This is a genomic window from Pseudomonas sp. Root329 (genome assembly GCF_001424925.1).
GTDB lineage: Bacteria > Pseudomonadota > Gammaproteobacteria > Pseudomonadales > Pseudomonadaceae > Aquipseudomonas > Aquipseudomonas arabinosi.
On the sequence record NZ_LMCV01000050.1, the window covers coordinates 170,265 to 285,607 of the forward strand.

Annotated in this window: 91 protein-coding genes, 2 tRNA genes and 1 riboswitch (2 of these 94 cut by a window edge); of the genes, 27 read left to right on the plus strand and 66 right to left on the minus strand. The window is 59.3% G+C overall.

What is annotated here, in order from left to right:
* A protein-coding gene (locus ASC74_RS29405) for a YgiQ family radical SAM protein (protein WP_056746330.1) crosses the window boundary here: on the minus strand, positions 1–1,949 show its 5' portion. Its footprint begins 355 nt before the window's first position; the window shows 1,949 of its 2,304 coding nt (coding positions 1–1,949); its start codon is at positions 1,947–1,949; the stop codon falls past the left edge of the window.
* A 225-nt stretch (positions 1,950–2,174) separates the two neighbouring features.
* On the opposite strand from ASC74_RS29405, the gene ASC74_RS29410 reads away from it, so the two are divergent.
* Positions 2,175–6,149: a dermonecrotic toxin domain-containing protein gene (locus ASC74_RS29410; protein WP_056746332.1), complete on the plus strand. Its 3,975-nt coding sequence runs from the start codon at positions 2,175–2,177 to the stop codon at positions 6,147–6,149.
* A 31-nt stretch (positions 6,150–6,180) separates the two neighbouring features.
* Here the strand turns inward: ASC74_RS29410 and dnaB are convergent, their stop codons facing one another.
* The 7 genes from dnaB to rnr all read right to left on the minus strand — a co-directional run bounded on the left by dnaB (position 6,181) and on the right by rnr (position 13,488).
* On the minus strand, positions 6,181–7,575 hold the full coding sequence (dnaB, locus tag ASC74_RS29415; RefSeq protein WP_046044831.1) for a replicative DNA helicase: 1,395 nt from the start codon (positions 7,573–7,575) through the stop codon (positions 6,181–6,183).
* Positions 7,576–7,697: 122 nt separating this feature from the next.
* Positions 7,698–8,144 carry a 50S ribosomal protein L9 gene (rplI, locus tag ASC74_RS29420; RefSeq protein WP_003197251.1) on the minus strand — a complete coding sequence of 149 codons (447 nt, stop codon included), beginning with the start codon at positions 8,142–8,144 and terminating at the stop codon, positions 7,698–7,700.
* A gap of 19 nt (positions 8,145–8,163) precedes the next feature.
* Positions 8,164–9,057: a hypothetical protein gene (locus tag ASC74_RS29425; protein WP_056746335.1), complete on the minus strand. Its 894-nt coding sequence runs from the start codon at positions 9,055–9,057 to the stop codon at positions 8,164–8,166.
* 36 nt (positions 9,058–9,093) lie between these two features.
* Positions 9,094–9,324: a 30S ribosomal protein S18 gene (gene rpsR, locus ASC74_RS29430; RefSeq protein ID WP_002551829.1), complete on the minus strand. Its 231-nt coding sequence runs from the start codon at positions 9,322–9,324 to the stop codon at positions 9,094–9,096.
* A 28-nt stretch (positions 9,325–9,352) separates the two neighbouring features.
* Positions 9,353–9,775 carry a 30S ribosomal protein S6 gene (gene rpsF, locus ASC74_RS29435; protein WP_003217491.1) on the minus strand — a complete coding sequence of 141 codons (423 nt, stop codon included), beginning with the start codon at positions 9,773–9,775 and terminating at the stop codon, positions 9,353–9,355.
* A gap of 318 nt (positions 9,776–10,093) precedes the next feature.
* Positions 10,094–10,861 carry a 23S rRNA (guanosine(2251)-2'-O)-methyltransferase RlmB gene (rlmB, locus tag ASC74_RS29445; RefSeq protein WP_056746338.1) on the minus strand — a complete coding sequence of 256 codons (768 nt, stop codon included), beginning with the start codon at positions 10,859–10,861 and terminating at the stop codon, positions 10,094–10,096.
* Positions 10,858–13,488 carry a ribonuclease R gene (rnr, locus tag ASC74_RS29450; RefSeq protein WP_056746341.1) on the minus strand — a complete coding sequence of 877 codons (2,631 nt, stop codon included), beginning with the start codon at positions 13,486–13,488 and terminating at the stop codon, positions 10,858–10,860. Before rnr ends, rlmB begins: the two co-directional genes overlap by 4 nt.
* Before the next feature lie 226 nt (positions 13,489–13,714).
* Here rnr and ASC74_RS29455 point away from each other — a divergent pair.
* From ASC74_RS29455 to ASC74_RS29470, 4 genes are all read left to right on the plus strand, one after another.
* A tRNA-Leu gene (locus ASC74_RS29455) sits at positions 13,715–13,801 on the plus strand.
* Between the two features lie 166 nt (positions 13,802–13,967).
* Positions 13,968–14,054: transfer RNA gene (locus tag ASC74_RS29460), tRNA-Leu, on the plus strand.
* A gap of 191 nt (positions 14,055–14,245) precedes the next feature.
* Entirely contained in the window at positions 14,246–15,256 is a 1,011-nt protein-coding gene (locus ASC74_RS29465; RefSeq protein ID WP_056746343.1) for an iron ABC transporter substrate-binding protein, read from the plus strand.
* Positions 15,256–16,821: an ABC transporter permease gene (locus tag ASC74_RS29470; protein ID WP_056746345.1), complete on the plus strand. Its 1,566-nt coding sequence runs from the start codon at positions 15,256–15,258 to the stop codon at positions 16,819–16,821. The genes ASC74_RS29465 and ASC74_RS29470 overlap by 1 nt, the downstream gene beginning before the upstream one ends.
* Before the next feature lie 96 nt (positions 16,822–16,917).
* Here ASC74_RS29470 and ASC74_RS29475 read toward each other — a convergent pair whose 3' ends face one another.
* The 12 genes from ASC74_RS29475 to ASC74_RS29530 form a co-directional block, all read right to left on the minus strand.
* Positions 16,918–18,852, minus strand: a complete 1,935-nt coding sequence (locus ASC74_RS29475) for a methyl-accepting chemotaxis protein (RefSeq protein ID WP_056746347.1) — start codon at positions 18,850–18,852, stop codon at positions 16,918–16,920.
* A 150-nt stretch (positions 18,853–19,002) separates the two neighbouring features.
* Entirely contained in the window at positions 19,003–20,292 is a 1,290-nt protein-coding gene (locus tag ASC74_RS29480) for an adenylosuccinate synthase (protein ID WP_056746348.1), read from the minus strand.
* Positions 20,293–20,346: 54 nt separating this feature from the next.
* Positions 20,347–21,534, minus strand: a complete 1,188-nt coding sequence (locus ASC74_RS29485) for an ATP phosphoribosyltransferase regulatory subunit (RefSeq protein ID WP_056746350.1) — start codon at positions 21,532–21,534, stop codon at positions 20,347–20,349.
* A gap of 316 nt (positions 21,535–21,850) precedes the next feature.
* A complete protein-coding gene (hflC, locus tag ASC74_RS29490; RefSeq protein WP_056746351.1) occupies positions 21,851–22,720 on the minus strand; it encodes a protease modulator HflC in 870 nt (289 codons plus the stop codon).
* Positions 22,720–23,889, minus strand: coding sequence for an FtsH protease activity modulator HflK (gene hflK / locus ASC74_RS29495; RefSeq protein WP_056746354.1), 1,170 nt, complete (start codon positions 23,887–23,889; stop codon positions 22,720–22,722). Before hflK ends, hflC begins: the two co-directional genes overlap by 1 nt.
* Positions 23,890–23,985: 96 nt before the next feature.
* Positions 23,986–25,287 carry a ribosome rescue GTPase HflX gene (gene hflX / locus ASC74_RS29500; RefSeq protein WP_010464197.1) on the minus strand — a complete coding sequence of 434 codons (1,302 nt, stop codon included), beginning with the start codon at positions 25,285–25,287 and terminating at the stop codon, positions 23,986–23,988.
* A 12-nt stretch (positions 25,288–25,299) separates the two neighbouring features.
* On the minus strand, positions 25,300–25,560 hold the full coding sequence (gene hfq, locus ASC74_RS29505; protein ID WP_007902656.1) for an RNA chaperone Hfq: 261 nt from the start codon (positions 25,558–25,560) through the stop codon (positions 25,300–25,302).
* A 94-nt stretch (positions 25,561–25,654) separates the two neighbouring features.
* On the minus strand, positions 25,655–26,626 hold the full coding sequence (gene miaA, locus ASC74_RS29510; protein ID WP_056746357.1) for a tRNA (adenosine(37)-N6)-dimethylallyltransferase MiaA: 972 nt from the start codon (positions 26,624–26,626) through the stop codon (positions 25,655–25,657).
* Positions 26,626–28,536 (minus strand): DNA mismatch repair endonuclease MutL, encoded by a 1,911-nt coding sequence (gene mutL, locus ASC74_RS29515; RefSeq protein ID WP_056746359.1) that lies wholly within the window; start codon positions 28,534–28,536, stop codon positions 26,626–26,628. The genes miaA and mutL overlap by 1 nt, the downstream gene beginning before the upstream one ends.
* Positions 28,533–29,960: an N-acetylmuramoyl-L-alanine amidase gene (locus ASC74_RS29520; RefSeq protein ID WP_056746361.1), complete on the minus strand. Its 1,428-nt coding sequence runs from the start codon at positions 29,958–29,960 to the stop codon at positions 28,533–28,535. Before ASC74_RS29520 ends, mutL begins: the two co-directional genes overlap by 4 nt.
* Positions 29,961–30,431, minus strand: coding sequence for a tRNA (adenosine(37)-N6)-threonylcarbamoyltransferase complex ATPase subunit type 1 TsaE (tsaE, locus tag ASC74_RS29525; protein WP_046045717.1), 471 nt, complete (start codon positions 30,429–30,431; stop codon positions 29,961–29,963). It abuts the gene before it with no gap.
* Positions 30,419–31,918, minus strand: a complete 1,500-nt coding sequence (locus ASC74_RS29530; RefSeq protein WP_056746363.1) for a bifunctional ADP-dependent NAD(P)H-hydrate dehydratase/NAD(P)H-hydrate epimerase — start codon at positions 31,916–31,918, stop codon at positions 30,419–30,421. Before ASC74_RS29530 ends, tsaE begins: the two co-directional genes overlap by 13 nt.
* Before the next feature lie 63 nt (positions 31,919–31,981).
* Between ASC74_RS29530 and queG the strand changes: the two genes are divergently transcribed.
* The gene (queG, locus tag ASC74_RS29535) at positions 31,982–33,046 is read left to right on the plus strand and encodes a tRNA epoxyqueuosine(34) reductase QueG (protein ID WP_056746365.1); all 1,065 of its coding nucleotides are present in this window, start codon (positions 31,982–31,984) and stop codon (positions 33,044–33,046) included.
* An 88-nt stretch (positions 33,047–33,134) separates the two neighbouring features.
* On the opposite strand, the gene ASC74_RS29540 is transcribed toward queG, so the two are convergent.
* Together ASC74_RS29540 and orn are read right to left on the minus strand one after the other, a co-directional pair.
* Positions 33,135–33,746: a trimeric intracellular cation channel family protein gene (locus ASC74_RS29540; protein ID WP_008153267.1), complete on the minus strand. Its 612-nt coding sequence runs from the start codon at positions 33,744–33,746 to the stop codon at positions 33,135–33,137.
* Between the two features lie 193 nt (positions 33,747–33,939).
* On the minus strand, positions 33,940–34,482 hold the full coding sequence (gene orn, locus ASC74_RS29545; protein ID WP_056746367.1) for an oligoribonuclease: 543 nt from the start codon (positions 34,480–34,482) through the stop codon (positions 33,940–33,942).
* Positions 34,483–34,589: 107 nt separating this feature from the next.
* Here orn and rsgA point away from each other — a divergent pair, with 107 nt between their 5' ends.
* The 4 genes from rsgA to ASC74_RS29565 all read left to right on the plus strand — a co-directional run bounded on the left by rsgA (position 34,590) and on the right by ASC74_RS29565 (position 37,689).
* Positions 34,590–35,621: a small ribosomal subunit biogenesis GTPase RsgA gene (rsgA, locus tag ASC74_RS29550; protein ID WP_008153263.1), complete on the plus strand. Its 1,032-nt coding sequence runs from the start codon at positions 34,590–34,592 to the stop codon at positions 35,619–35,621.
* A gap of 212 nt (positions 35,622–35,833) precedes the next feature.
* On the plus strand, positions 35,834–36,241 hold the full coding sequence (locus ASC74_RS29555) for a TIR domain-containing protein (protein ID WP_056746369.1): 408 nt from the start codon (positions 35,834–35,836) through the stop codon (positions 36,239–36,241).
* 3 nt (positions 36,242–36,244) lie between these two features.
* Complete coding sequence (locus ASC74_RS29560; protein ID WP_056746371.1) at positions 36,245–37,204, plus strand: caspase family protein; 960 nt, start codon at positions 36,245–36,247, stop codon at positions 37,202–37,204.
* The gene (locus ASC74_RS29565; protein ID WP_056746374.1) at positions 37,204–37,689 is read left to right on the plus strand and encodes a toll/interleukin-1 receptor domain-containing protein; all 486 of its coding nucleotides are present in this window, start codon (positions 37,204–37,206) and stop codon (positions 37,687–37,689) included. The genes ASC74_RS29560 and ASC74_RS29565 overlap by 1 nt, the downstream gene beginning before the upstream one ends.
* A 109-nt stretch (positions 37,690–37,798) precedes the next feature.
* Here ASC74_RS29565 and ASC74_RS29570 read toward each other — a convergent pair whose 3' ends face one another.
* The 4 genes from ASC74_RS29570 to motA all read right to left on the minus strand — a co-directional run bounded on the left by ASC74_RS29570 (position 37,799) and on the right by motA (position 40,729).
* On the minus strand, positions 37,799–38,131 hold the full coding sequence (locus tag ASC74_RS29570) for a type II toxin-antitoxin system HicB family antitoxin (RefSeq protein WP_056746376.1): 333 nt from the start codon (positions 38,129–38,131) through the stop codon (positions 37,799–37,801).
* A complete protein-coding gene (locus tag ASC74_RS31490) occupies positions 38,128–38,382 on the minus strand; it encodes a type II toxin-antitoxin system HicA family toxin (RefSeq protein WP_082555910.1) in 255 nt (84 codons plus the stop codon). The genes ASC74_RS29570 and ASC74_RS31490 overlap by 4 nt, the downstream gene beginning before the upstream one ends.
* Positions 38,383–38,839: 457 nt before the next feature.
* Entirely contained in the window at positions 38,840–39,874 is a 1,035-nt protein-coding gene (gene motB, locus ASC74_RS29575; protein WP_056746377.1) for a flagellar motor protein MotB, read from the minus strand.
* A 3-nt stretch (positions 39,875–39,877) separates the two neighbouring features.
* Positions 39,878–40,729 carry a flagellar motor stator protein MotA gene (motA, locus tag ASC74_RS29580; protein WP_008153327.1) on the minus strand — a complete coding sequence of 284 codons (852 nt, stop codon included), beginning with the start codon at positions 40,727–40,729 and terminating at the stop codon, positions 39,878–39,880.
* Positions 40,730–40,895: 166 nt separating this feature from the next.
* Between motA and ASC74_RS29585 the strand changes: the two genes are divergently transcribed.
* From ASC74_RS29585 to asd, 3 genes are read left to right on the plus strand one after another with little or no spacing between them, the layout of a single operon-like run.
* On the plus strand, positions 40,896–42,434 hold the full coding sequence (locus tag ASC74_RS29585; protein WP_056746379.1) for an HDOD domain-containing protein: 1,539 nt from the start codon (positions 40,896–40,898) through the stop codon (positions 42,432–42,434).
* A gap of 42 nt (positions 42,435–42,476) precedes the next feature.
* On the plus strand, positions 42,477–43,292 hold the full coding sequence (locus ASC74_RS29590) for a rhodanese-like domain-containing protein (protein WP_056746381.1): 816 nt from the start codon (positions 42,477–42,479) through the stop codon (positions 43,290–43,292).
* An 18-nt stretch (positions 43,293–43,310) separates the two neighbouring features.
* The gene (gene asd / locus ASC74_RS29595) at positions 43,311–44,171 is read left to right on the plus strand and encodes an archaetidylserine decarboxylase (RefSeq protein WP_046056842.1); all 861 of its coding nucleotides are present in this window, start codon (positions 43,311–43,313) and stop codon (positions 44,169–44,171) included.
* 57 nt (positions 44,172–44,228) lie between these two features.
* On the opposite strand, the gene ASC74_RS29600 is transcribed toward asd, so the two are convergent.
* The gene (locus tag ASC74_RS29600; RefSeq protein ID WP_042932429.1) at positions 44,229–44,630 is read right to left on the minus strand and encodes a lectin OAA family protein; all 402 of its coding nucleotides are present in this window, start codon (positions 44,628–44,630) and stop codon (positions 44,229–44,231) included.
* A 199-nt stretch (positions 44,631–44,829) separates the two neighbouring features.
* On the opposite strand from ASC74_RS29600, the gene ASC74_RS29605 reads away from it, so the two are divergent.
* The gene (locus tag ASC74_RS29605) at positions 44,830–46,608 is read left to right on the plus strand and encodes a hypothetical protein (protein ID WP_056746383.1); all 1,779 of its coding nucleotides are present in this window, start codon (positions 44,830–44,832) and stop codon (positions 46,606–46,608) included.
* A 129-nt stretch (positions 46,609–46,737) separates the two neighbouring features.
* Here the strand turns inward: ASC74_RS29605 and serB are convergent, their stop codons facing one another.
* Entirely contained in the window at positions 46,738–47,952 is a 1,215-nt protein-coding gene (gene serB, locus ASC74_RS29610) for a phosphoserine phosphatase SerB (protein ID WP_056746384.1), read from the minus strand.
* Between the two features lie 135 nt (positions 47,953–48,087).
* On the opposite strand from serB, the gene ASC74_RS29615 reads away from it, so the two are divergent.
* On the plus strand, positions 48,088–49,620 hold the full coding sequence (locus tag ASC74_RS29615; RefSeq protein WP_056746392.1) for an AhpA/YtjB family protein: 1,533 nt from the start codon (positions 48,088–48,090) through the stop codon (positions 49,618–49,620).
* A gap of 268 nt (positions 49,621–49,888) precedes the next feature.
* Here the strand turns inward: ASC74_RS29615 and ASC74_RS29620 are convergent, their stop codons facing one another.
* The 9 genes from ASC74_RS29620 to ASC74_RS29660 form a co-directional block, all read right to left on the minus strand.
* On the minus strand, positions 49,889–50,602 hold the full coding sequence (locus tag ASC74_RS29620) for a PqiC family protein (RefSeq protein WP_056746394.1): 714 nt from the start codon (positions 50,600–50,602) through the stop codon (positions 49,889–49,891).
* 176 nt (positions 50,603–50,778) lie between these two features.
* Entirely contained in the window at positions 50,779–53,046 is a 2,268-nt protein-coding gene (parC, locus tag ASC74_RS29625) for a DNA topoisomerase IV subunit A (RefSeq protein ID WP_056746404.1), read from the minus strand.
* 7 nt (positions 53,047–53,053) lie between these two features.
* A complete protein-coding gene (locus ASC74_RS29630) occupies positions 53,054–53,578 on the minus strand; it encodes a retropepsin-like aspartic protease family protein (protein WP_056746406.1) in 525 nt (174 codons plus the stop codon).
* Positions 53,575–54,564: an esterase-like activity of phytase family protein gene (locus tag ASC74_RS29635; RefSeq protein WP_056746408.1), complete on the minus strand. Its 990-nt coding sequence runs from the start codon at positions 54,562–54,564 to the stop codon at positions 53,575–53,577. The genes ASC74_RS29630 and ASC74_RS29635 overlap by 4 nt, the downstream gene beginning before the upstream one ends.
* Positions 54,564–56,468, minus strand: a complete 1,905-nt coding sequence (gene parE / locus ASC74_RS29640; protein ID WP_046045699.1) for a DNA topoisomerase IV subunit B — start codon at positions 56,466–56,468, stop codon at positions 54,564–54,566. Before parE ends, ASC74_RS29635 begins: the two co-directional genes overlap by 1 nt.
* A gap of 42 nt (positions 56,469–56,510) precedes the next feature.
* On the minus strand, positions 56,511–57,119 hold the full coding sequence (locus ASC74_RS29645) for a YqiA/YcfP family alpha/beta fold hydrolase (protein ID WP_008153348.1): 609 nt from the start codon (positions 57,117–57,119) through the stop codon (positions 56,511–56,513).
* Between the two features lie 216 nt (positions 57,120–57,335).
* Positions 57,336–58,151: a 3',5'-cyclic-AMP phosphodiesterase gene (gene cpdA / locus ASC74_RS29650; RefSeq protein WP_056746411.1), complete on the minus strand. Its 816-nt coding sequence runs from the start codon at positions 58,149–58,151 to the stop codon at positions 57,336–57,338.
* A 98-nt stretch (positions 58,152–58,249) separates the two neighbouring features.
* Positions 58,250–58,702 carry a DUF1249 domain-containing protein gene (locus ASC74_RS29655; RefSeq protein WP_008153350.1) on the minus strand — a complete coding sequence of 151 codons (453 nt, stop codon included), beginning with the start codon at positions 58,700–58,702 and terminating at the stop codon, positions 58,250–58,252.
* Positions 58,693–59,310 carry an NUDIX domain-containing protein gene (locus ASC74_RS29660; protein WP_056746414.1) on the minus strand — a complete coding sequence of 206 codons (618 nt, stop codon included), beginning with the start codon at positions 59,308–59,310 and terminating at the stop codon, positions 58,693–58,695. The genes ASC74_RS29655 and ASC74_RS29660 overlap by 10 nt, the downstream gene beginning before the upstream one ends.
* Before the next feature lie 228 nt (positions 59,311–59,538).
* Here ASC74_RS29660 and ASC74_RS29665 point away from each other — a divergent pair, with 228 nt between their 5' ends.
* Positions 59,539–60,285, plus strand: coding sequence for an RsiV family protein (locus tag ASC74_RS29665; protein ID WP_056746415.1), 747 nt, complete (start codon positions 59,539–59,541; stop codon positions 60,283–60,285).
* Here the strand turns inward: ASC74_RS29665 and cytX are convergent.
* Both cytX and thiC read right to left on the minus strand, forming a co-directional pair.
* Positions 60,254–61,546 carry a putative hydroxymethylpyrimidine transporter CytX gene (gene cytX, locus ASC74_RS29670; RefSeq protein WP_056746417.1) on the minus strand — a complete coding sequence of 431 codons (1,293 nt, stop codon included), beginning with the start codon at positions 61,544–61,546 and terminating at the stop codon, positions 60,254–60,256. The genes ASC74_RS29665 and cytX overlap by 32 nt on opposite strands.
* 175 nt (positions 61,547–61,721) lie before the next feature.
* A complete protein-coding gene (thiC, locus tag ASC74_RS29675; protein WP_054053301.1) occupies positions 61,722–63,611 on the minus strand; it encodes a phosphomethylpyrimidine synthase ThiC in 1,890 nt (629 codons plus the stop codon).
* 165 nt (positions 63,612–63,776) lie between these two features.
* Positions 63,777–63,882, minus strand: a riboswitch (TPP riboswitch).
* Between the two features lie 192 nt (positions 63,883–64,074).
* Between thiC and ASC74_RS29680 the strand changes: the two genes are divergently transcribed.
* On the plus strand, positions 64,075–65,514 hold the full coding sequence (locus tag ASC74_RS29680; protein WP_056746418.1) for a TolC family outer membrane protein: 1,440 nt from the start codon (positions 64,075–64,077) through the stop codon (positions 65,512–65,514).
* Positions 65,515–65,631: 117 nt separating this feature from the next.
* On the opposite strand, the gene waaA is transcribed toward ASC74_RS29680, so the two are convergent.
* On the minus strand, positions 65,632–66,909 hold the full coding sequence (waaA, locus tag ASC74_RS29685; protein WP_056746420.1) for a lipid IV(A) 3-deoxy-D-manno-octulosonic acid transferase: 1,278 nt from the start codon (positions 66,907–66,909) through the stop codon (positions 65,632–65,634).
* Between the two features lie 11 nt (positions 66,910–66,920).
* Complete coding sequence (locus ASC74_RS29690) at positions 66,921–67,823, minus strand: LysR family transcriptional regulator (RefSeq protein ID WP_056746428.1); 903 nt, start codon at positions 67,821–67,823, stop codon at positions 66,921–66,923.
* A gap of 103 nt (positions 67,824–67,926) precedes the next feature.
* On the opposite strand from ASC74_RS29690, the gene ASC74_RS29695 reads away from it, so the two are divergent.
* From ASC74_RS29695 to ASC74_RS29710, 4 genes are all read left to right on the plus strand, one after another.
* A complete protein-coding gene (locus tag ASC74_RS29695) occupies positions 67,927–68,259 on the plus strand; it encodes a DMT family transporter (protein ID WP_008027887.1) in 333 nt (110 codons plus the stop codon).
* A 201-nt stretch (positions 68,260–68,460) separates the two neighbouring features.
* Complete coding sequence (locus ASC74_RS29700; protein ID WP_056746430.1) at positions 68,461–69,636, plus strand: NAD(P)/FAD-dependent oxidoreductase; 1,176 nt, start codon at positions 68,461–68,463, stop codon at positions 69,634–69,636.
* Positions 69,633–70,445, plus strand: a complete 813-nt coding sequence (locus ASC74_RS29705; RefSeq protein WP_046056445.1) for an aldo/keto reductase — start codon at positions 69,633–69,635, stop codon at positions 70,443–70,445. The genes ASC74_RS29700 and ASC74_RS29705 overlap by 4 nt, the downstream gene beginning before the upstream one ends.
* Positions 70,446–70,477: 32 nt before the next feature.
* Entirely contained in the window at positions 70,478–71,446 is a 969-nt protein-coding gene (locus ASC74_RS29710; RefSeq protein ID WP_008146227.1) for a hypothetical protein, read from the plus strand.
* A 100-nt stretch (positions 71,447–71,546) separates the two neighbouring features.
* Here ASC74_RS29710 and hldE read toward each other — a convergent pair whose 3' ends face one another.
* Both hldE and msbA read right to left on the minus strand, forming a co-directional pair.
* On the minus strand, positions 71,547–72,971 hold the full coding sequence (gene hldE, locus ASC74_RS29715) for a bifunctional D-glycero-beta-D-manno-heptose-7-phosphate kinase/D-glycero-beta-D-manno-heptose 1-phosphate adenylyltransferase HldE (protein WP_033055483.1): 1,425 nt from the start codon (positions 72,969–72,971) through the stop codon (positions 71,547–71,549).
* Between the two features lie 247 nt (positions 72,972–73,218).
* Positions 73,219–75,018: a lipid A export permease/ATP-binding protein MsbA gene (msbA, locus tag ASC74_RS29720; protein ID WP_056746432.1), complete on the minus strand. Its 1,800-nt coding sequence runs from the start codon at positions 75,016–75,018 to the stop codon at positions 73,219–73,221.
* A gap of 115 nt (positions 75,019–75,133) precedes the next feature.
* On the opposite strand from msbA, the gene ASC74_RS29725 reads away from it, so the two are divergent.
* Entirely contained in the window at positions 75,134–75,775 is a 642-nt protein-coding gene (locus ASC74_RS29725; protein WP_056746434.1) for a hypothetical protein, read from the plus strand.
* 42 nt (positions 75,776–75,817) lie between these two features.
* Here ASC74_RS29725 and ASC74_RS29730 read toward each other — a convergent pair whose 3' ends face one another.
* The 16 genes from ASC74_RS29730 to glnE form a co-directional block, all read right to left on the minus strand.
* The gene (locus ASC74_RS29730; RefSeq protein ID WP_082555911.1) at positions 75,818–76,966 is read right to left on the minus strand and encodes an O-antigen ligase family protein; all 1,149 of its coding nucleotides are present in this window, start codon (positions 76,964–76,966) and stop codon (positions 75,818–75,820) included.
* Positions 76,967–76,970: 4 nt separating this feature from the next.
* Positions 76,971–77,738, minus strand: coding sequence for a glycosyltransferase family A protein (locus ASC74_RS29735; RefSeq protein WP_056746438.1), 768 nt, complete (start codon positions 77,736–77,738; stop codon positions 76,971–76,973).
* 39 nt (positions 77,739–77,777) lie between these two features.
* Positions 77,778–78,734, minus strand: a complete 957-nt coding sequence (locus tag ASC74_RS29740; protein ID WP_056746440.1) for a glycosyltransferase family protein — start codon at positions 78,732–78,734, stop codon at positions 77,778–77,780.
* Entirely contained in the window at positions 78,731–80,161 is a 1,431-nt protein-coding gene (locus ASC74_RS29745) for a PIG-L deacetylase family protein (RefSeq protein ID WP_056746442.1), read from the minus strand. The genes ASC74_RS29740 and ASC74_RS29745 overlap by 4 nt, the downstream gene beginning before the upstream one ends.
* Before the next feature lie 8 nt (positions 80,162–80,169).
* Positions 80,170–81,066, minus strand: coding sequence for an antimicrobial resistance protein Mig-14 (locus ASC74_RS29750; protein WP_056746444.1), 897 nt, complete (start codon positions 81,064–81,066; stop codon positions 80,170–80,172).
* Complete coding sequence (locus tag ASC74_RS29755) at positions 81,066–82,196, minus strand: glycosyltransferase (protein ID WP_056746446.1); 1,131 nt, start codon at positions 82,194–82,196, stop codon at positions 81,066–81,068. Before ASC74_RS29755 ends, ASC74_RS29750 begins: the two co-directional genes overlap by 1 nt.
* Positions 82,180–83,937: a carbamoyltransferase family protein gene (locus tag ASC74_RS29760; RefSeq protein ID WP_056746448.1), complete on the minus strand. Its 1,758-nt coding sequence runs from the start codon at positions 83,935–83,937 to the stop codon at positions 82,180–82,182. The genes ASC74_RS29755 and ASC74_RS29760 overlap by 17 nt, the downstream gene beginning before the upstream one ends.
* A gap of 173 nt (positions 83,938–84,110) precedes the next feature.
* Complete coding sequence (locus ASC74_RS29765) at positions 84,111–84,446, minus strand: YceK/YidQ family lipoprotein (RefSeq protein WP_056746449.1); 336 nt, start codon at positions 84,444–84,446, stop codon at positions 84,111–84,113.
* A gap of 243 nt (positions 84,447–84,689) precedes the next feature.
* Positions 84,690–86,141: a lipopolysaccharide kinase InaA family protein gene (locus ASC74_RS29770; RefSeq protein ID WP_056746451.1), complete on the minus strand. Its 1,452-nt coding sequence runs from the start codon at positions 86,139–86,141 to the stop codon at positions 84,690–84,692.
* Complete coding sequence (locus ASC74_RS29775) at positions 86,141–86,893, minus strand: lipopolysaccharide kinase InaA family protein (RefSeq protein ID WP_056746453.1); 753 nt, start codon at positions 86,891–86,893, stop codon at positions 86,141–86,143. Before ASC74_RS29775 ends, ASC74_RS29770 begins: the two co-directional genes overlap by 1 nt.
* On the minus strand, positions 86,890–87,624 hold the full coding sequence (locus tag ASC74_RS29780; protein WP_056746455.1) for a lipopolysaccharide kinase InaA family protein: 735 nt from the start codon (positions 87,622–87,624) through the stop codon (positions 86,890–86,892). The genes ASC74_RS29775 and ASC74_RS29780 overlap by 4 nt, the downstream gene beginning before the upstream one ends.
* Complete coding sequence (gene rfaP / locus ASC74_RS29785) at positions 87,624–88,430, minus strand: lipopolysaccharide core heptose(I) kinase RfaP (RefSeq protein WP_056746457.1); 807 nt, start codon at positions 88,428–88,430, stop codon at positions 87,624–87,626. The genes ASC74_RS29780 and rfaP overlap by 1 nt, the downstream gene beginning before the upstream one ends.
* Positions 88,430–89,551 carry a glycosyltransferase family 4 protein gene (locus tag ASC74_RS29790; RefSeq protein WP_056746459.1) on the minus strand — a complete coding sequence of 374 codons (1,122 nt, stop codon included), beginning with the start codon at positions 89,549–89,551 and terminating at the stop codon, positions 88,430–88,432. Before ASC74_RS29790 ends, rfaP begins: the two co-directional genes overlap by 1 nt.
* Positions 89,551–90,612 carry a lipopolysaccharide heptosyltransferase RfaC gene (gene rfaC / locus ASC74_RS29795; protein WP_056746461.1) on the minus strand — a complete coding sequence of 354 codons (1,062 nt, stop codon included), beginning with the start codon at positions 90,610–90,612 and terminating at the stop codon, positions 89,551–89,553. The genes ASC74_RS29790 and rfaC overlap by 1 nt, the downstream gene beginning before the upstream one ends.
* Before the next feature lies 1 nt (position 90,613).
* Positions 90,614–91,648: a lipopolysaccharide heptosyltransferase II gene (waaF, locus tag ASC74_RS29800; protein WP_056746462.1), complete on the minus strand. Its 1,035-nt coding sequence runs from the start codon at positions 91,646–91,648 to the stop codon at positions 90,614–90,616.
* Positions 91,649–91,907: 259 nt separating this feature from the next.
* Positions 91,908–94,847 carry a bifunctional [glutamate--ammonia ligase]-adenylyl-L-tyrosine phosphorylase/[glutamate--ammonia-ligase] adenylyltransferase gene (gene glnE, locus ASC74_RS29805; protein WP_056746464.1) on the minus strand — a complete coding sequence of 980 codons (2,940 nt, stop codon included), beginning with the start codon at positions 94,845–94,847 and terminating at the stop codon, positions 91,908–91,910.
* A 383-nt stretch (positions 94,848–95,230) separates the two neighbouring features.
* Between glnE and aceE the strand changes: the two genes are divergently transcribed.
* From aceE to msrA, 5 genes are all read left to right on the plus strand, one after another.
* Positions 95,231–97,876, plus strand: a complete 2,646-nt coding sequence (gene aceE, locus ASC74_RS29810; protein ID WP_046045669.1) for a pyruvate dehydrogenase (acetyl-transferring), homodimeric type — start codon at positions 95,231–95,233, stop codon at positions 97,874–97,876.
* 11 nt (positions 97,877–97,887) lie between these two features.
* Complete coding sequence (aceF, locus tag ASC74_RS29815) at positions 97,888–99,855, plus strand: dihydrolipoyllysine-residue acetyltransferase (RefSeq protein WP_056746466.1); 1,968 nt, start codon at positions 97,888–97,890, stop codon at positions 99,853–99,855.
* 273 nt (positions 99,856–100,128) lie between these two features.
* A complete protein-coding gene (locus ASC74_RS29820; protein WP_056746467.1) occupies positions 100,129–101,523 on the plus strand; it encodes an alkaline phosphatase D family protein in 1,395 nt (464 codons plus the stop codon).
* A gap of 194 nt (positions 101,524–101,717) precedes the next feature.
* On the plus strand, positions 101,718–104,411 hold the full coding sequence (locus ASC74_RS29825) for a putative bifunctional diguanylate cyclase/phosphodiesterase (protein ID WP_056746469.1): 2,694 nt from the start codon (positions 101,718–101,720) through the stop codon (positions 104,409–104,411).
* Between the two features lie 196 nt (positions 104,412–104,607).
* The gene (gene msrA, locus ASC74_RS29830) at positions 104,608–105,255 is read left to right on the plus strand and encodes a peptide-methionine (S)-S-oxide reductase MsrA (RefSeq protein WP_046045665.1); all 648 of its coding nucleotides are present in this window, start codon (positions 104,608–104,610) and stop codon (positions 105,253–105,255) included.
* A gap of 125 nt (positions 105,256–105,380) precedes the next feature.
* Here the strand turns inward: msrA and ASC74_RS29835 are convergent, their stop codons facing one another.
* From ASC74_RS29835 to ASC74_RS29870, 7 genes are all read right to left on the minus strand, one after another.
* The gene (locus tag ASC74_RS29835; protein ID WP_056746472.1) at positions 105,381–106,217 is read right to left on the minus strand and encodes a 23S rRNA (adenine(2030)-N(6))-methyltransferase RlmJ; all 837 of its coding nucleotides are present in this window, start codon (positions 106,215–106,217) and stop codon (positions 105,381–105,383) included.
* A 253-nt stretch (positions 106,218–106,470) separates the two neighbouring features.
* On the minus strand, positions 106,471–106,794 hold the full coding sequence (locus tag ASC74_RS29840) for a hypothetical protein (protein ID WP_056746474.1): 324 nt from the start codon (positions 106,792–106,794) through the stop codon (positions 106,471–106,473).
* 367 nt (positions 106,795–107,161) lie between these two features.
* Positions 107,162–107,797 (minus strand): hypothetical protein, encoded by a 636-nt coding sequence (locus ASC74_RS29850; RefSeq protein ID WP_056746502.1) that lies wholly within the window; start codon positions 107,795–107,797, stop codon positions 107,162–107,164.
* Positions 107,798–108,193: 396 nt separating this feature from the next.
* Complete coding sequence (locus tag ASC74_RS29855) at positions 108,194–108,547, minus strand: hypothetical protein (protein ID WP_056746478.1); 354 nt, start codon at positions 108,545–108,547, stop codon at positions 108,194–108,196.
* Positions 108,544–113,283 (minus strand): RHS repeat-associated core domain-containing protein, encoded by a 4,740-nt coding sequence (locus tag ASC74_RS29860; RefSeq protein WP_056746480.1) that lies wholly within the window; start codon positions 113,281–113,283, stop codon positions 108,544–108,546. The genes ASC74_RS29855 and ASC74_RS29860 overlap by 4 nt, the downstream gene beginning before the upstream one ends.
* A complete protein-coding gene (locus ASC74_RS29865) occupies positions 113,283–114,020 on the minus strand; it encodes a DUF4123 domain-containing protein (RefSeq protein ID WP_056746482.1) in 738 nt (245 codons plus the stop codon). Before ASC74_RS29865 ends, ASC74_RS29860 begins: the two co-directional genes overlap by 1 nt.
* Positions 114,010–115,343: the 3' portion of a type VI secretion system Vgr family protein gene (locus ASC74_RS29870; protein WP_056746484.1), read on the minus strand. Its footprint extends 685 nt past the window's final position; the window shows 1,334 of its 2,019 coding nt (coding positions 686–2,019); its start codon lies beyond the right edge, outside the window; it ends in the stop codon at positions 114,010–114,012. Before ASC74_RS29870 ends, ASC74_RS29865 begins: the two co-directional genes overlap by 11 nt.

Here is a 115,343-nt window from a genome sequence, read left to right on the forward strand (position 1 = left end):
CCTTTCGGGTCGTGATAACGCAAGAACGCCTTGTGCAGACGACGCTGCTCTTCGCTCTTGACGATGGTCACGGCGTCGCTCTTGTAAGTCACCTTACGCAGCGGGTTCTTGCCCGAGTGGTACATCGCGGTGGCGGTGGCCATCGGCGACGGATAGAACGCTTGCACCTGGTCGGCACGGAAGCCGTTGCCCTTGAGCCACAAGGCCAGGTTCATCATGTCTTCGTCAGTTGTGCCCGGGTGAGCGGCGATGAAGTACGGAATCAGGTACTGCTCTTTCCCGGCTTCCTTGGAGTACTTCTCGAACATGCGCTTGAACTTGTCATAGCTGCCGATGCCCGGTTTCATCATCTGATTGAGCGGACCTTCCTCGGTGTGTTCCGGGGCGATCTTCAGGTAACCACCAACGTGGTGGGTCACCAGCTCTTTGACGTATTCCGGCGACTCGACCGCGAGGTCGTAGCGCAGGCCGGAAGCGATCAGGATCTTCTTCACACCCGGCAAGGCACGCGCGCTGCGATACAGCTGGATCAGCGACGAGTGATCGGTGTTCAGGTTCGGGCAAATGCCCGGGAACACGCACGAAGGCTTGCGGCACGCGGATTCGATTTCCGGGGTCTTGCAGGCGATACGGTACATGTTCGCGGTCGGGCCGCCGAGGTCGGAAATGACGCCGGTGAAGCCTGGAACCTTGTCGCGGATCTCTTCGATTTCGCGAATGATCGACTCTTCGGAACGGTTCTGGATGATCCGGCCTTCGTGCTCGGTGATCGAGCAGAAGGTGCAGCCGCCGAAGCAGCCACGCATGATGTTCACCGAGAAACGGATCATGTCGTAGGCAGGAATTTTTTCCTTGCCGTACGCCGGGTGCGGAATGCGCGCATAGGGCATGCCGAACACGTAGTCCATTTCTTCGGTGGTCATCGGAATTGGAGGCGGGTTGAACCAGACATCGACTTCGCCGTGCTTCTGCACCAGCGCGCGGGCGTTGCCCGGGTTGGTTTCCAGGTGAAGTACGCGGTTGGCGTGAGCATAAAGAACCGCGTCACCGCGGACTTTCTCAACCGAAGGCAGACGAATCACGGTCTTGTCGCGTGTCATCTTCGGGCTCGCCAGGATCTGCACGACCTTGGCTTCGCTCGGATCTTCAACCGGACCCTTGTCCTGCTCGATGGCGCAGGCCTGGGTGTCCTGGGTGTTCACGTACGGGTTGATGATCTTGTCGATCTTGCCCGGACGGTCGATGCGCGTGGAATCGACTTCGTACCAGTCTTTCGGCGTGTCGCGACGAATGAACGCGGTGCCGCGCACATCGGTGATGTCTTCGATCTTGTGACCGTAGGACAGACGCTGGGCGACTTCGACGATCGCACGCTCGGCGTTGCCGTAGAGCAGGATGTCGGCGCAGGCGTCGATCAGGATCGAGTTGCGAACCCGGTCCTGCCAGTAATCGTAGTGGGCGATGCGGCGCAGGGACGCTTCAATGCCACCGAGAACAATCGGCACGTTCTTGTAGGCTTCCTTGCAGCGCTGGCTGTAAACCAGGCTCGCGCGGTCCGGACGTTTGCCCGCCATGCCGCCGGGAGTGTAGGCGTCATCGGAGCGGATTTTTTTGTCGGCGGTGTAGCGGTTGATCATCGAGTCCATGTTGCCGGCCGCGACGCCGAAGAACAGGTTCGGCTCGCCGAGCTTCATGAAGTCGTCTTTGGACTGCCAGTCCGGCTGGGCAATGATCCCGACGCGGAAGCCTTGCGACTCCAGCAGCCGGCCGATGATTGCCATGCCGAACGACGGATGGTCAACGTACGCATCACCGGTGACGATGATGATGTCGCATGAATCCCAGCCAAGCTGATCCATCTCCTCCCTGCTCATCGGCAGGAATGGCGCTGGACCGAAGCATTCGGCCCAGTACTTGGGATAGTCAAATAACGGCTTGGCTGTTTGCATGACGATGACCGGTGTTGAGATGAAAAATCGCGGGGGCGGAATATAGCACAAAAAATAACCAATTCCGACAATAGCGCTCGGCTTTTACCATCTGGTCTGCCCCTGATCGATACATCACATTTCGCTGAGCACATGTCACTACATAGGTATTCCTCAAGAAAAAATCCCGCGGGTAGTCTGGCGCTTCAACTACCAGGCTGGCTTATCCAGAGCCACGGAGCTCTCTTGAACGATTCGACTTTACTCAATACAGTCCCCACACCTACCCCGCCGCCCCTATCTGCTCATGCAAGCTTCATCCAGAGCAAGCTGCCTGGCTGGCTAGTCGAGGGATCACCTGAACAGCGCAAAACGTTTCGCGCCTGCCTGCTCAAAAGCAATGCAGCCCGGCAGGCGTTAGCCCCCGTCTTCGAAGATCTGAAAAACCCCTTGAACTTTGCCAGAACCTTGTTGAGCGAAAAGCTCACAGGACACCTGGGATCGCTGGACGCTGAAAAATCCACACTGCTACGCGAGTGGAAGAACTCCCACCTCTTGGGGCTGATCAAAACACACCATAAAACCACCGAACAAACGCTTGTAGACGCCGCCCTGCAGAACTTCGAACCTTCCGAAGCCGTGAACGGTGGTTTTGAAGCGGGATCGGCCATTTATGTGTCCGGGTCTGGCGAAAAGAAAAAAAGCGCTGTCAGCCCAGAGCACTTCGCCAGGATTTGTCGCGAGCTGGACATCGGCATGCAGTACCAGAGACACATCAGCGAAATACTGGAACCTTCTGCGACTGCGGGAACAACCGCCACTCGCTCGGCAAACCAGATAAAAGCCCTGATCAGGAACGACGACCAAAATACCTTTGAGGCGGCGATCCACATCGCCCTGATGAAGAAATCCATCAGCACAGATCTTTGCAAGCTATTACTCGAATTGAGTCCCGTCGGCAGTCATAAGGACTTGATCTGTTCACACCTGACCCTCGACGGCACAGCCCTGCCAGGCATCCTGATGTTTCGGGACAAATGGCCTCAGATTAAACACGTCCTTTACATTCCCGATGATCCCGATGACGCGATCAAACGATACAACTCATATGGCGATCTTCAAACAGCCCTGGCAATCAAACTGGAGGCTCCCTCCTACCGGAAGTTCTTCAATCGCTTCATTCCGTTTGAGCGCCAGGGAACGCCGCTGACCACAGGCACTTTGTGGTCAGGCGCAAACCGCCTTGGTAATCCGTCTTTTGCCAAACCCTTGGTGCGTGTGGATATTGCCGGTGACTTCTATGAAACGGCCTTCAGGCAACGCATTGCCCACCTGAAAGCTGACGCTCGTGTGCTGTCGGTCCCCACGGCAGATGCCAACACCGCCGGCAGCCTGAAAAAACGTCAGGAGCTCGAGGCAGCAGGAGAGTCGCTGTTATTTTTCGCCGCGTCCTTCATACCGATCATCGGTGAAGTGATGTTGGCGGTAACAGCCTTGCAGTTACTCAACTCGGTCTATCACGGCGTTGCCGCCTGGAGTCGAGGCGATACTGATGAAGCCCTGAATGATCTGCTGGATGTCGCAGACGCCGCTACCCTGGGCATCCTCACGGCCGGCGCAATCAAAACCACCGGGCTCGCCACCAACTTGGTAAGAATCAGGTTGCGCAACAATAGCGAACGACTCTGGCACCCCGATCTGACACCCTATCGTCAGGCACTTCAGCTACCTGAGAATATCCACCCCAACGCTCAAGGGTTGTATAACCACAACGCAAAAACCTATGTAGCACTGGAAGACCATTTCTATGAAGTAAAGGTCGACATCGCCACCCAGCAGTGGGAGCTGCAACACCCTTCTGACCCAAACGGGCATACCCCACAGATGTTGCACAACGGTGCCGTCGGATGGCGTCATCTGCACGAGAACCCAACACCTTGGGATGAGTTGAAACTGATCAGGCGCCTTGGCACAGTCGCACGCAATATCCGCCAAGAAGCCGTCGAGCCCATTCTGCTGGTCAGCGGATTAGACAGATTGGCTCTCATTGAACTTCATCTAAGCGCACAACGTCCGCCGGCCCTGCTGACCGATGTATTGAAGCGCTTTGATTTGAGGCAGGAAATAAAAGATTTCAAGATAGAACGCAGCAAAGGAAATAAAACCGGCCCTTATTCACCGTACATCTTGCTGCACCTGCTCACCACACTGAGCGGCTGGCCAACCACTCGACGCCTGACCGTCGTCGATGGGGCTGAAACGCTCTTTTCTTTTGGTGACTCCGCCAATACAACACAGCCCGAACTTAGATTGACCTACGCCCAACTCAGAAATGGAGAGCTAATAGACACCGTAGTCGAGAAGCTGAGAACGGATGAGTTCAATGAACTGTTCAACGGGCTGGCGCCGTCCACTGCCACTAACGCAGAGCGCCTGGCGCAGCGTCTCGAGACCCATCTTGCGGCAACAAAAGACCTGCTGTTCCCACAGATTTATGCGCTGACCGAACAACCGGAAACCGTAATACAGGAACACATTCGCACGAAGAACCCAACGCTTCCAAAAAGCTATCTGCAGCAGTTGACGCTCAGCATCAGTCCACAGGAAGAACAGCAAATCGTGCGGAAAAAACAGTTGCTGCCACTCATGGAAAAGGAAGCAGCCGAGTACTCCAGAGAAATTGAAACAGTACGTATTTATGAGGGTCTTTATCTTGATTCCGCTCGCCCTCCTGACACAGACCAACTCATCCTCACGAGCCTTGAGCAATTGCCCAGCTGGGCCGACTCAGTGCGTATCGAAATGCGCGATGGAACCCTCAACGGCACATTGCTGAGCAGCGTCGGCAGTGTCACAGCCGTTCATCGCAGAGTTCTGGTTCGAGAGGGCGTGCTGTACAGGGCTTACGATGCTGCGGGAAATCCGCTTGATGGACCGGCCGACCTCTACAACTCGATCAAAGCGGTCCTACCCGAAACTGAACGCCTGGCCTCGAGCAGAGATGACGACCGATGGTCTGACCGTGTGAAGAGCGCGCTCAACAACGTCATAGAACGTCTGCACAAACAACCTCTGGCTATTCGGGAAGGTACTGCGTCACGGGCTACCGAGCCCGTAAACCCGGGCTTCCCCCTTGACACCCATTTTGCCCGACAAGAAACACCGACGAACCTGTCGCTACGCGCAGACGGAGTCTATGAACAGCCCCCCCTACAAGGTGGCATGTACAAATACTACGTGCTGGAAAACCGCCTGTACTATCAGGTGCAGTACGCCAAACCGGGTTGGCAAGCCATTGATGCGCGCAGCCCCTATCGAGCGTACAAGCCCTACGTACGACAAAAGGCTGGGGGCGGCTGGGAGATCGATTCCGATATGGGATTACCGGGCGGGACACCGGGCGTTGGCTCGTCAAGACACCTTGATATCCCGGAGGAGACAAGCGGCAGCTATTACAGCACCACCGAATACATCATGCCTGTGCCATTCACTGCCGCCGAACGTGACCGCATGTCCAGCATCAGATCCTTTCAACAGGCCCCCAACACTCTCGGTGGCTATGATCGCGCCAACAACGGCCGTTACCCTCTCAGGGATCTGCAAGGGCAGCCGTTGCGTATCAAAAAAATTCAGCAACAGGCCAAATCTGCTTATGGCGGCACCCGCTATGGGGCCGCAGCAGTCAAACCTTACATTCAATGGGAAAGCTTCGAAGGCGTTGCCAACCTGTACGAAGAAAAATTGGCGCTACGCAAATTCACCACAGCCGACTGCAAGGCGCCCGAAGAAAGAACTTTGATCGGGCAAGACATGGTGAGCAGCAAAAAGCCGCTGGCTAAAGGGGAGATTCTTGGGGTCTATGGCGGAGGATTGATACCCGGTTATGTCGGTGTTGCCAGAAAGGACCCGTTCCTTATCGACGTACTGCCTGGAAAGCTGTTCACCCACACCAGGCGCCATAACGTTCTGTTGTCGGGAGACAACGTACTGTCCCGAATGAATACCATCTTTGAGTACAAGCAGGGCAAACCGGCACGACAGGCAGCAGCGGGTTACAACGTCGAAGCCGTGCCGTTTGACGTGGAGGTTCAAGCCCAAGGCGGGCGCAAGGAAAACTACCGGCTGTATGCGTTCTTTGCCATCGACGACATTCCCGTCGACAACGAACTGCGCTGGAACTATGGCTACACCGAGCCAGCGATCAGAGCCCTGCTCCCCTGAAACAAGGTCATCAACCGTCGGCACGCCAGTGTTATTCGTCGTCGAAGTTATAGCTGCCCGGCGCCAGGTTTTCGAAACGGGTGTACTTGCCGATGAACGCCAGTCGTGACGTACCGATCGGGCCGTTCCGCTGCTTGCCGATGATGATCTCGGCGATGCCTTTGTGTTCGGTTTCCGGGTGATACACCTCGTCCCGGTACACGAACATGATCACGTCGGCATCCTGCTCGATCGCTCCGGATTCCCGGAGGTCGGAGTTGATCGGGCGCTTGTTCGGTCGTTGCTCCAGGGAGCGGTTGAGCTGGGACAACGCCACTACCGGGCAGTTGAATTCCTTGGCCAGGGCTTTCAAGGAACGGGAGATCTCGGAAATCTCGTTGGTCCGGTTGTCACCGCTGGAACCTGGAATCTGCATCAATTGCAGGTAGTCGATCATGATCAGGGCGACGTCGCCATGCTCACGCACCAGGCGTCGGGTCCGCGCACGCATCTCCGAGGGGCTGATACCGGCCGTATCGTCGATGAACAGCTTGCGATCGTTGAGCAAGTTGACCGCCGATGTCAGGCGCGGCCAATCGTCGTCTTCCAGGCGACCGGCACGGACCTTGGTCTGATCGATCCGGCCGAGAGACGACAACATACGCATGATCAGCGATTCGCCTGGCATCTCCAGCGAGTAAACCAATACGCATTTGTCGCTGCGCAGCACGGCGTTTTCCACCAGGTTCATCGCAAAGGTGGTTTTACCCATGGATGGACGGCCGGCGACGATGATCAGGTCAGACGGTTGCAGGCCGCTGGTCATACCGTCGAGATCGGTGTAACCGGTGGACAGGCCGGTAATGGCGTTGTCGGTGTTGAACAAGGTGTCGATGCGGTCGATGGCCTTGGTCAGCAGGTCGTTCACGCTCACCGGGCCGCCGGTTTTTGGCCGGGCCTCAGCGATCTGGAAGATCTGCCGTTCAGCTTCGTCGAGGATCTCTTCCGCGGAGCGACCTTCCGGGTTGAAGGCGCTGTCGGCGATCTCGGTGGCGATGCCGATCAGCTGCCGCAAGGTCGCTCGTGCACGAACGATCTGTGCATAGGCCTTGATGTTGGCGACGGACGGCGTGTTTTTTGCCAGTTCGCCCAGGTATCCGAGGCCGCCGACTTGCGAAGTCTGACCTTCCTTGTCCAATTGCTCGGCAAGGGTCACGACGTCGATCGGCGAGTTCTGGTCGGCGAGCTTGGCGATCGCACGGAAGATCAGGCGGTGGTCATGTCGATAGAAATCGCCGTCCGACACCTGATCAAGCACGCGCTCCCAGGCGTTGTTGTCCAGCATCAAACCACCGAGCACGGCCTGTTCGGCCTCGATGGAATGCGGCGGCACCTTCAGGGCAGCGGTTTGCAGATCGTATTGCTCGGGTGCGGAGATATCGTTCATGGCCACTTGAATTGAGTGTGTGAAAATCAGGAACTGCAGAAAGACAAAGGGCACGACCTGTAAACAGGATCGTGCCCGATGTTACCGGCAAGCACCCGAGGGTGCCAGCCGACAAGTGCTGCTTAAGCTGCTACCACGACAACGCGTACGGTGGCTTCAACTTCGGCGTGCAGGTGCACGGCTACGTCGAATTCGCCTACGTTGCGGATAGTGCCGTTCGGCAGACGAACTTCGCTTTTTGCAACTTCAACGCCAGAGGCGGTCAGTGCATCAGCGATGTCGTGAGTACCGATCGAACCGAACAGCTTGCCTTCGTCGCCAGCGGTGGCAGTGATAGTCACTTCCAGCTCAGCCAGTTGGGCAGCGCGGCTTTCAGCCGAAGTTTTACGATCTGCTGCGGCTTTTTCCAGCTCAGCGCGACGCTCTTCGAACGCAGCCAGGTTGGCAGCGGTCGCAGCGGTAGCTTTGCCGTAAGGCAGCAGGTAGTTACGACCGTAACCAGCCTTAACGTTCACTTTGTCACCCAGGTTGCCCAGGTTGGTGACTTTTTCCAGAAGGATCAGTTGCATGTGAAAATCCTCTTAACTTTTAACCTTCACCGTTCGCGCTATCGACGTCTTTCGGCGTCGAACGACCGCGAAAATCAATCAGGCTGTCGACGATGGCCAAGACCACCAGCAACGGATAGATCAGCTGCATGAACAGCAACAGCGTGACGTACAACCCCACCAGCCAGAACCTGGCCAGTCGCTTTTGCGCCACCAGCCCGTGAATCAGGGCCAGCCCGGCGAATACCAGCGGTACACTGCACAACGGCGTCAACATGGCCATCTGCGGACCGATGTTCGGTCCCAGAAGCATGAACGCCAGCAGTAACATCGCCAGCCCCAGCGGGAATCGGATGGCGCGAAACTCGCGACCAAAACCACCCGGGTTGTACAACAACGCCTGCCAGTAGCGCCCGACAAGCAGGCTCAGCACACTGACGATTTGCAACAAGGCCGCAATCAGGCCGGTCAGGACCGGTGCGATCAGGGACGCAAAATGCGCTTGCTCGTCTACCGACAACTTCTGGTAGACATCACCGAGTAGCGACGGCATGACTTTTATCAAAGCCTGCGCCAGCATCTCGATTTGGGGACCAAAAGCCGTCCCCAGCACCACTGAAAACACCACTCCCATCGCTATGCTGACCAGCAGCACGCGGTTCCAGGATTCGCTTGCGCGTAAAACCAACGCAAGGCTCCAAGACCCCAGCAGCACCAGAAGTGCCCGTGGGTCATCGGAGTAAAGCCACCAGATCAACGCCGGCAGCAGTCCCAGAGCAAGAACGCCCAGGGCGTCCTTCAATCCGCGCCGCAGGAGCACAAGGCAACCAGCGGCAGCACCCAACCAATACAACAACGGCAATGTTGCGCATCCAGCCACTACGAGAGTGGCCTGCATACGGCCGCGCATGATGAACTCAGCTATGGCACGCATGCTTTCAATCCTTTGCTACGTGTCGACTGCCCGGTCTCAGCGGCCGTGGCTGTCGGTGTAGGCCAGCAGGGCCAGGAAGCGGGCGCGCTTGATAGCGGTGGCCAGCTGACGCTGATAACGTGCTTTGGTACCGGTGATGCGGCTTGGAACGATTTTGCCGGTCTCGGATACATAAGCTTTCAGAGTGTTGAGATCTTTGTAATCGATCTCTTTCACGTCTTCAGCGGTGAAGCGGCAGAATTTACGACGACGGAAGAAACGTGCCATGTAATAGGCTCCTCAAAAGGTCCGTGGATTACTCGTCAGCGTTATCGCTGTTGTCGCTGTCATCACTATCAGCGCTTTCAGCGCCTTCGTGCTCAGGACGGTCGCGACGCTCACGGCGCTCACTGCGGTTTTCTTCAGCCTTGAGCATCTCGGATTGGCCGGTAACGGCTTCTTCGCGACGGATGACCAGGTTACGGATCACTGCATCGTTGTAGCGGAAGTTGTCTTCCAGCTCGGCCAGGGCCTTGCCAGTGCACTCAACGTTCAGCATCACGTAGTGAGCCTTGTGAACATTGTTGATTGCATAGGCCAGTTGACGACGGCCCCAATCTTCCAGACGGTGGATTTTGCCGCCGTCTTCTTCGATCAGCTTGGTGTAACGCTCTACCATGCCGCCGACTTGCTCGCTTTGATCCGGGTGGACCAAAAAGATGATTTCGTAATGACGCATGAATGCTCCTTACGGGTTGTAGCCTGCCGCTCAAAAGCGGTCAGACAAGGAGTGAATGACACTTATGGACTTGCTTGCGATAGACACATGCGTGCCTGCCGTCACAGCAAGGGGCGCAATTGTAGAGAAGGGACAGAAGAGGTGCAAGGCAATTGGTGATTATTTGAACAGTTCGTTCACACCACCGATCTTTGCCCTGACACAGAACCAATGTGGGAGCGGGCTTGCTCGCGAATGCGGTACATCAGTCAACATTGATGTCGACTGACACTCCCTCTTCGCGAGCAAGCCCGCTCCCACATTTGGATCGCGTGCGACTTAAGGCTTTTTGGTAGTCGCCGCAGCCTTGACACTGCGCTGACGCTGAGCCTCGAACAGGCAAACGCCAGTCGCCACAGACACGTTGAGGCTGCTGACGCTACCGGCCATCGGCAGGTGCACCAGGTAGTCGCAAAGATCGCGAGTCAGGCGGCGCATGCCGCTGCCTTCGGCGCCCATGATCAGGATGGTCGGCCCGGTCATGTCCTGGTCATAAATATTGACCTCAGCCTCACCTGCCGTACCCACGACCCACAGCCCGCGCTGCTTGAGCTTCTCCAGGGTGCGCGCCAGGTTGGTCACGGCGACCAACGGAATCACTTCCGCCGCGCCGCAAGCCACTTTACGTACCGTCGGGGTCAACGTCGCTGACTTGTCCTTCGGAACGATCACAGCGAGCGCACCGGCCGCATCAGCCGAACGCAGGCAAGCGCCGAGGTTGTGCGGATCAGTCACGCCGTCGAGCACCAGCAACAGCGGCGCGCCTTCGGTGCGATCGAGCAGTTCGTCGAGCATCGCCTCGCCCCAGACCTGGCTCGGACTCACGTCCGCCACCACGCCCTGGTGCACGCCATCAACCCAGGCATCCAGCTCACGGCGTTCGGCGTTGCCGACGGCCACGCGATTTTCGTTCGCCAACTCGATCAGCGTCTGAACACGCGGATCACTGCGGCCTTCGGCCAGCCAGATCTGCTTGACACGTTTCGGGTGGTGACGCAGCAACGCTTCTACAGCGTGCACGCCGTAGATCTTTTCCAACTGACTCATGACTTGGCCTTCGGTTTACGCGCCCCGCCGCTTTTGGCGGCTGGAGCAGAACCCGCTTTTGGCGGGCCTTTACGGTGTTTGCTCGGTTTGGCTGGCTTGCCGCCGGGAGCCTTGTCAGGCGCCGACCGTCCGGTCTTTCCCCCAGACGCCGCTTTACCGCCGCTTTTCGCTTCAGACAGCAACGCCTGCTTCATCTCACGGCTTTTGCGCAGTTCGGCATTTTTCGCCGCCGCATCGCTCGGGCGATAGGCCTCGACAGCCTTTTCCTTGGCAGGACGACGACCGGTTTTCGCCGGGGCCGGCTCTGCAGCCGTTTTGGAAGCGGGTGCAGCGGTTTCAGTCCCGCGCTTCTTGCGACCGATCGGCGCACTGATGGTTTTTTCAGCCATCTCGAAGTCGATCTTGCGTTCGTCGAGGTCGACGCGCATGACGCGCACTTCAACGGTATCGCCAAGGCGGAAGCTGCGACCGGTACGCTCACCGGCCAGGCGGTGGTGCACAGGATCGAAGTGGTAGTAATCACCCGGCAGCGCGGTGACGTGCACCAAGCCTTCGACGTAAATATCGGTCAGCTCGACGAACAGGCCAAAACCGGTCACGGCAGTGATCACACCCGGGAACGACTCGCCCACACGGTCTTTCATGAACTCGCACTTGAGCCAGTTCACTACGTCGCGGGTCGCTTCGTCGGCACGGCGCTCGCTCATCGAGCACTGCTCGCCGAGCTGTTCCAGAATCGCTTCGTCGTACGGATAGATGCGCGCTTTCGGAATGGTCATCGCGCCAGCACGGCGAACGTGCGGGGTGTCCATTTTCGAATGGATGACGCTGCGAATCGCACGGTGCGTGAGCAAGTCCGGGTAGCGGCGGATCGGCGAGGTGAAGTGGGTATAGGCTTCGTAATTCAGGCCGAAGTGGCCCTGGTTATCGGCGCTATACACCGCCTGACTCAACGAACGCAGCATGACGGTCTGGATCAGATGGAAATCCGGACGGTCCTTGATGCTCGCCAGCAATGCCTGGTAATCCTTCGGCGACGGGCCGTCCTTGCCTTTGTGCAGGGACAGGCCGAGCTCGCCAAGGAAGGCGCGCAGTTTTTCCAGACGCTCCGGCGGCGGGCCATCGTGGACGCGATACAGCGCAGGGATTTCGTGTTTTTTCAGGAATTCGGCGGTGGCCACGTTGGCCGCCAGCATGCATTCCTCGATCAGCTTGTGGGCATCGTTACGAACGGTCGGACGGATTTCGGCAATCTTGCGCTCGGTCCCGAAGATGATCCGGGTTTCCTGCGTTTCGAAATCGATCGCGCCACGCACGTGACGAGCGGCCAGCAGCACTTTGTACAGTGCATAAAGCTGCTTGAGGTGCGGCAGAACGTCGTTGTACTCACCACGAAGCTGACGCGCCTCGGTGAGTTTCGGCGTTTCCAGCATCGAGCTGACTTTGTTGTAGGTCAGGCGAGCGTGGGAGTGAATCACCGCTTCGTAGAAGCAATAGTCGGTCATCTCGCCGGATTTGGAGATGGTCATCTCGCAAACCATGGCCAGACGATCGACGTGCGGGTTCAGCGAGCACAGGCCGTTGGACAGCTGCTCAGGCAGCATTGGCACGACGCGCTCGGGGAAATACACCGAGTTGCCGCGAACCTGGGACTCGTTGTCCAGCGCCGAACCGATTTTCACGTAGCTGGAAACGTCGGCAATCGCCACGTACAACTTCCAGCCGCCGGAGAACAGGCGCAGCTTGCCCGGCTTGGCTTCGCAGTAGACCGCATCATCGAAGTCGCGCGCATCTTCGCCGTCGATGGTCACGAACGGCAGATGGCGCAGGTCGATGCGCTTCTCTTTGTCTTTCTCTTCGACTTCCGGCTTGAGCTTGGCGGCTTCTTTCAGCACAGCCTCAGGCCAGACGTGGGGAATATCGTACGTGCGCAGGGCGACATCGATTTCCATGCCCGGCGCCATGTAGTTGCCCACGACTTCGACCACGTCGCCTTGCGGCTGAAAGCGTGGCGTCGGCCAGTGAGTGATCTTCACTTCAACGAACTGACCGATCTGGGCGTTGGCGTTACGGCCCGGCGTGACCAGCACTTCTTGCTGGATCTTCGGATTGTCCGCAACGACGAAACCAATGCCGCCCTCTTCGAAGTAACGGCCAACGATGGTCTCGTGGGCACGAGACACCACTTCGACGATCATGCCTTCGCGGCGACCGCGACGGTCGAGACCGGAAACACGGGCCAGGGCACGGTCGCCATCGAACACCAGACGCATTTGCGCCGGGCTCATGAACAGGTCGTCACTGCCGTCGTCCGGGACCAGGAAGCCGAAGCCGTCACGATGACCGCTGATGCGGCCCAGGATCAGGTCGAGCTTATCCACCGGCGCATAGGTGCCGCGACGGGTATAGATGAGTTGAGCGTCGCGCTCCATGGCGCGCAGGCGGCGGCGCAGGGCTTCGATCTGGTCTTCTGTGGTCAGACCAAACTCTTCGACCAGTTGCTCGCGGTTAGCAGGCGAACCCCGATCAGCAAGGTGCTGAAGGATCAGTTCGCGGCTAGGAATAGGGTTTTCATATTTTTCCGCTTCACGAGCGGCCTCGGGATCGAGGGACTGCCAATCGGCCATTAGAGAGTTTTCACCTTGTCTATATGCGGGTTAGTTTGGCATAGGCGTAATGAAACGGGAAATTTCAGGCTATGACAGCCCATCTAAAGCCCTTTATCGACAGCGCGAAGCTGAATTAAATGCCATTGGTAAAATATTCCAGGTTTTTTCGACTTCAGGGGTTTACAGTTAAAAAGACGCTCCGTATAGTGCGCGCCATCGACGACGCAGACGCATTGCCGATAATGCCCAGATGGTGAAATTGGTAGACACGCCAGCTTCAGGTGCTGGTGACCGCAAGGTCGTGGAAGTTCGAGTCTTCTTCTGGGCACCAATTTCGAGCTTGAGATTAGTTCAATTTCAAGGCTCACACAAAAACCCGCGAAAGCGGGTTTTTTGCATTCTAAGCCTCTGATTTATTAAAACTAAATCAGGGGTTTACAGATCAAAAAGCTCTCCGTATAGTGCGCCACATCAACAGCGGCAACGCTGAAGATTATGCCCAGATGGTGAAATTGGTAGACACGCCAGCTTCAGGTGCTGGTGACCGCAAGGTCGTGGAAGTTCGAGTCTTCTTCTGGGCACCAATTCAAATTCAAGGTCACGATCTTGAATTTCACAGAAACCCGCGAAAGCGGGTTTTTGCGTTTCCGGGGTTTGAAAAGTTACAGCGAACCGCTTTAGCAACTCCCCGTCAGCCCCGCAAGGCGCACTTGAGAAACAATATCGTTTATCATTGTTTCAAGTTTTTGCAATGCGACAGTGAGGAACCTTGCGAATGATGTTTCGAAATACCCTGCGCCGCGGCCTGACCATCACCCTGCTCGGCCTGGCACTCGCCACTCCCCTCACCCAAGCCGCCGAACCGGTTTCCCTGACACTCTATAACGGTCAACACAAAGAAGTCGGCGACGCTATCGCCAAAGCCTTCGAAGCCAAGACCGGGATTCACGTCAATGTGCGCAAAGGCAGCAGCAACCAGCTCGCCAGCCAGGTCGTCGAAGAAGGCGATCGCTCCCCTGCCGATGTGATCTACACCGAAGAATCACCACCACTGAACAAACTCGGCGAACAAGGCCTGCTGGCACAGACCGATGCCGCGACCCTTGCCGTTCTGCCGAAAGACTACGTCGCCGGCAATGGCACCTGGATCGGCATCACCGCACGAGTCCGCGTCGTCGCCTACAACCCCAAGCTGATTGACGAAAAAGACCTGCCCAAGTCGGTCATGGGGTTCTCCGATCCGAAATGGCAAGGCAAGGTCGGCTTCGTGCCTACCAGCGGCGCCTTCCAGGAACAGGCCGTGGCGATCATCAAAGTGCACGGCATGGACGCGGCCGAAGAATGGCTGACCGGTTTGCGTGCTTTCGGCAAGACCTACAGCAACAACATGGTTGCACTGAAGGCGGTGGAAAACGGCGAAGTCGCTACCGTGCTGGTGAACAACTATTACTGGTTTGCCTTGCAGCGTGAAAAAGGTCAGCTCGATTCGAAACTGCATTATTTCACTGGCGGCGACGTCGGCGGGCTGATCACTGTTTCCAGCGCGGCCGTGCTGAAATCCAGCAAACATCCAAAAGAAGCCCAGCAATTTCTCGCCTACATGGCCAGCGAAGAAGGTCAGCGCGTGATCACCCAGACCACCGCCGAATACCCGCTGCACAAAGGCATGGAATCGGATCGCGGGCTCAAGCCGTTCAGCGAACTTGAGGCACCGAAGGTCACGCCAGCCGATCTTGGCAATGCCGAAGAAGCCCTGGACCTGGAACGTGACGTTGGCTTGAACTGATGAGCGCATCGTTATCCGCCCCCGTCGCGCGCGGGGGTTACGTGCCACGGCGCAAGCGGCCATCGGTCTGGCTGTTACTACCGGTTTTGCTGCTGGTGGTGCTCAGCCTGTTGCCGCTGGCGTATGTCGGACTCAAGACCTGGCAGGCCGGCTGGGCCGAGGCGCTGCATTTGTTGTGGCGCCCTTATGTGTTTGGCCTGCTGCGCAACACCCTGGCGCTGATGGTCGGTGTGACGCTTGCCTGTGGCGTGATCGGCCTGTCGCTGGCTTGGCTGCTTGAGCGCAGCAACTTGCCGGGGCGGCGCTTGTGGGGCGTGATTCTGTGCCTACCGTTCGCGGTACCGGCATTTGTCAGCAGCTTTACCTGGGTATCGCTGAGCGCTCATTTCGAAGGCTTGGGCGGGGCGATCCTGGTGATGACCCTGTCCAAGTACCCGCTGATCTTTCTGCCGGTCGCGGCGACCCTGCGCAATCTCGACCCCTCCCTCGAAGAGTCCGCCCGCACGCTGGGGCAGAATCGCTGGGGCGTGTTTTTCAGAATCACTCTGCCGCTGCTCTGGCCGTCACTGCTCGCCGGCTCACTGCTGATCGCCCTGCACATGCTGGTGGAATTCGGTGCGCTGTCGATCATTGGACTGCAAACCTTTACCACCGCGATCTATCAACAGTTCGAACTGGAATTCAGTAACGCGAATGCGGCGATGCTTTCTGCCGTGTTGCTAGCGCTGTGTCTGATGCTGCTGTGGCTGGAGCTGCGCGTACGCGGCAAGGGCCGACACGTGCGTACCGGTCAGGGCGCGGCTCGGCATGCGGAACAGGTTCGGCTGGGGCCCTGGGCTGCTGCCGGACAACTTTATTGCCTGGCGCTGGCGATCATCGGCAGCGGTATACCGTTGGGGATGCTGGCGTACTGGCTGGCCGTGGGCTCGTCGGCTGCGTTCCCGGTAGCCGCGATCAGCGAAGCGCTGTTGTCGTCTTTGGCGCTGTCGCTGGGCGGCGCAGCGCTGTGCCTGGTGCTGGCAGTGCCGGTGGGGTTGCTGGTGGTGCGCTACAAAGGCCAATTGGCAATCTGGGCCGAGCGCTTGCCGTATCTGCTGCATGCGCTGCCAGGACTGGTGATCGCGCTGACGCTGGTGTATTTCGCCCTGCACTATGTGCCGGCGCTGTATCAGACTTCGGCATTGTTGCTGATCGCTTATGCGCTGTTGTTTCTGCCGCTGGCGCAGGCACCGATTCGCACGGCACTGAACAAGGCTGCGCCGCAACTGGAAGAGGCTGCACGCACGCTGGGAGCGTCGTCCTTCAGTGCGTTTTGTCGGGTGACGTTGCCGATTATCTTCCCGGCGCTAGGCGCGGCGTTTGCGCTGGTGTTTCTGGATGCGATGAAGGAGCTGACGGCGACTTTGCTGCTGAGTCCGACCGGGCTCAATACGCTGGCGACGGAAGTCTGGGCGCATACCGCGAATGTGGAGTTTGCGGCGGCGGCGCCTTATGCGGCGTTGTTGATATTGGTGTCGGGGTTGCCGGTCTATTTGCTTACGACTCGGATGTATCTGAGCCGCTGACATTGCCTTCGCGAGCAGGCTCGCTCCCACATTGGAATGCATTCTCCTGTGGGAGCGAGCCTGCTCGCGAAGAGGCCAGTTCGGACAAAGAAAATCCTAAGCCCGGAACTGCCCCAGGCTCGCCTTCAACTGTGCCGCCAATCCATCCAGCACCTTGCCGCTGGCCGTGGTTTCCACCACCGCTTGAGCCGCTTTCTCAGCCTGCGCATGAATGGTCTCAACCCGACCACGCACCGCTTGCGCGCCTTGCGCCTGATGCGCCGCTGCCTGCGTTGCCAGACCTATTGCCGCATGCACTTGCTCGACCGACGCCTGCACCGATTGCTGCAACCGCGCACTGTCACGCAGCACCAGCAAACCTTCACTGGCCTGACGCCCGGCCTGACCGATCGCGGCCACCGCCTCACGCGCTCCTTGCTGCAAGGCAACGATGTGCGCCTGAATGTCGCCGGTGGAGCTCTGAGTCTTGCTCGCCAGCGCCCGCACTTCATCGGCTACCACAGCAAACCCGCGACCGGTCTCGCCCGCACGCGCGGCTTCGATGGCCGCGTTCAGCGCCAGCAAGTTGGTCTGCTCGGCAATCCCGTGAATCACCGTCAGCACCACTTCAATCTGCTCACTCTGCTGCGCCAGCCGCTCGATGACTTTTGCCCCGGTGTCGACCTGCCCGGCCAACGCCTCGATCAGGCTGCCGACTTTCGCCGAGGTCCGCGTGTTTTCATCCGTGGCCGAACGAATGTCCACCACTTGCTGCAAGGCTGCCTGCATGGCATGACTTTCAGACTGGGCTTCGTCAGCCATTTGCGACAACGCACGCAGGCTCTCGGCCACTTCATCGCGCTGCATGCCCGCCGCTTTATCGGCCCCGGCATTGCGCAAGGTCATCGCGCCGATTTCCACACCGGTACGCTGAGCTACATCGCCCGCTTCGCGTACGATCGGCTGCAACTTATCCACAAAGCGATTGACCGCCGAGGCCATGTCGCCAATTTCGTCCTGACTGTTGATCTGCACGCGCTTGGTCAGGTCACCCTCGCCCGCCGCCAGGTCGTCCATGGCAGCGATGAGCAATTTCAAGCGGTTGACCACCCGACGACCCAGCACCACCGCGAGCAACAGCAGCACACCGCAACCCACAAGCGCCAGGCCCATGCCGATGCGCCAGCGCAAAGTGCCCGCCGCTTCCTGAACAGTGCTGGTGGTGTTGGCTTGCATTTCAGAGGCCGTGGATTGCGCCGACTGCAAGCGCGCGCCCATCGCGGCTGCGCTATCGGCTGCGGCGCCCTTGAGGCTGTCGCCCACCAATTGATCACTGCTGGCGATCAGCGCCGAGAAGCGTTTGTCCAGGGCCGCCAGATCGGTTTCCACCGAGGCGGTCGAGACGCCCATCAAGACCTTGCCGATTTCCACGCCGTTAGGATTGATCGAGGCTTCCAGGTAATAGACCGACGGATCGTTCTTCGCCGCATCCAGCACCTTGTCCAGCGCCCGTTCGCCTTGGCCTTTTTCCAGAAGGGCTTTGTTGATCGGGTTTTCCCGGTTGAGGTAGCGCGTCAGATGCTGCCCCGTCGCGTCGTCGTAGACCACGAATAGCACGTTGGGATTACGCTGAGCCCGGCGGGCGAATTCGGACAGGGTTGGAACGTCGCTGTCCCACATGGCGCGGGGTGCGACCGAAGCCAAAAGCTGCGCCATATCATTGGCGGAGTCCTTCAGATCCTTCTCCAGCGTCGCACGCAGTTGTGCCTGCTCGTCTTTCAATCGCGAGGACAAGCCCGCCGTAAGGCGCTGACGCGTGCTGGTAGAGAGGCTGTCGAGGCTCGACGTGACTTCACGCCCTGCCTGCTCAAGTTCCCCGGAGAGTTTTTGACTGTCGGCACCCAGGCGTACACCCAGATCGGCTTCCAGCGCGGTCACTGTGCTCCGAGTCAGGGCGACAGCCACCAGCACCTGCACCAACAGTGCGATACCAAGGGTAACGAACACGGGCCGTAATAGACGGCTTTGTAACAGTGAGAGAACGGCCGACACTTGATATCCCTCTGCGTTGACGCCATTAAATTGATGGCACCCCAGAAAAGATGCACTTAATGAAGATCACAGCAAAGGTCATGCCGTCCAACAGGCATAAACGACAAAGGGCCCCATTAGGGGCCCTTTGTGTTTTACATCAACGACTTATTAAGCGAACGGGTGACGCAGAACGATGGTTTCGTTGCGGTCCGGGCCCGTCGAAATAATGTCGATCGGCGCACCGATCAGCGTTTCGACGCGTTTGATGTAGGCACGTGCGTTGGCCGGCAGCTCTTCCAGGGTTTTGGCACCCACGGTCGACTCGGTCCAGCCCGGCACTTCTTCGTACACAGGCTGCAGGCCCACGTAGCTGTCAGCGTCAGTCGGGGCAACATCGTTACCTTCGGCATCTTTGTAGCCGACGCAGATGTTGATGGTTTCCAGACCGTCGAGTACGTCCAGCTTGGTCAGGCAGATGCCCGAGATGCTGTTCACATCGATAGCGCGACGCAGGATAACGGCGTCGAACCAGCCACAACGACGGGCACGGCCAGTCGTTGCGCCGAACTCGTGACCTTGTTTGGCCAGGTGTGCACCGACTTCGTCGAACAGTTCAGTCGGGAATGGACCCGAACCTACACGCGTGGTGTAAGCCTTGGTGATGCCCAGAATGTAGTCCAGGAACATCGGGCCAACACCCGAACCGGTAGCAACGCCGCCAGCGGTGGTGTTAGAGCTGGTCACGTACGGGTAGGTACCGTGGTCGATGTCCAGCAGGGAGCCCTGGGCGCCTTCGAACATGATGTCTTTGCCGGCGCGACGCAGGTCGTGCAGCTCGGCCGTCACGTCCAGCATCAGCGGCTTGAGCAGCTCAGCGTATTCCTTGCACTCAGTCAGGGTCTTTTCGAACTCGATAGCCGGCTCTTTGTAGTAACCCACCAGCATGAAGTTGTGGTAATCCACCAGTTCACGCAGCTTGTCTTCAAAGCGCGGCATATTGAGCAGGTCGCCAACACGCAGGCCACGACGCGCAACCTTGTCTTCGTAGGCCGGGCCGATGCCGCGACCGGTCGTACCGATCTTCAGCTCGCCACGGGCCTTTTCACGGGCCTGGTCCAGCGCAACGTGGAAGGACAGGATCAGCGGGCAGGACGGGCTGATACGCAGGCGCTCACGCACCGGTACGCCTTTCTCTTCCAGCTTGACGATCTCGCGCAGCAAGGCGTCCGGTGCAACCACCACGCCGTTGCCGATCAGGCACTGCACGCCTTCGCGCAGCACGCCCGACGGGATCAGGTGCAAGACGGTTTTTTCGCCGTCGATCACCAGGGTGTGGCCTGCGTTGTGGCCACCTTGGTAGCGCACTACGGCGGCAGCATGTTCGGTCAGCAGATCAACGATCTTGCCTTTGCCCTCATCACCCCATTGGGTGCCCAGGACTACGACATTCTTACCCATAACACTTGTCCTCATTCGCGCAAACTTGGTGCCGGCCGCGGCCGACAGGAAAACTCAAGAAGCCAGTGGCGATACTTGCCAAAGCCCGTTCTGCTGAATCAATTGCCGGTCGCAGTCCGCTTCACGGGCGGCGGCCAAAGGTTGCCCAGGCAACGCCTGAACGACACGCTGACCCTCACTGCGCAACTGGCAAACCTGCTGCCAGAGTGCCGCATCCGTACTGTCAGGCATCCAGATACCGCCAGACGGTAACTCGATCTCAGCACGCCCCAGGGTCACCAGGGTTTTCAAATCGGTAGAAAAGCCGGTTGCCGGACGGGCACGACCGAAGTCGGCACCGATGTCGTCGTAACGACCGCCCTGAGCAATGGACTGGCCAACACCCGGTACGAACACCGCAAACACCACACCGGTGTGGTAGTGGTAGCCGCGCAACTCGCCCAGGTCGAAATACAACGGCAACTCAGGGAAACGCGTGGACAGACGCTCGGCAATCGCCAGCAAGTCGTCCAGAGCAGCCAATACCGGCGCTGGGGCATTCGCCAGACGCTCGCGGGCAGCGCTCAATACTTCACGGCCGCCACACAGATCGACCAGCGCCCGCAACATATCCGACAGATCGACAGGCAAGCCTTCGGTCAAGGTAATGACCTCGTCGATGGCTTTACGTTGCAATGCATCGAACAACTGTTGTTCAACTTCACCGGACAAACCGGCGGCGCGAGCCAGGCCGCGGTAGATACCCACATGACCGAGGTCCATGTGCACATCCGGCACATCGGCCAGTTGCAGCATAGCCAACATCAGGCTGATGACTTCCACGTCGCTGCTCGGGCTGGCATCGCCGTACAACTCGGCGCCCAGCTGGATCGGGCTGCGCGACGACGACAAGGCGCGCGGCTGAGCGTGCAGCACGCTACCGGCATAGCACAGACGGCTCGGGCCTTCGCGACGCAAGGTGTGCGCATCGATGCGCGCCACTTGCGGCGTGATGTCAGCACGGAAACCCATCTGCCGGCCCGATTGCGGGTCGATGACCTTGAAGGTACGCAGATCGAGGTCCTGGCCCGCGCCGGTCAGCAGGGATTCCAGGTACTCGATATGGGGAGTCACGACAAACTCGTAACCCCAGCTCTGGAACAGATCCAACACCTGACGACGCGCGACTTCAATGCGCGCCGCTTCTGGTGGCAGTACTTCTTCGATGCCATCTGGCAGCAGCCAGCGGTCTACCGTTGCCATTACGCCATTCCCCTATGATCCGGGCGGCAAGCCTTTGGGCGAGCCTTGAGTGAAGCAGAAAATGATCGGCTCATGCGCAAACCACGCGCATGAACAACGCGGCGAAAAGCCTGAAATCGGCTTCACCAACCACTTTCCTCGAAAAACCTGTCGAGTCATTCAACTCGGACGCCTGCCTAAAAAACAGCAATCAAACGTGCAGACGCAAAAAAGCCGGGAATTTCCCGGCTGCCGCATCATACACACGTTTTCCCAAAGGATCACCCCGCCCGAGGTGTTAGCCGTCAGGCGGGGGATGATTCAGGTCAACGTCGTATCAAGGCTTGGCTTTTTCCAGGTAACGGAAGAAGTCGCTGCTTGGGTCCAGGACCATGACGTCGGATTTGTTCGCGAAGCTTTCACGGTAGGCACGCAGGCTACGGTAGAAACCGTAGAACTCCTGATCCTGGCCGTAGGCCTTGGAGTAGATCGCAGCGGCCTGGGCGTCACCATCACCGCGAACCTCTTCGGATTCACGATAGGCTTCAGCCAGCAACACGCGGCGTTGACGATCAGCGTCGGCACGAATGCCTTCTGACAGTTCGTTACCCTTGGCGCGGTGCTCGCGAGCTTCACGCTCACGCTCGGAACTCATGCGCTCGAACACGCTGCGGTTCACTTCTTTCGGCAGATCGATGGCCTTGACCCGAACATCGACAACTTCGATGCCCAGCTCTTTTTCCGCCATCTTGTTTAGCGAAGCGGTGATATCGGTCATCAGCGCATCGCGCTCACCGGAAACCACTTCGTGCAGCGTGCGCTTACCAAACTGGTCACGCAGGCCCGATTCCAGACGACGGGAAAGTCGCTCGTCAGCAATCTGCTTGAGGCCGGAAGTCGCGGTGTAGAAGCGCTCGGCATCTTTCACGCGCCACTTGGCGTAAGCATCAACCATGACGGCTTTCTTTTCCAGCGTCAGGAAGCGTTGTGTCGGTGCATCCAGCGTCATCAGGCGTGCGTCGAATTTGCGCACCTGGTTAACGTAAGGCACTTTCACATGCAGGCCCGGCTGAACATCTGCCTGGACCACACGACCGAACTGCAGCAGCACCGCACGCTCGGTCTGAGCCACGATGTAGAAGCAGTTCCAGGCAGCGATCGCCACGACGACGCCGACAATAAGGGCGATCAGCGATTTATTGCTCATCAGCGACTCTCCCTGGTACGTGCTTGCTGTTGCTGCAGATCGGCTGCACGCACATTCGCTTCATTGCTGGAGGCTGCCGCGCCGGTCACCGGAGTGCTGGTGTTGCGACCGCTTTCGACCATCTTGTCCAGCGGCAAGTACAGCAGATTGCTCTGGCCATTCTTGTTGCCGGTCACGAGAACCTTGCTGGTATTGCTGAAGACTTCCTGCATGGTGTCCAGATACAGACGCTGACGGGTCACTTCAGGTGCCTTGCGATACTCGCTCACCAGCTTGGTGAAGCGATCAGCCTCACCCTTGGCGCGCGAGACGGTTTCGTCACGGTAACCGTTGGCATCTTCGATGATGCGCTGGGCCTGACCACGGGCTTCCGGCACGACACCGTTGGCGTAGGTTTCAGCCTGGTTACGCGAACGCTGCTCGTCTTCACGGGCGCGGATCACGTCATCGAAGGCTTCCTGCACTTCACGCGGTGCGGCTGCGCTCTGTACGTTGACCTGAGTGACGGTGATACCGGTGCGATAGGTATCCATGAAGCGTTGCAGACGCTCCTTGATTTCGCTGGCCATCAATTCACGACCTTCGGTCAGCACCTGGTCCATCGCGGTGGAACCCACCACATGGCGCAAGGCACTTTCGGTCGCGTGCTGCAGGCTGATTTCCGGCTGATCAACGCTCAGCACGAAATCCTGCAGGTTGCTGATCTTGTACTGCACGGTCAGCGGCACTTCGACGATGTTCTCGTCTTCAGTCAGCATTTGACCTTGCTTGGTATAGGCACGCTCGCGCGTGACGTTTTCCAGGTACTTGCGATCGATCGGCGGGAAATAGATGTTCAGGCCCGGGCCAACGGTTTCGTAGTACTTGCCGAAGCGCAGCACCACGGCTTGCTCCTGCTCGTCGACTACATAGACCGCGCTGTACAGCCACACGGCCGCCAACACGACCAGGCCGATGCCGAGCAGACCGCCGAAGCCGCTACTCCTGCCCGAACCGCCACCGTCATCACCGCGTTTCTTACCACCACCGAACAACCCGTTCAGGCTTTCCTGCAGCTTTCGGAAGGCCTCGTCGAGATCCGGTGGTCCCTTGCGGTCGCCGTTATTGCGGCGTTTGCCACCCCAAGGATCCTGATTATTCGAGTTGCCACCCGGCTCATTCCAAGCCATAGCGCTCTCCATCTGATAAAGCAAAGACGCACCCACGGCGCGCCGACCAATGCTACAGAATGCCTGTCACCGCGGCACAACCGCTTTACCAGGCTTTTATTGCAAAGTGTGTTGCTCGATGAATTCCATCGGTTGCAGTCCTTCGCGGCTCACCAGTCGATTCAGCTCGACCCGCGGCAAGCGAACGGCCAGCAGGCTGATGCCTTCTTCGTCGTGTTCTTCTTTCTGCACCGCACCGAGTTCGAAAAACTGCGCACGCAGTCGAGCAAAACGTTGCGGCAAGCGCAAGGTGCCAACAAACAAATCACCGCCCAGCAACTCGGCAATGGCTTGCTCAAGCAATTCCAGACCACTGCCATCACGCGCCGACAGCCAGACCCGTTGGGGCTTGCCGTTTTCGTCGCGCTGGATTTGTGGCTCAACGCCTTCAAGCAAATCGAGTTTGTTATAGACCTCGAGGATCGGCAAGTCTTGGGCCCCGATCTCGCCCAGCACCACCATCACCTGCTCGATCTGCAACATGCGATCCGGTTCGGCCGCATCGATCACGTGCAACAGCAGGTCCGAGTTGCTCGACTCTTCGAGCGTAGACCGAAACGCCTCGACCAGTTTGTGGGGCAAGTGGCGTATGAAACCCACCGTGTCGGCCAGGACAATCGGCCCCAGATCGTCGAGTTCCAGACGGCGCAAGGTCGGGTCCAGCGTGGCAAACAACTGGTCAGCCGCGTACACGTCGGATTTCGTCACGTTATTGAAGAGCGTGGATTTGCCGGCGTTGGTATACCCCACCAAGGACACGGTAGGAATATCCGCACGTGAACGACCGCGTCGCGACTGTTCGCGCTGACTGCGCACTTTTTCCAGTCGGCCCTTGATCTGCCGCAGGCGAACCCGCAGCAAACGGCGGTCGGTTTCCAGCTGGGTTTCACCCGGGCCACGCATACCGATACCGCCACCCTGACGCTCAAGGTGAGTCCAGCCACGAACCAGCCGGGTGCTCATGTGGTCAAGCTGGGCCAGTTCTACCTGGAGCTTGCCCTCATGGGTACGGGCGCGTTGGGCGAAAATATCGAGAATCAGACCGGTACGGTCGATCACGCGACACTCGAAAACACGTTCGAGGTTACGTTCCTGACTGGGCGTGAGGATGTGATTGAAGATGACCAGATCTGCCTTTTCGGCATGGACCAGATCGCGCAGCTCCTCGACCTTGCCGCTGCCAATCAGGAATTTGGCGGTTGGCCGATGACGCGGCACGTTAAAAAACGCAACGGTCTCGGCGCCGGCCGAATTAGCCAATTCCTGAAACTCCTGCGGATCTTCGCGCGCCTCAGGGTCCTGTCCATCCAAGTGAACGAGGATTACTCGCTCACCACCACCGTGGCGCTCAAAGAACAAAGGAGACTCCTATCAGGCGTTACCTGGCTCAGCGTCACCTGCTTCGGATTCGGTTGCGCTAGGCAGACGAATTGGACGAACCGGCACCACTGTAGAGATAGCGTGTTTGTAAACCATCTGGCTGACGGTGTTTTTCAGCAGGATAACGAACTGGTCGAAAGACTCGATCGTGCCTTGCAGCTTGATCCCGTTGACCAGGTAGATGGAAACCCCCACTTTCTCTTTACGTAAAGTATTCAAGTAAGGGTCTTGTAGCGAATGCCCTTTTGACATGTGCCGCACTCCTTTAAGGATTCAATATAAAAAATAGGTAAACAAATGGCTTGTGGCCGTCACACCCCCAAGGATAGACGGCAAATGCAAGGACTCAGCTCAATATGGAGATGGTCCCAAGGTATTTCAAGGCGCGCGGCAGATTGTCGCAATCGAGGCTGTCCAACCAGTGTAAATCAGCCCAACTGCGCAGCCAGGTGAACTGGCGCTTTGCCAATTGGCGCGTGGCAATGATTCCACGCTCCTGCATCTCGGCTTGCGTCAGCTTGCCATCCAGGTAGTCCCAGACTTGTCGGTAGCCTACTGCACGTATAGACGGCAACCCGGCATGCAGGTCACTTCGCTTACGCAGGGCTACGACCTCGTCAATGAATCCCTGTTCCAACATATTCGTGAATCTTTGTTTAATTCGCTCGTGCAATACCTGGCGATTTGCCGGAGCAATGGCCAAGTTCGCGACAGTATAGGGCAATTGTTGCAGTCCCGAGGCGGCTGCTTCAGTACTTTGCGCAGATTGTCGCAACCTTAGTGCAGTCATGCTCTGACCACTGACGCGATAAACTTCCAGCGCTCGACTGAGTCGCTGCGGATCGTTCGGATGTATACGCGCCGCAGATTCCGGATCGATGACGGCCAATTGTTCGTGCAAGGCTTGCCAGCCAAGGCGTGCAGCTTCTTCTTCGATCTGTGCGCGAACGTCCGGATCGGCCGCCGGCATGTCTGCCAGACCTTCAACCAAAGCCTTGTAATAGAGCATTGTGCCGCCCACCAGCAGCGGAATTTTGCCCCGCGCGGTGATCTCGGCCATGGCTTCGAGGGCATCACGACGGAAATCGGCGGCCGAATAGCTCTCTGCCGGGTCGAGAATGTCGATCAATCGGTGTGGAAATTCAGCCAAAAGCTCTTTGGAGGGCTTGGCGGTGCCGATGTCCATGCCACGGTAGACGAGCGCCGAATCGACGCTGATCAACTCGCAAGGCAAGACTTTGGTGAGTTCGATGGCCAGGTCGGTCTTGCCGGCGGCGGTCGGCCCCATCAGGAAAATCGCAGGAGGGAGCTGGTTCATCAACGACCGCGCAAGAACAGTTTGTCCAGATCGTCCAGGCCCAATTGGGTCCAGGTCGGTCGGCCATGGTTGCATTGACCGCTGCGTTCGGTATTTTCCATGTCGCGCAGCAGACCGTTCATTTCCGGCAGGGCCAGACGCCGATTCGCACGAATCGCGCCATGGCAGGCCATGGTGCCGAGCAATTCGTTCAAGTGCGCCTGAATCCGGTCACTGGTGCCGTACTCCATCAGATCCGCCAGAACGTCACTGACCAATCGATTGGCTTCAGCTTGCTTGAGCAAGGCCGGAATCTGCCGGATGGCCAGGGATTCCGGGCCCAGACGCTGCAATTCAAAGCCCAGGCGCTGGAACCACGCGACGTGCTCTTCAGCGCAATCGGCTTCGCGCTGACTAACCGCAAGGGACTCCGGCACCAGCAGCGGCTGACCGCTCAGGCCTTCGCTGGCCATGGCGATTTTCAGGCGTTCGTACATGATCCGCTCGTGAGCGGCGTGCATGTCCACCAGCACCAGCCCTTGGGCGTTTTCCGAAAGAATGTAGATGCCTTTGAGCTGCGCCAGTGCATAACCCAGCGGCGGAATATCATCCTGTCCGGCCGGCAGCGCGACCGCGTTGGCTTCTGGCAACGGCGCAAAAAACTCGCGGTAGGCGGCCTGAGCTTCAGCCACAGGCACACCCGATTGAGGGCGCGGCGAGTACTGATATTGATAACCGGCACCAGCGCCCGAGCCGGCCGGCGTGTTGAACGACGGCTGAGCCTGAGGCTGTTCCAGCAAGGCATTGGCCGCCAGACGCATTTCGCCCTGTGGACCGAACTCGCCAGCGTCAATGCCGGTCGGTCGAACGATGGCCGTCGCGACAGGCGCGGCCAGATGGTCTTCCGGCCGCACATCGCCCAAGGCGCGGTGCAGGGTGCCGTAGAGGAAATCGTGAACCATCCGCCCGTCACGGAAGCGCACTTCGTGTTTGGTCGGGTGCACGTTGACGTCCACGCCTGCCGGATCGACTTCGAAAAACAGCACGAATGTCGGGTGCCGACCGTTGAACAGCACGTCGCGATAGGCCTGGCGCACCGCGTGGGCCACCAGTTTGTCGCGTACGGCACGGCCGTTCACAAAGAAATACTGCAAGTCTGCCTGGCTGCGGTTGAACGTCGGCAAACCGACCCAACCCCACAAATGCAGGCCATTGCGCTCGATCTCGATCGGCAGCGCCTGCTCGAGAAAACCCGAACCGCAAATCGCCGCCACACGCCGGGCACGGGCCGCGTCGTCATGGGCTTCGTGCAGGCTGAGGATGGTCTTGCCGTTGTGGCGCAGATGGAACGCCACGTCGAAACGTGCCAGTGCCAGACGCTTGATCACTTCTTGCAGGTGATCGAATTCGGTTTTTTCGGTTTTGAGGAATTTGCGTCGCGCCGGGGTGTTGAAGAACAGGTCGCGCACTTCCACCGATGTGCCCACCGGATGGGCCGCCGGCTGCACGCGAGGCGCCATGTCCCGGCCTTCGGTCTCCACCTGCCAGGCCTGATCGGCATCTTTAGTGCGAGAGGTGAGGGTCAGACGCGCCACCGAGCTGATCGAGGCAAGTGCTTCACCACGAAACCCGAGGCTCATGACCTGCTCGAGGTCCTCCAGATTGCGGATTTTGCTGGTGGCGTGTCGCGCCAGAGCCAGCGGCAGGTCATCGGCCGAAATGCCGCTGCCATCGTCGCGCACCCGCAGCAGCTTGACGCCGCCCTGCTCCACATCGACATCGATACGCCTGGCGCCGGAGTCGAGGCTGTTTTCCAGCAGCTCCTTGATCACCGAGGCCGGGCGTTCAACCACCTCACCGGCGGCAATCTGGTTCGCCAGTCGCGGGCTGAGCAGCTCGATGCGAGCCGTGTTGGTCAGCACCTGGTTCATTCTTTGGCCGCCAGTTCAGTGCCGGGGATGGTCAAGTGCTGACCGATCTTGAGCTCATCACTCGACAGGTTGTTGGCGCTGCGCAGCGTGGCCGGGGACACCTGATATCGCACGGCAATCATCGCCAGCGTCTCGCCGGGGCTCACTCGATGGTCACGCGGGCCTTGGGCGATCCCGCCGGAGTCGCGCAGCCAGGCGATGTAAGTGCCCGGTGGCGGGTTCTGTTGGAAGAACTGGCGCACGCCGCTGCTGATCGAACGCGCCAGCGCTTGCTGGTGGTTCGCTGCGGCAAGCTTGGACGCTTCGTTGGCGTTGGAGATGAACCCGGTTTCCACCAGGATCGATGGAATGTCCGGCGACTTCAGCACCATGAACCCGGCCTGCTCCACGCGCTGTTTGTGCAGCGGCGTGACGCGGCCGATGTTGCTCAGCACCTTCTGACCGACGTTCAGGCTGGAGGTCAGGGAAGCCGTCATCGACAGGTCGAGCAGCACGCCCGCCAGCATGCGGTCCTTGTCGTCGAGGCTGACGTTGCCGGCACCACCGATCAAGTCGGAACGGTTTTCGCTGTCGGCCAGCCAACGGGCCGTTTCCGAGGTCGCACCGCGATCAGACAGGGCGAACACCGAGGCACCGAAGGCTGCGGCCGAAGGCGCGGCGTCGGCGTGGATCGAAACGAACAGGTCGGCGCCCTTCTTGCGGGCGATTTCAGTACGGCCGCGCAATGGGATGAAGTAGTCGCCGGTGCGGGTCAGTTCGGCGCGGAAGCCTTTCATGCCGTTGACCTGACGCTGCAGTTCGCGGGCGATGGCCAGTACCACGTCTTTTTCACGCTGACCGCGAGAGCCCGAGGCACCCGGGTCTTCGCCGCCGTGGCCAGCATCGATGACCACAATGATGTCGCGCTTGCCGGCCGGGGCTGGCGGCAGCTTCACCGCAGGCTCCACCGGCGTGACCGGCACCGGGGCGACCGTCGCGACGTTGGTCGGCGCCGGAATTGGCGCGGCGTCGGCGGCGTTGTCGAACAAGTCGACCACCAGGCGATTGCCGTACTGGGCGTTTGGCGCCAGGGTAAAACTTTTCGGCGTCACGGCTTTTTTCAGGTCGATGACCACCCGCAGGTCGGTCGGCGTACGTTGAGCCGAGCGCATGGCGGTGATCGGAGTGTTCGAGCTGTTGACGTTTAGCGGCGCCCCCAGAGTTGCGCCATTGATGTCGATGACCAGCCGATCCGGGGCGGTCAGGGTAAAGACACTGTGCTGGACAGGACCACTCAGGTCGAACACCAGTCGTGTGTTGTCCGGAGCCCGCCACAGGCGAACGCTGTTGACCTTCGTCTCGGCCACAGCGTCGACGGTCACCGCCAAAAACAACAATCCTACGGCAGCTACCATCGCGCGAAAGCGCATACCTAACCCCATCATTTAATTGGTTTCCAATGCCAAAGCGGCACACCACGACTCGCCACGCGAGCCCTGGGACAAAATTTTCAGCGAACGCCCGCCATCTTGCGGGCTAATGGTAATGGTCAGGTCGGGCTTTGGCAAAAAGCCTGCACCCTTTTCGGGCCACTCGATCAGGCACAACGCATCGTCTTCGAAGTAATCGCGGATGCCGAGGTACTCCAGCTCTTCAGGATCGACCAGGCGATAGAGGTCGAAATGAAAGGCCCGGATGTCGCCAATCTCGTAGGGCTCAACCAGGGTGAAGGTCGGACTTTTTACCGCGCCCACATGCCCCAAGCCACGGATAATGCCCCGGGACAGCGTGGTTTTCCCCGCACCCAGGTCTCCCTCGAGAAAAATCAGACCGTGCCCTTCGGTGGTTTGTGCGATGCGTGCGCCAAACGCGGTCATCGCCTCTTCATCAGCCAGGTACAGGGTTACTTCAGACACGGTGCTTGCTCCTCCAACAACTGACGAATGGCTGGAATCAGATCACTGGCCGCCAGCCCACGGCCCGATTTACCCTCTTGCGCGCCAGCATTGGCGTGCAGCCAGACGGCCAGACAGGCGGCGTCGAACGCCTCCATGCCTTGCGCCAGCAACGCGCCGACCAGACCGGCCAGCACATCACCCAAACCGGCGGTGGCCATGGCCGGATGGCCCTGATGACACAACGCCAGGCGCCCATCGGGGCTGGCGATCAGGCTGCCTGCGCCTTTCAGCACCACGACAGCTGTATATTTTTTGCTCAATGCGTGAGCCGCCGCAGGACGATCGGCCTGCACTTCGGCAGTGCTCATCCCCAACAAGCGCGCCGCTTCGCCCGGATGCGGAGTGATCACACAATCCTTGGGCAAGCTCACGTGCGCTGTGGCCAGCAGATTCAATGCGTCGGCGTCCCAGACTTGCGGCAGCGGCGCATTGGCAGCCGCCGACAAAAGACTGCGCCCCCAGGAAGCCTGACCTAAGCCTGGGCCGACAACCAGCACGGAAACCTTTTGCAGCAGTTCCATCAGTTGGTTGGCCGACGAAGTGCCCAGCACCATGGCTTCGGGGATTCTCGCCAGCGCGGCCGGAACATGTTCACTGCGCGTAGCCACGGACACCATGCCCGCACCGCTGCGCAGGGCACTTTGCGCGCTCAGCAGGATGGCGCCGCCAAAACCGCGATCACCGCCGATCAGCAATACATGGCCGAATTTGCCTTTATGGGAGGTTGGAGCCCGGCTCGCCAGACGCGGCAAGGAACTGGCCGTCAGGCGACGTGCGCTGATGGCGACTCCGTTAAACGACTCGGCGGAGGCCTGTAGATCGTTGAACACCCACTCGCCGACCACGTCTGCAGCATCGCCGGTGAACAGACCCAGTTTCAGGCCGATGAACGTCACGGTCAGGTCAGCCCGCACCGCAGCGCCGAGTATTCGGCCGGTATCAGCACACAACCCCGAAGGGATATCCACTGCCGCAACCGGCAGCCCGCTGCCATTGATCGCTGCGATGACGCCCGCGTAGGGTTCTCGCACCTCTCCCGTCAGACCGGTGCCGAGCAAGGCATCCAGCACGATACCGCGCAACTCGGACTGTGCGCTCCAGGCTTGAACCGCGACACCTTCGGACACGGCCTCGGCATGGGCTAATGCCGCATCACCCTGCAAACGCTTGGGATCACCGGCCGCCAGCACCCGCACATGCCAACCTGCACGTCGGGCCAGCACGGCCACCAGATAACCGTCGCCGGCGTTATTGCCGTGGCCGGCCACAACACTCAATTCGTTCGCCGTCGGCCAATGACGGACCAGCGCACGCCAGGTCGCCCGCGCCGCGCGCTGCATCAATTCGAAGCCTGGTGTGCCGGCCGCAATCAGGCTCGCATCGAGTGCTCGCACTTGCGCGGCGCTATACAGCACGTCGGGTAAATCATCTTTAGTGTGCGGCATGCGTCTTCGGGCTCCGATGTCTGGCAGAATTATACGCACCTCAGCTCCGGTTTCTCTCGCCTCATGCCCGCAATTACCACAGACCTGCCCGCCCTCGCCCAATCCATCAAGGACTGGGGCCGCGAGCTGGGCTTTCAGCAAGTCGGCATCAGCGGCCTCGACCTGGCCGAGCATGAGCAGCACCTGGAGCGCTGGCTCGCGGCCGGCTACCACGGCGAAATGGACTACATGGGCGCCCACGGCAGCAAACGCTCACACCCGGAGGAGCTGGTGCCCGGCACGCTTCGGGTGGTTTCCCTACGCATGGACTACCTGCCGGGCGACACCGAAATGGCCAAACGACTGGCACAACCGGAAAAAGCCTACGTCTCGCGTTATGCCTTGGGCCGTGATTACCACAAATTGATCCGCAAACGCGTGCAACAACTGGCCGATAAAATTCAGGCCGAGATCGGCCCGTTTGGTTTCCGCGCCTTCGTCGACAGTGCGCCGGTGCTGGAAAAAGCCATCGCGGAACAGGCCGGTCTTGGCTGGATCGGTAAAAACACCCTGGTCTTGAATCGCAAGGCCGGCAGTTACTTCTTCCTCAGCGAACTGTTCGTCGACCTGCCGCTGCCCGTCGATCCGCCACACAGCACCGAACATTGCGGCCGTTGCACCGCATGCCTCGACATCTGCCCGACCAACGCCTTCGTCGGTCCTTATGTACTCGATGCCCGACGCTGCATTTCCTACCTGACCATCGAACTGAAAAGCGCGATCCCGGAAGATTTGCGGCCACTGATCGGCAATCGGGTGTTCGGTTGCGATGACTGTCAGATCGTCTGCCCGTGGAACCGCTTCGCCCGTCCGTCCGGCGAAAGCGACTTCAAGCCACGGCACAACCTGGACAACGCGGAGTTGGCAGAGCTGTTCATGTGGGATGAGGAGAAGTTCCTTAGTAGTACCGAAGGTTCGCCGTTACGCCGGGCGGGTTATGAGCGTTGGTTGCGAAACCTGGCGGTAGGCCTGGGGAACGCGCCGTCTAGCATTCCGGTGCTGGAAGCGTTGAAGGCCCGCCGTGAGTACCCGTCGGAGCTGGTGCGTGAGCATGTCGAGTGGGCCCTGAAACAACACGGTCTGGCGTAGGAGCTGCCGCAGGCTGCGATCTTTTGATCTTAAAAATCAACGTCAAAAGATCGCAGCCTGCGGCAGCTCCTACAGGGACCGAGTGATGTCAGGCTTCGTCGTTATAAACGAACTTCGGCATTTCCCAATGAAACCGGATCGCCAGCAAACGCAGCAGGAAGCCGCCAAACAGCGTGATCAAAATCGCCTGTTCACCCGGTAATTGCAGGTAAATGCAGAGCATGTAGCACCACGCTGCTGCGAACGAGACGCTGGCGTAGAGTTCGCGACGGAAGATCAGGGGGATGTCGTTGCAGAAGATATCGCGCAGGATGCCGCCGAAAACCCCGGTGATCACGCCACTGACCGAAGCCACCAGCATGCCGTGGCCCATTTCCAGCGCAGTCATGCAGCCGATAAGGGTGAACGCCACCAGACCCACGGCGTCGAGCACCAGAAACAGCGAGCGCAGATGCCGCATCCAGCGTGCAGCGAAGACCGTGAACATCGCCGCCACCGAGGTCAGCACCAGGTATTCCGGGTGTTTGACCCACGTCAGCGGATAGTGGCCGAGCAGCACGTCACGCACCGAACCCCCACCCAACGCCGTGACGCAGGCGATCAGCACCACGCCAAACCAGTCCATCCCGCGACGACCGGCAGACAGGGCACCGGTCATGGCTTCGGCGGTAATGGCGATCAGGTAGAGCATCAGCAACATGGCGGCGGTCCTTGCAGGAAGGCGCGCAGTCTACTCACTTCGCCGAAGCACCAAAAGAGGGCGCCAGAGAATCCAGCCAATCATCACTGGTGACTGTACTGGCCCCATCGCGAGCAAGCTCGCTCCCACAGGGACCGCGCAATCCTGTGGGAGCGAGCTTGCTCGCGATGGGGCCGGAACAGACTCCGCAGGATCAGAACTTGATGAAATGCTTGCGGTAGTGCTGCAGCTCGGCGATCGATTCGCGAATGTCGTCCAGGGCCAGGTGAGTGCTGCCCTTTTTGAAACTGTCGCGCACGTCCGGCGCCCAGCGTGCGGCCAACTCTTTAAGGGTCGAGACGTCGAGATTGCGGTAGTGGAAAAAGCTTTCCAGCGATTTCATGTGGGTATAAAGGAAGCGACGATCCTGGCAGATGCTGTTGCCGCAGATCGGCGACTTGCCCTTCGGCACCCATTGTTCCAGGAAGGCGATGGTCTCGGCTTCGGCTTCGGCCATGCTGATACGGCTGTCGCGAACGCGCTGGGTCAGCCCGGAGCCGCCGTGTTGACGGGTGTTCCACTCGTCCATGCCGGCGAGAATTTCGTCGCTGTGATGGATGGCGATCACCGGACCTTCGGCCAAGGTGTTCAGGTCACTGTCGGTGACAATGGTGGCCATTTCGATGATGACGTCGGTATCAGGGTTCAGACCGGTCATTTCCAGGTCGATCCAGATCAGATTCTGCGGGTTTTGCATGTGTCGGCTCCTAGGCAATGCTGCGCAGTTTAGCCTAGGCAACCGGCGGGGCGTGCTAAACTCGCGGCCGTTTTACCTAATCGCTGCATTCTTGATACGGAACACCCATGGCCAAACGCCAACTCAATCGTCGTCAAAACTGGCGCATCGAAAAGATTCAGGGCGAACGCGCTGCCCGCGCCGCCAAACGCGAGTCCTCGGCTGTCGAGGCACTTGAGGGTGGCGATCTGGGTCCGGAACAGACGGGCCTGGTGATCGCGCACTTCGGTGTGCAGGTCGAAGTCGAAGCCCTCGATGGCGATTTGGCCGGCCAGGTGTTCCGCTGTCACTTGCGCGCCAACCTGCCGGCGCTGGTGACCGGCGATCAGGTGGTCTGGCGTGCCGGCAACCAGGGCATCGGTGTGATCGTGGCGCAACTGCCGCGTAAAACCGAACTCTGCCGTCCGGACAGCCGTGGTCAGCTCAAGCCTGTAGCCGCCAACGTCGACATGATCGTCATCGTCTTCGCGCCACTGCCCGAGCCCCATGCCAACTTGATCGACCGCTATCTGGTCGCTGCTGAGCACGCCGGGATTCGTCCGCTGCTGTTGCTCAACAAATTCGACCTGATCGACGAGCAGAACGCCCCGGCGTTGAATGCCTTGCTGGCGGTTTACCGCACGCTGGGTTACCCGGTGCTGGAAGTCTCGGCGCACCACGGCAATGGTATGGAGCAACTGCAAGAACAGCTGGACGGACGCATCAGCGTATTCGTCGGCCAGTCCGGCGTCGGCAAATCTTCGTTGGTCAACAGCCTGTTGCCGGAAGTCGAAGCCCGTGTCGGCCCGCTGTCCGAGTTGTCCGGCCAGGGCACTCACACCACCACTACCGCGCGATTGTTCCACTTCCCCGGTGGCGGTGAGCTGATCGACTCCCCGGGTATCCGCGAGTTCGGCCTGGGCCACGTCAGCCGTGCCGACGTCGAAGCCGGTTTCATCGAGTTCAACGACCTGATCGGCACCTGCCGCTTTCGCGACTGCAAGCACGACCGCGAGCCGGGTTGCGCCCTGCTCAAGGCGCTTGAAGAAGGCCGCGTACAGCAGCAACGGATGAACAGCTATCGCTCGATCATCGCCAGCCTGCCCGAAACCAGCTACTAAACAGACGCGCCCGCTGCCTCGACACTGACGGGGCGGCGCGCCGCTTGTAGCATCCTACAAATATCCTCACCCTTTAAACGTCAGAGACTTCTGTAAGGCTCTTGCACGCCTGTTTGTAGGGGAATTCTCTTTATCCGTGCAGGTCTTGTTGCGACCACTCAAGTGCATACATTCGAGCCCTCTGCGCATTTTGGTGATACCGAGGGATACCCATGCAAACCTATCATTTGTTCATCAGCCATTCGTGGAATTACCCCCACGCCCACGACAACCTCATGCGGCTGCTCAACGCTAAACCCGGCTTCACCTTCAAAAATTTTTCGGTGCCGCCGGACAACCCGATCACCGGCGCGAAAACCGACATACAGCTGGAAGAAGCCATCGAAAACAAAATCCGCCCCTGCTCGGCAGTGCTGATCATGGCGGGGATGTATTCGACCTACAGCAAGTGGATCAACAAGGAAATCGAGATCGCCAGGCGAATGGGCAAGGTGATCATTGCGGTGAAGCCGTTTGGTGCGGAGCGGATTTCTACCGTGGTGCGCCGGGCAGCACACGCGGAGTGTGCGTGGAACACCAACAGCATCATCAGTGCCATTCGCACTCACGCGGCGGGTTGAACCATGCGCAAGGGATTGTTCATCGGCATTAATAACTACAGCCATGTTTCGCAATTGAGTGGCTGCAACAACGACGCGATGGCCATGGCTTCGGTGCTGAAAACCGATGCCGACGGAGACCCGAACTTCAAGAATATAGTGCTGACCTCAGCCGAAGATTACCTGGGCCGCGAGGTGCTCGAAGGCCACATCCAGGATTTGTTTTCCGGGGACTGTGATGTTGCTCTGCTGTATTTCGCCGGCCACGGTAATTTCGACACCGATACCGACGAAGGCATGCTGCTTCCCCAGGACTACAAGTCAGCCAAGGACGGGATACGGCTCAGTGACATTCTGAACTGGGCCACCAAAGCTACTAAAATCAAAAACAAAGTCATCATTCTCGATTGCTGCCAAGGCGGCGCTGCCGGTGAAATGCGGGCCCTGCGTAGCGAAAGTAGCGTAATTGGCGAGGGAATGACCATTCTCACTGCCTGTAAAAAAGAACAGCCAGCAATGGAAGGTTCAAGTCACGGCATCTTCACCGGGCTGTTGCTGCAGGCACTGCACGGTGGCGCCGCCAATATTCTGGGGAAAATCACCCCCGGCAGCCTCTATTCCTTTGTCGACAACGCGCTCGATGCCTGGGAACAACGACCTGTTTTCAAGACCAATGTGTCTGAGTTCATTTCATTGCGTGAAGTCTCGCCACTGATCCCCAAAGAAATACTGCGCAAGCTCCCCGACTGGTTCGCCGAGGCTGAATCGGTGTTCCCGCTCGACCCAAGCTACGAACCCACCGAAACATCGTTCGATCCAGACCACGGCGATGTCTTCTCCCAACTGCAAAAGTGCAACCGCCACAGTCTGATCGAACCGGTGGACGCCGAGCACATGTACTACGCCGCCATCAACTCCACCGGCTGCCGCCTGACCGCCCTCGGCGCCTATTACCGCGAACTCGCGATCAAAGGACATTTCTGATGCCCGTATTCATCAGCTACCGCCATAGCGATCGGCCCCACGCCATCGCCATCAACACCCGTCTTATTCAAGCCAACATCAAGACCTATTTCGACGTGCTGGATCCGGAATCACAAACCACTGACGACATCACCGGGGTCATCACCCGCAACATCACCGCATGCACACACTTGCTCGCCGTGATTTCGGAGAACACCGCACAGTCCTGGTGGGTTCCGTTCGAAATCGGAGAAGCGACCATCAGCAATCGCCGCATCTGCTCGTACCAGGTTGGCCCCAGCGCTTTACCGTTGTACCTCGACAAATGGCCAAAACTGAGCGGCGATACGGACATCGATTTTTTCATTGATGCTTATCGTGAGGAGGCGATAACCAAACGCTCGATAGGATTGGAATCGATCAGTGAGTCGGTTCGCGGCACCTACAAAGGAAATGCAGACCTGTTCCACGACCAACTCAAGAACCGCATCCGACGCGGTTTTTGACAGGTGTAAAAAAGCCGCGTCGGATGCGGCTTTTTTTTGTATTTTGTCTCGTGTCTCGCCCTGAACAAGGTTTACACCTTCTGGCTTTTTTTCAGGTAGGTGGCAGTGGTCAGGCATGCACCTCACGATCAAGAACGTCGGCTACCCACTGATTGATACTCTTGTGGGCTAGCTGCGCTTTTACGGCGACAGTTGCGTGGAGTGCCGGCGCTAAACGCAGACTGAGGTGGCCAGAATAGGGCTTCTGCGGCGTGCGCCCGAGCTTGGCGCAAGTCTCCAGATAATCAGTAACAGCCTCTTCAAATGCATCTCGAAGCTCCTGTACTGACTCGCCATGAAACCCGACAATATCTCTGATACCAGCAATATGGCCGACAAACAGGCCATCCTCCTCGCTGTATTCAATTCGGGCGGCATAGCCTTTGTAATTCATTACGCTCATGGGGTGACTCCTGCTTGTTCAAGGAAAGCCCGAGCATCACGAACCTGGTAGGGCTTTGCTTCTTTGTCCGGGTGTGGTCGGTGAAAGGTGGCGACCACACCGTTCAGCTCAAAGCGCACCCGGGAGCCATTGCCTTCAATGGTCTTGGCGCCAGCGGCACCGAATAGAGACTCGATACGGGTCCACTCCAGCGCGGCTGGGGTCGGCCTTGAGAATACTGCTTTCAGGGTGCTGAGCTGTTTGTTATTCATGGTATGAAATTATGATACCGCGCAAAAGAAAGCAACCCTGAATCCTGACTCATCGGCCCTGTCCACACCCCAAGCGCATGGCGGCCAACTGATGCTCCCAGCTGGAAGATGGCTTCCTGAATCTGATTCTTCTGGGCCTGGACGGATGAAAATGACCAAGACTGACAGAAACGCGACCGGCAAGACGGAAAAATCCTAGGTAATAAGAACCCCCTAAGCGGTCTCAGCACCGAAGCACTTCAACCGATAGGGGCCGTGTTGTGGGCGATTGTAAGGGTTGAGGACTTCTCATCAACTGCAGTCAGGCACTGGCGCCCCAATCAAAGCAGAGACAACCGTCCTTAAAATACAAACGCCCGATGCGATGCATCGAGCGTTAGGGTGACAGGTGTAAACCTATTTCAGGACTAGACAACAGGCACAAAAAAGCCGACATCGCTGTCGGCTTTTTCATGGGTCACTGCTTGGGCGGCTCACCCGGTTTAGGCGCCGGGTTATCGAACAAATTCAAGCGCTCGCGAAGCTCATGCGCCGGCAACGGTTCCTTATCCGCCGGCAACGCATTCGGATCGGCTGGCGTGACGGGCACTTCGCCCGGGCCGCCCTGCCCTTGCGTTGGCGTTTGCTCTGGAGCCGATTCCGCACCTTGCGAACCTTCGATGGCACGCTGGGCTTTCTTGGTCAGCACCACGATGTCGATACGGCGATTGATCGGATTGAACGGGTGCTCGCGATCGAACAACGCCGACGAGGCATAACCGACGACCCGCGCCACCTGAGTATCCGGATAACTGCCCGCGACCAGCGCACGACGTGCAGCGTTGGCACGGTTGGCCGAGAGCTCCCAGTTACCAAAGTCACCGGTGCCCGTGTACGGCTTGGCATCGGTGTGGCCGCTGATGCTGATCTTGTTCGGCACCGCTTTAATGGTGTCGGCCATGGCCAGCAGGATGTCTTCGAAGTACGGCTTCAGACGAGCACTGCCGGAGTCGAACATCGGCCGGTTTTCGGCGTCCACGATCTGGATGCGCAAACCGTCCGGCGTGATTTCGAAACTGATCTGGTCTTTGAATTTCTTCAGCTGCGGGTTCTCTTCAACCTTGGTCTGCAGTTCTTGCAGCAGCAACTCGAGACGTTCCTTCTCGACCTGCTCGGCCATGCCTTCAACCTGCTCGGCGTCGATGGTCACCTTGTCTGGCTGCGGCTGGGATTTCACCTCGGGGTTGAGGGTGTTCTCCGGCGCCAGGGTCGGCGTGCCGCCCAGGTCGATGATGTACGGCGTGCCGCTTTCGGAAAAGCCGACCGGGTCCTTGAAGTAACCGGCGATGGCGATCTTCTGTTCAGGCGTTGCGGTGGACAGCAGCCACAGCACCAGGAAGAACGCCATCATCGCCGTCGCGAAGTCCGCGAAGGCGATTTTCCAGGCGCCCCCGTGATGCCCGCCGGCGATGCGCTTGACGCGCTTGATGATTATCGGCTGGTTATTTTCCATGACTTAGCGACCGCGAACCGCTTGTTCCAGCTCAGCGAAGCTAGGACGGTGCGCCGGGTACAGAACCTTACGACCGAACTCTACCGCCAGCGATGGCGGCATGCCGGAAGCGGAAGCCACCAGCGAGGCCTTGATGGCTTCGTAGACGTTCAGTTCTTCCTTGGCATCGTGGGCCAGGGAATGGGCCAGCGGACCGAAGAAACCGTACGCCGCGAGAATACCGAAAAAGGTACCGACGAGTGCCGCACCGACGTGCAGGCCGATGGATTTCTGATCGCCTTCACCCAGGGAAGCCATGGTCACCACGATACCGAGTACCGCCGCGACGATACCGAAACCCGGCATGGCGTCGGCAATGCCGTTCACCGCGTGGGACGGATGCTCGAGGTCTTCCTTGAGGCTGTAAAGCTCCATGTCGAACAGGCCTTCAAGCTCATGGGGAGCCATGTTGCCGGAGGACATGATGCGCAGGTAATCGCAGATGAACGCGGTCATGCGTTCGTCTTTGAGCACGGCCGGGTACTTGGCGAAAATCGGGCTCGCGGCGGCATCTTCGATATCGCCTTCGATCGCCATCATGCCTTCGCGGCGGCTCTTGTTGAGGATCTCGTAGATCAGGCCCAGCACTTCCAGATAGAACGTGTGGTTGAAACGCGAAGTGAACATGCCCAAGGATTTCTTGAGCACGTGCATGGTCATGTAACCGGGGTTGGCCTGCAGAAATGCACCGAGTGCCGCACCACCAATAATCATCACCTCGAAGGGCTGAATCAGGGCGGCAATTTTGCCGTGGGAGAGCACGTATCCGCCGAGCACGCTCGCGAATACGACGATGATGCCGATTAATTTAGCCATAGGTAGGAGAGCACTTACTGAGTCGGGTTCAAGGTCATATTCGGAAGTTAAAAAATCTCTTCTTCTACTTATCGGCAAAACTGCGCCAGACTATAGCCAGTTCAGGCGAAAAGCCAATTTGGCCCGCTCCGGGCATAGGTAATGCAGACGATGATCGCGTCCAACCATGGCTAACGAAACGAACGTTCCATCTCCAAAACCAACCACTCTCGAAGGCTGGGTCAAGCTTCTCGATGGCGTGCGCCTGCCGGTTCCGCAAGCCAGTCATGACCGTGTCTGCAAGGCCATCGCCAACAGCCGCAGCTCCCTGCGCGATATCGCCGAACTGATACAGGACAGCCCCGCGCTGGCCTTGAGCGTGATTCGCGAAGCCAATCGCCACACCCATGGCAGCATGACCGAGCCTGCGGAAAACCTTGAGGTGGCGATCAATCGCCTCGGTTTGAAGCGCACCGAAGAACTGCTCGCCCGCCTGCCTGCCCAGCCGCAATCGGAGATCCCGATCGCCCTGCGTCAGCTGCAACTGATCAGCCAGCACGCGACCCAACAGGCCAACGGTTTTTTTGCCAGTCGCCTGGCGCGGCTGTGGCAGGACATCCACTGGGGCAGCCTGCTGTTTCTCTCGCCGCTCTGGCCGATGGCGTTGACCCATCCGCAGCTGCTCGAAGAATGGGAGCTGCGGGTCATCCACAAAGGCGAGTCGGCGCGCAAAGTCGAAAAGCAATTGTTCGGCGCTCGCCTGCTGGATATCTGCCTGGCGCTCGTGGACATCTGGCGCCTGCCGATCTGGGTGCAACAGGGTTATCGGCTGCTGCTCAACGAGCAACGTGAGCTGGTGAAAGTCCTGCGCATCGCTCGCGACAGCGATCATCCATTGCGCCAGCAGAACCGCCTCGATGACGATCCGACCCTGCGCCGCTGGCTCAATCAACCGGCTAATACAGTGCTGCTGGCCAACGGTCTGGCGCTGTCGGCACAACAGGCCTGGGACAGCCCGCACAGTGAGCGTTGGCAGTACCTGACCAGCCTTTACCTGCAAATGTCGATGGACGAAGTGCAGCAGCAGTTGCACCAACAGGCCGCCAACAGCGCCCGTCATCATGCAATGCCAGACCTTTGGCACCCGGCCGTTTCACTGATCTGGCCGTGGGGCATGAACCGCGTTCACGCAGGCTTGCTGCCGGCCCCGGCACCGACGGCCGAAGACCTGGCGAAATGGCGCAGACAGTGCGCCGAGCTGCTGGTCGAGCCGAGTCGCTTCACCAATGCCATGCACTTGACCACGTCTGCCCGGGACGCTTTGGTCGCGTGCGGCATGCGTCGGGTGATGATCCTGATGGCCGACCGTACCCATGACAATCTGCGGGTGCACCAGACGGCCGGGCTGCCAAAAGAATTGGCCGGCCTGAACTTCGCCGTCAGCCAGAGCACCGTGCTGCAACGCCTGCTCTCGCAGCAAGCCCAGGTGCGCCTGACGCCGGCCAACAACGCACAATTTTCCGCCCTGTTGCCGGCCAGCCTGCGCTCACAGTTCGGCGGCGAACACGTGCTGTTGCGCTCAGTGGTCAATAATGGTCGGGTGATCATGATTGTGGTGGCGGATCAGGGCGGCGGACCGTTCTCGGAAATCACCGTGCAAGCCTTCGGCAAAACCGCGCAGTGCATCGAGAAAGCCCTGCACAGCTTTAGTCACCGCGGCCAATGACGCTGCTATACAATCCTCCCCTTTGTGTTCTGGAGACCTCACATGTCTGACTTCTCTGGCTTGCCGCTGGTCATCGAGCCGAGCGACTTGCTCGCCCGTCTCGACTCCCGCGAACTGATTCTGGTGGACCTGACCAGCAGCGCCCGCTATGCCGAAGGGCATATCCCCGGTGCGCGTTTTGTCGATCCGAAACGCACGCAACTCGGTCAGGCTCCTGCGCCGGGACTGATGCCGCCGCAAGCGGCACTCGAAGTGTTGTTCGGTGAGCTGGGACACAACAAGGACGCGGTCTACGTGGTCTATGACGACGAAGGCGGCGGTTGGGCCGGACGCTTTATCTGGCTGCTGGATGTCATCGGCCACAGCAAGTACCACTATGTCGACGGCGGCCTGAAGGCCTGGCTGGCAGAAGGCTTACCCATGTCGATCCAGATCCCAGCTCCGGTCGGCGGCCCGGTTGCGTTGACCTTGCACGACGAACCCACTGCCACCCGCGAGTACCTGCAAAGCCGTCTCGGCGCCGCCGACCTGGCAATCTGGGACGCACGCGGGCCGCTGGAGTACTCCGGCGAGAAAGTCCTGGCGGCCAAGGCCGGGCACATTCCCGGCGCGGTCAATTTCGAATGGACCGCGGGCATGGATCAGACGCGCAACCTGCGCATCCGCACCGACATGCCGCAGATCCTGGAAAAACTCGGGATCAGCAAAGACAAAGAAGTGATTACCCACTGCCAGACTCACCATCGTTCTGGCTTCACCTATCTGGTGGCCAAATCCCTCGGTTATCCGCGGGTCAAAGGCTACGCCGGTTCCTGGGGCGAATGGGGCAACCACCCCGACACGCCCGTAGAGATTTAAGGTTTTTAAGGACAGTTAATGAATAAGCGTTTGTTTATCCTCAGCCAATACCTGCTGCCCCATCACCTGCTGTCGCGACTGGCCGGCTGCATTGCCGAATGCCGCGTGCGCTGGTTCAAAAACGCGTTTACCGCGTGGTTCGCCAAGCGTTATCAAGTGGACATGTCGCAGGCGCTGGTCGAAGACCTGACGGCCTACGAGCACTTCAATGCGTTCTTCACTCGCGCCTTGAAGGATGGCGCTCGCCCGCTGGACCAGACGCCTGGCGCGATTCTCAGCCCGGCCGACGGCGCGGTCAGCCAACTGGGCCCGATCGAACACGGTCGCGTGTTCCAGGCCAAGGGTCACAGCTTCAGCGTGCTGGAATTGCTGGGCGGCGACGCTGCCAACGCAGCGCCGTTCATGGGCGGTGATTTCGCAACTATTTATCTGTCGCCGAAGGACTACCATCGCGTGCACATGCCGCTGGCCGGCACCCTGCGCGAGATGGTCTACATCCCGGGCCGGATCTTCTCGGTCAACCAGACCACTGCTGAAAACGTTCCGGAACTGTTCGCCCGCAACGAGCGTGTGGCATGCATTTTCGACACCGAGCGCGGGCCGATGGCCGTGGTGCTGGTGGGCGCGATGATCGTGGCGTCGATCGAAACTGTCTGGGCCGGGTTGGTCACTCCGCCAAAACGCGAGCTGAAAACCTTCCGCTACGACGAAGCCGCCCGTGCGCCGATCCATTTGGAGAAAGGTGCAGAACTGGGTCGATTCAAACTGGGTTCGACCGCTGTCGTGCTGTTCGGGCCTGATCAAGTGAAGTGGGCTGAAGAGCTGGCGGCCGGTTCGCCGGTGCAGATGGGCCAGGGCATGGGTCTGGCAAAAGCCTGATCCCTGATCCGAACCCCGCGAACGTCTTCGCGGGGTCGGACATTTCGGTGGGTGCCGTTACTCTATCTGTCCTCGGAAGCCGATCGGCCCTTCGTTGGCGTAGGTATTGGTGCCACTGAGGTTTTTCCCTCCATCGCTGGAGGTCACGCTCAACGCCACAACGTTCTGATTATCCCGACCTCCGATGACCCATTTGCCACCCGGATGCCACGGGGCATCGTTGCCGCCCCACTGATTTTCAACGTTGTACTGGTTCTGGCCCGTGCGCTGAGCCTTGAAGCCAATGGGACCTTCACCCGCATACGTCATGGTGCCGGTGAAACTCTTCCCGCCATCGCCCGACTTGATCTCGATCGCGACAACGTTCTGGTTGTCCCGTGCGCCTAGCGTCCAGTCTCCGCCCGGATGCCAGGGTGCCGAACTACCGCCCCATTGATTTGCTACTACATATCTAGACATAAACTTCATCTCCTTGAAGTTACAAAGAGACCTGCCCTGCGTAGGCAGCAGGCCGTACGACTGTGCGTATCCAGTCGCACGACTGTCAGATTAGTAGTACGCCCGGAGGGCATTCGACTGACAGACAAACGGTAGAAATCCATAGATGCTACAGTCAGGTCATTCACTGCCCATTTACCGGTTGGAGTTTTTCCACGGCATGAATGAGACCAGCCCCCATCTTCTGCTACGCGCGCCCGTCCCGCTGCAGGTGCGTCTGTCGTTCTGTGAAGCCACCCCGCGCGATCTCAAGCGCTGGATCGCCAATCTGCCCAAAGCCAACATCGGTGAAACCGCTCGCCAGTTGTATCAAGGCTTGAGCGAACTCAATCAGCTGTTCACGCCCAGTGACAATCGCCTGCAATTGCTCGAACTGCTGCGGCCCGAGGTGTATTACGTCTGCAAACACCTTGAGCAGCATTTTCTGCATCAGTCGATTGTCCTCGACGAGCGTTCCCGCAAGATCGCCAACCTCTGCCAGGCGCTGCAAAGTCACTTGGCCATTGGTTATAAACAGATCGTCGTGCGCATCACCCCGAAATTCAGCAAGGACCGTGCGCCGCTGCTGACCCAGGCGCTGCAACGGGCGATCCATTGTCTGAACGGGCCGCTGATTCGCGCGACCAAACTCTATTGCCCCGTGCCGGAGGGCCTGTGGCTGGAGCTGCATGAGCTATACCGGATCGCCTGTGCGCACCGGCTCCAGCACACGAGCCTGCGCGATGAACTGGCCAGCCACACGCAAAACCTGAGCATCGAACAGACTTACGTGGTCGCCTTGCTGCTGGGCGCCTCACGCTGCAACCAACTGCGCCAGCACCAGATTGCCCGGGTTGCCGAGGTGCTGGAGCCCTGGAGCCAATGGATCAAGCTGCAACCCGGCAAACCGGCCACCGGGCTGTTTGCCGTCGCGCCAGACCTCGACACCGGACCGCGTTACCGCACCAAGTTCCGGGCCGAGCAGCAAGAGAGCTTATTGGGGATTGATCCGCAGCCGTTGGTCGCGGCGATTGAAGCTCACTTGCAAAAAAACGACAATTCATCACCGCTGCCCGTGCCAGCAGAGTTAAGCCTGGATACGTTGCAACACCTTCATGCCGCCTGGGGCCAGACTGCCGAGCGCAGTTTCCAGCGCACCGTCGGCCAAGGCACGTTGACCCTGTGCATAGGCATGAGCGCGCTGCACTTTTATCTGGGAGGGCAACGCTCATTCAGCGACATCCTGAAAAGCCCCGGCACCCGGCCTGCACAGTTTTCGGTAACGTCAGTGGCCGGCCGGGAAAAGGACCAATGGCACCAGGCCTTCGACGCCGCCCCCCAAGGCAATGCAGACGCTCTATTGCCCTACGAAGAGATCGAATACCCGCAGCTTCAGAATGACGACAGCCACGAAGCATCCGACCGCAATCAGCACTTCCCGACCCATGTCCTGTCAGTAGTCAATCACAGCCCCGGCGGTTACTGCCTGGCCTGGCCCGGCGCTGTGCCGGCCGAGTTGCAGGCGGGTGAGATGGTCGGTATCGAGGATTCTGCCGGTCAGGGTTGGAGCATCGCGGTGGTGCGCTGGATCCGCCAGGTGCGCGGCGGCGGCACGCAGATGGGCATCGAGCAGGTTGCGCCCTGCGCCGAGCCTTGCGGCCTGCAACTGGTGCGCACCCGTGATGACCACAGCCAATACCTTCGTGGTCTGTTGCTGCCGCAAATCAGCGCCATCGACGTGCCGGCCACCCTGCTCGCGCCGCGCCTACCCTTTCAGGAGGGCAACAAGGTCATGATCAATACCCACGGCGAGGAACGCCGGGTCGGGCTGGAGCGGCGGGTGGCGAGCACCAACAGTTTCAATCAGTTCGCCTACCGCCCACTGGAGACCGCCAGAAACGACAACGCCGCGGAAAGCGGCGCGGAGGAGGATTTTGATTCGTTGTGGAAGTCGCTTTGAGGGTGAATCTGTAAGACCGCGGCGCGGCCTTCGCGAGCAGGCTCGCTCCCACAATTGATCTATGTCCATCACACGATCAATGTGGGAGCGAGCCTGCTCGCGAAGGGGCCAGATCAGGCAGCAAATACCTCAGAGTTGCCTGTCGCGATCCCGGAAGCCCAGCAGATACAGCACGCCATCCAGCCCAAGGGTGGAAATCGCCTGCTTCGCCGACTGCTTGACCAGCGGCTTGGCACGGAACGCCACGCCCAACCCGGCAATCGCCAGCATTGGCAAATCGTTGGCGCCGTCGCCGACCGCAATGGTCTGCTCCAGACGCAAACCTTCCTTGTGCGCCAGCTCCTTCAGCAGATCCGCCTTGCGCTGCGCATCAACAATCGGCTCGACCGCCACGCCGGTGACCTTGCCGTCGACCACTTCCAGTTCGTTGGCGAACACATAGTCGATACCCAACTTGGCCTGCAATTGCTTGGCGAAGTAGGTAAAGCCGCCCGACAGGATGGCGGTTTTGTAGCCCAGACGCTTGAGTTCGGCGAACAGGGTTTCGGCACCTTCGGTCAGGCGCAGGGAGGCGCCGATGGAATCCAGCACGCTGACGTCCAGCCCTTTCAACAAGGCCAGGCGTTCCTTGAAGCTGGCGCGGAAGTCCAATTCGCCGGCCATCGCCCGCTCGGTGATCGCAGACACCTGATCGCCCACGCCGGCAGCCTTGGCCAGTTCGTCGATCACTTCGGCTTCGATCAGCGTCGAGTCCATGTCGAACACCGCAAGACGGCGGTTACGACGGAACAGTGAGTCTTCCTGGAAGGCGATGTCGACGTTCAGTTCCTGCGCGACGCTAAGGAATTCGGCCCGCAGCGCTTGCGGATCAGCCGCTTCACCACGAACGGAAAACTCGATGCAGCCCTTGCCCTGATCGGCCGGGGTGTCCAGCGGCATGCGCCCGGACAGACGATCGATGTGGTCGATGTTCAGGCCATATTTGGCGGTGATCGAACTCACGGCCTGCAATTGCCCGGCGGTCACTTTGCGGGTCAGCAGGGTCACGATGTGGCGTTTCTTGCCCTGATTGCCAACCCACTGCTGGTAATCCTCTTCGGACACCGGCGTGAAACGCACCTGCTGATCGAGCTTATATGCCGTGAACAGGATGTCCTTGAGCACCGACTTGCCTTGCTCGGTGTCAGGAATTTCAACCAGAATGCCAAACGACAAAGTGTCGTGGATCACCGCCTGACCAATGTCGAGAATGTTCACACCACCCTGGGCCAGAACGCCGGTAATGGCCGCAGTCAGACCCGGACGGTCGACTCCCGTGATGTTTATCAGGACGATTTCGCGCAAGGCGCACCCCCGCAGGTGGAAAAAAACCGCATTCTACCCACATTCAGTGACCATCGGGCACCGTGAGCGCTTTGACGGTCTAGGGCCTGTCGCTATACTGCGCGTCAACTTCACGGACAAAAGAGCCGAGCTCAAGTGAACCGGCCCACGCCAGTAAAAACCGATAACTTCTTTCTGCTGATCTTCCGTGCACTGCGCCACCGCCGTGTACCGATTGCATTGCGCATTGCCAGCCATAACGTGATCCTGGTCGCTCTGGCCCTGGTGATCTATGCCTGTGTGATGGGTTTGCAGTTCAAGCAGGCCATGCACGAGCAGGCAGATGCCCTGGGCGAAAGCCTGACCACGCAGACTGCCACGTCCGCCACGGAGCTGTTGGTGTCCAACGACATCCTCAGCCTCAACGTGCTGCTCAACAACCTGACCAAAAACAAGCTGGTGGCTCACGCTGCCATCTACAGCGTGGATAACCGCATCCTCGCCGAAGCCGGTCAGCGCCCCAAGCATAGCCTGCTGGGCGAAGCCGAAGGCATGTACCAGAGCAAGATCACTTTCCAGGACGTGACCGCCGGGCAACTGCGCATCAGCCTGGACATGGATCAGTTCCAGCAGCCGATGACCATCAGCCTGCAAAGCATGGGCATTTTGAGCGCGATTCTGCTGGCGCTGTCCCTGGCCTTGAGCCTGCGCCTGGGTCGGCACATCTCCACGCCGCTGCTGCAATTGCGGGTGTGGCTGCGCCATATCGACGAATACACCCCGGCCACCGAGCGTCAGGATGAGATCGGCGACCTGGCTCGCCAGCTGCACGCCGACTTCGCGCCAGAGCCCGCCGAACCGGAACCCGCTCCCGAGCCTGAGTACGACGAAAGCGACTACGAAGACGCGGACGATAACGAGCCAACCTTCGAAGTGCGCAATTTGCGTGACCCGAGTTTCGATGAATCCAAGCCTGTGGCCGGCCTCAAACCCGCGCCACGGCGCATTGTCAGCACCGTTGAAGACGATGATGACGACGATGCATTTGCCGACTTGCGTGATGAATCAGCTGCGACCGCGCCGAAACCGGTAGCAAAACCGCAACCATCGAACGTCCCGCAGCACAGCGCGGTGCTGGCCGTGCAACTGGGCGCTCAGGATCAGCTGCGTCGCCTGCCCCGCACACGTCTGGAAGAACTGCTCAAACGCTATCGCGACTGCCTCGATCAGGCCGCCTCGCTCTACCAGAGCGAGCTGCACACCCTGAACGATGGCAGCACGCTGATGCTGTTCCACACCGAAGACAGCGGCGACGACTACCTGACCAACGCCATCTGCTGCGGTGAATTGTTGCGGGCTCTGGGCCATCAGTTGCAGATCGAAGTCGCTGACAGTGGCATCACCCTGCAATTGCAACTGGGCCTGACCCTGGGTGACGAGCTGTTCGGCTTGAGCCAGATTGATCTGCTGCTGACCGAAACCGCTCAGGATGCGCTGGCGCTGTCGCAACACAGCCGCAACCTGCTGCTGGTGGAGCGCAAGATCGGCGACGACGCGCTGATCCGCCAGCGCGCACGAATCCGACCGATCGCAAGCCCTGAGGGTGCGTGCTGTGTGGAGCGGTTGATGGAGCCTTATCCGTCGATGCTCGAGCGGCAACTGGCGCGGATGCATGAGCGTCGGGCGTAAATCTTAGCCCAGCAATAACGAAGCCCGCAGGTGATCACTCGCCTGCGGGCTTTTTGTTGCTACCTGATTCTTGTAGCAGCTGCCGAGCCTGCGAGGCTGCGTTCGGCTGCGCAGCAGTCGTAAAATCAGTCAGCGCGAGGAGTCATGCAATCGCGTGAACAGGATTTGCGAGGACTTCGTCCTCGAACGCAGCCTCGCAGGCTCGACAGCTGCTACGGAAACAACAAAGCCCGCACATGGCGGGCTTTGTTCTTGGATCAATCCAGGCTTAGAACCTGAACACTTCCATATCGGTCCGGATCGGCGAAGCCATCGGGATCTTCGGCTGCTTTTCCGCTTCCGCCGCAGGTGCCGCCGGCTTGGCAGCCGGTTTTTTTGGCGCTTCGGCAATCGGTGGCTGATTAGCCAGCGGCTTGAGCGCCGTCGACAGTTGCTCGGCCAGACGCTGCAGCAACACACCCTGAGCCTGAACCTGAGCCGCCGTCCCGCCCGCATGTTGCTCTTGCAGGTGAATGATGCGGTTATCACGAACCTGGCCACGACGGTCGATCAGACGCCATTGCGCATCAAGGATCGCCGGTTGCGCCTCACCCGAGTCCAGACGAGTAATCGTCAGCAGAACCTGCACATCCGGCGTGAAGCCCACTGTCGCTGGCGCCAGCACCACGCGCTGGCTGTCCAGATGACCGGCGACCTGACGCAGCAACAGCTGGTCGATATCCGACGAAAGGCTACCCGCCCAACGACCATCCACCGAAGCTTGCAGGCTGCCATCCGCCTGTCGCTGCAACAACGTTTCGCGTTGCAGGTAATCGGCGACCGTTACCGGACCCAGCAATACAGCCATGCCCGCGCTTTGCGCAGGCTGAGCCGGACTTCCGCTGTCCAGTTGATACAGCGACACCGGTTGGTGAACGCTGCAACCCGCCAGGCCAAGAACGCCAGCGAGCATCAGAATAAAAGGAAGGCGCAGAGCAGTCATCGTCCCATCCAGGTGGTTGCCACAAGGCTAACCACAGTGAAAATACTCAATAAATGTGAAGAACGCTCGGCCACGCCGGCGCTTGAAAGGCCATATCATCCGTGAATATGCGTTCCGACTCCAGCGCCAAAGCGTCGATCTACGCGTTAAATCGTAGATCGAGCGCTCTAGGACGCCTAATTGAGGTTTTCGACGAGCAGCGCATCTACCCTCTGAAAGCCACGTGGCAATTTGTTACCACGACGTCCACGCTCACCTTTATAGTGTTCGAGGTCGTCTGCTTTTAGTGACAAGGTACGTTTTCCGGCCTGCAGCACCAATGTGGCGCCATCCGGCAGAACGGCGATGTCCGTGACATATTCTTCGCGACTGGCGACACGCTCACCGGAGATCCCGATGATCTTGTTGCCTTTGCCTTTACCTAATTGTGGCAGATCGCTGATCTTGAAGATCAGCAGGCGACCTTCGGTGGTCACCGAGGCCAGCCAGTTTTGCTCACGATCAGCCACCGGACGCGGCAGAATCACCTTGGCGTTGTTCGGCAGGCTCAACAGCGCCTTGCCCGCCTTGTTCTTGGCTTGCAGGTCTTCACCTTTTACCACGAAACCGTAACCGGCATCGGACGCGATCACGTACAGCGAATCGTCTTCCGGCATCAGCACGCATTCAAACGTCGCCCCTGGTGGCGGCGTCAGACGACCGGTCAGTGGTTCGCCTTGGCCACGGGCCGATGGCAGCGTGTGCGCGGCCACCGAATAGCTGCGACCGGTGGAATCGATAAACACCGCAAACTGGTTGGAGCGTCCGGGCGCCAGAGCCTTGAAACCATCCCCGGCCTTGTAGGAAAGCCCGGTGGCGTCGATTTCGTGCCCTTTGGCGGATCGAACCCAGCCTTTTTCCGACAGGACGACAGTCACTTTCTCGTTCGGCAGCAGATCGTGCTCGGTCAGGGCCTTGGCTTCGGTGCGCTCGACGATTGGCGAACGACGGTCGTCGCCGTAGGTTTCGGCGTCCTTGATCAGTTCGGTGCGGACCAGTTTTTTCAGCTTGGCTTCGCTGCCCAGCAGGGCTTGCAGCTTGGCTTGTTCCTTGAGCAGTTCATCCTGCTCGGCACGCAGCTTCATTTCTTCCAGTCGCGCCAACTGACGCAAACGGGTGTCGAGAATGTAGTCAGCCTGGATTTCGCTCAGGGCGAAACGCTCGATCAACGCGGCTTTCGGGTGCTCCTCGGTGCGGATGATGTGAATCACTTCATCCAGGTTGAGGTAGGCAATCAACAAACCGTCCAACAGGTGCAGACGACGCTCGACCTTGTCGAGGCGGAATTGCAGGCGACGACGCACAGTCTGGACCCGGAATTCCAGCCACTCGACCAACAGCGCGCGCAGGTTTTTCAGCTGCGGCTTGCCGTCGAGGCCGATGATGTTGATGTTGACCCGGTAGCTCGACTCCAGCTCGGTACTGGCGAACAGGTGCTGCATCAGCGCGTCGTGATCAAAGTTTTTGCGTGCGCCCGGAATAATCACGATCCGACACGGGTTTTCGTGGTCGGATTCGTCTCGCAGGTCAGCGATCTGCGGGGCTTTCGACGGTTTGGCCTGCATCATGGCCGCGATCTGTTCCAGCACCTTGGCGCCGGAAACCTGATGTGGCAGCGCGGTAACGATGATGTCGCCGTCTTCGATGTGGTAGACGGCGCGCATGCGCACCGAACCCTTGCCGGTTTCGTAGATTTTCAGCAGGTCGGCGCGCGGCGTGATGATTTCCGCTTCGGTCGGGTAATCCGGGCCCTGGATGTGCTCGCAGAGCTGTTCGACCGTGGCTTTCGGCTCATCGAGCAAACGCACGCACGCCGTCGCGACTTCGCGCAGGTTGTGCGGCGGCACGTCGGTGGCCATGCCCACGGCGATGCCAGTGGTGCCGTTGAGCAGGATGTTCGGCAACCGCGCCGGCAACACCAGCGGCTCGTCGAGGGTGCCGTCGAAGTTCGGGCCCCAATCCGCAGTGCCCTGGCCCAGCTCGCTGAGCAGCACTTCGGAATAACGCGACAGCCGCGCCTCGGTGTAACGCATGGCGGCGAAGGACTTGGGATCATCCGGCGCACCCCAGTTACCCTGGCCGTCGACCAGCGTGTAGCGGTAACTGAACGGCTGGGCCATCAGGACCATGGCTTCGTAGCAGGCCGAGTCACCGTGCGGGTGGAACTTACCAAGCACGTCACCGACGGTACGCGCCGATTTCTTGTGCTTGGAATCGGCGTCCAGCCCCAACTCGCTCATCGCATAGATAATGCGCCGCTGTACCGGTTTCAGGCCGTCGCCGATATGCGGCAAGGCACGGTCCATGATCACGTACATGGAGTAGTTGAGGTAGGCATTTTCGGTGAAGTCAGCCAGTGACCGGCGTTCTACACCGTCCAGGCTGAGATCAAGGGAGTCGCTCATGCGGGCCTCATCGGTTCGTTGTCTGGCGCAGCAGCATGGTGCCACCGCGCTGGGTAAATTCAAGTTTGTTCAGCGCGCTCATACCGAGCAGCACTTGCTTGCCATCCAGGCCTGGCACGACGAGGGCGCGCACATCACGCAACACAATGTCGCCCAGTTGCAGCCGGTCGATGCGGGTTCGGTAACCCTGGGTGCGACCGTTGGCCGTGCTCAGGGTCACCCCAAAGCCTTTTTCCAGTTTTAGCTGTTCGGCCATTTCCGCCGGGATCGACACGTCGGTCGCCCCGGTATCGAGCATGAAATCCACCGGCTGGCCGTTGATCTGGCCGCTGGCGACGAAGTGGCCCTGCGTGTTGCTGGCCAGTTTCACTTCGATAAACCCTTCGCCCTGCTCAGAGCTGACGACGGTGTTGGGGTTCTGCTGACGCGCTTCCCATTGGCCGAAAAACCGCGTCGCCAGAAACAGCGCCGCGCACCAGGCCAGCACCATCAACACTCGACCGGCGCGTTTGCCTGGCGGCTGCTGACTCATGGCTTGGCGCTCCAGCCACCTTCAGGCGCGGCAAAGCGCCAGACGATCGGACGTTCCTCGCCATCGGCGCGGGTATCGTTGTTGTTGTCGGTGCCAATCCACGCGCCCTCGGCGTCAATAATCAACGCTTCGGTCAGGCCGTAAGGACTCGAATAGCGGCGATGCGCCTGCAAGGCTTCATCGGCAAACGACCAGCAGCGCTCGACCTTGGCCGTCACCGAATCACGGCGGCAGATCTGGTAAGCGTTGCGCTCAAGGGTAAACAGCTTGCCGTTGAACAGCGACAGATCGGCAAAGTCTCGGGACACTGCTTTGGCTCGGGGAAACTGCGCCGGCTGCATTTCTTTCCCGGCTTCGCTCAGCAACACACAGCCACCATCGCAATCCCAGACCGTTTGTTTGCGCTTGATCAGCAACAATCCACGGCTTTGACGCTCGGCGGCGAGCCACAATTGATCACCCGCCGGATTGATCGCCAAGCCTTCAAACAACGCATTGAAGTGCAGCAGCATGCCGCTGGCCCGCGCTTCGCGAATCAGAATCGGCGAAATCTTCAGCCAGGACGATGGCCCAACGGGTGGCACTTGCAGAATCGCGGCATGGGATTCGCTGACGATGTAGCGATTACCGGCGCTGTCGCAGGTGATGCCTTCAAAATCCAGATCCCCGCCACGGACAAACGACGCCAGCCAGGTCCGCGAACGCAGGCCCCAGGGTAAACCGCTGTCTGGCACCGGTGGCACGCCGATGCCCACGGTTTCGGCTTGCCATACCCTGTCGCGGGTATCGAGCCGGTAAATCTGATCGTCGTCGCGATCCGACACCGTCCACATATCCTTGCCACACTGGGCCAGCCCCGACAGGTTACCGCCGCGCATACCCTCAACGGGATGCTCGGACAACAGGCGCAGTTCCGGCACCGGTTCGGCAAACGCCGAAATCGAGGTCAGAAGTAACGCACACGCCAGGGCAAAGCCAACCCGCATCAGCCAAGAACCTCGGCCAGGTTGCCTTTGGATTCCAGCCAGGATTTGCGGTCACCGGCGCGTTTCTTCGCCAGCAGCATGTCCATCATTTCCGAGGTCGCTTCGAAATCGTCCAGCGTCAGCTGCACCAGACGCCGAGTGTTCGGGTCCATGGTGGTTTCGCGCAGCTGCGGCGGATTCATTTCACCCAGACCTTTGAATCGTGTGACCTGCGGCTTGCCGCGTTTCTTCTCGGCCACCAGACGATCGAGGATGCCATCGCGCTCGGCTTCGTCCAGGGCGTAGTAAATCTCTTTGCCCAGGTCGATACGGTACAGCGGCGGCATCGCGACGTAGACGTGACCGGCATCCACCAACGGGCGGAAATGCTGGACGAACAACGCGCACAGCAAGGTGGCGATGTGCAGACCGTCGGAGTCGGCGTCGGCGAGGATGCAGATCTTGCCGTAACGCAACTGGGCGATGTCTGCCGAGCCCGGATCGACACCGATGGCCACGGCGATGTTGTGCACTTCCTGGCTGGCCAGCACTTCGCTGCCGTCGACTTCCCAGGTGTTCAGAATCTTGCCGCGCAACGGCAGGATCGCTTGAAATTCTTTATCCCGCGCCTGCTTGGCCGAACCGCCAGCGGAATCACCTTCCACCAGGAACAGCTCGGAACGCATCGGGTCCTGCCCGGCGCAGTCGGCGAGTTTGCCCGGCAGTGCCGGACCCGCCGTGATGCGCTTGCGCTCGACCTTCTTGCTGGCCTTCAGACGACGGCCGGCATTGTTGATCGCCAGTTCCGCCAGCAACATGCCGGTTTCCGGGTTGGCGTTGAGCCACAGGCTGAAGGCGTCCTTGACCACACCGGAAACGAACGCGGCCGCTTCACGGGACGACAGACGCTCTTTGGTCTGGCCGGAGAATTGCGGCTCTTGCATCTTCATCGACAGCACGAAGGCGATGCGTTCCCAGACGTCTTCCGGCGCCAGCTTCACGCCACGAGGCAGCAGGCTGCGGAATTCGCAGAATTCGCGCATCGCATCGAGCAAGCCCTGACGCAAACCGTTGACGTGGGTACCGCCCTGCGCCGTCGGAATCAGGTTGACGTAGCTTTCCTGAACGCTGTCGCCGCCTTCCGGCAACCACAGCAGCGCCCAATCGACCGCTTCTTTGTTACCGGCCAGGCTGCCGCAGAACGGCTCATCCGGCAGACGCTCGAATCCGTTGACCGCGTCCACCAGATAGGAGCGCAGGCCGTCTTCGTAATGCCATTCGACTTTCTCGCCAGTGGCCTTGTCTTCAAAACTGACCAGCAGCCCCGGGCACAGAACAGCCTTGGCCTTGAGTACGTGCTTGAGGCGGCTGATGGAGAATTTCGGCGAATCGAAGTATTTCGGGTCCGGCGCGAAGAACACGCTGGTACCGGTGTTGCGCTTGCCGACGGTACCAATGATTTCCAGCTCGGTTTTCTTGTAACCGTCGGCGAAGGTCATCTGGTATTCGTTGCCGTCACGCTTTACGCGCACCCGGACTTCGTTCGACAAGGCGTTGACCACGGAAATACCCACCCCGTGCAGACCGCCGGAGAACTGGTAGTTCTTATTGGAAAACTTGCCGCCCGCATGGAGCTTGGTGAGGATCAGCTCGACGCCCGACACGCCTTCTTCGGCGTGGATATCCACCGGCATGCCGCGGCCGTCATCGCTGACTTCCAGGGAGTGATCGGCGTGCAGGATGACCTGCACCGAGGTCGCGTGCCCGGCCAAGGCTTCGTCGACGCTGTTGTCGATGACTTCTTGGGCGAGGTGGTTCGGCCGACTGGTGTCGGTGTACATGCCGGGGCGTTTGCGCACCGGGTCGAGGCCCGAGAGGACTTCGATGGCGTCTGCGTTATAAGAGCTAGCGCTGGGAGTGGCCATGGGGTCTCGTCGTCAAATGTTCTGTGAAATAGAGGCGACGACTCACAGTGCAGTGAAATCGATCGCCTGATACAAATCTGCGCCGATGCCGGCAAAACTCAGCATTGCCGGCAATTGCTCGGCAAAACCCTGGAAACTATGGTCGCCGCCGGCCTGGATGCGCAAGGCACAGGCCCGGTAATACTGCTGGGCGAGGCGATAGTCCAGCGTTTCGTCGCCGGTCTGCAACCACACCTGATACCGCTGCGGGTCCTGGGGCGCCGGCACTTCCAGCTCGGCCAGGGCCGTCACGTGGTCGTGGGTCAATTCCCAAGCCTCATCGGTATACAGGTTTTTCTGCGTCCCCAGATACCCGTCGAACATCCGGTGCGGACTGACGGCAGGGTTGATCAACAGGGCCTTGAGGCCATGGCGCTCGGCCAAGTGAGTCGCATAGTAGCCGCCGAGTGAGCTGCCGACCAGCAGTGGCCGCCCAAGCTCCTCAATCGCCTTGTTTAGCTGACCGATGGCCTCACGCGGATGGTGATGCAAGGCCGGAACGCGCAACTGATCGCTCAAGCCCAGACGTTCCATTACTTGTACCAACTGCGTGGCCTTTTTAGACGAAGGCGCGCTGTTGAAACCGTGGATATAAAGGATCGAACCAGACATTTGAGCTCCCTGTGCGTCGGGTAAAGAGGCGCAGTTTACAGGGTGTCGGGGGAATCGGGATATGCACGGAGTTCATGGGCGTCTGTGCGGACGCCTTCGCGAGCAAGCCCGCTCCCACAGGAGATCTGCAGCGTACATACGATTTGTGAACACCCGAGGTTCAATGTGGGAGCGGGCTTGCTCGCGAAGGCCGCACCTCGGTCTCCCGGGATGTTTCTAGTAACCGTTAGAGCCGTAATCGATCTGAAAGTCAAAACCCCTGACGCGTTCCACGCCGGTTTCCAGCTGGCCATCAGGCAAAAGCCGCAACCAGCGATACCCCGGCGCCTGGTCACTGACCTTGAAATCATCACTGCCCGGTTCGAACTGAATACACGTCGAAGGCGAGGCAATCAGCCGCACACCGTTGCGATCCTGGTCGATCTCCTGATGCACATGCCCCCACAAAACAGCGCGCACCTGCGGAAACCGATCCAGCACGGCAAACAAAGCGTCTGGATTGCGCAATCCAATCGGCTCCATCCACGCACACCCGATCGACACCGGATGATGGTGAAAACACACCAGATGATGGCGCTCCGGCGCCTCACTCAACGAGCGGGCCAGCAACTGTAGCTGCTCATCCTGCAAATACCCCGGCACTGAACCCGGCACAGCCGAATCGAGCAACGTGACGCGCCAGTTGCCGACATCCACCACCGGCTCAAGCAACGCACTCTGCACGGTGGCTTCGGCCATGATCTGCGGCTCATCATGATTACCGGGAATCCAGCGCGCCGGCGCATCGAGCTGCCGCGTCAGGTCGCGAAACTGCTGATAGGACTCCAGCGTCCCGTCCTGAGAAAGATCACCACTGGCAATAATCAGGTCGATCTGCGGCTGCTGAAGCCGCACCAGCTCGATGACTTTTTGCAGGCTGTCCCGGGTATTCATGCCCAACAACGTCCCGTCCGTTTCGGCAAACAGATGACTGTCGGACAGTTGCACCAGCAACGCCGAATCGGCGGTGGTCAATGTGGATACGCTCGGCAAGGCGTTCTCCCAGGGCTGAATCACGGGATGGATGAGTGCCGCAATTATGCTGGGGGATGATCAAAAGGGGAAACTTGTGAACCTGACGCAGTTCACATCTATCGTACGACGGCGTACTCATGCCCGCAGGCTAGGCAATGGCTCAGCCATTCGCCCAGAAACATATTCAGCTGGGCCTTTTCGTCCGGCTGATGCATTGAGGCATTCGGGTAAGGATAGATGCCGCGAAAGCGTCGCGCATGTTCGGCGCTGACGACTTCGGCCATGCACGCGTCGTGATAGACCTGAACTTCCAGTTGCGGCACCGGCAGCCACGGCAGGCTGTGTTCCTGGCGCACTTGCAGGGTTGTGGTGTACGGACAGACCTGCAGCACTTCGAGGGCCAGCACGCCGAGCATCTGGTCGCCGTGGGTCACGGCAATGCGCCGCGCCTCCGGCTCGTTGCGCATGTCCGGCAACAGTCGCATCAGGCGCGCGTAGTTGGCCTCGCAGGAGGCTTGCAGCCCCACGAGGTCAACCCGATAGCGATCGCGCAGTTTGTTTACGACCATAACCCCCTCACTTCAGCGCGGTTCAAAGCTAGCCATTGCAAGGCAATGATGCTGGCCGCGTTGGCAATTCGTCCGTCGCGTACGGCCTGCAGGGCATCTTCGAACGCCCAGACCGTGACGCGGATATCTTCTGCTTCTTCCTCCAGCCCATGCAGGCCGCCGACGCCGGTGCTGTCGCAGCGCCCCAGGTACAAGTGCACAAATTCATTGCTGCCGCCCGGCGATGGAAAGTATTTGATCATCGGCCAGAGCGCCCCGAACACAAGCCCAGCTTCCTCCTGCGCTTCGCGGTGAGCAACTTCTTCCGGTACTTCATCCTTGTCGATCAGACCGGCGACCAGTTCGATCAGCCAAGGATTGTCAGTCTTGCCCATGGCGCCGACGCGAAACTGCTCGATCAACACCACTTCATCGCGCTGCGGATCGTACGGCAGCACGCACACCGCATCGTGACGAACGAACACTTCACGATTGATCTCGCGACTCATGCCACCGGCGAACAATTCGTGACGCAAGTGCACACGATCGAGCTTGTAGAAGCCCTCGTAGCACCTTTCGCGCCGAACGATATCAACGGCGGTCGGAATGGCGTTGGCAAAATCAGTCATGACTATCCTCTTTACTGCAAATCCGTTATGAGGCTCCTTTTTGTTACTTGCAACCTCGACTTCGCGCCATCCTAACGCGCCCGCGACCTTTGATGCAGCCCCTTTACAGTCAGCGGGATAGACGGTGAGGGTGAAACCAACTCTAATTAGCTTAGTGGCGAACTGACTGCTTCGTTGAGAGTCGAAGCGGATAACTTTTTGCCTTTCCCTGTTTTATGAAGGACGCCCATGTCGCTTTTTAAAATCGCCTCCGTGGCGGTAATCGCCCTGACCCTGGGCGCCTGCCAGAGTTTGTTCCAACCCAACTACCGGACGCCGCTGGAAACTACCCGCGATGCATCCGAACAGCTGAAACCGGGTTGCACAACACCTGACTGCCCGCTGGTGAACATCGATACGCTGCGCTTCCCGGCCGAACCGCAATTGGACGGCATCATCGAAAAACGCCTGCTGCAAATGACCCGCACCTCGCCCGACGCCCCCGTGGAGCCGACGCTGGCAGCGTATCGCGAGCAGTTTTTGAGCAGTGCCGGCCCGCGTTACAGCAGTTATCTGCAAGCCAAGGTACGTGAGCAGCATGACGGCTTGGTGATCGTTGAATTCTCCAGCTACCTGGACACCGGCGGCGACCATGGCACGCCGGGCCGCAGCTTCATCAACTATTCGCGCCAGCAACACAAAGTGCTGACGCTCTCGGACATGTTGGTGCCGGGGCAGGAAGAAGCGTTCTGGAAAGCCGCGCAAGTCGCGCACAACAGCTGGCTGATCAGCACCAAGCTCGATCAGGAGCCGGAGTTCGTGAAGCAGTGGCCGTTCCAGAAAACCCAGAACGTGGCGCTGACGTACGGCGGGGTGATCCTCAAGTACGAAGTGAGCACCATCGCGCCTTACGCGCTGGGTCACGTCGAACTGAAGATCCCTTACCCACGCCTGAACGGCATTATCAAGCCCGAGCTGTTTCCTGGCCGTAACTGAAGGCCCGACCCAGCACGAGTTGCAGCAGCCCTGCCAGAATCAGTGACGGCAGGGTCGCGCCGATGTCCGGATACAGATTAGCCAGCAAATGATAGGTGCTCACCCCGCCCAACCAGGCGAGTAACGCCGGCCAGCGCAATGCGGCTGACGCCATGCGAGCACCGCGTTTGCGCAGGATGAAGTGATCCACCAGCACCACGCCGAACAGCGGCGCAAACACCGAACCGATCAACAGCAGGAAGTTCTGGTACTGAGCCAATGGCGCCAGGCACGCGATCAGTGTGCAGATCACACCGATGGCCAGCGCCAGATGTTCGACCTTCATGCGCAGCAGAATCCCGCTGGAAACGGCCGCCGAGTGAATGTCGGCGAAAGCATTTTCCGACTCGTCCAACAGAATCAGCAGCAGCGGAATCCCGAGGCCAGCACCGGCCAATGCCAACAGCAAGGCATTCACTTCACCGCTCGGCGCGAACGCCAGGGTGTAGGCCACGCCCAGGCTCATCAGCCAGAAATTACCGATAAAGAAGCCCAGTGCCGTGCCGCCAAACACATTTTTCGCACGCTTGCCGAAACGCGAGTAGTCGGCAATCAGTGGCAGCCAGGACAGCGGCATGGCGATGGCAATGTCGAAGCCCACGGCGAACGGCATCGAACCATCACCGGCCTGCGCCCACAACGCCGCCAGATCGGCTTTGGCGAACAGATTCCAGGTCAGCCAGATGCACGCGGCCAGCAGCAACCAGATGCCCCACTTGCGCAGGATCTGCCGCACGAATGTCAGCGGACCACTGACGGCCAGCAAGGTCGCCAAACCACCAAAGAACACGGTCCACAGCAGTGGATTGGACAACAGACTGCCTTCGCTGAACGCCCGCGCGCCGAGCAGGCTGGCGGCGTCGCGCATGACGATGATTTCGAACGATCCCCAACCGATCAATTGCAGCAGGTTCAGCACGGCCGGCAGGCTCGCGCCTTTTGCACCGAGGCTGAGTTTGAGCGCGGCCATCGACGACAGTCCGGTGTCGCTGCCGATCACGCCGACGGCGGCCAGCAGCAAAACGCCGACCAGGGTGCCGAGGAAGATTGCCAGCAACGAGCCGGACAGGCCCAGACCTGGCGCGAGCAGAGCGCCGGTCTGCAGGACCATCAGGCCGATGCCGAGGGAGAACCACAGGGAAAACAGATCGCGGCCGCCGAAGACACGTTTGTCTGTGGGCACCGCGATATCAGGGGAATACGTGCTGGGTTGAATGCTCAAGGGTGTTATCTCAGAGGGATAAGTGTGTCATTGAGATATTCGGTGCCTGACCTGGCGCCTTCGCGAGCAAGCCCGCTCCCACATTAGACCGCGTCCGCCCGGACAACTCGGTCAACTGTGGGAGCGGGCTTGCTCGCGAAGACGGCAGCACAGGCGCCGTCAATCACAGGTCAGATCAAACCTTCTTGTACAGCTGACTGCCTTCCTGTTTGAACCGCTCGGCCTGGTCCGCCAATCCCTGGGCGACTTCGGCGTCGACGGTTTCGATGCGCTGGTTGGCCGCGTATTCGCGGACTTCCTGGGTGATCTTCATCGAGCAGAATTTCGGCCCGCACATGGAGCAGAAGTGCGCGACCTTGGCCGAATCCTTCGGCAGGGTCTCATCGTGATACGAACGAGCAGTGTCCGGATCAAGGCCCAGGTTGAACTGGTCTTCCCAACGGAATTCGAAACGCGCCTTGCTCAAGGCATTGTCGCGGATCTGCGCGCCCGGATGCCCTTTTGCCAGATCGGCGGCATGTGCGGCGATCTTGTAGGTGATGATCCCGGTCTTCACGTCATCTTTGTTCGGCAGACCCAAGTGCTCCTTCGGCGTCACATAGCAGAGCATCGCGCAACCGAACCAGCCGATCATCGCCGCACCGATACCCGAGGTGATGTGGTCGTAGCCTGGCGCGATGTCCGTGGTCAGCGGGCCGAGGGTGTAGAACGGCGCCTCGTCGCAGCACTCAAGCTGCTTGTCCATGTTCTCTTTGATCAACTGCATCGGCACGTGGCCTGGGCCTTCGATCATGCACTGCACGTCGTGCTTCCACGCGATCTTGGTCAGCTCACCGAGGGTTTCCAGCTCACCGAATTGTGCCGCATCGTTGGCGTCGGCAATCGAGCCCGGACGCAGGCCATCGCCCAGCGAGAAGCTGACGTCGTAGGCCTTCATGATTTCGCAGATGTCTTCGAAATGGGTGTAGAGGAAGTTCTCTTTGTGGTGCGCCAGGCACCACTTGGCCATGATCGAACCGCCACGGGAAACGATGCCAGTGACGCGTTTGGCGGTCAGCGGCACGTAGCGCAGCAGTACGCCGGCGTGGATGGTGAAGTAGTCGACGCCCTGCTCGGCCTGTTCGATCAGCGTGTCGCGGAACAGCTCCCAGGTCAGGTCTTCGGCAGCGCCGCCGACTTTTTCCAGGGCCTGATAAATCGGCACAGTGCCGATCGGCACCGGCGAGTTACGGATGATCCACTCGCGGGTTTCGTGAATGTGCTTGCCGGTGGACAGGTCCATGACCGTGTCCGAACCCCAGCGAATGCCCCAGGTCAGTTTCGCCACTTCTTCTTCGATGGACGAACCCAAAGCGCTGTTGCCGATGTTGCCGTTGATCTTCACCAGGAAGTTACGGCCGATGATCATCGGTTCCAGTTCGGTGTGGTTGATGTTGGCCGGAATGATCGCGCGACCGCGGGCGATCTCGTCACGGACGAATTCGGGGGTGATGATTTTCGGCACGCTGGCACCGAAGCTGTGACCGGCGTGTTGCTGGTCCAGCAGGCCGGCGGCACGTGCCACTTCAAGCTTCATGTTTTCGCGGATGGCGACGTATTCCATCTCGGCGGTGATGATGCCTTTGCGGGCGTAGTGCATCTGGCTGACGTTGGCACCGGCCTTGGCGCGGCGCGGGTTGTTCACGTGAGCGAAACGCAGCTTGGTCAGCTCGGCATCGGCGAGGCGTTCCTGGCCGAAATTGGAGCTGAGGCCGGGCAGACGCTCGGTGTCGCCACGGGATTCGATCCACGGCGAACGCACATCGGCCAGGCCTTTGCGCACGTCGATGATGACGTTGGGGTCGGTGTAAGGGCCCGAAGTGTCGTACACAACGACCGGCGCGTTGATCTCGCCGCCGAAGTCGGTCGGGGTCACATCAAGGCTGATTTCGCGCATTGGCACGAGGATGTCCGGGCGAGAGCCCTGAACATAGATTTTTTGCGAGCGGGTAAACGGCTGAACCGATTGTTGATCGACTTGGGCCGAATCACTCAGGTTCGTAGTGTTTTTTAGTTTTATCGTCATCACGGGCTCTCCAGACACACATCCAGGCAGTGGATTTTTGTCGGAGCGAACCTGTAAACGAATGGACGCACGGGCGCTGGGAAAACCAGCTGTGCTGTGCTCAGTGCTCGAGGGGTGTTCGATTGTCGAACAACATCCCGGACGAAGCACAAGAGGACTCGCCGGGTGACGAGAAATCTTGTTCCCTACGCAGGCGCTAACCTGATCAGGTTCAACGGGATCCGAAATTATTCGATCTCAGCCTCATAGCAAGGCACCCCGACAAGAACCCGGCCAGTCTAGACACAACTGGCAAAGAACGCCAACACCGCAGTAAACACCATGATGAATGGCGTAATTACAGGATTGTTGCCGCACGTGGGCGCAACTACACTCGCCATGCCATGCTGCGCCTTGACGCTGTATGAGCCGCGCCGTAGCCTTGGCGCTCAAATTATCAGCGTAATTTTTTAGGGATGGCCTCATGCTGCGCAAACTCTCACTGGCCCTTGCCGTGTCTTGTGCGTCCAATGGAATGGCCTGGGCAGCAGAAGCGCCCTTATCGACCAAGAACGATCTGGTCAGCGTCTATCAGGAAGCGGTGGACAACAACGCCGACCTCGCTGCAGCCATCGCTCAATATGGCGCTCAGAAAGAAGTCGTGCCCCAGGCCCGCGCCGGGCTGCTGCCGAACCTCTCTGGCGGCGCCGAACTTGCCAACGTGCGCACGGTGATCGATCAGCCTTCAGCTACCGCCAACCGCAATGCTCATTCCTATCAGGCGACCTTGGCGCAACCGCTGTTCCGTGCTGATCGCTGGTTCCAGTTCCAGGCCGCCAAAGACGTTAACGAACAGGCCGCGTTGCAGCTCTCGGCAACCCAGCAAAACCTGATCCTGCAAACTGCCGTCAGCTACTTCAATGTCTTGCGAACCCAGGACAACCTGGCGTCAACCAAGGCCGAAGAAGCCGCGTTCAAACGCCAGCTCGATCAGTCCAACGAACGCTTCGACGTCGGTCTCTCGGACAAAACTGATGTGCTGCAATCGCAAGCCAGCTACGACACTGCACGCGCCAACCGAATCGTCGCGCAGCGCCAGGTAGATGATGCGTTCGAAGCCCTGATCACCCTGACCAACCGTCAGTACAACTCGATCTGGGGCATTTCCCATACCTTGCCGATCCTGCCGCCAGCACCGAACGACGCCAAGGCCTGGGTCGATACGGCAGCCAGACAGAACCTCAATCTGCTCGCGAGCAACTACGCCGTCAGCGCCGCCGAAGAAACCCTCAAGCAGCGCAAGGCCGGCCATGCGCCGACCCTCGACGCCGTGGCGAAGTACGAGAAAGGTGACAACGACGCTTTGGGCTTCAGCAACCCGAATGGCTTCCCCCAACCGTACGGTGGCAACGTCGAGCAAACGACGGTTGGCCTGCAACTGAACATCCCGATCTACAGCGGCGGCCTGATCAATTCCCAGGTGCGCCAATCGTATGCACAACTGGACCAGTCCGAGCAGCAACGTGAATCCCTGCGCCGGCAAGTGGTGGAAAGCACCCGCAATCTGCACCGCGCAGTGAACACCGACGTCGAGCAGGTGCAAGCCCGCAAGCAGTCGATCATCTCCAACCAAAGCGCGGTGGAAGCGACCGAAATCGGTTATCAGGTGGGTACGCGAAACATCGTCGACGTACTGGATGCGCAGCGTCAGCTGTACACCTCGGTGCGCGACTACAACAACACGCGTTATGACTACATCCTCGATAACCTGCGCTTGAAACAGGCCGCGGGCACCTTGAACCCGGGGGATTTGCAGGACCTGGCGCGTTACCTCAAGGCTGATTACAACCCGGATAAAGACTTCCTGCCGCCGGACCTGGCGAAGGCTGCGGCGGCGCAGTTGAAGGCAAATCCGACGCAATAAAAAGCAAAAGATCGCAGCCTCGTTTCACTCGACAGCTCCTACACGGGATTTGTATTCATCCTGTAGGAGCTGTCGAGTGAAACGAGGCTGCGATCGTTTTATGTCAAGCGACTCGGTCTAACGCTCGATCAACCGCCCCAACCCATCCAGCAACCGCTGCAACGCGCCCTGATTGATGCGCATCACTTTCAACCCTGCCTCCGCCATCCGCTGCGCATCGCGCGGCAACTCGAACAGCCGCTGCACCGCCAGCGCCAGACCTTCGGCATCCTCCACTTCCTGCAACGCCCCGGCGTTGCGCAGTTGCGTGGCGATTTCGAGGAAATTGAACAGGTGCGGCCCGCTCAATACCGGTTTCGCCAGAGCTGCCGGTTCCAACAGGTTGTGCCCACCGTTCGGCACCAGACTGCCGCCAACAAAAGCGCTATCAGCCAAGGCATACAGAAACAGCAACTCGCCCATGGTGTCGCCCAGCAGCACCGACGTATCGGCGGTGACGGGTTCGCCAGCGGAACGACGGACCGTGGCGAAACCCTGCTGCCGACACAACTCGAACACCGGATTGAAACGCTCTGGATGGCGCGGCACCAGAATCAGCAACGCATCGGGATGATTGGCCAGCAACTGACGATGAGCCGCCAGCACCACTTCGTCTTCGCCTTCGTGCGTACTGGCAGCGATCCACACCGGGCGCTCCTGGGTTTGCCATTGCGCACGCAACTCGGCGGCACGCTGAAGCAGTGCCGGGTCGATGGTCAGATCGAACTTGATCGAGCCGGTCACTTCCACGGTTTGCGAACGCGCACCCAAATCGCGGAAGCGCTGCGCCTCGGCCTCGGTCTGCACTGCGAACAGGCTCATCTCGGCGAGCATCGGCTGGGTCAGTTTGCTGAAGCGACCATAGCCCTTGGCCGAACGCTCGGACAGTCGAGCGTTGGCCAGGGCCACGGGAATCCCGCGCCTGGCGCACTGATGGATATGGTTCGGCCAGAGCTCGGTCTCCATGATCACCGCCAGTTTCGGCTGGACCCGATCAAGGAATCGCTTCGCTGCGCAAGGCAAGTCGTAAGGCAAATAGCAGTGCTGAATGCGCGGCTCATTGGCGAACAGTGCGTGAATGCGCTCCGAACCGGTCGGGGTCATGCAGGTCACGGTAATGGGCAACTGTGGATAACGTTGCAGCAAGGCGCGAATCATCGGCGCCGCGGCAATGCTTTCGCCCACCGACACCGCGTGCACCCAGATGCCGCCCGTTTTCATCGTCGGTAACCCGAGGGAGAAACGTTCGCCAATGCGCTTGGCATACGCCGGCGCCTTGCGCGCCCGCAGCCAAAGCCGAATCGCTACCAGTGGCAGCCCCAGGTAAAACAGCGCGGTGTAGAGAGTTCTATTCATGGCGGCGGAGTTTATCGGCTTTTGTCGCCGATCGTCTGCAAGTGCACGGCAAAACGTTCGGCCAACCAACGAGCTGCCGGACCCAGAGGTTCATCGCGGCGCCAGACCAGCTCCACCACCAGCGCCGGCGGGGTCCATTCGCTGTTCAGTTCGACCATCAAATCCTGGTACGCCGGGTACTGCACCACGTGGCGCGGCAGCCAGGCCCAACCGAGTCCGCGCACCAGCCATTCAGCCATCACGTAGAAACTGTCGGCCCGCCAGACTTGCGGGCTGGCGGGCTCGCTGCCGGGATAGACACTCGACTGTGTGGACATCAGCAACTGTCGATGCTGCGCCAGTTGCTGACAGTCGACCTGAGCCTGTTTCGCCAATGGGTGGCCGACGCCGCACACCGTGACCATTTCGACGCTGCCCAACACCCGCCGCTCGAGCGCTTCAGGAATCTGGTCGTGATAAAACAGCAACCCCAGATCGGCCCGACGCTCCACCAGTTTGCGCGCCACATCGCCCTGGGCGGCGCTGGTCAATTGCACTTCAAGGCTGGGAAATTGTTGAGCCAGAGCTTCGAAGCTTTCGATGATCGGCTGATAGGGCATCGCCTCATCCTGGGCCACACGCAAACGCGCCTCCTGGCCGCGCATCATGGCCAGCGCCCGACCGTTCAGGCGTTCACATTGGCGCAGCACTTCCCGCGCCTCGTCCAACAACGCGTTACCGGCCTCGGTGAGTTTCGGCTGGCGGCCGCTGCTACGGTCGAACAGGCTGACGCCCAAGTCCTCTTCCAGCAGCGCAATCGAACTGCTGACCGCCGACTGCGCCTTGCGCTGATCCCGCGCCACCGCAGAAAACGAACGCTGCTCCGCTACGCTGACAAACAGCCGCAGCTGCTCCAGATTCCATTGCGTGTTCATGGCTTAACCCATCTTCAGAACAGATAGGTAATGACTTTACCGCATCTGGAGAATCTCTAAAATGCCGACCTCAGAAAGCAACACTTCACACGAGGATGCACCTATGACCGCTTACTACTACCTGGCCATTGCCATCTGCGCCGAAGTGATCGCCACCGTTTCGATGAAAGCGGTCAAAGGCTTCAGCACCCCGCTGCCGCTGATTCTGGTTATTGTCGGCTACGGCATCGCCTTCTGGATGCTGACGCTGGTGGTGCGCAGCGTTCCGGTGGGCGTGGCTTACGCGGTGTGGGCCGGCATGGGGATCGTGATGGTCAGCGTTGCGGCGCTGTTTATCTACGGGCAGAAACTGGATGTGCCGGCGATGCTGGGGATGGCGCTGATTGTGCTCGGCGTCGTAGTGATCCAGCTCTTCTCCAAGACCGCCGGCCACTAAAGCCGAAACACGATTCATTGTGGGAGCGGGCTTGCTCGCGAAGAGGCCGTGTCAGTCGACATCTTTGTTGCCTGACACACCGCTTTCGCGAGCAAGCCCGCTCCCACAGGGTTTGTGGTTGGTCATCGATTGAATACCGACAAATCCCCTCCGCATCGAGTCTGTATACTGCGCCCTCGTCTTGAACACTGAGGTCGCTGCATGCCATCCGTTATTTCCACCGACGTTCTGATTGTCGGCGCTGGTGTCGCCGGCCTCTGGCTGAATGCGCGCCTGCGCCGCCAGGGTTTTTCGACCGTGCTGGTGGAAAGCGCCAGTCTCGGTGGCGGGCAAAGCGTGAAGTCCCAAGGCATCATCCACGGCGGCGCCAAGTACGCATTGCATGGCGCCCTGACCGGTGCCTCGGAAGCTATCGCCGACATGCCCCGGCGCTGGCGTGAAGCCCTGGCCGGTGACGGCGAGCTGGACCTGACCGGCGTGCGCCTGCTGTCCGAAGCTCATTACCTCTGGTCCCCCGGCACGATCGCCGGCAATCTCACCAGTTTCTTCGCCAGCAAGGCCGTGCGCGGCCGTGTCGATCAGGTCAAGGGCGAGCAACTGCCGCCCGCCCTGCAAGACAAGCGCTTCAAGGGCAAGGTCTATCGCCTGGCGGAACTGGTGATCGACGTGCCGAGCCTGATCCAGCGCCTGGCCGATCTGGCGGGTGATGGCCTGCTCGCCGGTCAGAACATCGAACCGCTGCTGGAAGGTGGAAAACTGGTCGGCCTGAAGGTTGACGAGCGCGAGATTCGCGCCCAGCGCATCGTCTTGAGCGCCGGTGCCGGTACGGCAGCGCTGCTCGAAGCACTGGGGCTGAGCCAACCCGCCATGCAACGCCGACCGTTGCACATGATCATCGCCAAAGGTCCGGGTCTCAAACCGCTGTACGCCCACTGCCTGGGTGGCGGCACCAAGCCGCGCATTACCGTGACCACCCATCCGGCCGCCGATGGCCAGTGGGTCTGGTATCTGGGCGGCGATATCGCTGAAGCCGAAGGTGTTGCCCGCGAACCCTCCGAGCAAATCGCCACGGCGCAGAAAGAACTCGGCCAGTTGCTGCCATGGATCGACCTGAGTACGGCGCAATGGGCCACCCTTCGAGTGGATCGCGCCGAGCCACTGCAATCGGGACTGACCCGCCCTGACAATGCATTCCTTGCCGAAGAAGGCCGGCTGCTGGTCGGTTGGCCAACCAAACTGGCGCTGGCGCCGGACTTTGCTGATCGTGTCATCGCCTCCCTGCAGCGCGACGGCATCCAGCCAAGCCAACCGGCGCCGCTGCCCGACCTGCCAAAACCGCCGATGGGCGTGCCTGCCTGGGAGCAACTGCTGCCATGAGCCAACCGACCTTGCACGATCTGCATCGCCCGCTGGGCAGCACCGGCCTGCTGGTTTCGCCACTGGGCCTGGGCACCGTCAAACTCGGCCGTGACCAAGGCGTGAAATACCCCAACGGTTTCCAGATTCCCGATGATGACGAAGCGCGCATGCTGCTCAAACTCGCGCGCGACCTGGGCATCAACCTGATCGACACCGCCCCGGCCTATGGCCGCAGCGAAGAACGCCTCGGTCCGCTGCTGCGGGGTCAGCGTCAGGATTGGGTGATCGTCAGCAAGGTCGGCGAAGAGTTTGCCGACGGTCAGTCCCATCACGACTTCAGCGCCGCTCATACCCGGCTCTCGGTCGAGCGCAGCCTGCAACGGCTGGAAACGGATTTTATCGACCTGGTGCTGGTGCACTCCGACGGCAACGACCTGGCGATCCTCAACGACAGCGAAGTCTATGCGACCCTCGCGGCGTTGAAGAGCGAAGGCAAGATTCGCGGCTTCGGTTTTTCCGGCAAAACCGTCGAAGGCGGTTTGAAGGCTCTGGAACAAGGTGATTGCGCGATGGTCACCTACAATCTGAACGAGCAGAACGAGAAGCCAGTCATTGACTATGCTGCTGCTCACGGCAAAGCCATTCTGGTCAAAAAAGCCCTCGCCAGTGGCCACGTATGCCTGAGTCCGGGTGTGGACCCTGTTCGCGCCAGCTTCGAGTTGTTGTTTGAACATCCGGGTGTTGCCAGTGCTATTGTCGGGACCATTAATCCGCTGCACCTCGCCCATAACGTCGCGACCGTTGCCCAGGTCCTACGTAGAAACTGATGCCGCCCACGCGGCCTTAAGCAGGAGCCGACATGCCGCGTACGCTCATAAGAAAGAACCCGAGCAACTTCAAGACCCTGCCGTTATTCGTCGAAGCGACTCCCGAAGGCCTGAGTTATCAAAGCGTCGGAATGCCGCTCAATTTCTCCCAGACGCTGCAACGTCGGCGCCCGGTGACGGTCGCCGACACTCAGCGGTTTTCGCTTGAGCTGGCCAACCTCGGGGTCTCGGTGCGCCTGACCCTGCATTGGCAGAACCGCGATTACTGGGTGTTGGTCCGTCAGCGTCGACAAGACCGTGGCGACGTGGTGCTCAAACTGATCTCCGGCTACGTGCCCGCCCATGAGCTGAACCTGCCGCTGCACACCGCGATTCAGGAAATTGCCGAAGAGTGCCTGCTGGAAACTCCGGAAGGCTGGCTCGGCGGGCGCTTCAATGACACTTGGCTGCCGGCGCCCTACTCGTCCGCGCTGCATTATCGCGAAGCCCTGCCGTTTCGCCTGACGCCGCTGTCCGGTTCGGCGCGGCCGGTGCGTTGCGCCAAGATGCAGTTGATCGAACGCCCGCGGGCTTACGTGCATTTGCCGACGGCCTCGCTGCAATTGATCTATGACTTGCGCCTGGACGTGCCCAAGGAGGCCAAATCCCTGAGCCTGTTTCATGTCGATGAACGACTGGAAGGCGATCAACTGGTGGCCCGGCTCGATCGAAAACGTCCCGATTTGTATTTGATGCCGCTGCAGGATGGCCAACCGATGGCCGAGCTCTATACCTTGAAAAAGGATCAGCTGTACCCGGCGAGTACTCGCGGGTTGTACCTGGCGGAGAGTTTTGCCCAGCAGGAAGGCTGGCTGGTGAGGGATGAGCGGATTCGCTGGAAGGATTGGGTGCGACAACAGGGCTTGAGCCCGCCGGGGAAAGATTCAGGTTTGGCGCGGTTGCGTGGGAAGGCGAAGCAATTGCTGAAGAGAATCGTACCGCGTAAAAAAGTCAGCTCTTAAAGCAAAAGATCGCAACCTCGTTTCACTCGACAGCCCCTACATTGAAATGCGATTCCCTGTAGGAGCTGTCGAGTGAAACGAGGCTGCGATCTTTTAGGCTTCACTCGGACTTGCGGATTTTCTCGACAATCGCGGTAGTCGAGCTGTTTTCCACCAGCCCCAGCACTTTCACCGTTCCGCCGTAAGCGGTCACGATGTCCGCGCCGACGACCTGCTCGATTCCGTAGTCCCCGCCCTTGACCAGCACATCCGGCTTGACCTCGCGCAGCAGGTTTTCCGGGGTGCCTTCAGCGAAGCTGATCACCCAATCCACGGCGCCCAGACCTGCCAGTACGGCCATGCGACGGTCGACGCTGTTGATCGGACGACCCGGCCCTTTCAGGCGGCTGACCGACGCATCGTCGTTGACCGCGACGATCAAGCGATCGCCCTGGGCACGCGCCTGCTCGAGGTAGGTCACGTGACCGGCGTGCAAAATGTCGAAGCAGCCGTTGGTGAAGACGATCTTCTCTTTATGCGCACGCGCATCATCGACCGCCAGCAACAGCTGCTCAAGGCCGAGTACACCGCGCTCCGAACCTTCTTCACGCTGGATGGCGCGACGCAGTTCCGGGGCGCTGATGGCCGCCGTACCGAGTTTGCCGACCACGATGCCCGCCGCCAGGTTGGCCAGGGCCACCGCGTGGGGCAGTTCTTCGCCAGCGGCAATCGCGGCCGCCAGGGTGGAAATCACCGTGTCGCCGGCACCGGTCACATCGAACACTTCACGGGCACGGGCCGGCAGGTGCAGCGCCGGATGATCCGGACGCAGCAGGGTCATGCCGTGTTCGCCGCGGGTCACCAGCAACGCGCCGAGGTCGAGGTCGTGCATCAGCTGCGCGCCCTTGCTCACCAGCTCGTGCTCATCGGCGCAACCGCCGACGATGGTTTCGAATTCGCTGAGGTTCGGGGTGATCAGGCTCGCCCCCCGGTAGATCGAGAAATCCTTGCCCTTGGGATCGGCCAGCACCGGAATACCACGGGCACGGGCCGCCTGGATCAGCACCTGATGGTTTTTCAGCGCGCCTTTGCCGTAATCGGACAGCACCAGCACTTTGATGCCTTCGAGCAACTCGTCGACTTGCTCGCCCAACGCCAACGCGTCGGTGGCGAAAGGTTCTTCGAAGTCGATACGCAGCAGTTGCTGGTGACGGCTCATGACCCGCAGCTTGACGATGGTCGGCTGGTGCGCGATGCGCTGGAACAACGCCCGCACGCCAGCGCCCTTGAGGCTATTGGCCAGGCTGTCGGCAGCTTCATCGTCGCCGGTCACGCCGACCAGCGAGGCCGGTGCGCCGAGGGCGGCAATGTTCAACGCAACGTTGGCGGCACCGCCCGGGCGGTCCTCGATTTGCTCGACCTTGACTACCGGTACCGGCGCCTCAGGGGAAATCCGTGAGGTACCACCATGCCAGTAACGGTCGAGCATGACATCGCCGACCACCAACACAGGGGCTTGATCGAATCGCGGCATGGACAACTTCATGGAGCAACCCACATACAAAATGAACAGGGGCGCGATATTAACACAGGGTTGGCGTGGGCTTGTGTGACGGCTGCAACGGGATGATTCGGCGGGGCTTTCTGCTCATTAATTGATCAGAAAATCCGTCCGCGGTGCGCAGATTTATTCAGACTTGGTCAAGAAGGGTAAAGGTCTGGGTACACATCACCGGACGCATTGCACGCCAGGTGTGCAAAAGGGGTGAGCCAGGCTCACCCCTTTTGTAGGGTCAGGCGATGTCGCCAACCGGGGCGTCGAGGCCCATCGCATGCAGGCGCGCGTAATAGCCGTTTTGCGCCAGCAGTTGAGCGTGGGTGCCGCGCTCGACGATTTCACCATGGTCCATGACCAGGATCAGGTCGGCTTTCTCGATGGTCGACAACCGGTGAGCAATCACCAGCGTGGTGCGACCTTTCATGACCTGATCCAGTGCCGCCTGAATGTGCCGCTCGGACTCGGTATCGAGCGCCGACGTTGCCTCGTCGAGAATCAGCAACGGTGCGTTCTTCAACAAGGCCCGGGCAATCGCCAGGCGCTGACGCTGGCCACCGGACAGCAACACGCCGTTTTCCCCGACCTGGGTGTCCAGGCCTTGCGGCATCTCCGAGATGAAGTCCATCGCGTAAGCATCCGTGGCGGCCTTTTCAATGTCGGCACGTGGTGCGCCGGCCAGGTCACCGTAAGCGATGTTGTTGGCGATGGTGTCGTTGAACAGGGTCACATGCTGCGTCACCTGCGCCACGTGTCGACGCAGATTGCGCAGACGATAGTCTTCGATTTCCACGTCATCGAGCATGATTTCGCCGGTTTCGTGGTGATAGAAGCGCGGAATCAGGCTGGCCAGGGTCGACTTGCCGCTACCCGAACGACCGACCAGGGCGATCATTTGCCCCGGTGCCGCCGTGAAGCTGATGTTCTTCAGCACTTCACGCTCGGTCCCTGGATAGGTGAAGCTCAGGTTGCGCACATCCAGATGGCCGCTGACGCGATCGCGCTCGACGGTACCCTGGTCAATCTCTGGCTCGACGTCCAGTTGCTCGAAAATGCTCTCGGCACCGGCAACGCCTTTCTGGATTGTCGAGCTGACTTCCGACAGCTGCCGAATCGGCTTGGGTAACAGGCCAGCTGCGGTGATGTAGGCCACCAGGTCACCGGCGGTGGCGTCACCGCGCAGGAACAGCACCAGGAACATCAGCACGGCCATGGCGGTGTAGATCACCAATTGCAGCATGGGTGTGTAGACCGCACCGGTCTTGGTCATGCGCAATTGCTTGTCGGTGTTGCCCTGGCTGGCTTCGGCGAAACGACGCTCTTCATAGCTTTCGCCACCAAAGCTGCGCACCACGCGATAACCCTGGATGGTTTCGGAGGCGACGTGAGTCACGTCGCCCATCGCCACCTGGATTTTCTTGCTCTGCTTGCGGAATTTTTTGCTGGTGCTGCTCACCATGATCGCGATGATGGGCAGGATCGCCAACATCACCAGGGTCAGTTTCCAGTTCATCCACAACAGGTAAGCAAACAGGAACACCACGGTCAGGCCTTCACGAATGACCACTTTGATAGCGTCCGTGGCCGCACCGGTGACCATGGTCACGTTGAAGGTGATGCGCGAAATCAGATGCCCGGAGTTATGGGTGTCGAAATAACGGTTGGGCAATACCAGCAATTTGTTGAACAACTCGACACGCAAGTCGTGGACCAGCCCAAGGGAGACTTTGGCCAGGTAGTAGTTACCCAGGAAAGACCCCAGGCCTTGCCAGGCAGCGATCAGGATGATCAGCAGCGGCACGGCCATCAGCAACTGCAAGTCTTGCAGATAGGGAACAGTCGGGAAGAGCACCGCTTCGGGGTTGCTCAGGCCATCGACGAAATATTTGAGAATCCCTGCGAGCATGGGCTGCGTCGAGGCAAAAATCACAAAGCCGACAATACTGATGGCAAACATGCCCCAGTACGGGCGCACATACGACAGCAGGCGCAGGTAAATCTTCAAGCTCGACGGCGCAGGCGAATCAGGGCTGGTCATGAGAACCCGTTGTATGAGAAAAGAGCCCGCGAGTGTAACACAGGCCATTTTAGTCGCTGAGCTGCGGTAACATGGCCGGCTATCCATGCCTCACGGCGCCCAACCCGGAGTATTGATGCAAGCGCTTGATCACACCCGATATCTCGCCCTGCGCGAGGGAGCACAAGTCCTTGAAGCGGATGGTTCGGGGGACAAGGTTCTGCGGTTGACGGACGGTTCAATACTCAAACTGTTTCGCCGCAAACGCCTGCTGACGTCGGCCGCGTGGTACCCGTACGCCAAACGCTTTGCCGACAACTGCGATGCGTTGCGTGAACGGCACATCCCCTGCCCGTCGATTCGCCAGGTTTACCGTATTGCGAGTATCGAGCGCGATGCCGTGCACTACGATCCACTGCCGGGCCAGACCCTGCGTCAGCTGCTGGACATCCAGGGCGATGCCGATCCGTTGCGCGGTCAATTGGGGGTCTTCATGGCCACTTTGCATGAGCGGGGGATTTACTTTCGCTCGGCGCACCTGGGCAACATCGTGCTCACACCCGAGCATCAGTTGGGCCTGATCGACATCGCCGACATGCGGGTGTATCGCCGTCCGTTGCGCAAGACTCTGCGGCTGCGCAACTTCAAGCATATGGTGCGTTACCCACAAGATCGGCAATGGTTGCTCGACGGTCGCGGCGAAGTCTTCATGCACCATTATGGCCAGACCCAGAGCATCTGCTCCCCGGAGGAGCTGAGCGTCGCCCTGCAAACATGATCTGACTGCCTCCGCCTCCGGGGAGGAGGCGAAGGTCAGGCATTACGCCAGCGCGGGTTGTCGCGCCTTCAGCACGCGAGAGAGGATCATCGCGGCGGGCAGCAGCACCAGCGGCCACAACTCGTCAGGGTTACCAATCAGCAAACTGCCATCGAAATTCAGCATCACCAGCGCACACGCCAGGTACATACCCCACCCGTCGCGCAGACGCCAGGCCTGCCAAAGGGAGGTGGCCATCAGCCCTACGAACAACACCAGCGCGACCCCGCCGCTGTAAAGTCCCAGCGCTACGAAAATGTTGTGCGGATGCTGAATCGGCATCCAGCCATCGAGCACCTGGGTGGTGTGGAAGCCGATGCCGCAGCCCAGTGCCCAGCCGCAGTGGCGCCACTCGCCGACCATGATCTGGAAGATTTCGATACGGTACGAATCGCCTCGATTCCAGAGGGACTGGTACCAGGCTTCGTTGTGCACCACCAGGAACAGCAGACCTAAAATGATCGCGACAATCGCCACCGCAGTGCCAACCAGCCGCGGCTTGAGGTAAATGCCGTAAAGCACCCAGATACCAAACAGGAACACAGCCCCCACAAACGCAGTACGCGTCTGCAGGACGAAGGCTACCGCGAACACCGACAAAACGATGGCCAGGCCACCCTCGATATACTTTCGCTCCCTGAGCCAGATTGGCAGCGCCAGCGCCAACGCACAGAACAGCCAAATGCTGGCGTAGATGACGTTCTCCAGGCGCGCCGGAAGCAGCGCCACCCGGCCGCCGACGGCGAACTCACCGGTTGCCCAACCGTAGAGCGCGCTGCCGAAGATGTACAACGTCAGAATCCAGAACTGAGCGCGAATAAACGCCGCACTGCGGAAGAACTGCGGATCGGTAAGGGCGCCCGTCACCATGACGAACATCAGTACATAGAAGACGTGTTTGTAGAATTGCATCTGCCCTGCAATCGTCGCAGGCACCAGAAACCATAGAATGAACGCCAGCCAGCCCCATGCCAGCGGTTCCTTGAGCAAGCCCGCACCGCGCTCCTTGATCAGGAAGACCAGGCCCGGCAATGCCATCAAGCCGTAGAACAGGTTGTTGGTCCACTTCGACGACCAGCCCACCACAAAGCTCAAAAGAAACAGACAGAGCACCGTTCCGAAATACGCCATGGTGTTCTTTCCTGGCTTCATGCCGCTAAATTCCATGCAGTACCCAACCTATTGCCAGACCCAAGATAAGAGCTGCGATCAGCTTCAGCCGATCGAGACGTTTACGCCGTAATTTGTTCTCCCGCTCCTTGGGAACCACCACATGCTCACCGAAACCGGTGTGCAATACCGCGTCGTTTTCCAGAATCAACGCATAGCGATTTTCGCCAGCATACAGACGCGACAGTTCTTTCTCCCCCGAAAATCCGGAGTACGGTGCATGCATCAAGTAATCCACACGACGGCGCAGCCCTGGATTAAAGGAAAAACCTTGCCACTCGGCTTTTTGCGAGCCCAGTACGTAGAAAGGAATGCCATGGCTGACTTTGCGCTCGTTCAGGAACACGTAAGGACTGTGAACCATCAGGTCATGATTGAAGCTGCGCAACCAAACCTGCAGTGCCTGCGGATCTTCCTCCAGCAGGCACTGGGACTCTTCGATGAACCCTTCGCGGTAGAAATCCCAGTCGTCTTCACAGTGGAAAATCCACGATGTCTGCACCTGAGCATAAGCGGCATCGATGGACCGCAACTGACCCAGGCGTGGCTTGTTGATGAAAAACTGGGTATGCGCCCTCCAGTGCTCCGGAATACAGGCCTCTACGGCGCTGTCGCCGGAGTCCTCTGTAATGAACACTTTACGGATCGGAGCCGTGTTGTACCGGTCAAACGTCTCGAGGGTACGCTTCAACAGATCGAAGCGACCGCAACTAGTGATTACTACCGAAATGTCGCTAGTCTCGCTGAACAGCATTTATTTGCACCGCACCATTGGTTGTTTAATCGCCCGGCTTCACAGCCCCAGCGACAAGCGTAATTTTTCTTTCCAGCCCAGCGGGACATGCTCACGAAGCGGCTCACGCAGGGCGTCGACAATCGCATGCCCTACAGCCCGGAAGGTGTAACGCTGCTCTACCAAAGCCTGTCCGGCCAATGAAATGGTCTCGGTCAGCTGTGGGGACTCGCGCAACACCGCCAGTTTCTCCCTGAGTTCGTCGCGGGTTCGGTAGAGCACGATGTTGTGCATATCGACAAACCCCAGCGCGTGATTCTCTGCTTCCCCTTGATCGTAAGCAAACAGCACACAACCACAGGCCATCGCCTCGAAATTCTTGATCATGTATTCGCCCATGCCGACGTCGGCACTGACGAAGTAACGGATCCGGCTCAACGTCTCGCAGTATTCCTCACCCGACTTGGTACGGGTGATCAGCAGGTTCTCCACTTCGGCCACGGACTCGAGCATGGCCTTGCGTCCGGCATACGCCACGCTGTTGAGACTGCCGACGAAACCCAGCTCGATATCCCGTTCACGCTGGCAGTTTTGCAACAGTGCCTGATCGTAGCCCTTGGGCACGAAATGCGCGTCAAACCCTTCCTCACGCAAGCGCTGGCTGACCATGAAACCCGAGCTGATCACCCGCGCCCAAGGCAGCTTGCGGTAATGCGCACTGAACTTGCCGGTGTACTTGCACGGGATGTAATTCTGGTACGCATCGTGTTCCAGAATAACCAGGTTGGGCAGGGTTTGGATGAACCTCACCTGTCTGATTTCTTTTTTGAAGCGCAGGAAAAAAACAATCCGGTCGTAGCGGGTCACATCGACATGCTTGCGAAAGTATCCACGCAAGTCGTCCTGCTCTGCGCTGGTCAGCTCGCGCTTGTCGCAGTCGCAGTGCTCGGCGATACCGTCATACAGTCGATCGAGGATCGCTCGCTGCTCTTTCTGCACCAGAAACAGAACTTTCAATTGGTCTCTCTCTTTCCAGACAGCTCTTGGACCCAGAATAATTCGTGGCGTCGCACCGCTTTACGGAAGAACTCGTTTTCACCGAAAACCGGCCAGTGTCGGGCCGCCAGACAACGTTGGATCGCCCGGCGAAGTAGACGCTTGAGGGGAAGTCGGGGCTGAAGGTCGTGCATCATGCCCAACGACATAGCCTTGTGCCACTGTTTTTCGGTCGACAGACACAGCGCCCAGGGCCGCAACGGTTCGTGATTATTGATCTGTGGCGGCAGTGTCACACCGGTCCCGGCATCACCCATTGGCCAGCGATCGTTGTCGTGTAGATGATTGGCGTAATGCAACAAGGTTTCGGGCTGCCAGGCTGTACCGTTCAGTGCCTGCATCACCGCTTGCTGTGAGCATAGATGGTCTGGGTGCGGGTCGAAACGCGGATGTGGCAAAACGATGACCTGAGGCTGGATGCGCTCGATCAACTCACTCAGGTCGGCCAGCAGATTGTTCCAGGACGGTATGCCATCGACGTCACTGCCCAGGGCAAACGGATTGAACCGTCGAAAATATCGGGTATCACCAAGTTGTGCCTCACGGGACACCACGGCCTCGGTCGGCGTGCTTTGCATGGCGGGCAATTGCAGGCAGAAATACCCCAACTGAATACAGCGCTCCTGAGGTACACCGCCCCACAATGGAACGCTGATGCTATCCCAGGCGCGAAGCGAGCCTTTCAACCGGGACGCTTCGACACCATTGAGCCCCATCTGCTGATAGTGCCCGGCCTCGATTTCACCGGCAGTCAAGGTCACGATCCAGCTTTGACTGGCGCTGCTGTACAACCCGAAGGCGGCCAACTCGGCATCGTCGGCGTGGGGCGCGATCACCATCACCCGTTGACGGCTGTAATCCGGATGCTCGAACGCCCTGAGCACCGGCTCACCCAGCAGTCGGCAGAAACGCCCACGCAGGCGTAACTCACCTTGCGACAGCACCTGCGCCTGACCACTGAGGTTGAGGTAACGCAGGCCGTTCACACCACGCTCGAAGGTTTGTCGGTCCGGGTTATCCCCTCCCGACAACTCGACCACGGGATCGATGAAGCGTCCCAGCCAGGTGCTTTTTATCCGCAGCGCGAGGACCAGGGTGGCGTCGTCGACCAGCATGACACCGTCGTCCAGGCGCAAACGCTCACCGTCGAGGTGAACCTTGGGCTGCTGGGTGTACGGTGGAAAACTGTACTGATAATCGTCTTTGGGCGAATAAAACAAATGATCGGCGAACCATGCCTCGTGGGCAATCCAGCCCAGAACCGCGAGCACCAACGGCAGCCACCAGGTCACCAGCACACCCATGGCAATCAATAGCACCAGCGCGATGAGCAGACCGATGCGTTTGGTGCGCCGATGGCGCTTGAGTAATTGTTGTTTGCGGCTCATGGGCTGACTCATACGGTGAACACCGGCACAGGATTGCACCAGCGATCCTTGTATTCACGGTCGGCGCGACCGAAAGAAAAGCGCAAGGGTTTGTCCAACGCCCGGGCATGCTCCCAGGCACTTTGCGTATTGAGGAAGCTCAGCACGCTGCCCGGACTGAATTCGCGGGTTTCGGGGTCGACGCCGCCATTGATGTACTCGACGCTGATCCACTGCGGTGTCTCGACACGGTAGACCAGTTGAATCGCTATCGGCGCATCGTTGAGAAAAATCACCGAGCCAATCAGCAAATCACGCAGCAACTCGATGACCTCAGCCATGCGCTCGGCCCCCGTCGCCGGGAAGCCCCAGCGACGCTGGAACAGGTCGCAATAGATCGCCGCCAGTTCACTGCTGGAAAACTCCGCGACAGGCCGGACCACTCCGCCCGCTTCCTCCAGCAATCGCAATTCACGGCGCTGGTTGTAGCGAAACTTCTTCGACAGTTCTTCGGGAGTACGGGCCATCGCCAGCTGTTCAGCCTGCAACTTGATGCCGGTGAAGCGGCCTTCATTCAGTGCCGACAGGTAGCGTCCACGATGACGCAGCGGCGCTTGTGCATCGGCAGCGGCCGGCAGGATGAACTCGGCATTACCGAGATCGAACAGACCTTTTTTACCGCAGCGCTTGAGCACGTCCTTGGACAAGGCGAGGTCGCGGCCCCAGGTCGGGATCGCGGCTTTGACTTCACCGTTTTGCTCCCAGGCCAAGTAGCGCACAGGAATGTCGGCCAACTGCGCCAGTCGCTCGACCACCATGGGATGAGTGGCGACGCTGCCGCCATATCGTTGCCAGGCCTCGGCATATGTCGAGGCGTCGACTACCGCCCAGCCACGTTCGCGCCAGCCTTGAAATCGGTTGAGCATCAGCCCCTCGGCGCCAGTTCGGTAACGTGTGGCAAACGCCAGAAAGCATCGCGTACCGCGCGGTCGGAGAAGCGTTCACGCAAGCGATCGAGCATCAGCTCGGCGCACTGGTGACGTTGCTGCTCGTCCATCGCGGCCAGATGTTGCAGCCCTTGAGCCAAGTGTTCGGCATCGCCCAGCGGGAACAGAATACCGACGCCCTCGACCACTTCCTTTGCCCCGCCACACGCCGTGGCAAGCAACGGCACGCCGGCAGCCATGGCCTCCAGCAGCACCATGCCGAACGGTTCGTGATCGGAACTCAGGGCAAACACATCGAAGGCACGGAAATAACGTCGGGCTTCAGGCACCTGACCGAGGAACAGCACGCGGTCGCCGATACCCAATTCACGCGCCAGAGCCTTGAGGTCCTGCTCCAGTCGACCGGCACCGAGAATCACTAATTGACTGCTGACCGGCAAACCCGGCAACGCCGCAGCAAAACCGTGCAGCAGCGTGGTCTGATCCTTGTCCGGATGCAGCCGTCCGACATTGCCGACAACCCAGGCATCCGGCGCCAGGCCGAGGGTTTCCCGGGCCTCGCGAACCGACACCTGGCTGTCCTGCAAGGTCTGCACATCGATACGGTTATAGAGCGTCTGAATCCGCGCCGCCGGCCACTTCGGCAGGCAATGGCGCATATCGTCGCGCACGGCATCGGAAACCCCGAGCAGACTCAGGCGCTTACGGAAAATATTCGCGAAGAGTTTGCGCGTGCCGCGCTTGTAATCGTCAAACGCGTGATGCACGCCAATCACCGGCAACGACGTGCCGAGCAAGGCGATATAAATAGGTTTGAAACGGTGGGCGATGCAAAAACTGAAATTGCGCGAGGCGGCGATCTTGCGCAGATCGCCGATGGCGCCCAGCTTCAGGCCACGAATGGCCTTGGAGCTGTACTCCATGAACAGCACTTCATCGGAAGCGCAGCCCGCGGCAACTTCGGCATCGGCAGCCCCGGTCAGAAACACCGTGGTCACTCGATAACCGGTCCCCGCGAACAGGCTGGCGTACTGCCGGGCGCAGTCCAGAAACGGCCCGTCATAGCCGTGACAGAACTGCAGCACATGGCGTTCAGCCGAGCGTGTCATATGCGTCCGCGCCCTCTTTGACCACCAGGATGTCTTCCATGATCAGATACTGTAGATCGGAACCGAAGAACATGTTCAGGGCGTCCGTCGGCGAGCAGATCATCGGTTCGCCACGACGGTTGAGCGAGGTGTTCAGCGACACGCCGTTACCGGTCAGCACTTCCAGCGCCTTCATCATGTCGTAGTAGCGCGGGTTGTATTCGCGCTTGAGCACCTGGGCCCGCGACGTGCCGTCTTCATGGACGACTTCCGGCACGCGGGTCTTCCACTCTTCCGCCACTTCAAAGGTGAAGGTCATGAATGGCGCCGGGTGATCGATCTTGATCATCTGCGGTGCAACGGTGTCGAGCATCGACGGGCAGAAAGGCCTCCAGCGCTCGCGGAACTTGATCTGGTGGTTGATGCGATCAGCGACGCCAACGGCGCTCGGGCAACCGATGATCGAACGACCGCCCAACGCACGCGGACCGAACTCCATGCGGCCCTGGAACCAGGCCACCGGGTTGCCATCGACCATGATTTTGGCGATGTTTTCCGGCATGTTCTCAAGCTTGCGCCATACCGGCTTGCTCGGGTGACGGGCACACGCGGCGAGCACGTCTTCGTTGGTGTACGACGGGCCGAGGTAGACGTGTTCCATCTTCTCGACCGGCACACCACGGGCGTGGGACACATAGGCCGCCGCGCCAACCGCGGTGCCGGCATCGCCGGACGCAGGCTGCACGAACAGTTCTTTAACGTCATCGCGAGCGATGATTTTCTGGTTGAGCTTGACGTTCAATGCGCAGCCACCGGCATAGGCCAGTTTGCCGGTTTCCTTGAGTACGTCGCCCAGGTAGTAATCGATCATCTGCAGCGAGATTTTTTCGAACAGCGCTTGAATGCTCGCGGCGTAGTGGATGTACGGCTCGTCAGCGATGTCGCCTTCGCGCTTCGGTCCCAGCCACTCGATCAGCTTCGGCGAGAAGTAGTAGCCTTTGCCCTTCTCTTTGTAACGACGCAGGCCAATGACGTTGGCATAGTCGGTGTTGATCACCAACTCGCCGTTTTCGAACGAAGCCAGGCGCGAGAAATCGTACTTGCTGGCGTCGCCGTACGGCGCCATGCCCATGACCTTGAACTCGCCATCGAGCATATCGAAACCGAGGAACTCGGTGATCGCGCCGTACAGGCCGCCGAGGGAGTCTGGATCGAAGAATTCCTTGATCTTGTGGATCTTGCCGTTTTCGCCGTAACCGAAAAAGGTCGTGGCGTACTCACCCTTGCCGTCGATCCCGAGGATCGCGGTCTTCTCTTTGAAACCGGAGCAGTGGTAAGCACTGGAGGCGTGGGCCAGGTGGTGCTCGACCGGCTCGATCTTGATTTTCTTCGGATCGAAGCCCAATTGCTCGAGGCACCAGACAATCTTGTTGCGATAGCGCTTGTAGCGACGGTTGCCCATCAGGATCGCATCAAGAGCGCGATCCGGGGCGTACCAGTAACGCTTGGCGTACTGCCAGCGAGCCTTGCCGAACAGACTGATCGGTGCGAATGGAATCGCCACCACATCAACGTCGGACGGCTTGATGCCAGCCTGTTCGAGGCAAAACTTCGCCGACTCGTAAGGCATGCGGTTCTTTGCATGTTTATCGCGCACAAAGCGCTCTTCCTCAGCCGCCGCGACCAGCTTGCCGTCGATGTACAACGCTGCGGAAGGATCATGGCTAAGGGCGCCGGACAGGCCAAGAATCGTCAATGCCACAGGGGTCTAGCCTCTTTAGTCTGCATGCAGGCGCAAGGCGCCTCAAAGATTAATGTGCCCTCGCAAAGGGCGAGAGGCAGCTAAAGGGCGGGATTATAGCGTAAACATGACGGGAATGACCCAGCGCTTATTACCCCCGTAAATATGACTTGGGCGAAAGCAGGCGGCATTGCTCATCCGCGGCCTGACCTCCAGTAAATACTGATATTGCCGTCGGTAGCTTGCCGGTAAACCGTATAGGGCAGGAGGACGGTATCGAAAACACCCGACAGGGTGAAATCCACCAATACGAACGGCAAAAGAATCCCCGTGGGATCGGGCGCTGCATTTAATACGCAAAAGTCGTAGGCCAGGCCGCTGTAGATGCGCGGGATGGACTGACAGTAGGTCTTTTGCTTTCTAAGGCTACGAGCCGAATCTTCGTCATCCTGCAAGACCGTAACAGCGGTCCCGCAGCCTGATAAAACCAGTGCAAAAGTGCTCAGTAACACCGTCATTTTTATTGTCAAAATCTGCCCTCCGTGAACGTCAGGCAAACTAGCATCGCGGCTATTCAGAGCACAGTTCACGGGCTCTGTAGATCATGTAGGACGATTCATAAAAACCTGTCCCCTTGTGACACTCACGACTTCTTCGCTGGATGTGTCGGCCTCTTCGCGAGCAAGCCCGCTCCCACACTTGATCTGCTGTGAACACAAAATGTGTGTGCCGCACAGACCCAATGTGGGAGCGGGCTTGCTCGCGAAGGCGATTCAGGCAGCGCTGGAGATATCTTTGGGAAGACGCTGATCAATGACCCGATACAGCGCACTGCTCTCAGGCCAGTTACGCATGAACCTTGCCCGATCCCGCGCATAGGCCGGGGCAAAGCTGCCCACAGAGCCATGCTGACACATCGAATCCAGATCAATCAGCGCCCAGCGATCGTGCTGCCAGAACAGGTTATGCCCCTTGAAATCCCCGTGACTGATCCGCTCGCCAATCAGCTCGGCAAACAAATGATCCAGCGCCAGCAATTCGGCTTCCGGCGCCTCACCGCTTTCAACGTAAGGTGCAAACCGCTCAATGATGTCCGGCCCCGGCAAATACTCGGTCACCAGATAAGCCCGACTGCGCAACCAGAGAAAACGCTTCTCCAGCAACGCCAACGGCTTGGGCGTGGCGATGCCGAGAAACGCCAACCGATTGCCTTCACGCCAGGAGTGCCAGGCACGGCTCGGGCGCCAGAAGCGTTTGAGCCAGTGGGCAAAACCTTTGATGTTGTAGCGCTTGATCACCAGCGTACGACCCGCCACCTCGACCTTGCCGACGCTCGCCGCGCCGCCGGTCTTGTACAGATGACCCTGATCGAGCAACGCATCGGCCTGCGCCAGCACCGGCAGCATCGCGGCCTCTTCCTCGCGGCGAATCGCCCGCAAGCCGAACGCTCCGCGCTGGACACTGAACAGCGTGCATTCGCGGCCGACCTTGATCAGGAAGTCCTTCAGGCGCCAGCTGCGCACCTTGCTGATCTGCTTCTGCAACGCTTCCATCGGCAAGGCATGCTCGCCGTTGCTCAGCAGGTAATACACCAGCAATTCTTCGGTGAAGGGCTCCAGCGACTTGGGCAACTGGGCGAAAAACACCCCGAGGTTTTCCAGGACTTTCTGTCGCGAGAGCGGTTGGCCAGGGGTTTCGGAGCAGACGCCGCCGCCATCGATCAAATACAACCGGCCACGCTGGCGCAAGAGGTTCTCCAGGTGCAGGTCTTCCTGCCAGAGCCCCTTGCGATGCATTTGGCCGATAGCGCCCAACGCCTCGGCCAACACAGCCCCTTGCATATCCGCCAGCACCGGCAAATGCTCGACCTGTTTCCAGGTTTCACCAAGGCTTTCGGCGCCCTCAATGAACTCGAACAGCAGCCAGCCGCCCTCGCCGTCCTTCAGGCCGTCGGCCAACAGTTGCGGCGTGGTCAGGCCCTGGGCGGCGAGCAAATGCACACCGTTGCGTTCCCGCTGAAAATGCCGCGCCGCTTTGCTGCCGACCAGCAACTTGGCCAGCACCGGCCGGCCACGCCAGACGCCGGCACCGACGTAACGCTGCCCCGGCAACACCCGCAACAGACTTAGCAACTGCAACTCGGCAGGGCCGGCGGCATCGGCCAGTGGAATGTTCAGCGGCAGTCTCGGGCTGCGGCCAGCATTTTTCAGCTCGGACAAACGCATCAGCGCGTCTCCTTATGAGTGCGCCGCGCGGTCAGTCGCGCAAGCCAGCTGTCGATCAGCGAACTGTCTTGTGATTGATCCAGATAGGCGGCCAGCAGCTCGCGCAACTGCGCTTCGCTCCACTCAGGCGCTCGACGCAGCAACGGCTCCAGGTCTTTGGCCCGATCACGCAGACCAAACAGCAACGGCCGGGTCTTTTCCAGGTCGATCAGTTGGGCCAGGTAACCGTCGCCGGTGGCCTGGAGAAAAATGTGCTTGGGGTAGAAGCAACCGTGAACCTGACGCGCGCCGTGCAGGCGCCGAGCCAGTTGCCCACAGGCCTTCAGAATGGCCGAATGCTGCGCCGAACTCAGATCAGACCAGCGCTGCAACAGCGAATCCAGGTCATCCCAACCGTCCAGGGCACGGGTCAGCAGAATCGCCCGGACTTCGCCGTCGACTTTGCGCTCACCGAAAAACGCCGCTTTCAACGCCGGAATACCGAACTTTTCATAGCGACTGATATTGCGAAACTCACGGGCAAAGCTCGGCTCACCAAAGGGCGCATGCAAGGTGCGCATCTGGTAGTTGCTCTGACGCTTGAGGTAGTAGCCATGACCTTCCAGATCCAGCCGAAACACACTGCTCCAGCCACCGCGAGCTGTGTTGGGCTCGTCCACAGCGTCGAGCTGTTTGGCCCAGAGTGCGTCAAAGGTGCCGAGGCCGTGACGCTCAAGCAGCGCACGGTCTTCAGCCGCCAGGAAATCAGTCATTCGCGTCCCTCGAAAAATCTCACCACGTGCCGGATGCGTTTTTTGTCGGCGGCATTCAGCCGATCACACTGGCGGTATTGCAGGTAAAAGCGCAGGCGCTGGGTAGCCGACAAGTGATACTTGGCAACCTTGTCCAGACACGCCAGGTCCTTGGTGATCCGGTACTTGAGCCAAAAGCCGCGCCAGAAATCGCCATTGGGGCAGTCGATCAAAAACAGCCGGGGCTCATCGTCGATCAGCAAGTTGCGCCACTTCAAATCGTTATGGGTAAAACGATGGTCGTGCATGGTCCGGGTATAACCCGCCAGCTGCCGGCTGACGTTGTCGACCCAGGCGCGGTCCGTCAGTTTCGGATCATGCCGCTCGGCCAGGGCCGACATATCTTCGGTATGCGGCAGCTCACGGGTGATCATTGCCCCGCGATCGTACGCCGCTCCGCGACGTTCCAGGCCCCAGGCCACCACTTCGGCGGTAGGAATGCCCCACTTGGCGAAGCGCTTGAGGTTCTGCCACTCGGCTTTCACCCGAGGCTTGCCCAGGTAACGGCGCAGACCTTTGCCGGCACCCACGTAGCGTTTGACGTAATAGTTGACGCCATTGCGCTCGACGCGAATGACCTCGGACAACAGGTCGCGCGTCAGGCGTTCGCCCTGAAGCGCAAACACAGCCTCAAGACTGCCGAAATCTTCTGCCAGATCGCTGTACGCAGATTCCAGTTTCCAACCCGCCATCAGAGCGCATCCCCGTATCGCTGTTTACGGTCGTAGAGTTTGTTGGCCTTGCCTTCGAGCCAGGCGAGCAAACCGGCTTCCTCGCCCAGAATCTGGCGCAGGGGCTGCTGGAAATAACCCTTGAGGAAGCGCAATTTGTCGCGACGGGTCAGGCCGATGTCCAGGGCCGAAAAATACAGCGCCGCCAGGTCCTTGTTACGCCAGCGTTGGGTAATCGTCGGGCGGGTCTGGGCACGGTGCAGGTCGATCACCGAGAGCCTGAAATCGTCGGCCGTCACCGGTTTGTCGGTGTGCAGCAGAAAGTGGCAGATGTAGCAGTCGCGATGGTTGACCCCGGCGCGGTGCATCATGCCGGTCATGCGCGCGACTTCGGCGATCAGCGCGCGCTTGAGTTTTGGCTCGGGCGGGTGCTTGACCCAGTCGATGCTGAAGTCTTCGAGGCTGACAGTGGGCGCCAGCTCTTCGGTGACGATGAACGAATGCTGGTCCGCCGGGTTGCTGCCCTTCTCGCCGTAAGCCACGGCGGTCATGGTCGGCACGCCGACTTCCTGCAGGCGCTGGATGGCCTTCCATTCCTGGCCGGCACCGAGCACCGGCAACTTGGCCGTGAGCAGGTTCTTGAAGATCTCGCCCCAGCCAATGCCGCGGTGGATTTTCACGAAAAAGCCACTGCCATTGACTTCGGTACGCAGGGTCCGGCGCGCTTCAAGTTCGCGGTATACCTCGCCCTGGAGGCCCTCGACTTCAGCGAACGGGTCGCGTCCGGCCCAGAGGCTCTTGAACGGTTCAGCCAGCATCAACTTCATTAAGCGTGCTCCGCCAGAATCACATCGGCCGCGTGCTGCGGCATGCTGTAGAGATCGGCCGTCTCGGCGAAGGCCAGACCGTTGCGGCTCCAGGCCGCCCGTGCTTGAGCGTCGTTCAACATTCCGGTCAGGTACTGAGTCAGCTGCGCCTGATCGAAAGGCTCGTCCAGCACCAGACCGGCGTCGGCCTCGGCGATGTAATGGGCGTAACCACACACCGCACTCACCAGCACCGGCAACCCGGCCACCAGGGCTTCGAGCAACACAGTCCCGGTGTTTTCGTTGTACGCCGGGTGAATCAACAGATCGGCGCCGAGCAGAAAACGCGGGATGTCGCTGCGACCCTTGAGGAATGTCACGTTATCGCCGAGCCCCAGTGTGGCGCTCTGCACCTGGAATAATTTGGGGTCGTCCTGGCCAATTACAAACAGCCGGGTGCGTTTCTTCAGATCGGCGGGCAATGCAGCCAGCGCCTTGAGGCTGCGATCCACGCCCTTGGTCTTGAACCCGGAGCCAATTTGCACCAGCAGCAGATCATCGTCTTTCAGGTTGAATTCGCGACGGAATTCGGCGCGGATCTCGGCGGCATTGGCCGGCGCACGACGGTCCTGAGAGATACCCGGCGGCAGCAAATGGAAGCGCTCAAGCGGCGTGTCGTAATGCTTGATGAACAGCGGCTGCTGGACTTCGGAAATCATCAGCACTTCGGTCTTGGCATCCTTGGCGAACACGGCGCGCTCGTACTCGGCGAAATGCCGGTAGCGGCCCCAACGACGGTACAGCGAGTTGCGCAGGTTTTGCGCCTTGTCTTCAAAGCAGCCGTCGGCGGCGTAGTAGACGTCCAGACCCGGCATCTTGTTGAAGCCGATCAAACGGTCCACCGGACGCTTGGCCAGATCCGCTTCCATCCATTCGCTGAGCTTCTCGTTGCGTCGATGATTGAAGAACGCCTTGACCGGCGCCACCAACACTTCGAAGCCCGGTGGAATATCGCCTTCCCAGATCAGCGTGTAGACCCGAATCTGGTGGCCGCGCTGCTGACATTCCAGGGCAATGCGCATGAAATCGCGCTGCAAGCCCCCGAATGGAAAGTACTTGTACAAGACGAATGCCAATTGCATCAGCGCAGCTCCTCAGCCAGTAACAACGTGCTCAGTCGGGTCGCGACACGCTCGGGATTCAGACGCGTGAAGCACAGGGGCCACTCGCGCTTAAGGTCAAACTGACGGGCATCTTGGGCCGTCGGTTGATACGTACATTTCTTTTGCATACACGGCGCACAGGGGAAATCGCTGGCGATGTGAATCTGCGCTTTACCGTAGGCACCGGTCAGGCCCGGGTTGGTTGGGCCAAACAACGACAGCGTCGGCACGTCCAGTGCAGCGGCGAGGTGACCGAGACCGGTGTCCACCGCCACGCAGGCTTGCGCGCCGGCCAGCACTTTGCCGACACCCGCCAGGTTCAGCTTGGGCAGCACTTCGACATGCCTCATGTCTTTGGCGATGCGCTCGGCCCGGGCTTTCTCGATCGGATTACCCCACGGCAGCTTCACCGCGACACCGAGATAGCCGACGCGCTCGGCCAACTCGCGCCAGTAGGCTTCAGGCCAGTGCTTGGTGTCCCACGTGGTGCCGTGCAGGAACACCACGTAAGGATTCTTGCGCGGCAATTCCACCAGTCGTTCGACGTTCAGGCCGTAATCGCCCAAGCCTTTGGGCAGGTCATAACCCAGCGCTACAGCGAACAGCTGACGCACCCGCTCCACCGCGTGTTGCCCACGGGCCACGGCCAGACGCCGGGAATAGAAGCGTGCGGCAATCGGCTCGCGGGCCGAGTTTTTATCCAGCCCGGCCACCGGGGCTTTGGCGTATCGGGTCAGCAACGCGCTTTTCAGCAGGCCCTGGGCATCGATCACCAAATCATATTTGTTGGCGCGAACGCTTTGCTTGAAGCGCTTCCACTCGCCACTCTTGATGGTCTGCCAGATGTTTTTGCGCCAGCGACGGATCGCCACCGGAATCACCTTGCCCACGGCCGGGTGCCAGCTCGGGATTTCGGCGAAGCCTTCTTCCACCACCCAGTCGAACTGGATGCCGGGGATCGCCCGTGCCGCGTCGGTCAACGCCGGCAACGCATGAATCACGTCGCCCAGCGAAGAAGTCTTGATCAGCAGTACCCGCAAACTATTTGACCTCGACCACAGTGCCCTGCAAACGCTGCAAGGCTTCGTTCACCGCTTGCGGCATGAGCTGGCGCAGGCAGTTGTAATGACCGAAGCGGCACGTGCGATCGAAGCAGGGGCTGCATTCGATGCCCAGGCGCACGATCTCGACGTGCTCGGCCAGTGGCGGCGTAAAACCCGGCGACGTCGAGCCGTAGACTGCCACCAACGGGCGATTCAGCGCGGCGGCGACGTGCATCAGACCGGAGTCGTTGGACACCACCGCGTCGGCGCAGGACATCAGGTCGATGGCTTCGGCCAGGGAGGTGCCGCCACTGAGGTTCACCGACTCTTCACGCAGACCGGGAATCAGCCGCGAACGGATGTCTTCGCCGACGGCGTGATCGTTTTTCGAACCGAACAGCCAGACTTGCCAGCCTTCGCGGATCTTCGCTTCAGCAACCTTGGCATAGTGTTCGGAGGGCCAGCGCTTGGACTCGCCGAACTCGGCACCGGGGCACAGCACCAACACCGGGCGGTCGAGAGCCAGGCCAAACTTGGCCATTGCCGCGTCGCGAGTGACCGGGTCGATCTGCAGGCTCGGCCGTGGATAAGGCGTCGGCAGCTCGGCACCGGACTCGTAAGCCAGGGCCATGAAGCGTTCGATCATCAGTGGATAACGTTCTTTATCCAGCGTGCGCACGTCATTGAGCAGGCCGTAGCGGAACTCGCCACGCCAGCCGGTACGTTTCGGGATGCCGGCGAAGAACGGCACCAATGCCGACTTCAGGGAATTGGGCAGCAGAATCGCCTGGTCGTACTGGCCGGCCAAGGATTTGCCGATGCGCCGACGCGTTGCCAGCTCCAAAACACCGTGACCGAGCGGAAAGCTCAAGGCCTGGCGTACTTCGGGCATGCGCTCAAGAATCGGCCGGCTCCACTCGGGGGCCAGCACGTCGATTTCGCATTGCGGGTGGCGCTGCTTGAGACACTGAAACAGTGTCTGCGCCATCACCATGTCACCGACCCAACTGGGCCCAACGATCAGAATTTTCATGTGGTTTCCATAAACGAGCCGGGGAGGCATACGCCTCCCCGCCTCGAGAATCCAGCACCTGCAGCCTTGGCTGTCAGGTCATTTGGACGAGCCTGCACAGGCCCGCCGGATCAATTTTCTATAAAACACCGCAGATCAACTGTGGGAGCGGGCTTGCTCGCGAAGGCGGAGTGTCAGTCGCCATCAATGTTGAATTTAATGGCCCCTTCGCGAGCAAGCCCGCTCCCACATTGGGTATCAGGTGCTACAAATTCCGGTTTCAGTTTAGCCCCAGCTCGCGCCAGATCCGCACTACCTGCCGCCGTTCGTCCACGAACTGGTCGCCCGGTATCACCCCGGCGTCCTTCTGCAAGGCCTGCCGGTGAGCGGCTGAACGGTAGGCTTTATAGGCCTCGCGCAACAGGCTGGCGTCTTCGGCGGGCATCAGCCCTTCCTCCTCCAGCCCTTCCAGAATGCGGATATTGTCAGTCCAGCGCAGCAATGGCGGGTGCGATTCGGACCACGCCAGGGCCGCGTATTGCACCATAAATTCAATATCGACGATACCTCCGGCGTCCTGCTTGAGATCGAATGGCGCCGTGGCCTCGAAGGCATTTGCCCCGGTGCCCGCCGCGGTGCTCTTGCTGCCAAGGTTATCGCGCATTTTGGCGCGCATCTCGCTGACCTCCTGGCGCAAGGTTGCAAGGTCCCGTGGCTTGCCCAATACCGCTGCGCGGACTTTCTCGAACGCCTGGCCGACGTCCGGACTGCCCACCAGCACCCGCGCGCGCACCAGCGCCTGATGCTCCCAGGTCCAGGCTTCATTTTCCTGATACCGGGCAAACGCACCGAGCGAACTCACCAGCAACCCCGACGCACCGGACGGCCGCAGACGCATGTCCACTTCATACAGCTGACCGGAGTTGGTCTGGGCCGTGAGCAAGTGAATGATCCGCTGCCCCAGCCGGGTGAAAAATTGCGCGCCGTCGATAGGCTTCGGCCCGTCGGTTTCCGCCTGCGGGTCGCCATCGTGGATGAACACCAGGTCCAGGTCCGAACCATGCCCCAGTTCCAGACCGCCGACTTTCCCATAACCGACAATGATAAAGCCGGGATCGCACAAGGTGCCGTCGGTGCGCTGCGGCGTGCCGTATTTGGCCACGGTCTGGCGCCAGGCCAGGGCCAGCACTTGTTCGAGAATCGCTTCGGCGAGCCAGGTCAGGTAATCGCTGACCTTCATCAACGGCAGGCTGCCAGCGATTTCCGAAGCGGCGACGCGCAAGCGGTGCGCCAGTTTGAAATGCCGCAGGGCCTCCATTTGCTGTTCGAGGTCGTCTTCGGGAATCCGCGTCAAACGCTCGCGCAATTCGGCGGCCAGTTCCGGCGCCAGCGGCGGCTTGAACAGCCGACCTTCGTTGAGCAATTCGTCGAGCAGCAGCGGGAAGCGGGTGATCTGTTCGGCGATCCAAGGGCTCGCGGCGCACAAGGTCAACAAACGTCGCAGCGCGCCGGGATTCTCGGTCAGCAACACCAGATACGCGGAACGACGAGCCACGGCTTCCACCAGTGGCAAAACCCTTTCCAGCACCAGATCCGGATTGGCGTGCTCCACGGCCTGAGCCAACAGTCGTGGAATAAAGGCATCGAGGCGCTCACGCCCCAAGCGCTGCATCGCGCGCAATTGCGGACTGCTGCGCAAGCCAGCCAAGGCTTTCAAAGCCTTGGAGGCATCGACGAAGCCGCCCTCTTCCAACTGACGACAAGCGGCCTCTTCATCCTGAGCCTCTTCCCACAACGGCAGCCATTCACCGCCGACCACCACTTCGCTTTCGGTGCCTTCCTCTTCGTCGGGATCGGCAATCACCTGGCCAAAGTGCCAGGCCACGCGACCGCGCCAATACATAAGCTGTTCGTGGAAAGCCGTCCAACCAGCGAAGCCCAACATAAAGGCAATACGCGCCTGATCCTGAGCGCCGTCCGGCAGCATCTGGGTCTGGCGATCGGCGATCGCCTGGATCGCGTGCTCGGTGTACCGCAGGAATTCGTAGCCTTCGCGCAGTTCGCTGATCACCGCCGGCGGCAGGTAACCCTGACCTTCCAGCGTGCTCAGTACTTTTAATAGAGGACGTTGTTGCAGGCTCAGGTCGCGGCCGCCGTGGATCAGCTGGAACGCCTGGGCGATAAATTCGACTTCACGAATGCCACCGGAGCCGAGTTTGATGTTGTCGGCCATGCCCTTGCGCCGGACTTCCTGCTGAATCAGCTGCTTCATGGTGCGCAGCGCTTCGATCGCCGAGAAGTCGAGGTAACGCCGGTAAACGAACGGCCGCAGCATGTCTTGCAATTGCGCACCGGCCACTTGATCGCCGGCCACCACCCGCGACTTGATCATCGCGTAGCGTTCCCAGTCGCGGCCCTGATCCTGGTAATACTGCTCCAGCGCGTTGAAGCTCAGCACCAATGCGCCGGCCGAACCGTAAGGCCGCAGGCGCATGTCGACGCGGAATACAAAACCGTCGACGGTCATCGGGTCCAGGGCCTTGATCAGGCGCTGGCCGAGACGGATGAAGAACTCCTGGTTATCCAGCGAGCGTTTGACGCCGACGGTTTCGCCGCCTTCGGGATAGGCGAAGATCAGGTCGATGTCCGACGACAGGTTGAGCTCCACCGCGCCGAGCTTGCCCATGCCGAGAATGACCATCTGCTGCGGTTCGCCACTGCGCCGGCCAGTCGGCACGCCGAACTGCTGACAATGCCGTGAGTACAACCACTGATAGGCCTGATCGATGCTGGCATCGGCCATGTCCGAGAGGTCGCGGCAGGTCTGGATCAGATCGCACTGACGCGTCAGGTCGCGCCAGATGATCCGCACTTGATGACGGGTACGCTGACGACGCAGGGCGCGACCGAGCCCATCGTCGGTTTCCGCTGCATTCACCGCGGCCGCAATCTGTGCGCACAGCTCGCCGGGCGCAAAACTTCGGTCCAGCTCACCGGACTGCACCAGCTCCAGCAACATCAATGGGTCACGGACACTTTGTTCAATCACGAAGTCGCTGGCAGCGGTGACGCGGGCGAATTGCGCCCAGCGTTCAGGCGTCCAGCCGGCCAGGCCATGGTCGTCGGGAAGCCCCGCGACGGCCGCACGGAACGACTGCTCGGCGCGGGTGACAAACGGCAGGAGGATGCCAGGCAGTTCGGCAAGCGAAGGGAGGCTCATGGTCTATCCTTGATCGGCGTGTAGAGGGCTGCATGTAGTGATTCGCGAGAATGCACTACCTGATCGACTGTCGAACAAAGGTTAGAAATAGCTGAAATTTCTTTATTTTTGGCAGACAGCATCAAGCTTTCACCTTTTCTGGTTGGCAAAAGACCAACCTTAACGATTATTCTCACAACGCGGCTGGAGGCCACAAGCCGCTCATCTGTAGTTTTACTACTCGTATATACATTCGAAAGGCTGAAATGCCCGATGATTTGTAGTAAAACTACACGCCGCCGGAACAACCTCTCGGCAATCCAAGAATTTATATCGTCTGCCCACAAGGCCAGTCGCAAACTCAGGCAACCGATTCTGGAAGCCTTTCCGCCCTGGAGCAAGCCATGCAAGACCTCGATCCCGTCGAAACCCAGGAATGGTTGGACGCCCTGGAATCGGTTCTCGACAAAGAAGGCGAAGACCGCGCTCACTATCTGATGACCCGTATGGGCGAACTCGCAACCCGTAGCGGTTCGCAATTGCCTTACGCCATCACCACGCCATACCGCAACACGATCCCCGTTACCCACGAAGCACGCATGCCTGGCGACCTGTTCATGGAACGCCGCATTCGCTCGTTGGTACGCTGGAACGCGATGGCCATGGTGATGCGTACGAACCTGAAAGATTCTGACCTGGGCGGTCACATCTCCAGCTTCGCCTCCAGCGCAACCCTGTACGACATCGGCTTCAACTATTTCTTCCAGGCCCCGACCGACGAACACGGCGGCGACCTGATCTACTTCCAGGGCCACACCTCGCCAGGCGTTTACGCCCGTGCGTTCATGGAAGGTCGCATCACCGAAGACCAGATGAACAACTTCCGCCAGGAAGTGGACGGTCAGGGCCTGTCGTCCTATCCGCACCCTTGGCTGATGCCTGATTTCTGGCAGTTCCCGACTGTATCCATGGGTCTGGGCCCGATCCAGGCGATCTACCAGGCACGCTTCATGAAGTACCTGGAAGCCCGTGGCTTCATCCCTGAAGGCAAGCAAAAAGTCTGGTGCTTCCTGGGCGACGGCGAGTGTGACGAACCAGAATCCCTGGGCGCGATCTCGCTGGCTGGCCGTGAGAAGCTCGACAACCTGATCTTCGTTATTAACTGCAACCTGCAGCGCCTTGATGGCCCGGTTCGCGGCAACGGCAAGATCATCCAGGAACTCGAAGGCGTGTTCCGCGGTGCTCAGTGGAACGTGACCAAAGTCATCTGGGGCCGTTTCTGGGACCCACTGCTGGCCAAAGACGTCGACGGTATCCTGCAACGTCGCATGGACGAAGTCATCGACGGCGAGTACCAGAACTACAAAGCCAAAGACGGCGCGTTCGTTCGTGAACACTTCTTCAACTCGCCAGAACTCAAGGCGATGGTTGCTGATCTGTCCGACGACGAGATCTGGAAACTCAACCGTGGCGGCCACGACCCGTACAAGGTCTACGCGGCGTACCACGAAGCGGTCAACCACAAAGAACAACCGACCGTCATCCTGGCCAAGACCATCAAAGGTTATGGCACCGGTGCCGGCGAAGCGAAGAACACTGCGCACAACACCAAGAAAGTCGATGTCGACAGCCTGAAGTTGTTCCGTGATCGCTTCGACATTCCGGTCAAAGACGAAGAACTGGAAAACCTGCCGTTCTTCAAACCGGAACCAAACAGCGCTGAAGCCCGCTACCTGAGCGAGCGCCGCACTGCACTGGGCGGTTTCGTGCCACAGCGCCGTGCCAAAAGCTTCGACATCCCGACGCCATCGCTGGATACCCTCAAGGCAATCCTGGACGGCTCGGGCGACCGTGAAATTTCCACCACCATGGCCTTCGTGCGGATCCTCGCGCAGCTGGTCAAGGACAAGGAAATCGGTTCGCGCATCGTTCCGATCATCCCGGACGAAGCCCGTACCTTTGGTATGGAAGGCATGTTCCGTCAGTTGGGCATTTACTCGTCCGTCGGCCAGCTCTACGAGCCAGTCGATAAAGACCAGGTGATGTTCTACAAAGAAGACAAGAAGGGCCAGATCCTCGAAGAAGGCATCAACGAAGCGGGCGCCATGAGCTCCTTCATCGCTGCCGGTACTTCGTACTCCAGCCACAACCAGCCGATGCTGCCGTTCTACATCTTCTACTCGATGTTCGGTTTCCAGCGTATTGGCGACCTGGCCTGGGCCGCTGGCGACAGCCGCACCCGTGGCTTCCTGATCGGCGGCACCGCCGGCCGGACCACGCTGAACGGCGAAGGCCTGCAACACGAAGACGGTCACAGCCACATCCTGGCTGCCACCATCCCGAACTGCCGCACCTTTGATCCAACCTACGGCTACGAGCTGGCGGTGATCATTCAGGACGGCATGAAGAAGATGACCGAAGAGCAGCAGGACGTTTTCTACTACATCACCGTGATGAACGAGTCCTACCAGCAGCCAGCCATGCCGGCCGGTGTCGAGGAAGGCATCATCAAGGGCATGTACCTGCTCGAGGAAGACACCCGCGAAGCGGCGCACCACGTTCAGCTGATGGGCTCCGGTACCATCCTGCGTGAAGTTCGCGAAGCGGCGAAAATCCTGCGTGAACAGTTCAACGTCGGCGCTGACGTGTGGAGCGTTACCAGCTTCAACGAACTGCGTCGCGACGGCCTGGCCGTAGAGCGCAGCAACCGTCTGCACCCGGGTCAGAAGCCTAAACTGAGCTATGTCGAAGAGTGCCTGAACGGCCGTCAAGGTCCGGTCATCGCGTCTACCGACTACATGAAGCTGTTCGCTGAGCAAATTCGTCAGTGGGTCCCGTCCAAGGAATTCAAAGTCCTGGGCACCGACGGTTTCGGCCGCAGTGACAGCCGTAAGAAGCTGCGTCACTTCTTCGAAGTCGACCGTCATTTCGTGGTGTTGGCAGCCCTGGAAGCCTTGGCTGACCGTGGTGATATCGAACCTAAAGTGGTGGCTGAAGCCATCGCCAAGTTCGGGATCAACCCGGAAAAACGCAACCCACTGGACTGCTGAGGAGACACTCTGTGAGCGAACTCATTCGCGTACCTGACATCGGCAGCGGTGAAGGTGAAGTAATCGAACTATTTGTGAAAGTCGGCGACCGTGTGGAAGCTGACCAGAGCATCCTGACGCTTGAGTCGGACAAGGCGAGCATGGAAATCCCTGCTCCCAAGGCCGGCATCGTCAAAAGCCTGAAAGTGAAGCTGGGCGATCGCCTGAAAGAAGGCGACGAACTGCTGGAGCTGGAAGTCGAAGGTGCCGCTGTTGCGGCCCCTGCGGCTGCCGCTGCGCCGGCTGCCAAAGCTGAAGCGAAACCGGCTGCTGCTCCTGCCGCCGCCGCTCCAGCTCCAGCTGCTGCGCCTGCTGCTGCAACCACCCTGCAAGTGCACGTGCCGGACATCGGCTCGTCGGGCAAGGCCCAGATCATCGAGATCCAGGTCAAGGTCGGCGACACCGTCGAGGCTGACCAGTCGCTGATCACCCTGGAATCCGACAAGGCCAGCATGGAAATTCCTTCGCCCGCCGCTGGCGTGGTCGAAAGCATCAGCGTCAAGCTCAACGACGAAGTCGGCACTGGCGACCTGATTCTGGCCCTGAAAGTGGCAGGTGCCGCGGCACCGGCTGCGGCCGCGCCAGCTCAGGCGGCGGCACCTGCTGCCGCTGCTCCAGCGCCAGCCGCTGCGGCCCCGGCTGCACCGGTTGCCGACAGTGTTCAGGACATTCATGTCCCGGACATTGGCTCTTCGGGCAAGGCCAAGATCATCGAAGTCCTGGTCAAGGCCGGCGATACCGTTGAAGCCGATCAGTCGCTGATCACCCTGGAATCCGACAAGGCGAGCATGGAAATTCCATCGCCTGCCGCTGGCGTGGTGGAAAGCGTTTCCATCAAGCTGGATGACGAAGTCGGTACCGGCGACCTGATCCTGAAGCTGAAAGTCAAAGGCGCTGCATCGGCTGCTGCCCCGGCTCCAGCCGCTGCTGCTGCTCCTAGTGCTCCAGCTCCAGCCGCCGCTGCACCTGCCGCAGCCGCACCTGCTGCTGCCCCGGTTGCGGCTCCAGCCAAGCCGGGCGCCAAAGTTCACGCCGGCCCAGCCGTGCGTCAACTGGCCCGCGAGTTCGGCGTCGAGCTGAACGCCGTCGGCGCCAGCGGTCCACACGGTCGCATCCTGAAAGAAGACGTGCAGGTTTACGTCAAAGCCATGATGCAGAAGGCCAAGGAAGCACCGGCCGCTGCTGCTGGCGCAACCGGTGGCGCAGGCATCCCGCCGATTCCGGTCGTGGACTTCAGCCGCTTCGGTGAAACCGAAGAAGTGCCGATGACCCGTCTGATGCAAATCGGCGCGTCGAGCCTGCATCGCAGCTGGCTGAACATTCCGCACGTGACTCAGTTCGATTCGGCTGATATCACCGACCTGGAAGCGTTCCGTATCGCTCAGAAAGCCGTTGCAGAGAAGGCTGGCGTCAAGCTGACCATCCTGCCGCTGCTGCTCAAATCCTGCGCGCACCTGCTCAAGGAACTGCCGGACTTCAACAGTTCGCTGGCACCAAGCGGCAAAGCGATCATCCGCAAGAAGTACGTGAACATCGGCTTCGCCGTCGACACCCCTGAAGGCCTGCTGGTACCGGTCATCAAGAACGTCGATCAGAAGAGCCTGCTGCAACTGGCAGCCGAAGCCGCTGTGCTGGCCGCCAAAGCCCGCGACAAAAAGCTCACCGCTGACGACATGCAAGGCGCCTGCTTCACCATTTCCAGCCTCGGCCACATTGGCGGCACCGGCTTCACGCCGATCGTCAACGCGCCGGAAGTGGCGATCCTCGGTGTTTCCAAGGCAACCATCCAGCCAGTCTGGGACGGCAAAGCCTTCCAGCCGAAACTGATGCTGCCGCTGTCGCTGTCCTACGATCACCGTGTGATCAACGGCGCCGCCGCTGCACGCTTCACCAAGCGTCTGAGCGACCTGCTGGCGGACATCCGCACCATCCTGCTGTAACACCGATCGGCCCTCCAACACCTGAGGGCCCGTCGCGTTCCACGTTTTCCGAGCGCCACGCTCGTACCTCAACCCCGCCAGTTTGGCGGGGCTTTTTTTGCCTGAAAGAAAGACACCCAACACCCCTTTCCTACATTAGCGGCTTACGTCGCCCACAACTCCTGTCCACTTCTGCTCGATATTTCTTGCGAGCCAAGATTAGTTAAACTAATTATCGTTAAACCTTCATAAGCCAATTTTGCTTAGTTAGCATCAATTCGAATGGATTCGAACATGTTCAAACCGACTGTCGGCCCTATTATTGGCCACACAACAACTAACCACGCACGCGTCTTCTTGCGTGGTGAACTTCAAAACAATGCACCCGTATTTGCAGGCATTCGTTATCGCCGGCCCGGTGAAGAGCGCTGGTCCCACGGTGTATTTGCAAAGTTGACGATAGTGCGTGATATGTCCGATGTGATTGCGCTCAACAACCTTGCCGCCGATACCGAGTACGAATACCAGGCAGGCTGGTTCAGCCCCATGAGCCCGGTGCACACCGTGGAAACGGTTCAGGAACTGCCGCTGCAATGGCCGCGGGGTATCTACCGGTTTCGCACACAATCCAGCAAAACCAAGATTCCACGGGCCTATATCGTCGGTTCATGTCGTTACCTGCGCATGACCGCTGGCGTCCCGTCTGCACCGCATCTGGGGGACAGGATTTTCGCCTCGATCACGAATCTGGTGCAGCAGGCCGAACCGCCCATCAGCGCCATGTTGATGACCGGCGATCAAATCTATGTCGATGACCTGAACGTCATTGCTCCTGACCGGGAATACAAGGAAATACTCAGTAAGTACCGCGCAGCTTTTTCCCAACCCAATATTGCCAAGTTAATGTCGAGCGTGCCGACTTACATGATCCTCGACGATCATGAAATTGAAGATAACTGGCCCGCCAACGAAAGTAAGGCCGATGCCTATTTATACAAAAACGCCATCGCAGCGTATGAGTTATATCAAGCCAGTCATAGCCCGGCGCATAAACTTCTTTCCAACGGGCAAATAAATAGAAAACTGGAACACTATTGGTATCAATTCGCCGAAGGCGATATCGAATGGTTTGTCACTGACAGTCGAACCCGACGCAACCTCTCGGCCAATGATCGACGCATCCTCGACGAAGAGCAGGAACAAGCCTTGTGCAAATGGCTGATTCACAGCCCGGCCAGGGTCAAATTCGTGGTCACCAGCGTGATGTTCTACCCCGACCGCAAAGCCCATGGTGATGACGCGTGGAAGGCCTTTCCCGAACAACGTTTGCGGCTGCTGGAGACAATTCGTACACACCGCATCAAGAACGTCTTCTTCGTTTCCGGTGATGTCCACGGCTCCCTGACCAGTCGCCTGACTCACAGCGAGGACCCGGACTTCGAGGTACACACCATCGTCTCCTCACCCTTGTGCAACAGCAAACTGCTGCCGTACGCCAAGGCATCCACCTTCATCCTCGACCAACCGTTGGCGCGAACAACCGCTGGCGACTATCAGCATGAACTGACCAGCCGGGTGGTCAGCCAGGACAATTTCGCTCATTTGATCGTCGATGCCGAACAGGTTCGTGTCAGCTATCACGACCGGGGCGGCAACTTTTTGCAGTCGACCAGCATCCCGCTCCGCTGAGCCCTTGAGGGCCAAATGCATTAGTTTCGGCCCGGCGCTGGAGAAATCTTCGCGCCGGCCGACATATTCTTATAGCACTTGGCCTTCATGTCTCTTGTCAGTCAGTGTCGCAATGATGCAACCTTGCCGCAGGTAACAGTAAAGAGGGCGAGAGCCCGGCGCGATCAGCCTATTCGAAGTGAGTTTCCTTCCATATGAAGAGCCAACCCGATGCCGCCAGCCGTATGGTGGCCGAGGTAGTGACGCAGTTGCCTGTGCCCTCGCGGCTCGGCATGCTTCGTTTCGAACGGCTGAATGAAGCGAGCTGGGCGCTGCTGTTTCTTGATCCCAATTGCGAACGACAATTCGGCCTGCCGGCTGTGGAACTCTGTGCTCTGGTCGGCTCGCCCTACGCCAGCCTGATGGAGCCCGAAGCGCGTTATCAGCTGCATGACGCGGTTCAGCAACAACTCACCGAAAGCCCGCATTACCTGATCCGCTACACCCTGCACACCGCCGCCGGCTCCTTGAACCTGCTGGAGCTGGGCGAAGCCTACAAGCAACACAATCGACACCTGCTGCGCGGCTACCTGCTGGTAGTCGACGGCCTGTTCGAGGGCGAGCAACTGCTGCCGGCCCTGGACCTCGAAACCCAGAACTCTCGCCTGCAAATCGCCCTGGAACTCAATCAGCGCGCCCAGCAGGAACAGCTTCTGCACCTGGACCGGGTGCGCGCCCAGCAAGACTTGATCCTGCTGCTGACCCGCCAGCGCTATAGCAGCAACAACTCCCTGAAAGAAGCCGCCGAGCTGATCACTCGCAGTGCCTGTGACATTTACGAAATCGACTGCGCCAGCCTGTGGAACCTCGAAGGTTCACTGCTCGTGCCGATTTCGGCCTATCACCGCGCCAGCCAGGAATACCTGCTGCCGGAGCCGATTGACGTCAGTCTCTTCCCTGATTATCTGGATGCCTTGCACACCGGCCGCGCCATCGACGCCCACAACGCCATGCGCGACCCGCGCACCCGGGAAATGGCCGAACACCTGCGCCCGCGCGATGTGAATGCGATGCTCGACGCCAGTATTCGCGTCGACGGCCAAGTGGTCGGCGTACTCTGCCTGGAGCAGACCGGTACGCCCCGCGCCTGGCAATCGGACGAAATTGCTTTCGCCGGTGAGTTGGCGGATCAGTTTGCCCAAGTCATCAACAACCACAACCGCCGCACCGCCACCAGCGCCCTGCACCTGTTCCAGCGTGCGGTAGAGCAAAGCGCCAACGCCTTTTTGCTGGTTAATTGCGACGGTGTGGTGGAATACGTCAACCCGAGCTTCACGGCGATCACCCAGTACACCACCGAAGAAGTCCACGGCCAGCGACTGTCGGAACTGCCGGCACTGGAAAACCTCAGCGAACTGTTATTCGACGCGCACTCGGCGCTGGCCAAGAGCAACAGCTGGCAGGGTGAGTTCAAAAGCCGCCGTAAGAACCTCGAACCCTACTGGGGCCAGTTGTCGATTTCCAAGGTCTACGGCGACAACCGCGAGCTGACGCATTACATCGGCATCTACGAAGACATCACCCAGACCAAGCTCGCTCAGCAACGCATCGAGCGTCTGGCGTATACCGATAACCTGACCAACCTCGGCAACCGCCCGGCCTTCATCCGCAACCTCGATGAACGTTTCGCCCGAGACAGCGATACCCCGATCAGCTTGTTGCTGGTGGACATCGACAACTTCAAGCGGATCAACGACAGCCTCGGCCACCAGACTGGTGACAAACTGCTGATCAGCCTGGCCCGACGCCTGCGCAACAGCCTGAGCCCGAGCGGCAGCCTGGCGCGGTTCGCCAGTAACGAATTCGCCGTGCTGCTGGACGACACCGACCTGCGTGCGGGCCAACAGATTGCCAATCAATTGCTGGCGACCCTCGACAAGCCAATGTTCGTCGACAACCAGCTGATCAGCGTCACCGGCTCCGTGGGCCTGGCCTGCGCACCGTTGCACGGTCGCGATCCGCAAACCCTGATGCGCAACGCCGGCCTCGCCCTGCACAAGGCCAAGGCCAACGGTAAACATCAGGTCCAGGTGTTCACCGAAGCGCTGAACGCCGAAGCCAGCTACAAACTGTTCGTCGAAAACAACCTGCGCCGCGCCCTGACCCAGAACGAGCTGGACGTGTTCTACCAGCCCAAGCTCTGCCTGCGCAGCGGTCGCCTGCTCGGGATGGAAGCGCTGCTGCGCTGGAACCATCCGGAAAAAGGCATGATCCGCCCGGACCAGTTCATCAGCGTCGCCGAAGAAACCGGGCTGATCATTCCGATTGGCAAATGGATCGCCCGCCAGGCCTGCCGCATGAGCAAAGACCTGACTGCCGCGGGCCTGGGCAATCTTCAGGTGGCAATCAACCTGTCGCCCAAGCAGTTCTCCGATCCGGACCTGGTGTCGTCCATCGCCAACATCCTCAAGGAAGAAGCGCTGCCGGCCAACCTGCTGGAACTCGAACTCACCGAAGGCCTGCTGCTGGAAGCCACCGAAGACACTCACTTGCAGCTCGATCAGCTCAAGCGCCTGGGCCTGACCCTGGCCATGGATGACTTCGGCACCGGGTACTCGTCGCTCAGTTACTTGAAAAAATTCCCGATCGACATCATTAAGATTGATCGAAGCTTCATCCACGAAATCCCCGACAACCAGGACGACATGGAAATCACCTCCGCGGTGATCGCCATGGCCCACAACCTGAAACTCAAGGTCGTGGCTGAAGGCATCGAAACGGCCGAGCAGTTGGCTTTCCTGCGCCGTCACCGCTGCGACGTTGGCCAGGGCTACCTGTTCGACCGACCGATTCCGGGCACCGAGCTGATCGAAAAGCTCAAGCGCTATCCGCGTGGCCCGATCGCCTGACATTCTTCAGTCATTGCACAAAACCCTGTGGGAGCGGGCTTGCTCGCGAAAGCGGCGTGACAGTCGACATCATTGTTGCCTGACACACCGCCTTCGCGAGCAAGCCCGCTCCCACAGGGGTAGTGATTAACTTGGCATCATTGGGCAAACTGGCGGTCTGACTTTCTACATCCAAACCTGACTGAGAGGACTGATCATGGTCTTGCGCTCGGAAATTCTGGTGAACAAAAACGTGCTCCCGACTAAAGAACAAGCTCTGCCTGGCCGTGAAACCCCAATGACCGTGCCGGAAAAACACTTCGTCCACGACGCCCCGCTGCTGGGCCCGTTCGCGATGGACGTGGATTTCGCGATCTTCGGCCTCGGCTGCTTCTGGGGCGCAGAGCGCAAGTTCTGGCAGCGCGAAGGCGTGGTCAGTACGGCGGTGGGTTACGCCGGCGGCTTTACGCCGAACCCGACGTATGAAGAAGTCTGCTCGGGCCTGACCGGCCACAGCGAAGTGGTACTGGTGGTCTACGAGCCGGCAAAAGTCAGCTACGAAGAGCTGCTGAAGATGTTCTGGGAATTGCACAACCCGACTCAGGGCATGCGTCAGGGCAATGACATCGGCACGCAGTACCGCTCGGTGATCTACGCCACCAACCCGACTCAGTTGGCAGCCGCCAAGCACAGCGAGCAAGTGTTCCAGGCTGAGTTGACCAAGGCTGGGAAAGGCACGATCACCACTGAAATCGACGAAGCCCCGACGGTCTACTTTGCCGAGGCTTATCACCAGCAATACCTGGCCAAAAACCCTGAAGGGTATTGCGGGATTGGCGGTACAGGCGTGACTTGCCCGATCTAAATCCCAAAAAGCAAAAGATCGCAGCCTCGTTTCACTCGACAGCTCCTACCGGGTTACGCATTCCCTTGTAGGAGCTGTCGAGTGAAACGAGGCTGCGATCTTTTGATCTTGCTTGTCGATTTACCCTATTCGGCAATCAACCAATCCATCTGCCACCCACCCTGGGTCTGCCCCAACTTCTTGGACAACCACGGCAGCAACTCACGCAATTCCTCTTCCAGCCCCCACGGCGGATTCGCAATCGCCAACCCCGAGCCATTCAGACTGTTCGGCGTATCCAGCGGATGCACCAGCAACTCGACGCGCAACAACTTCGGTGCGCCCGTGCCCGCCAGGTCCTGATAAAAACGACGCAACATGCGCTGGTCCTTCACCGGGTACCAAATCGCCGCCACGGTCTGACGCATCCGGCCAATCGCTTCTTTCAAAGACGCCGCACAGCGCTGCATCTCATCCAGCTGCTCGAACGGCGGATCAATCAACATCACCGCCCGCTTCTCCTGCACCGGCAACATCGCACGCGGCACATGCCAGCCTTCGCCCAGATGCACCTTCACCCGACGGTCGCCGGCCATGTTGTCCTTGAGCAGCAAACCGTCTTCCGGATGCTTCTCGTTGAGCATCACCCGATCCTGCGGCCGCGTCAGACGCCGCGCCAACTCCGGCGACCCCGGGTAATAGCGCAACTGGCCATCCGGGTTCATGTCGTGCAGCACCTTCATGTAATCCGCGGTCAACGCCGGCAGATCCGGCTGATCCCACAAACGCGCAATACCTTCCAGGTACTCACCGGTACGGCTCGCCTGGTCACCCTGCAGGTCATACAGACCAATGCCGGCGTGAGTGTCGAGATAGGCAAACGGCTGCTCCTTGCGCGCCATCAAAGCGATGATGCGGGTCAAAGTCAGGTGTTTGAACACATCGGCGTGATTGCCGGCATGGAAGGCGTGACGATAATTCATGATTGCTCCTGCGAAGGGCGGGAAGTTTACCTTGTACCGAGGCGAACGTCAGGACCTCACAGCCGAGCGGGCTATCCCAGCCCCTATTTCGGGCATCACACAAACCCTGTGGCGAGGGGGCTTGCCCCCGTTGGGCTGCGAAGCAGCCCCAAAACCTACAATCCGGTTATGCCTGTCACACCGCACTGCCCGGTTTACGACTGCTGCGCAGCCGAGCGGGAGCAAGCTCCCTCGCCACAAAAGCCGCCCGGCGCTACTCCGAAGACCGAGCCTTCAATCGTCGCCCTAACACATCCAGCACATCACACCCATCCCGCAACGGAATGGCACAGAGCAAAGCAAAATCACTAAGAATGAAGGACTGACACTCGATCGAACCGCGCATGGACAAGTTCTCCATCACTTGGGTGACGGCGCGAATTCGGTAGTTGGCAGCGTCATACAAAACATCCAGCGGCGCTTGGGTGTCGACGAACAGGGTTGGCATGTCGTCGCAATTGCTGGTGAGCGCCATGAAGCGGTTTTCGGGGTGAGGGACAGGTTTTATGTAGGGTGGATCGGGGTGAAGTGTTTTCATTTTTTTAAGACCTTGGAGTATGTATTTAAAGCTACCAACGGCCTTTCCTACGGGCTTGGGTGGCAGCCGTGCACGGGAGTAGGAAACTGAGACACTCCAACTCAGCCACGCCGAAGCGTGTCCCGCGCACAGCCGCCGCGAACGATGTTACGGGCACTAAATAAGTGCCGCAATCAAACGACAGCGATGATGCACATTGGAGTTCAGGGTTCCTACACCCTGCCACTGCTTTTGCAGTGACAGCCAAAGACTATCCATGGAGTTCACTTCGCACCAGTTCATGGAAATCGATACGTCTTGAAGGAAACCTCCGACGACCTTGCCCAGAAAATTCGCAATAATCACGACAATTTTAAACACCGCCTACTCAGTCCGTTGTACTGGCAATCAATGCACTGAGGATCCGACGTTTAGGATTCCAGATAGTCAAACACCACACACCCCACCATTCCAGGCCTTCGTTAAAGTAATCACTCCACGATTCGCGCCCTGGAATTGCATCATCGTTATCGAGCCATTCCAGCTTAAATCCCTTAACCCAATTTATTACTACAACATCATCCTGTTCTTCTAGGCCGAGAGTCTGGCACCACTCATGGAATAGTGCCTGTGCTTCAGGCTCTCCTCCTTTGAATTCAGTTCCATAAGGTGGCTCACGAAAGGAACCATAAAACGCCAGTGGTCCTCGCTCATAATCTTCAATCAAAATAATATTATGTATTTCTTCCCGACTCAAAACAGTAGCTACAGCCTTGTCTAGCTCCCAGCTGATCGCTGGATTTCCGGGATTTATATACTCCGGATTCTTTATTAAATCGTTATGCCACTCCCACGAGTCTTTCATGAGCTTTTCGTGAAGCCCGATCAAGGCTTGCCGATGAGTTGATTCGTCGACTGTCACATTTGTCTCAGGACGAAGCACGACAAAGTTGAAAACGCAGCCAGCGTCATCCATCTGATCAAGCAGCGATTTACTTTTTTCTTCTTCATTTACTTTCAACACCAAAAGTTTTACCTTTTCTCATTCAGGACAATAGCTTCTTCATTTTCGACACTCTCAAAGCAAAACGTACAAAAATTGACATCTTAAAAAAACCACTACTCCTCAAGCAATTGATAGCGGCGCAAACGACCGAAGTGAAAGGGGACAGATTTATTTATTCTATGTCCGTAACCCCGCAACCTCCGTCAGAAAGAAACGTCTATTCGATCTACCTTAACTTTTACGAATCGCTCGTTCGGACGAGGATAGTCGTAGTGAATTTCCTGATCCGAAAAATCCACAAAAGATCGGAACACGCCCCCATCCAAATACCCATAAAGCGCGGATGAAAATCCGTCATCTTTCATTTCTATCAGTGTAGTGATTGGCTCCTCTGCCGCAGAAAATGGGACAGATTTATTTATTATCATCAACCTGATATCTCAGCAAACATTCCAAAAGAACTCTCATAAACCTACGTCGATCCTCAACCTCATCATCAAAATAGGTTGTTATTTTGTCAAAAACAGAGTCAAAATTTTCATCCACCTCCAAATAGTGAATCAATGTATCGATATACCATTGGCGATCACTGTCACTATAAGAGGCAAACTCCGGCTTCATAAGTATATCGAACAACTCTGCAAGCTCGATCTCATCATTCACATTTTTAGAAACTATGATCCTCTCTCTTTCATCGCTATCAACATTGTCAATATCGAATAAAAAAAGTAGACCTCGCAAAATCGAAAGCTTAGGAAGACGTTTCATTCAAAATCCGCATAAGTTGTTATCGGAGCACCAGTATTATCTAGAATGGCGACTGCATTCTTCTGCTTGCCGTACACTAAACCACCACGCTTATATCCTTCACCAATTTGCTTACCCATATTCATTGGCTCTTTCGACGCTGCATGCCCATTTGTTCTGAATATTAGCTGAGCTCGGTGAATAGCGTTCAGTTGATCCCTATAGCTTATAAAACGTGTTGCTGCGCTAGGAATTTTTGGTTGACCTGCCTTCTTTCCTGATGTGTACCTTTCAATTACTCCGGTTGTTGGGTTCCTTCCCGTCATTGCCCGCTCACGTTGAGAGTTCAAGCTAGTCTGCTTCCCATGCTTTTCTAGAAAATGAGCACCTGGAGTGGCCCTCTCCATCTCATCTAAACGTCGATATGCATTCGCCTCAGCCAACTCATCAATCCGCGCCCTCCGCTGCTCACCCGTCAGCTTCGGCAGCGGCGGCTCACCCTCATCAACCCTAGCGCCAGTCGTATCATCCGGCGCCCCACACCCAGGCTTATTCGGTGGCGGACAGTTCCCGCTCAACCCCAACGGATCAACCCACCCCGTCGGATTCGGCGTGTACTGGTACTGGTTCAACCCGCCCGCTAGCTTGACCGGATCCGGTGTCAGGTACCGACCAACCTCCGGATCATAGTACCGATGCCGGTTGTAGTGCAGGCCACTCTCGGCGTCGAAGTACTGCCCCTGAAACCGTAACGGCTGATCGAGCTGTTCTCCCCCACCGAACGCCAGACGAGTGACTTTGCCGTAGGCGTTGTACTTCGCCGACCAGACAATCTCGCCACCAAAATCGGTCAGTTCCTGCGGCGTACCCAGGTGGTCGAGTTGGTAGTAGAACGGGCAGGCTTTGCGCGGGCCTTTGCCGTCGAGCATGGCCAGTGGGCGGAAGCTGCCCGGTTCGTAGAGGTAGCTGCGGTAGTGCTCGCGGCTGCTTTCGGCGATGAGGTGGTTGCCTTGCCAGAAGAACTCGGTGGTGTTGCCGTCGACGGTTTTGCTGATGCGACGGCCGAAGGCGTCGTAGCGGTAGGTCGCCTGGCTGCCGTTGGGCAGGGTGGCGCCGATCAGCCGATGTTGGCAGTCGTAGCGGTACTCGGTGATCAGGTAGTCGTAATGGCGATCGCCTTGCATGAGCAGACGATTACCCAGCACCTTCGCGGCGCCGGGACGGTCCTGCATCAGCAGGTTGCCGGCGGGGTCGTGGGCGAAGCTTTCCGGTGGGTCGTCGCGGGTGTGGCGGACGCGGGTCAGGCGGTTGAGCGGGTCGTATTGGTAATTGCGTTGGCCGTGACGGGTGTCGGCGATGCTGTCGAGATTGCCGTTGGTGCTGTAGGCATAGTCGCGGCGATACAGTGTTTGGTGCTGTTGACTGACAGCGTGGGCCTTCAATCGGCCCTGATCGTCGTAGGCATATTCGCTGAGTAACTGCCCCTGCTGGCGTTGCTGCTCGCGACCGAAGGCGAATTGATGAGTGGTGAGTCGCGCGCCATTGAGGTCGATGGCCGTCAGCGCGCCGCCCTTGGCGTGGTGGTAATCGAGTTTGCTGCCGTCCGGCAGACGCAGGCGGTTCAGCTGGCCGCAGGCGTCATAGCCATAACGCAGGGTGCCCCAGCCCTGGTGTTCGGTGATCAGCCGGTCTTGCTGGTCGTACTCAAACTCCAGCGGATGGTCGTGACCGTCATCGACGCTGACCAACCGGCCGAGGCGGTCGTAGCGGTATTGAACCTGGATGCCGTCGGGCAGGGTCTTGACCAGCAGGCGTCCGGCCGAATCCCGCTCATAAGCTGTAATAAGTCTCGAGCCGTCCTCACCGAACTCGGTTTTCTCCAGCAGCTGGCCATTGAGGTCGTAGGCGTACGCCGTGCGCTGGCCGTCGAATCCGGTTTCCTGTCGGATCAAGCCGTTGGGCGTGTAGTCCAGCTGATATTTTTCGCCGGATTCGTTTTCGATTTCCGTGAGCAACAACTGCGCGTTGTCGTAGCGGTACTTCAGTTGGGTGCCGTCGGCATTGATGCGGCGGCTGACCAGGTGCAGGTCGTCGATGTATTCGTAACGGGTGACGCGACCCAGTTCATCGCGCTCGGCGGTGATCTTGCCGTAGGCGTTGTAGCTGAACGCGCGGCTGGCACCGGTAGGAAGCGTCGTCTGGATCAGTCGTCCAACGGCATCCCATTGGTACTGGGTAACGCCACCGTGTTCGTCCTGACGGGTAATCTGCCGCCCCAACGCATCGTAGGAAAACCGCCGCACACCACCATCCGGCAGCGTTTCCTCAATCAACTGCCCCAAGCCATTCCAGACGAAGACATGCCGGCTGGTGTCCGGGTAACGGATCGACAGCAGCTGACCTTTTTCGTCGTAGTGATAATGAGTGACATGACCGTCAGGGTCGGTCGCTTCGGTGATGTCGCCCTGAGCATTGCGCAGATATTTCCACACCGCTTTGCCGCGATAACGCGCATGCAGGAAACCGTGGCGATACTCGTAGGCCGTCGGCTCGTCTTCCGGCGGAATCAGCGCAACCAGCCGTCCGACTTCGTCGTAACGGTATTCGGTGACGGCGCCGAGCGGATCCTGCTCGGCAATCAGCCGACCTTTGTCGTCGTAGACCTTTAGGTGTTCGCCACCGTCCAGCTCGACCTTGCGCACCAGTCGCGCCCGGTCGTCATGGACGTAAATCTCTTCGCTGCCATCAATGTTCTGGACGGTGACACTGCCCTCGTCGTCCCAGACATAGCGCGCGTCCATCTGCGCAAACGACGCCCAGTGGCGGATGCAGCGGGCCGCCTTGCCGGACCGCTCCCACTCCCAGAAGAAACTCGCCCCACCGGCCAACTGCCGCTGCAGGATGACGTGCTGATCGTCGTAGTCGTAGCGTTCGCTTTCGCCGGCGGCGTTGGTGGCTTCGATCAGTTGATCGCGTTCGTCGTAGCTGTAACTGACCAGTGTCTGCTCGGTGTGCCAAGCCTCATCGAGGGTCTGGGCCGGGACAAAAACCTGATAGTCGACGGCGACTAAATGGCTGCGGTCATAGTGCAATCGCAAGGCCCGGCCGGCGCCATTGTCGAGGCGTTTGATTCGGTCCTGGCGATCGCGGGTGATGCGCAGGCGGTTGTCGTAAGCGTCGCTGATGGTTGTCAGTCGACCGTTGTGGAAGTGATAGAAACGCGTGTCGTCGCCGGCCTGAACGAGGATCAATTCTTCGGGTTCAGCGCCGAGATAAATCGCCGCCCGCGAGAGGCTGTTGTGGATCGTCGGGCGTTCAGTGTTTGGCAGTGGGAAAGTGGTGCGACGGTTTTCGTGGTCGATCCAGATGACGTTTTCGCCATCGATTTCCAGTCGATGGGCGAGGCTGTGACTCCAGCCGAAACCGAGGCCGATATCGATCTCTGCGGCGCTGGTGCGATAGAGCCGGGTGAAGTCGAACGGCAGGATGCCGTCCAGCGAGCCGTCGGTGAGAGTCAGCAGTTCTTCGCCGGTGACCATCGACACCGGGCATTTATTGGTCGCAGTTTTATCAACGGAATCGGCGCTGTCGCCATTAGGGTTTTTCGCCTGCGTTGAGGCGTCGTCGTGGTGCTCGTCTTTTTTCAGCGTGGTGTTCTTGCGGCCATTCCAGCGTAGCTGCATCCGACCTTGTTTGAGCCCCGCCGCCACACCCCGTGCGGCAACTGTTTTATAGCGATCAACGTAAGCCATGAAGTTGTTGATGATCGTGACCATCGACTTCACAAAGCCCATGGCAGCCTCATAAATCTGCGCGCTGTACTTCATCAAGCGCACCGTAAGCCAGGCAATACCAACCCCGACCACGCTCAACACCAGGCCAATCAACAAGTCGATGACCAAGCCAACCACGACCTTAGAAATGGCTTCCGCCGAGGACCCGGCAAGTTGCGAAGGCGGCAATGCTTCAAGCCATAGCACTGCGGTGCGCATCAACAAACACAGCGCCGCCTCGTCGCTGGCCAGCAACATGGCTTTTTCCATCAGGTCGGGGGCGGTTGCGGCCAGACCGGCAAGTTGCCCAGCACTTTCGCCAAGCTTCTCGGCAAAAGCGTTGGGGTCTTTCAGGATGTCGGTAAGTTCACCGATACCATCCCAAACAGCCTCGACCGCCGCCCAACTCCCCGCGAGCATTCCATTACCCACCGCGGCCAGTGAAGCTGATGCCGATTGCTGCGACCACTGCGGTTTAAATCCTTCCCACTCTTTGCGCAGCCAGCCTTCCAACTCTTTGGTCAGGCCATCGTAAGAGGAAAAAAGATCATTGATTTGATCCGGGGTCACTTGACTCTGGACATGCACGCGGTAGAACTTGCCGGGTGTGCCTTCGAACTGTCCTTTACCGTTTTCATCGAGCGTCACAGGTGTCGACTTACCGCCATCAATGGCAATCACGTCGACCTGAATATTCCCCAACGGAATGTCATAAACCGATTCGAATTTGCTCTCGATCTCCAGAATTCCGCTCTTCGGACATTGCGCAACGCTGGAAAAAAAATCGTCATCGCGACTACTGACCGACTTGCTGGTATTTCCCAGCTTGATCTTCCGTTCCATGTCCATCAGCGACGGCATATCCGTGGCTCGACTGACCCTGTCCGCATTTCTGCTCAAGAAGCTGCCAAGTTGATGGCGATACAAACTCAAGGTGTCTTTGAAACCGTCGAGCTCCTGCTCGATCCGTACGATCTGATCCATCAGGGCAGCTCCGTTATCAGGTAATCCACCAAGGCTGATTTTGGTGCTTGAGGCAGGTCGGACGTCTCAAGAAAGCTCGCGACTTTGTGCCGCAACACGCTTTCGGAGAACGCTTCGTAAAGGTCTGGGCGGTCCTCGCTCAGCCACTTCATCAAGTTGTTGATGCGGGTTGTGGCAGACTCGGTGGAGAGGTGATTGAGCAGCGATTCAGAAACTTCCCACCACGGAAAAACACTGGAGGTTTTCAATGCACTGCCGCCGATATCAAGCTGTCGCCCATTGATCAAACAACGGTCGATGACAGGCATTAACTGCGTGGCGTTAACGTCGGCAGACTGCAGAATCGACAGCAAATAGCGCCCATCCCAGAAACGAAAAAACACCGCGTTGCCGTTTGGCAAAAGAACTTGAGTGAGGCTGCGCAAATGCTCGACCAGCGCTTCTTGAGAGACAGAAGAAACCGCCAACCACCCCCAGTCGCGAGACTCGGTGGTAGCAACCCACTCCAGAAACTCACTGCCAGAAGCGACGATTCCGACATAGGGCATCACCGCTTCCCACTCGGCATACACGGTGTCGGCCCAGATCGGGTTCGGCGCTTGAGCAGCGATCGAACGCTGCCAGGCTTTGAACGGTTCAGCAGCGCTGGCACTGCTGAAAATCGCGAACAGTTGCTCCGACGGTTGCAGCGGCTGGTGCTCCAGCCAGTCGTGAGGTGACAAGGCATCAGGCGGCACAAACACCGCCCTTGCAGCGCTCGCATTCTTCGCAGAATGGCGCGTCGCTTTGCAGGCTGAGTATTTGTGCTGCACTGAGCAGCGCCGCCGGGGCGGCTGCGAGTTTCAACGGAACATCCGGCAAGCTCGGCGCGGCGGCCATGGCCGGCATCAACGCGCCACCCACCTGAATCGGTACGCTGCTGAAGATCCCGCCCGGCCCAATGTTGATCCACTGCCCGCCCGCCTGAATGGTCGCGCTGGCCCCACCGTCGATCACCACTTGCTGAGCGGCGCTGACATGGAATTGCTGACTGGCATTCAGCGCCTGGCTGGTCACGCGAATGTGTCGATCACCGACCACCACCAGGTGATCATCCAGCTTCACTTCGGTCTGGCGCTGGCCATGGGTGATGCGTTGCTCGTCGGCCTTCAACTCATGGCGAGCGGTGCCGGTGACAACGATGCTACGGGCGTTATCGACCTGCACCTGTTGATCATTCAACACGTGCTGCGTCCAGTTTCGCTGGGCGCGCAGGTAAATTTCCTCGGCGCCTTTGCGATCCTCGATGCGTAATTCGTTGTAACCGCCACCACCGGGACTGCTCTGGCTGCGGAAAATGCTGCGGGTTTTGTCGGCGGGTAGATCAAGCGGCACCGGAGTTGCCGCGTTTGGCAGGCAACCCATCACCAGCGGTTTGTCGGCATCGGCGTCGACGAATCCCACCAGCACTTCCATGCCGACTCGCGGGATCATCACGCTGCCATAACGGTCGTGCGCCCAGCCGGTGGCGACGCGCAGCCAGCAACTGGAGTGTTCATCGAGCTGACCGTCACGGTCCCAAGCCAGCTGAACCTTGACCCGACCGAACTCGTCGCAATGGATTTCACTGTCGGTGGGGCCGGTGACCACGGCGGGTTGATAGCCGAGCATGCGTGGTTTTTCCGGCCCGAGTGGAGGGCGAAACGAAACGTCCCACGGTGTTGCCAGAAAGGTATTGCGATAGCCCTGAAAATCATCCGGGCCGTCGCTGGTAACCGACTCTTCCAGCACTTGCGGCTGGCGGCCACGGTGTTCAATTTCGGTGATCAACCACAGGTCATTCCATGCCTGACGCGGGTGTTCGGCCAGGTGTAGGAAATGCCCGCTGACCAAAGCCGATTCGTCGCCACGACCTTCGGCCTGACGGAAGTCGGCGTTGTGGCGTTCGAGTGCTCGCTGGGCCAGATCCTTACCGTGTTCGCGATCGGTGAATTGACCAGGAAAGTGGTAATCCTCGAGCACCGGTCGCAGTTCACTGTCGAGGCTGCTTTCAAGTTGCAGGCGAGGTTTTTTGAAGTCGT

What these genes read in the sequence shown, in the direction of transcription:
- dnaB (WP_046044831.1), bottom strand. Translation starts at nt 7,575, where the DNA reads ATGAACGATATCTCCGCACCCGAGCAATACGATCTGCAAACCGCTGCC.
- rplI (WP_003197251.1), bottom strand. Translation starts at nt 8,144, where the DNA reads ATGCAACTGATCCTTCTGGAAAAAGTCACCAACCTGGGCAACCTGGGT.
- ASC74_RS29425 (WP_056746335.1), bottom strand. Translation starts at nt 9,057, where the DNA reads ATGCGTGCCATAGCTGAGTTCATCATGCGCGGCCGTATGCAGGCCACT.
- rpsR (WP_002551829.1), bottom strand. Translation starts at nt 9,324, where the DNA reads ATGGCACGTTTCTTCCGTCGTCGTAAATTCTGCCGCTTCACCGCTGAA.
- rpsF (WP_003217491.1), bottom strand. Translation starts at nt 9,775, where the DNA reads ATGCGTCATTACGAAATCATCTTTTTGGTCCACCCGGATCAAAGCGAG.
- rlmB (WP_056746338.1), bottom strand. Translation starts at nt 10,861, where the DNA reads ATGAGTCAGTTGGAAAAGATCTACGGCGTGCACGCTGTAGAAGCGTTG.
- rnr (WP_056746341.1), bottom strand. Translation starts at nt 13,488, where the DNA reads ATGGCCGATTGGCAGTCCCTCGATCCCGAGGCCGCTCGTGAAGCGGAA.
- ASC74_RS29465 (WP_056746343.1), top strand. Translation starts at nt 14,246, where the DNA reads ATGATGTTTCGAAATACCCTGCGCCGCGGCCTGACCATCACCCTGCTC.
- ASC74_RS29470 (WP_056746345.1), top strand. Translation starts at nt 15,256, where the DNA reads ATGAGCGCATCGTTATCCGCCCCCGTCGCGCGCGGGGGTTACGTGCCA.
- ASC74_RS29480 (WP_056746348.1), bottom strand. Translation starts at nt 20,292, where the DNA reads ATGGGTAAGAATGTCGTAGTCCTGGGCACCCAATGGGGTGATGAGGGC.
- ASC74_RS29485 (WP_056746350.1), bottom strand. Translation starts at nt 21,534, where the DNA reads ATGGCAACGGTAGACCGCTGGCTGCTGCCAGATGGCATCGAAGAAGTA.
- hflC (WP_056746351.1), bottom strand. Translation starts at nt 22,720, where the DNA reads ATGAGCAATAAATCGCTGATCGCCCTTATTGTCGGCGTCGTCGTGGCG.
- hflK (WP_056746354.1), bottom strand. Translation starts at nt 23,889, where the DNA reads ATGGCTTGGAATGAGCCGGGTGGCAACTCGAATAATCAGGATCCTTGG.
- hfq (WP_007902656.1), bottom strand. Translation starts at nt 25,560, where the DNA reads ATGTCAAAAGGGCATTCGCTACAAGACCCTTACTTGAATACTTTACGT.
- miaA (WP_056746357.1), bottom strand. Translation starts at nt 26,626, where the DNA reads ATGAACCAGCTCCCTCCTGCGATTTTCCTGATGGGGCCGACCGCCGCC.
- mutL (WP_056746359.1), bottom strand. Translation starts at nt 28,536, where the DNA reads ATGAACCAGGTGCTGACCAACACGGCTCGCATCGAGCTGCTCAGCCCG.
- ASC74_RS29520 (WP_056746361.1), bottom strand. Translation starts at nt 29,960, where the DNA reads ATGATGGGGTTAGGTATGCGCTTTCGCGCGATGGTAGCTGCCGTAGGA.
- ASC74_RS29530 (WP_056746363.1), bottom strand. Translation starts at nt 31,918, where the DNA reads ATGCCGCACACTAAAGATGATTTACCCGACGTGCTGTATAGCGCCGCG.
- queG (WP_056746365.1), top strand. Translation starts at nt 31,982, where the DNA reads ATGCCCGCAATTACCACAGACCTGCCCGCCCTCGCCCAATCCATCAAG.
- ASC74_RS29540 (WP_008153267.1), bottom strand. Translation starts at nt 33,746, where the DNA reads ATGTTGCTGATGCTCTACCTGATCGCCATTACCGCCGAAGCCATGACC.
- orn (WP_056746367.1), bottom strand. Translation starts at nt 34,482, where the DNA reads ATGCAAAACCCGCAGAATCTGATCTGGATCGACCTGGAAATGACCGGT.
- rsgA (WP_008153263.1), top strand. Translation starts at nt 34,590, where the DNA reads ATGGCCAAACGCCAACTCAATCGTCGTCAAAACTGGCGCATCGAAAAG.
- ASC74_RS29555 (WP_056746369.1), top strand. Translation starts at nt 35,834, where the DNA reads ATGCAAACCTATCATTTGTTCATCAGCCATTCGTGGAATTACCCCCAC.
- ASC74_RS29560 (WP_056746371.1), top strand. Translation starts at nt 36,245, where the DNA reads ATGCGCAAGGGATTGTTCATCGGCATTAATAACTACAGCCATGTTTCG.
- ASC74_RS29565 (WP_056746374.1), top strand. Translation starts at nt 37,204, where the DNA reads ATGCCCGTATTCATCAGCTACCGCCATAGCGATCGGCCCCACGCCATC.
- ASC74_RS29570 (WP_056746376.1), bottom strand. Translation starts at nt 38,131, where the DNA reads ATGAGCGTAATGAATTACAAAGGCTATGCCGCCCGAATTGAATACAGC.
- ASC74_RS31490 (WP_082555910.1), bottom strand. Translation starts at nt 38,382, where the DNA reads ATGAATAACAAACAGCTCAGCACCCTGAAAGCAGTATTCTCAAGGCCG.
- motB (WP_056746377.1), bottom strand. Translation starts at nt 39,874, where the DNA reads ATGGAAAATAACCAGCCGATAATCATCAAGCGCGTCAAGCGCATCGCC.
- motA (WP_008153327.1), bottom strand. Translation starts at nt 40,729, where the DNA reads ATGGCTAAATTAATCGGCATCATCGTCGTATTCGCGAGCGTGCTCGGC.
- ASC74_RS29585 (WP_056746379.1), top strand. Translation starts at nt 40,896, where the DNA reads ATGGCTAACGAAACGAACGTTCCATCTCCAAAACCAACCACTCTCGAA.
- ASC74_RS29590 (WP_056746381.1), top strand. Translation starts at nt 42,477, where the DNA reads ATGTCTGACTTCTCTGGCTTGCCGCTGGTCATCGAGCCGAGCGACTTG.
- asd (WP_046056842.1), top strand. Translation starts at nt 43,311, where the DNA reads ATGAATAAGCGTTTGTTTATCCTCAGCCAATACCTGCTGCCCCATCAC.
- ASC74_RS29600 (WP_042932429.1), bottom strand. Translation starts at nt 44,630, where the DNA reads ATGTCTAGATATGTAGTAGCAAATCAATGGGGCGGTAGTTCGGCACCC.
- ASC74_RS29605 (WP_056746383.1), top strand. Translation starts at nt 44,830, where the DNA reads ATGAATGAGACCAGCCCCCATCTTCTGCTACGCGCGCCCGTCCCGCTG.
- ASC74_RS29620 (WP_056746394.1), bottom strand. Translation starts at nt 50,602, where the DNA reads ATGACTGCTCTGCGCCTTCCTTTTATTCTGATGCTCGCTGGCGTTCTT.
- parC (WP_056746404.1), bottom strand. Translation starts at nt 53,046, where the DNA reads ATGAGCGACTCCCTTGATCTCAGCCTGGACGGTGTAGAACGCCGGTCA.
- ASC74_RS29630 (WP_056746406.1), bottom strand. Translation starts at nt 53,578, where the DNA reads ATGAGTCAGCAGCCGCCAGGCAAACGCGCCGGTCGAGTGTTGATGGTG.
- ASC74_RS29635 (WP_056746408.1), bottom strand. Translation starts at nt 54,564, where the DNA reads ATGCGGGTTGGCTTTGCCCTGGCGTGTGCGTTACTTCTGACCTCGATT.
- parE (WP_046045699.1), bottom strand. Translation starts at nt 56,468, where the DNA reads ATGGCCACTCCCAGCGCTAGCTCTTATAACGCAGACGCCATCGAAGTC.
- ASC74_RS29645 (WP_008153348.1), bottom strand. Translation starts at nt 57,119, where the DNA reads ATGTCTGGTTCGATCCTTTATATCCACGGTTTCAACAGCGCGCCTTCG.
- ASC74_RS29655 (WP_008153350.1), bottom strand. Translation starts at nt 58,702, where the DNA reads ATGGTCGTAAACAAACTGCGCGATCGCTATCGGGTTGACCTCGTGGGG.
- ASC74_RS29660 (WP_056746414.1), bottom strand. Translation starts at nt 59,310, where the DNA reads ATGACTGATTTTGCCAACGCCATTCCGACCGCCGTTGATATCGTTCGG.
- ASC74_RS29665 (WP_056746415.1), top strand. Translation starts at nt 59,539, where the DNA reads ATGTCGCTTTTTAAAATCGCCTCCGTGGCGGTAATCGCCCTGACCCTG.
- thiC (WP_054053301.1), bottom strand. Translation starts at nt 63,611, where the DNA reads ATGACGATAAAACTAAAAAACACTACGAACCTGAGTGATTCGGCCCAA.
- ASC74_RS29680 (WP_056746418.1), top strand. Translation starts at nt 64,075, where the DNA reads ATGCTGCGCAAACTCTCACTGGCCCTTGCCGTGTCTTGTGCGTCCAAT.
- waaA (WP_056746420.1), bottom strand. Translation starts at nt 66,909, where the DNA reads ATGAATAGAACTCTCTACACCGCGCTGTTTTACCTGGGGCTGCCACTG.
- ASC74_RS29690 (WP_056746428.1), bottom strand. Translation starts at nt 67,823, where the DNA reads ATGAACACGCAATGGAATCTGGAGCAGCTGCGGCTGTTTGTCAGCGTA.
- ASC74_RS29695 (WP_008027887.1), top strand. Translation starts at nt 67,927, where the DNA reads ATGACCGCTTACTACTACCTGGCCATTGCCATCTGCGCCGAAGTGATC.
- ASC74_RS29700 (WP_056746430.1), top strand. Translation starts at nt 68,461, where the DNA reads ATGCCATCCGTTATTTCCACCGACGTTCTGATTGTCGGCGCTGGTGTC.
- ASC74_RS29705 (WP_046056445.1), top strand. Translation starts at nt 69,633, where the DNA reads ATGAGCCAACCGACCTTGCACGATCTGCATCGCCCGCTGGGCAGCACC.
- ASC74_RS29710 (WP_008146227.1), top strand. Translation starts at nt 70,478, where the DNA reads ATGCCGCGTACGCTCATAAGAAAGAACCCGAGCAACTTCAAGACCCTG.
- hldE (WP_033055483.1), bottom strand. Translation starts at nt 72,971, where the DNA reads ATGAAGTTGTCCATGCCGCGATTCGATCAAGCCCCTGTGTTGGTGGTC.
- msbA (WP_056746432.1), bottom strand. Translation starts at nt 75,018, where the DNA reads ATGACCAGCCCTGATTCGCCTGCGCCGTCGAGCTTGAAGATTTACCTG.
- ASC74_RS29725 (WP_056746434.1), top strand. Translation starts at nt 75,134, where the DNA reads ATGCAAGCGCTTGATCACACCCGATATCTCGCCCTGCGCGAGGGAGCA.
- ASC74_RS29730 (WP_082555911.1), bottom strand. Translation starts at nt 76,966, where the DNA reads ATGAAGCCAGGAAAGAACACCATGGCGTATTTCGGAACGGTGCTCTGT.
- ASC74_RS29735 (WP_056746438.1), bottom strand. Translation starts at nt 77,738, where the DNA reads ATGCTGTTCAGCGAGACTAGCGACATTTCGGTAGTAATCACTAGTTGC.
- ASC74_RS29745 (WP_056746442.1), bottom strand. Translation starts at nt 80,161, where the DNA reads ATGAGCCGCAAACAACAATTACTCAAGCGCCATCGGCGCACCAAACGC.
- ASC74_RS29750 (WP_056746444.1), bottom strand. Translation starts at nt 81,066, where the DNA reads ATGCTCAACCGATTTCAAGGCTGGCGCGAACGTGGCTGGGCGGTAGTC.
- ASC74_RS29755 (WP_056746446.1), bottom strand. Translation starts at nt 82,196, where the DNA reads ATGACACGCTCGGCTGAACGCCATGTGCTGCAGTTCTGTCACGGCTAT.
- ASC74_RS29770 (WP_056746451.1), bottom strand. Translation starts at nt 86,141, where the DNA reads ATGCGTTTGTCCGAGCTGAAAAATGCTGGCCGCAGCCCGAGACTGCCG.
- ASC74_RS29775 (WP_056746453.1), bottom strand. Translation starts at nt 86,893, where the DNA reads ATGACTGATTTCCTGGCGGCTGAAGACCGTGCGCTGCTTGAGCGTCAC.
- ASC74_RS29780 (WP_056746455.1), bottom strand. Translation starts at nt 87,624, where the DNA reads ATGGCGGGTTGGAAACTGGAATCTGCGTACAGCGATCTGGCAGAAGAT.
- rfaP (WP_056746457.1), bottom strand. Translation starts at nt 88,430, where the DNA reads ATGAAGTTGATGCTGGCTGAACCGTTCAAGAGCCTCTGGGCCGGACGC.
- ASC74_RS29790 (WP_056746459.1), bottom strand. Translation starts at nt 89,551, where the DNA reads ATGCAATTGGCATTCGTCTTGTACAAGTACTTTCCATTCGGGGGCTTG.
- waaF (WP_056746462.1), bottom strand. Translation starts at nt 91,648, where the DNA reads ATGAAAATTCTGATCGTTGGGCCCAGTTGGGTCGGTGACATGGTGATG.
- glnE (WP_056746464.1), bottom strand. Translation starts at nt 94,847, where the DNA reads ATGAGCCTCCCTTCGCTTGCCGAACTGCCTGGCATCCTCCTGCCGTTT.
- aceE (WP_046045669.1), top strand. Translation starts at nt 95,231, where the DNA reads ATGCAAGACCTCGATCCCGTCGAAACCCAGGAATGGTTGGACGCCCTG.
- ASC74_RS29820 (WP_056746467.1), top strand. Translation starts at nt 100,129, where the DNA reads ATGTTCAAACCGACTGTCGGCCCTATTATTGGCCACACAACAACTAAC.
- ASC74_RS29825 (WP_056746469.1), top strand. Translation starts at nt 101,718, where the DNA reads ATGAAGAGCCAACCCGATGCCGCCAGCCGTATGGTGGCCGAGGTAGTG.
- msrA (WP_046045665.1), top strand. Translation starts at nt 104,608, where the DNA reads ATGGTCTTGCGCTCGGAAATTCTGGTGAACAAAAACGTGCTCCCGACT.
- ASC74_RS29835 (WP_056746472.1), bottom strand. Translation starts at nt 106,217, where the DNA reads ATGAATTATCGTCACGCCTTCCATGCCGGCAATCACGCCGATGTGTTC.
- ASC74_RS29840 (WP_056746474.1), bottom strand. Translation starts at nt 106,794, where the DNA reads ATGAAAACACTTCACCCCGATCCACCCTACATAAAACCTGTCCCTCAC.
- ASC74_RS29855 (WP_056746478.1), bottom strand. Translation starts at nt 108,547, where the DNA reads ATGAAACGTCTTCCTAAGCTTTCGATTTTGCGAGGTCTACTTTTTTTA.
- ASC74_RS29860 (WP_056746480.1), bottom strand. Translation starts at nt 113,283, where the DNA reads ATGGATCAGATCGTACGGATCGAGCAGGAGCTCGACGGTTTCAAAGAC.